Here is a 110,436-nt window from a genome sequence, read left to right as displayed (position 1 = left end):
GCGGGTGCAAACATACAACCCTTTTTCTTTTCCACAACAAAAAAATACAACTATTTTTTAACCTTTTTGTAAAACACCTGATTTTTAAAAAGTTGGAAAGCGAAGATACTAAAATTAATGAAGATAGAAAGTAAAAAGTTTTTAAAAATCCTTTTTTTTAGATGTAATAACTAACAATTCTTTGCATTAAGAACATCCTATCTATACACTAACTTATATTATTTCTAGAAAGACAATTAAAAGAGTATTCACAATTACGATTCATACGACACATATACTCAAAACTAAAAAAAATTACTTTTTTAGGTTAGTAGTCTTAATAGTATCCGTCCATTTATTTCTTAAATCATAAAAACTAAAATCTAAAGCAGTCTTTTGTTCTTCTAAGATATTTGATTGGAAACTTCTTTGCAAAATATCCTCAATCCAATAATCTTCTTCTACATTAATAGGGTCATACTCTTCTTTAAGAGATATATTAAAAAGATTAGCTGTACTATTATACCAAAATGCTTTCCATCCACTTCGATATTCTTTTACTAAGTCAAACATTGTTTTTCCCGTTTGTCTATGTATTAGCTTAACCAATATTTGACCTTCGGTACGTGTCATTTTTTTTAGCTCGGCTGTAAACTCTTCCTCCATATACTTCTGAAGTATTTTTATATACTTTTTCCGAGCTCTTTTGGACTCAATATTTTCTAACCTTTGATTTAAGGCTATTAATCTATCAGAAGCTAGTTTGGCATATGGATAAACTTTTCTTGTTTTACGTCTAAGAATTAGATATTTCCTTCTCGCCAATCTGTCTTTAAACTTTAATTTGCCTAATATGACCACCTCATCAAGATCAATTGCATCATGAGGAATAGTATCTCCTTCTATAATATAATATTGTACATAGCTGGTAGAATCAATTTTTAAAGAATCTATTTCCTTTTGACAAAATATTGTCAACGGAAAAAAAACAACTAATATGTACAGTAAATTTTTCTGCATATGCTTTTTAGGCTTCTAAAATCGTTCCAAAATTAACAATAAACATATAGCAAACTGTAAAATCTTTGTGAATATTATTAACTTCGTACAAAACAAAAATATTTAAATGGCTAAAAAAAGTATACTAAACAAAAAGTCTTTGACCTTTCTTGAAAAGTATTTGAATAATGCAGCACCTACTGGTTATGAATGGGAAGGACAAAAAATTTGGATGGACTATCTAAAACCATATGTTGATGAATTTATTACAGATACTTATGGTACTGCTGTTGGAGTTATAAATCCAAAAGCTAAATATAAAGTGGTAATAGAAGGCCATGCTGATGAAATATCTTGGTATGTAAATTACATAACTGACAATGGTCTTATTTATGTAATCCGCAATGGTGGAAGTGATCATCAAATTGCTACCTCTAAACGTGTAAACATACATACCAAAAAAGGTATTGTTCAAGGTGTGTTTGGTTGGCCTGCAATACATACAAGAAATCGTGCTAAAGAGGAACCTCCAAAACTAAATAACATTTGTATAGATGTAGGATGCAACACCAAAGAAGAAGTTCTAAAACTAGGTGTACATGTAGGTTGTGTCATCACTTATCCTGATGAGTTTTTTATACTAAACAAGGATAAATTTGTATGTCGTGCTTTAGACAACAGAATGGGCGGTTTTATGATTGCAGAAGTTGCTAGATTAATCAAAGAGAATAAAGACAAACTAGACTTTGGTCTTTATATTACTAATTCCGTACAGGAAGAAATTGGTCTTAGAGGAGCAGAAATGATAACCCATACTATTCAACCAGATGTCGCTATTGTTACAGATGTTTGCCATGATACTACTACACCTATGATCGACAAGAAGACTCAAGGTGAAACCAAAATTGGTGGTGGCCCTGTAATTTCTTATGCTCCAGCTGTTCAGAATAGATTAAGAGAACTCTTAATAGATACAGCTGAGAAGAAAAAAATTCCGTTTCAACGAATGGCTTCTAGTAGAATGACAGGAACCGACACTGATGCATTTGCCTATAGTAATGGAGGTGTAGCTTCAGCTTTAATTTCTTTACCACTTCGCTACATGCATACTACAGTAGAAATGGTTCATCGAGATGATGTAGAAAACGTAATCCGATTGATTTACGAAAGTCTTCTAAATATACAAGCTGGTGAAACTTTTAGTTATTTCGCAACACCGACAGTTGCTTCTAAAGCTAAATCAAAATCAAAAAAATAATTCATTTAAAAAAAGAGCCTCTATAATTGAGGCTCTTTTTGTTTTCTCTATTCCTGTTATAAAGCTTTGTCCATAATTTCCTGAACCACTTCTGGATTTAAAAGCGTGCTAGTATCTCCAAGATTTGATGTATCCTTGGATGCTATCTTTCTCAAAATTCTTCGCATAATTTTTCCACTCCTAGTTTTAGGAAGACCTGGTACAAACTGAATTTTATCCAGTTTAGCGATAGGACCAATTCGCTCTGTAATTTGTTGATTCACCTCCTTGCTTAGATTGTTCCGATCTCTATTTTCTCCTGTTTCCTTTAGAATTACATAGCCGTACAATGCATTTCCTTTTATATCATGAGGAAACCCAACAATAGCAGATTCGGCAACAGCAGGATGTTCATTTATCGCATCTTCTATAGGAGCAGTACCCAAATTGTGACCAGAAACAATGATCACATCGTCTACTCTACCTGTTATTCTATAATACCCCACCTCATCTCTTAATGCACCATCTCCCGTAAAATATTTATTCTCAAATGCAGAAAAATAGGTTTCTTTATAACGTTGATGATTGCCCCAAATTGTTCTTGCCATTGACGGCCATGGAAATTTTATACAAAGACGCCCGTCTACCTGATTTCCCTTTATTTCTAAACCATTCTCATCCATTAACGCTGGTTGTATTCCTGGCATTGGTAATGTTGCATAGGTAGGTTTGGTTGGTGTGGAATAAGGAATTGGTGAAATCATAATACCTCCAGTTTCAGTTTGCCACCAAGTATCAACAATTGGAGATTTCTTTTCGCCTACATGATCATTATACCAGTGCCATGCTTCTTCATTAATGGGTTCTCCAACAGTACCTAATACTTTTAAACTAGAAAGATCATGGTTGGTCACATAATCTAGGTTTTCTTTCGCTAAAGCACGAATTGCAGTAGGCGCAGTATAAAATTGAGTAACTTTATGCTTTTGAACAATATCCCAAAATCTACCAAAATCTGGATAAGAAGGCACCCCTTCGAACATTACTGTAGTTGCCCCATTTGCCAAAGGACCATATACAATATAAGAATGACCAGTTATCCAACCTATATCTGCGGTACACCAATAAATATCATTCTCCCTATACTGAAATACATTTTTAAAAGTATAAGCCGTATACACCATATATCCAGCAGTCGTATGCAACATTCCTTTTGGCATTCCTGTAGATCCTGATGTATACAGAATAAACAAAGGATCTTCAGCATCCATAACTTCAGGAACACAATCCTTATTAGCCTTGTCAAGTAACGGTTGTAACCAATGATCCCGATCACTCTTCATTTGTATATCAGAGTTAATTCTTTTAGCTACTAATACTGAACTTACTCCAAGACAACTTTCTAAAGCATCATCCACAATACCTTTAAGATCTATCGTTTTAGATCCTCTATAAGAACCATCAGAGGTAATCACCATTTTTGCTTCGCAATCATTAATCCTCGTGGATAATGCCAAAGCAGAAAAACCAGCAAATACTACCGAATGAATAGCCCCTATACGTGCACAGGCTAATACCGATACTGCAAGCTCAGGAATCATCGGTAGATAAATACAAACACGATCTCCTTTTTGCACTCCTTGCTCTTTCAACACATTAGCAAACTTGCATACTTTTTCGTGTAATTGTTTATATGTAATGTGTTGTGCATCTTCTTCCGGATCGTTAGGCTCAAAGAGGATTGCTGTTTTATGCCCTCTATTCTGAAGGTGTCTATCGATGCAATTTTCGGTAATATTCAACTTTGCCCCTTCAAACCATTTAACCTCAGGTTTGGTAAAATCCCAGCTCAATACATTATCCCATTTCTTTTTCCACATGAAGTGTTCTTCGGCTATTTCTGCCCAAAAAGTTTCTGGATCACGCACAGATTTTCGATAAACTTGATAATATTCTTCAAGATGTTTTATGTGATAATTACTCATTGTTGGTATATTTTATATTCTTTAAATTAATTTTTATTTGTTTGATCATTTGATATAAATAATCCGAACCAATTTGGGTTGTAAAATTTTAATCGTATCAAAACCCATAAAATGACTATAAAACAAAATCCTATGACTATAGAATGCTGCACTTATTTGTGTTTTCATCTCCACTAAAAACCTTTGAAATAAAGAGATTAACACGTAAACACTAATAAATATATCAGATACCAATGGTTTTAAACGTATTTTCATTTTTACTTATCTAAATTAAATCCTCGTTGTTTGCGCACAATATCAAAAGTTAATTCAATAATTCATTTATTTCTGCTACCAATTTTTTTACCGAGAAAGGTTTAGTAAGATACTTGTCAGCTCCCATACTTAAACCCTTTTCTATATCCGTAGCTTTATTTTTTGCCGAAAGAAATACAACTTTGGTATCCTTAAGGTTTTTATTGTTCTTTATCTCTTTTAAAGTTTCATAACCATCAACATTGGGCATCATTATATCTAACAATACTATATCAGGAATCTCTTCTTCAGCTATCTGCAATGCTTCACTTCCATCTCTAGCGATGAACACTTCAAAACTCTTCTTTTTAAAGGTATATTCTAGTGACATTACAATATTAGGTTCATCATCTACAATTAAAATCTTTTTCATATGTTAAGCTATTCACCTAAGGTTTGCTCATTTGGGTATGGTAAATAAAAAACGGGCACCTTCTTTGTACTTTTTATCTACCCAGATTTTTCCATTATGACTTTCAACAATTTTCTTACTGATTGCCAACCCCAACCCGCTGCCTACAGGTTTTTTTATATTTTGATATTTTGATTGGTAAAATTTATCAAAAATATAATTCATTTCCTCTTTTGGAATGCCTTTTCCGTTATCTTCTACTATAATTTCTACGGTTTGTCTTTTTTGACGGACCTGCACCTTTATCTTTCCTGTTTTTTCATCTGAAAACTTGAGCGCATTAGACAACAAATTTGTTAATACCTGAATTATTCTATCTTCGTCATAATTCGCCTGTATTTGATACCCATGATTATGGATTAGCTCCACTCCTTTGTTTTTTGCAATCTGTTCTATCCCATGAATCGCCTTATCTATAGTTTTATGAATCTCTCTAGGCTCCATTTCGAGATGCTCTTGTCCTTTAGATAATTTTTCGAGATCTAAGATATTATGGATTAATCTCGTTAGTCTATCTGAATCTGTAACTATATTTTCTAAAAACTTACTTTTTAAATCCTCTGGCATATCATCATCATCTGTTAAAACCTCTGAAGCCGCCTTGATTGAAGTGACAGGAGTTTTAAGTTCATGAGCAATCGTATCTAAAAATTCATCTTTTATTCTATCTTGTTCTAAAAGTTCTTCGTTAGCTGTTTTTAATTTTTCGGTAAGTCTTGTAAGCTCTTCGGACTTTTCCTGAAGTGCTTTATTTACTGCTATAGTTTCTTTTGATTCTTCTAATATTTTTAGAACCTCGAGTAAACTCACTGGTTCTTCTTTAGCTACGCTACCTATCAATATACGTGCAGAAGCACTACCTATCGTTCCTGTTAAAAGTTTTTCTGAAAACTTAATCAATCGAGCATCGGCCATTTCTTCATCTTTAGAAATTCCATACTTCAAATAAAATAAGTTCAGCGCTTTTTCCGTTCGTTCTTCTCCTAAAAAACGATTTAACATGTTTCTAATATCAGAGATAAAAGCTTCTCCTTTCCATACAAAGGCACCATCTTGTAAATTCGCATAATTACTGCTATTCACAAACATCTCCGCATAATTCCGTTCTCTATAATTCCCTTTAGACAGCAAGGAAATAATTAAAAAACTTAATGTATTAAAGAACATACTCCAAAAAAAGGAATGCGCTTCTGGCCCTAAAAAATCTAAACCAAATAATGCGTATGGCTTTAAAAGTTTTATTCCGAATAATCCATTTTCTACAAATAGGTCATTTCCTGCAAGTACAGTAACAATAAGTGGTAGGATTAACGTATATATCACAATAAAAACACCTACAATCATTCCAATTTTAACTGCTTTTGCAGAACCACGATTCCAGAAAAGCCCCATAAAAAAAGAAGGTGCTAATTGAGCTATCACAGCGAATGAAATTAGACCAATAGAATATAATGACAATTCATATGAAAAGTTGATATAGAAAAAGTATGCTGCAATAATTAAGGTAAATATTGAGATACGTCTAATATTTTTGATATACTTCTCATTTTGTTCAGGATCTCCTTTCAAAAATTTATCCAAAAACCCATAGGGAATAATAAGGTTATTACTTACCATGGTGGATAATGCCAAAGTCGACACAACTACCATTGATATCACTGCAGAGAATCCTCCAAGAAACACCAATAATGCTAAGATAATATTTCCGTTTTGCAATGGCAGTAATAACGTATAGTAATCATGATTTACCTCTCCTGAAATACTAAGATTTCCTGCCCATGCTATGAAAATCACAAATATGTTAAATAATAAAAGGTATAAAGGAAACATCCATATCGCTTTCTTTAAATACCGTTCTCTGTCATTTTCGACCACTGCAACGTGAAATTGTCTAGGAAGCAAGAAAATGGCAAAAAAGGAAAGCATGATAGTAAACATCCAGTTAAAACCAGATTCTAACCCATTAAAAGAGGTGATTTTCTCAAAACTCCCGAGTGCAGAAGCTTGATCATAAATATCTTTTGTACCATCAAACATAAAAAAAGTGATGTAAATCCCAATCACAAGAAAAAAAACTAACTTCATAATAGACTCTACTGCTACTGTAGTCATAATTCCTTTTCTATGTTGAGATGCGTCTGCTGCTTGCGTTCCAAAAAAAGCAACAAAAATTGCCAAAAGCACCGCAATATAAAAAGTAGAATCATCTACAATTAATGTAGAATTGTAACTAGTCTCATCGGTAATAATTTCAAAGGTTTCGGAGATAGCTTTAAGCTGGAGCGAAATATATGGTACTATGGCAAAAACACAAATTATGGTTACTAAGGCACCTAAAAAACGATTATTACCATATCGTAGTGATATAAAATCTGCAATACTAGAGACCTTATGCTGCTTTGAAATTCTGATAACCCTACGCATTACGAGAATCCATAACGGAATAGATATCACAGGACCGAGATAAATGGTAAGAAAACTAATTCCTGATTGGGATGCAATCCCCACACTTCCGTAATATGTCCAAGCAGAACAATATACAGCTAGAGATAATACATAAATGTATGGATTATTAACCCATTTGCTTTTTGAGTTCTTCTCTGCCCAAAAGGCTACTAGAAATAAAAAAGTCAAATAGACAATTATGATAGATATCAAAAGATAATTATTCATAGTGCCTATGTAAGATGATATAAGAAATGATAATTGCCAATATCCATATCAAGAAAATAAAAAAATAGATCATTGGGAAACCGAAGACTTCATCGGAATGGTCAAAAATTAGTACCAACGGAACGTTCCATAATAAAAACAGCACCAATGAAAGGATGATAAGTTTTTGCTGATGTCTTTTCTTCATTTTTGAACTCACTCTATAAAGTTAGGAAAAAACGGTGCCATAACTAAAATTATAGCACCGTATTCTACTAAAATCAAATCTAATGATGCGAAGCTTCTCCAGCTCCACTAGGGATTCTTATATCTTCAACAATTTCTTGTACTACTTTTGGTGGTTCTGGAGTCATTCTAGAAACGATTACAGAAACGACAACATTTACAATCATTGCAATAGTACCAAAACCTTCTGGAGATGTACCAAACCACCATTCTTCTTTTGGTCTAGGTTCCATAACACCGATCAATCCTGTTTTATATACTACCATGTAAATTAACATGAGGGTGATTCCCACAATCATTCCCGCTACCGCGCCCTGTCTGTTCATGCGTTTATCGAAAATACCCAGAATAATTGCTGGAAAGAATGAAGCTGCGGCCAAGCCAAATGCTAATGCCACAACAGCTGCCACAAAACCAGGAGGATATATCCCGAACAAACCTGCAATGATAATAGCAAATAGAATACTAATTCTAGCAGCCAAAAGTTCTCCTTTTTCAGAAATATTTGGCTTGATTTGTTTTTTAATAAGATCATGAGAAATAGAAGTAGAAATTACCAATAACAAACCAGCTGCAGTTGATAATGCGGCAGCTAAGCCACCTGCAGCAACTAGCGCTACTACCCAATTAGGTAAATTTGCAATTTCTGGATTTGCTAAAACCATAATATCTCTATCTACATATAACTCATTTTCAGAGCCACTAGCATTGGAAACCAATCTTTCGCCGTTTACGCCTCTTTCCCCAGTGTACTTTGGTTTACCTTCTGTAGCGCTTCCATTTACATATTGTATTTTCCCGTCGCCATTTTTATCTGACCAAGCAATAAGCCCAGTATTTTCCCAGTTTTTAAACCATTCTGGAACTTCTTTATACGGATTATTACTTACCGTTTCTATTAAATTAGTTCTAGCAAAAACTGCAATAGCCGGAGCCGTGGTATACAGAATAGCAATAAACAGTAAGGCTAACCCTGCTGATTTTCTAGCATCTTTTACTTTAGGAACTGTAAAAAAACGTACTATCACATGAGGCAATCCAGCGGTACCTACCATAAGGGCCAGTGTTATTGCGAACACGTCCCAGGTTGATTTTGAACCATCGGTATACTCATTGAAACCTAGTTGAGTATGCAACGCATCTAACTTCTCAAGTAAATATGTCCCGTCTTCAACTGTACCACCCATTCCTATCTGTGGAATGATATTTCCTGTCATTTGCATAGAGATAAAAAATGCCGGAACCATAAAGGCAAAAATCAATACACAATATTGAGCTACTTGTGTATACGTGATTCCTTTCATTCCTCCCAAAAAGGCAAATACTAAAACCACAGCCATTCCTATGATAACTCCCAAAGTAATATCAACCTGCAAAAATTGAGAAAACACAATACCTACACCTCTCATTTGTCCAGCTACATACGTAAATGAGACAATTAATGCACATATCACTGCCACAGTTCTGGCGGTATTTGAATAATATCTATCCCCTATGAAATCGGGAACTGTAAATTTTCCAAACTTACGGAGATACGGAGCTAACAAAAGTGCTAATAACACATAACCGCCAGTCCATCCCATTAGAAAAACAGAACCATCATATCCCATAAAAGATATCAAGCCTGCCATAGAAATAAACGAAGCTGCACTCATCCAATCGGCTGCAGTTGCCATCCCATTAGCAAGCGGAGAAACACCTCCACCAGCTACATAAAAATCTTTGGTCGAACCTGCTCTGGCCCATATAGCAATCCCGAAATACAGGGCAAACGTAATCCCTACTAAAATCCATGTCCATACTTGAACGCTCATAATAATATATTTTTTTGGTTAGTATTAAGATTACTCATCGTAACCATATTTTTTGTCCAGTTTATTCATCAATCGCACATAAACGAAAATGAGAATCACAAAAGTGTAAATAGAGCCTTGTTGAGCAAACCAGAAACCAAGTTTAAATCCTCCTAATCTTATATTGTTTAATTCGTCTTTAAAGAGTATTCCTGCTCCATAGGAGACCACAAACCAAATAATAAGAAGAACTATCAGGTATTTTAGGTTTTGTTTCCAATAGGCAACAGCTTTTTGTTTATCAGTCATAACTTTATATTTTATAAGTAAATCATCGCTTGCAGGGTAACAAAACTTTGCGCATCATTATCCCCGTATTTTGTATTTAAATACTCAATAGTAATTTTAGAATGATGTCCACTGAAATAAGCATTTGCACCTACTCCAAAAGTTGTGGCATTATCATCAATTGCATCTATCGATCTCCTGTTAAAAGAAGCATAAGGTTGAAACTTGGTTTTTTTATTGTTATTGGGGATAACATAACCAACATGTCCGTAAATCATGGAACCTGTTTCATAGGTTTGTCCTAAGGTAAAGTTTTTTCCGTAATCATTATTTTGATAAGTTGCATAAGCAGTAATTGCTGATCCATTTTCTCCTAAAGGAGCATCATAAAAAGCGTCTACTGCAAAAATAGCTACATCTTCACCTTCTAATTCTCCGGTATCGTTTGCTACTACACTGCCTTCTGGGTGAAAGAAAAAACCAGCTCCTACATTAAAAACCTTTTTACCTCCTAAATAGGTACCTACTTTATATGGAAGGAAATTAGACTCTTGATCAAAAAAGTGATAATCGAAATAACCTGCAAAGTTTTTCCCTGCATCTTTAGAACCTAGTAATCTTCTACCCGCATATACTGCTGGACCATCTGGAGCTGGATCCGTAGCCTCTTGTAAATTATTAGTTCCTGATTCATTAATAGATACTCGATACTGAAGTTTTCCAAAAGCGCCTTTGGCATAAATACCAATATGTCTTGCAAATTGATCCGACAACCCTATCGTTGCCCATGATTGTCGATTATTATCAAGAGTCATAATATTTAGAGTGCTCTGATTATTAAGTCTTGATATTCCGTTCCAATAATGAAGCCCTGCTCCTATAGCATGCTTAGCGTTTAGATTGTATTGCCCCCAAACTCCGTGAAAAAAAAGCTGAGACTCTTCTCCCCGCCCTAAAGGACTTTGGTTATTCGCATTCAAACTATTAAGTCCAAAATGAGTAAGAATCAAAAAACTTTTATTGATCTGAGCATAGGTTAAAATACGAGCTCTTCTAATGCTCATGTTTGTGTTACTTACATCATCGGGAACCTCATCTTGGTATCTTGCCCAAAATTGTGCCCATGATATAATTCTAAAGTATTTGGTACCATCTTCATTCAGTTTTACCTTCAGTCCACCAGTATAATCTGGCGAACCCTGAGAGTACGTATACTGGAGTGTAAGAAATATAGAAACTACCAGTATGATTAGTTGTTTTCTCATAGAGTTTAAAAGATTAGATTAGTAATAATTTGATTTTGTGCGCGATACTAATCTCCTAAAATCTAGTAGTTAAGAAAAAACTAATATATTTATATGTTAATTTATTATAGCTAATCTCTAAAACGTTCCCATTTAATCAACATAAATTTATCTCCTAATTCAGTTACAACAACCCCTGCGCCTGATAAGTTTCGTACATCTTTAAAAAATTCCGATAACTCAAAAGCATTGAGAATTTTATAGGTCGGATGATAGTTCGAATTATAAGGCCGTTTAATATTATATTTTTTAACCCAATTCATGATACTTACATGTGAAATACCGAGAATACGTTCTATTTCACGATACGTCAATCCCTCTAAATACAACTGCAAAGCCTTGTTAACATAATAATCATCTATTTTCTTTCCAATTTTGTTTACCGAAAAGTAATAACCACAAGATTTGCATTTAAATCGCTGCCTATTATTTACAATCCCGCTTTTTATATAATCTTCAGAATTACAGTTTGGACAAGAAGTAATTTTCATATATATTTATTTAGCATAAATATATTAATTTAGCAACAAATTTTAGATATGAATTGTATTTTATTCATTTTGTTTGCCAAAATCCCATGATATTCATTAATAAAAGATAACTTTATTGTATTATCAAAATCATGGACGAATTTATAGACATTCTTAACGAAGAAGGAATTTTCACTGGTGAAGTTCGATTAAAATCAGAGGCACATAAACTAGGGTTATATCATAGTAGTGTTCATGTTTGGTTATACACTTATGAAGGTGAAGTATTGATTCAAAAACGTGCCTTGGATAAAGATACTTATCCAGGTTTATGGGATATATCTGTTGCTGGACATATTGGTACTGGAGAATCTCCAGAAAATGCAGCATTACGAGAAATACAAGAAGAAATAGGTTACACTATTGCAAGTGCTGATTTAGAATTTATTGGTAAATACCTTGCCGAGAAAAAACCAAATCCTGTGATCATTGATAATGAATTTCATTATATTTATTTGACTCGATTAACTAAGTCTATTAAAGATCTTAACATACAAAAAGAGGAAGTTCATAGCATTAAACTAATCCCGATGACTCGGCTAAAAAAAGAGCTAGTACAACCAATAAAGAAAAAAGACTATGTCCCTCATGATGTAGATTATTATGATTTCATTCTTAACGAAATCGAAAATCGATTTAACCAATAGTATAATTACTACTAACTATCACATCATCTATATAACAATTCATTATCATAGTATTTTTGTATCGAAATCAAAAAACCAATAAACAAAAACTATGAAAAATATTAATAAAGAAACCGTAGATTCCTTAAATATCTTATTAGCTGATTATCATTTATATTATCAAAAACTAAGAAACTTCCATTGGAATGTAACCGGACGAAACTTTTTTGAATTACATTTAAAATTTGAAGAGCTTTATGAAGACGCGAAATTAAAAATTGACGAAATTGCAGAACGAATCTTAACGCTAAGAGCTAAACCTGTGAGTAATTACAGTGTTTTCTTAAAGAAATCTTCCATAAAAGAAGCGAGTAGTGATTTATCCGATAAAGAAATGGTAACATCTATTTTGGAAGATCATGATATCATTTTAAAGCAATTGAAGTTAGTTACTAAAGAAGCTGAAAAAGCAGAAGATGATGGAACTTTGGATATCACTGGCACGTATATTGCAGATCTTGAAAAAACAAGTTGGATGTTAGATGCTTGGAATCAAACTTCATAAAATAATTATATGTATAAAAGCAATATTTGTATTTTCTTATTGTGCTGTACCTTATCGGTAAGTTGTCAAAAAAAGAATGACACAGATCTTATAATGATAGATCATTTGTCAAGTACTTTGCACGAAATATCAGGTATTACATATATAAAAGGCGAATCTAATCTATATGCTGTTAATGATTCTGGAAATGAAAATGTTGTATTCTTACTCAATAAAAAAGGCAAAATTCTAGAGGAGATCAAAATACCAAATAGCAAAAATGTAGATTGGGAAGATCTAGCATATGACCATAATAACAATATTTATATTGGAGATTTTGGCAATAACAATAATGATAGAAAAGATCTTACCATATATAAGGTGTCTGGTATTAAGGATAAACAGATAAAAACTACAACAATAGAATTCTTTTTAGAGGATCAAAAGAAATTTCCTCCTTCTAAGAAGAAAAGAAATTTTGATATAGAAGCTTTCTTTTATAATAAAGGAAGCTTCTATTTATTTACAAAAAACCGAGGCAGTAAATTTAATGGAGAAACCAAGCTCTACAAATTACAAGATAAACCAGGCAAGCAAAAAGCTAAATTGATAGATACTTATACAATATGTGATGATGCTAGAGATTGTTTTATCAGTTCTGCGGCAATAAATTATAATGGAGATACAATTGCGCTTCTCACCTATAATAAGATTTTCATATTGTCAGATTTTAAAGGCGATGACTTCTTTCGAGGAAAGATCAAAAAGATTAAGCTCAATCATTTTTCACAAAAAGAAGGAATTTGTTTCTTAACAGATTCTACATTACTTATAGTGGATGAAAAACGAAAAAAAACAAAAGGAGCTTTATATAAATATCGATTAAACTAAAACTAGCGAGTGATCCAATCTTTTTCCAAAATCGCATACTCGTAAGTATCGGACCAACCCGATTTTAACGGTAGTATTTCTCTCTTATGTCCTTCTCTTATCAATCCAGATTTTTCTAAAACTCTCACAGAACCTATATTAGCAATAGCGCAACCAGCTTCCACCCTATGTAATTCCATTTTTTGAAAACTAAATTTTAAAACCTCACCAACTGCTTCCGTTGCATATCCCTTAGACCAAAATTGTGGATCTAACTTATACCAAAGGGACCCTATCTTATATTTGGGGTTTCCAACAATTAATGAGATTAACCCTATAAATGTCTTGGTGGATTTTAGCATAATTGCAAAAACAAATTCCTTTCTATATCTGAAATTATCTATCCATTCATTAAGATAGACCTCTGTTACCTCTGTATTTGTTGGGATACCTAAAGCATTATACTCGTCGACTTCAGGAATTGAAAGCAACCGATGTATATTAGCGAGATCAGACGCCTCAACCGATCTAAGTTCTAATCTATCTGTAAATAAATGTAAATTTTCCATAAAAATATACTTCTAAATAATCAAAAGCATTTAAATATTTTGCTTTTCAATTTTCTTACAAAAGTTATTAACATCTAAACACTTAAACCAAAGCTTTAACCTTTTGTCGACAAAAACAATAAAATTAAGCACTAACAAAAATAAAAAGTAATACAAAACTTACTTTTCAACAAATAAACAACCTAAAATACTGGTTTCAAATATTTTATAAGTTATTCTTATGAGTTTTATTCCTAATTTAGCTAGTGTATGACGCATAGTCATCAATTGAAAAACCCCAAACACTTATTTATATATGAAAGCCGCCCCAGCTTACGTTTTGTTGTTATCTATATTACTTACAGGTACAGCATTTTCTCAACAAAGTATCACTAAGAATTTAAAAGTTCCTCCTGATATTCTTAAAACTACAACCACAGAACAAGTTATTACAAAAGAAACAAAGAAGAACACAAATACCAAGATCGAAATAAAAAAAACACCCAATAATTCAAAAGTAAACATTACTCAAACTAATACTAAAACTTCTAAAAATAAGGTTAATGAGGTGCCAAGAACTACCTTGGACTTTTTTTAATTTATTTTAATATGAAAATTATAAGAGACAATAAAGCTGTCTCTTAACCGAGAAGCTCCTGATATTTCGCATCTTATATCTGGAGCTTCTTACTTCTTACTACATTACACTTTCCTTTAAAGACTTCATAAAGCCAAACATCACAACTAGTTAAGCTAAAAGTTATTAACAATACTCAACTTTTGTTTATAATCTATTTCTTCTGCAAACCCTTATTATTAGTAATTTTCCTACAAAAATAAACCAATAAAACAAAGTTATCAACAGTCATAAATTGGATTAAAAAGTTAAAAACACCGTTAAAGAGTAATTTTTGTTAATTTTTTTATAATTTAGAAGGAAATAACTTACAAATACCCCAAAATATAAATTATGATCAAAAATTACCTACCCCTATTATGCTTTATTTTAATCTTAGTCCCCAATTTTAATTTTAGTCAGGAGAATTTCGAAAAAATCAAAAGTCCAATAATTAGTAGTACTATCCTTATGGCTAACACTACTTATCTTGTTCCTAACGAAATTCTTATTACTAACAGTGCCACCTTAACCATAGAAGAAGGGGTAACTCTAAAGAATCCAGAAAACAATGAAATCATTATTAGTATAGAAAATGGTTCGAGAGTTATCGCATCTGGCTCTTATGACAACCCTATCGTTGCTGCTACCGATTTATCAGCAAAGCCAGTTATCATCATGAAACCCTCTTTACAAAAGACCGATAATGCTGTAGCGGATAACTATTTCTATTACAAGTCAATTGAAAATCCAACAGTTTTAATGAATTCTCAACCTAACTCCTACAATAATATATCAAGTATTCAGGGCGACTTTTAATTAGGAATCAGATAGATAGTAGCCCAAGCCGCTTGTATGAATTTACAAGCGGTTTTTTTAAAAACTTAATCCTAATCCAAAGGTAAAACGTAAACCATCATCACTATTAAATAAATTAAACTGTCCCGCAACGGCGTTTACAGCATTGATCCAAAAACCACCACCTATAGAATCATGCCATACATCTACATCTTCTCCTTCGAACCATACTCTCCCTATATCATAACCTCCATAAATTCCAAACTGTAGTGGTAATAAACCTGTTTTAAACTTATTAAAACTATATCTTAGATCACCACTAAATGCTAAAGCTTTATCACCTGTAAAACGTTCTTCTCTAAATCCTCTTAGACTATTAATCCCTCCTAAGGTGGCCGCTTGATAAAACTCAAAACCATCACCAATCATAAAAGCAGCTTGTACATCTGTTTTTAATACTAATTTTCTATTTTTTGTAATTGCATTATAAAATCCTAATTTAGGTTTTACATATCCAAAAGTTCTATCAGTATCATCCAGATTCATTTTAGAACCGGCATTTAGTGAAAACAACATACCTCTTGTTGGATTAGCAGGGATATCAAAACTTTTATATTCGTAATCTACATCCAATCCTGCAAAGAACTTTCTTTCAAAAAAATCAACATCTTCCGTTACAAAATCAAGTCCAGAAGTTATAAATCTACCTGCAGAGTCTTGTACTTCTACACCTTCGTAGGATGCAGTTATCGTAAGTTTATTTCCATAAAAACCATTTTTCGAAACTCCAAGATTAAGTCCCCAAATCCCTGTTTTTACTCTATTAAAATCCAATCCCAAATCATCATCTAAATTGATCGTATTATTTCCAAAACCAAAAAAGTTCTGTGCAAAATTCTCACTTGTATACTTTCCTCCAACTCTCAAGCTCCAATTACCAATAGCATTAACAAATTCTCCATTATAGGATAGGTCATAACCTTCGGTTGCGAAGTAATATGCAGCTTTTATTGTATGCTTGCTTTGATAAGGATTATTATTAAATCCTCTAACGGTATAAACGTTGGTTACGTTAATATTTATACCATCATCTGGGTTAAAGCCTATCAATGGAGTTAACGTATTGGTCTTATCAATATACTTATTATAGTCATACGTATTATGATTATAATTATTACTAAAAATAAATTTTGCACCTCCTTTTTTCTTTATTGTATTTGGTTTAGATTTATGATCATACACACGTATTTTTCTTCCATTTTCTATCGTATATACATCCTTATTCTGACCACCAACTATTCTGGTGTAAGTTGGGTTTTTCCCTTTTCCAGTAACCTTAAACTGATCATCATCGTCCAATCCATAAATCCATATTTCTTTCGTTTCTTTCGAAAAAATAGTTCTCTCATAAAATGGTTCTTGTGGCACACCATCTTTTATTCTAGAAATTTTTACTAATGTTTGATTATCTCCTCTTACAATCTCAAATAGATCATCTTTATCTGTACCTCTAATAATTACTTGCTTCGATAGATAATCATAATATCTACCCGCAATATCCACTACATCATCTCTTCTCTTTTTAAGATAGCCTTTTATCCTTTCTACTGTAGCATCCTGAAGTTCTACAGGCAAGTTTCTAAATGCTTGATCAATAGCCTCATCAGTAAGATTTTGTTTGATATACTCAGCTTGTTCTAACCATATTTTTTTATCTGATTTTTGCGCAAATGTCCGATCTAAACGAATCCCAGACTCATTAATCCATCTGATATTTTTTAATTCTTCACTATATACTTGGAACTTTCTTGTAAGAGGAGCGATAAACTTGATTACATCTAATAAACCTCCATCGTAATTAGAAAACACCTGATCACGATCCTTTGGTATAGGACGATACATTTTCTTATCTTTTGAATCAAAACGAGACCATCTCCATTGATCTGAATGTCTATCCCAATCTCCTAAGATCATATCAAATAATCGGGTTCTTATGTAATGCGGTTCATCCATCTGATACTCTTCATCTTTTCTCAGATTCTTTAGTAAATCATCTGTTCCTTCAATATCATCTGGTTTTCCGAATGAGGCCAGATCTTTGTGTTCTTTACCAGGTCTTTCTTCCAGAAAATACATTTCATCACCAAAATCCTTGTTATAAGCTCCTAAAGCTGGATGCTTAGGCATATAATATACTTTAGAATTAGCATGATACACTCCTATGGCATCCGCTAATCCGCCTACCACCAGAAACGCATAAGGATAGCTAGAAGTATAAAAATCTGCTAATAGCTCTTCAGTAAACGTATCATCAAAATCATCTTCTAGATAAGTATCATTAAAAACTCCCTTCTGTAAAAATTGGGTAACACTCTTTCTCATAGCACGTAAACTGTATCTCTTTCCTGTGCTATCCACCAATCTCAAGGATCTAGTAACCTGACCTCCTCCTCTTCTATCAATACTAAAACCTCCAAGTAATGTATCTAGTGTAACAATTGGAATCTTAATATCTGTACTATATACTTCCCTGTAATGATCTCCCCATAAGGATTGGAAAAAATTAGATTTTGTAGTTTCATCTTTATTATAAATAGATGCCTCTATTTCGTTCTCAAAAGAATTACCCAAATTCCCAATCTCATATTGTTCGGGTTCTTCATGAACTTTTGTTTGATATACCAATGTTGCTTTGCCTCCTTCATTTCCATAAAAACGAACGTTGGACGATCCATCCTTATATACATCCAATATGGCAAAACCTTGATTTGGATATGAAAATAATCCGTCCTTCCCCAAAGAAGCTGCTGATTTCTTAGAGCCAGATCCAGAAACAATCTGCTTTAATCCTTCGCTATCTATATACTGTAATGAATGTTCATGCCCAGATGCAAAAATAATACGCTCATTATCTTTAGCCATTGTAGACAGACGTCTCATCAGTTTATTATAACTTTCATTATATCTATCTTGTGGAGATACTCCGCCTTGTGATCTTATTTGAGTTACCAAAGATCCCAGTACTGGTAGTGGTATTTTCTTTTTAGATGGAAATATATGACTCTTAAAACTATATTTACCGCCATGTGGCCCATTTGTAAACATTGGATGATGCATGGCTACCAGAACAGTCTTACCATTGTGTTTTTTAAACTCACCCTGAATTTCACTAAAAAACTTATCCCTTGTCTTTATTTCACAATTATCATTTATGGTTGGATTTTTATTCCAATCTGCGAGGTACCATTGAGTATCCAATATAATTAACTGAATTTTATCTCCGATCTCGATACTTTCGATCGGACAACCTTTAGATGGCAAAAAGGCTTTTTTACTATCCAATTTCTTTCTTATATACTTTTCTTGCCTCTGCAAACCTTTTACACCGTTGTTATACCAATCATGATTTCCTGGTATAAAAATCACTTCACCATCAAAAGATTTTACCGCATCTATCTGTGCATCTATTCGATGTTCTGCCAATTTTCTTGACGCATCATCTTTCTCTGGCATGCCTTTTTGATAAATATTATCTCCTAGATAGATCAGATAATCATCTTGGGTATTTTCTTTAGTTAGAATTTGTTGTAGCGCTTCTAAACCTGGAGTACTTTCTCCTAAAGCTGCATTTCCAGCATCCCCAACTAGATAGAAAGTTTTTTCAATTTCATTATCTGGTAATTTTTCAGGAAAATTTTCGTCTAAATATTGAGGAGAATATGTTGCGCAAGAGTTTAATAATAATAAGCCGATAATTAAGAACGTCTGTATATTTTTAGTCATAATGGAGTACATTCATTTTTTTTAATTATTTTGGTTATTGAAAAATTATAATATGGACACATTAGTTGAAAAAACTGATAATTTCGTTTCTGAACTTTTTACTAAAAAGCTTCCTGAAACTTGCATCTATCATAATTACACTCATACCAAAAGAGTATTTAAAAGTACAAAAGAAATTATTGACAGTACTGGTATTTCTGAAGAAGATGCGTTCATATTATTATTAACCGCTTTATTACACGATACAGGATATTCAGAAAGCCTTGATAATCATGAAGAACACAGTGTTAGTATTTCTGAAAATTTCTTAAAAGAACAGAACGCCTCTCAAGAAGTCATCGATAAGGTTTCTAAATTAATAAGGGCCACTAAAATGGATCATGAGCCTACTGATTTGCTTGAGAAAATTATCCGTGATGCAGATGCTTCTCATTTAGCCAAAGGATATTTTGAAGAAACTAGCGATTTCCTTAGACAAGAATTTGAACATCATCATAAAGAAAAATATAGCAGAAAGGATTGGTTAAAAATTAATATCGATTTCCTAAAAAACAAGCACGAATATTATACAGACTATGCTATAAAAAATTGGCAACCCAAAAAAGAAAGACATTTGCTGGAAATATTAAACGAACAAGCTGCTCTGAAGAAAAAAAAGAAAAAAGAAAAGTTAAAAAAACTGGTTAAAGAAGAAAGCCCTGAAAAAGGAATTCAAACACTTTTTAGAGTCACGCTAAGAAATCATTTAAAGTTAAGTGATATTGCAGATACCAAAGCCAATATTTTACTATCTGTAAATGCAATTATCATCTCATTGGCATTGTCTAACTTAATTCCTAAACTAGACAATCCATCCAATCAATATCTAATTTATCCCACACTTATATTTATAGTGTTCAGTATTATTTCCATGTTATTATCAGTACTCGCGACACGACCAAATGTTACAGGAGGTGAGTTTACACGTAAAGAAATTGAGGAAAAAAAAGTAAACCTTTTATTCTTTGGTAATTTTCATAAGATGCCATTAGACGAATACAAATGGGCGATGCATGAGTTAATGGATGATAAGGAATATATCTATGACACTATGATTAAAGATTTATATTTCTTAGGAAAAGTGCTGCACAAAAAATACAAGATACTAAGAATAACGTATACCGTATTTATGATAGGATTCATCACCTCTTCAATCTCTTTTGTAATTGCTTTTAATACGCTACAATAATAAATAAGAAATGAATTAATTATTTGTTGATCTCTTTCATTAGATCATCATAGGTATAGTATTCTTTATCCTCTTTATTTTTATTATAAAGAATATTTACTCGCAGAGCTTTGAGTCCTGTTACTCCTTGTAAATCATCTAGCTCAACAATCTCAACATCATCTTCCAAATAGTTTTTGGATTGAAGGAAACTGATATACTTCAGATACTCTTGCTCATCACTTCTTTGGGAATACACAACCACTAGTTTACCCTTCTCAGTAATACGCTGATTTGTACCTTTGATATACGCCTTATCTACTCGTTTTTTCACTACTTCGTAACGAGCATTATAAGTTCCATCTACATCAAAACGTTTCTCGTCCATTCTAAATCTCACAGATAAAGAAGCATTAAAAACGAGCACCATTGAGGCTACATCCAAAGGAACTGGTAAATCTTGTTTAAGCTGATAATACTCATTTTCCATCTCGCACATTACTTGTAATTGCCATAATCGCAAATTATAGAGATAGATCTTGTTAAAACTATCCTGCTTGGTAATAGATTCTCCAATATACATATTGTGTTCTACTCCATCCGTTTTAAATCTTTCAAAATAATGAGGGTACATTTTCTGAGCTTCCACCTGTTTCTGATCCAGTAATGCTGCCATTTTCTTATTAATCAACATTACAGATTCATCATAAGCTTTTCTATGCTTATAAAGCATCTTAGTGTTCTTATCAAGTGAATTATTATATTGGTTGATCAAACCTTCAAGAGCTACATTTGTTCCTTTCAAATGCTTAAACAAAGGTTTGATTTCATTCTTGATGAAATTAAGTATTTTTTGTTCCGTATCTACCTGCAATTGGTTAGATACAGAATCTATATAGCTATCTATTCTAAACTTAATTTGTTCGTAGATAGGTAGTGGATCTATTTCTACAACCTTATTAATTACTTTGTCAATTGCTTTTAATTGCAATATTAAATCCTTCTGAACAGATCCATTCCTAGCTTCTGAAGATCCTTTGATATCAATCTGGCCAAATAATGGATAGACATTGTCGAAAACAACTTCCTGAAATGAAGTAGGGTTTTCTTCTACTTTAGCTAAAATAAAACGTTTGGCTTCTTGCCTAAACTTCCAATACACACTAGGGTGAATTGCAGTACATTCTTGCTGTATTACCAATTCTAGTTCATCTTCAGCTTTTGCTTTCGAACGTAATACAGAATCTACCAAATATGGCATTATGTCCTGAAGTTTATTGGCATTGATACTATTTAGCTCTCTACTATTAGGAGATACGATCTCTAAGACTCCTAATAATTTACCATTGTCTTCAATGGGTGCTATAATCGCACTCTTTATATTTTGCTTTGCTAAATTAGAGTACATTAATTCATCTGGATATGCCGTATGTGTTTTGGCGACATCCGAAATAGCAAATGCTTCTGACTTTTCAAATAAACTCTGATAGGTCCCCTTACATAATGCAGTTTCACAACAATCAGAAAACTTATCGTAGAGCACATAACTATCGATAGTCTTAAAAGGAACACGTTCTAACACTCGCTCCTCTTCATTATAATTAGAAAAACCTACTTTGATTTCCGGAAGATTAAAAATACCTCGAAATATATTCTGGAAAGTCCCAATAAAATCTCCTTGTGTTTTATCGTATTTTAATAAACTAGTTTTAAATTCGGACAAGGATACATCTGCAGTCGCATCAAATAAGTTTGCAATAACGATCCCTTTAAAAACCCAACTATTAGGAGGAAATTTTTCCTTCCAAATCTCAACATTATCAAAATTGTCTATCAAAATTGCAACATCCTCTTCGGTAATTTCGATAGCCTTGTCTGTTTTTTCGATCTGAATAAAATCACCGTTATACAGAATTCTATAATGACGCATAATTCCCGAAGCATCTGGAATATCGTAAAAAAATGGTCTTCGAAAATCGATCTTATAACCGTAGTATTGCCCAAGGATAATACTACATCCCATAATATAGTAATGATCTTCGCTTAAATTTTTGATTTGAGGTTCGAAATCATATCCTGCGGCATTGACAATATTCTTGTAACGCTCTGTGGATTTCAAAACTGTATTATGAAATGGAATAGTTGCTATTTTAATCTCATTTTTCTGCAATATTTGCGAGAAAGAATCCTCTAGCACTAATTCAATTTGTGGCAGTAATTCCTGTACTCGTTGTTCGGAAGTAATTCCCTCTTCCAATTCTGGGTACTCTTCGGCAATCTTCAAAACACTTTGTGCTCTGTCCCGAAGCAATTTATTTTCACTCTGTAAGAACTCTCTATACTGATCGAAGAACAAAGAGAAACTTATCCTAATATCTAAGGGAAAATCGTGCTCTAGTACGTTCATAACAGTTTATTTACGGTGGTTTAACAAAAATAATACAAAACTAACTCACTTGATGACTGCGTTAACAATAAATTAAATCAATAATAAGCTGTTTCTCTAATTTTGAAGACGAATAACACCTTTTCATTAGGACGTGAAACCCTAAAAGTTTTCTATATAACCAATAATACCCCCAAGTGATGCATTATTATTAGACTTCGAAAGCCTGTTTTTGTTACAGCTTATGCTGTTTATTTATGTTTTTATTGAAATTACGATGAAAAAAATTAACATTTACTGATATTTAAAAGTTAATTTTTGGGGTTTAAAGAGCATATTACATATTTTTACGAATCCAAAAATTATCTAGAATGAAAAAAATAGCATTGCTTGCTCTTTTGGTACTATCTGTTGCCTGCAAACAAGAAGAAAAGGGATATTCAATTACCGCAAATACTGAAGGATTTGATGATGGAGTAACGGTATATGTAAATGCAATTAATCGCTCGAATCGCCCTACAATTATAGATTCCACTACCATACAGAATGGTAAGTTTAAGATGGCACTACCAGTGGTAGAAGATAACGACTTCAACTATTTGACTTTTAAAGGAATACCGAATAATGTATTGTTTTTAGCAGAAAATAATCCTTTAAAAATGACGATTTACAAAGATAGTTTGCGTTCTTCGGTAATAACTGGAGGCCCAGAAAATGAACTATTCTTTAGCTACCTTAAGAAAATGACATCTTTTGGAAAACTAAGGCAAGATCTAAGTAATCAGTACCAAATAGCATCCAAGTTAAAAGAAACTGATAAAGCTATCAAATTATCTAAAGATCTACAGCAGATAAGAGTTGACGAGAATAGTTTTAGAAAAGAAATAGCTGAAAACAACCCTAATTCTTTAGTTGCTGTTATGGCACTTACTGATCTTCTTAATCTAAAGGCGGTTCCTGCTAAAGAAGTAAAACAAATTTATGGTACTATACAAGATACGCTAAAAACATCGCGATTAGGAAAGAACCTAGATCGTCTTATTGCAGCATCTATAGGAAAAATAGATATTGGTAGTGAAGCTGAAGACTTCTCTGCTCCAAACCCCGAAGGTAAAATGGTATCTCTAAAAGAGTCTATGGGTAAAATCACTATCATTGATTTTTGGGCATCTTGGTGTAAGCCTTGTAGAGCTGAAAATCCAAATGTGGTTAGAGTCTACAATAAATATCACGATAAAGGTTTAAATATTATTGGTGTTTCATTAGATAGAAAAAAAGATCATTGGACTACTGCAATTGATCAAGATAACTTAGAGTGGAACCATGTTTCCCATTTAAAATTTTGGCAAGATCCAATAGCAAAAGCATATGGAGTGCGATCAATTCCTGCGACATTTATTATTGATGAAAAAGGAAATGTAATTGCAAAGAACTTGAGAGGTCCAGCACTAGAAACTAAAATTTCAGAACTGCTTGGAGAAAGTTCTTTATAATTTTAGATTTTTACAGATAACAAAAAAGCGACTCTACGGAGTCGCTTTTTTATTTATTATAATTTTCCAAGACGTTTCATAATGAACAATATAATAATAGGAACTGCTAATAATCCGATCATAAGTAGATTTTCTTGAAACAAATAAGGAGCTAATAGCAATGTTACCACATAACCTCCTACAGCTCCTCCAAAATGAGCATCATGCCCAATATTTCCAATTCTACTTTTCATTCCATAAATAGAATACAATAAATATCCTATACCAAAAATATAAGCAGGAATTGGAATAGGTATAAACATAAGGTATAAACTCATTCCCGGTTGAAATAAGATAGCAGAAAATATTATTCCAGAAACTGCACCACTAGCTCCTACTGCGCTGTAATGATATTCATCTTTATGAAAAAGAAGTGAAAAGAGGTTCCCTACGATTAAACTACAAAAATAGATGACCAGAAACTTAATATCACCCAAAGAGTTAATGACTACTGGAGCAAAAAAATATAGCGTAAACATATTGAAGAATAAATGCATAATATCCACATGCAAAAACCCAGAAGTTAACATCCGTATTTGCTCACCTCTTCTCACGCCTCCAATATTAAACTTATAACGTTCTAAGAAGGAAAAATCATTAAGTCCTTTTAAAGAAACGATCACGTTCGCCGCTATTATAACGATTAGGACAATATCAATATTCAACATAACCTATTTTTTGAAGATCAAATATAGCACATATTTACAGCTAAAAAAGCGTAGATAATATTGGAAATAAGATTGCTTTCAAAGTTTCTTAACCTTAAGTTAAAATAGTTTACCTTTAGCCACCAAAAAACCAAATCAATGCAATTAGCAGTTTATTGTCTAGTGTATCCGCTATTATGGATGATCTCTAAATTACCTTGGCGAATTTTTTATTTCTTTTCTACTTGTATTTACATATTAGTTTATTACATCATTGGATACAGACGAAAAACTGTAACCGAAAACTTGCAACTTGCTTTTCCAGAAAAAGACAAGAAAGAGATTAATAGAATTAGAAAAGCCTCCTATAAACATATGTGCGATATGTTTTTGGAAATGATTCGTTCTTTATCGATAAGCGAAAAAGAAATAGTAAAACGTTTCCATATTACCAATCTAAATGCTTTGGTAGCCCTAGAAGATAAAAATAAGAGTATTATTGCCATGATGGGGCATTACAATAGTTATGAATGGACCAATTCCATTGATTTAATAAGTAAATTTAGGTGTGTGGGAATCTACAAACCGATCAAAAATAAATACTTCGATAAATTAGTTCACAGAATTAGAGGAAGATTTAATTCTCGATTAATACCTAGTGCTAAAGTATTTAGAGAAATGACCATGGATCAAAGGCAAGAAAATCCTGAGTTAAGTTTATATGGTTTAATATCTGATCAATCACCAAAACTTAATAATGCTACATTTTGGATTGACTTTATGGGAATAGAAGTACCAGCTTTTGTAGGAGGAGAAGTTCTTTCAAGAAGATTAGATCTTAGTATATTTTATTTACACGTAGAAAAGGTAAAACGTGGTTATTATGAAGCCACTTTGGTTCCAATTTCTGAGGATCCGCAAAATGAAGACGAATATGCGATTACCGAAAAATTCACACGATTATTAGAAGAACAAATAAGACATAAACCTGAAAACTACCTTTGGACGCACAAACGTTGGAAACACCGCGATGCAGCACCTTCAAAAAATCCAATTGCAAGTTAATTTAACATTTGTTTATTTTAAGATTATTCTAAGATTATTGGGGTTTAAATAAGTTTATATTTGTACGCTTAATTAAACACAATGCAGTTAATAGTTTACCTCTTGGTATATCCTTTTTTATGGATTATATCAAAACTCCCCTGGCGTTTGTTTTATGCTTTTTCTACAGCTGTATACATCTTTGTATATAGAATTATTGGATATAGGAAAAAAGCTGTTACCGAAAATCTTACACTGGTTTTCCCTGAGAAATCCAATCAGGAAATTAAGAGAATTAGAAAAGCTTTTTACAAACATATGTGTGATATGTTTTTAGAAATGGTAAAGTCTATTTCTATTAGTGATAAAGATTTATTGGAAAGATTTAAGATTATTGATATAGAAACTCTCAAAAATTTGGAATCTAAGAACAAGAGTATTGTGGTACTCATGGCACACTACGCTAGTTATGAATGGGCAACAGTAACACAACTCTTGATAGATTTCCCTACAGTGGGAGTTTACAAGCAAATCAAGAATAAATATTTTGACGAGTTAGTCCATAGAATACGACAACGTTATGATGCTCGACTTATCCGTAGCTATAATGCCATGAAAGAAATTACGAAAGATAAAGTAAATGGCAAACTTTGTTCCTATGCTTTTCTATCTGACCAATCGCCAAGTCTAGCAAAAGCTACGTACTGGACAGATTTTATGGGCATCAAGGTTCCAACACACGTTGGCGGATCAGTCTTAGCCAAAAGACTAGATATGTCGGTGGCTTATCTTCATGTCGAAAAAGTAAAACGTGGGTATTACGAAGCTAAATTTATTCCTATAACGGAAAATGCTAAGAACTGTGAAGATTTTTACATCGTAAAAACTTATTTACGTATGGTAGAAGAACAAATAAAAAAAGCACCTGAATACTATCTATGGACTCATAAACGATGGAAACATCGTAATGCTGAAATTCCTAAAGATGCAACGGTACATTAATTTGAATTTTGCTTCTGCAATAGTTCATTCCTATTACAGAAGCAAATTTATTTTCTATTAAATTCCAGCTATCTCTTTTAGCGTATTAATCGTTTCATTTGCTAATTGATCCGCTTTTTCCTGACTTAATGCTTCGGTATAGATTCTAATAATAGGTTCTGTGTTACTTTTTCTTAAGTGTACCCAAGATTCACTGAAATCAACCTTTACTCCATCTATAGTACTTACCTCTTCGGCAATGTGTTTATTATGAAAACCTTTTAGAATTTCATCAACATTTAGTTCTGGTGTCAATTGTACTTTATTCTTACTCATAAAATAAGAAGGGTAGCTATTTCGTAATTCACTAACACTACATTTTTTTTCAGCTAAATGCGTTAAGAACAAGGCTACACCAACCAATGAATCTCTTCCATAATGCAATTCTGGATATATAATTCCACCATTACCTTCTCCACCAATAACAGCATTATTTGCTTTCATTTTAGTAACTACATTTACTTCTCCAACTGCACTAGCTTCATAGCTTCCATTATGCTTTTCGGTAACATCTCTTAATGCTCTGCTCGAAGATAAATTAGATACTGTATTGCCAGGAGTTTTACCAAGTACAAAATCTGCACAAGCTACTAATGTATACTCCTCTCCAAACATCTCACCATCTTCGCTCATAAAAGCTAAACGATCTACATCTGGATCTACGGTAAGACCAAAATGTGCTTTTTCTTTTACTACTAACTCAGATAAATCAGTAAGATGTTCTTTTAATGGTTCTGGATTATGAGGAAAATGACCATTAGGTTCGCAATATAATTCTACTACCTCTACTCCCATCTTTTCTAATAATTTAGGAATAGCAATTCCTCCTGTAGAATTTACCGCATCTACGACAACTTTAAACCCAGCTTCTTTTACAATCTCAGAATTTACCAAAGAAAGATTCAACACCTCTTCGATATGTTTATCAATATATGTATCATTGGTTGTAATAGTTCCTAAATCATCAACTTCAGCAAAATGATAATCGTCATTTTCTGCAATATCAAGGATTTTTTTACCATTTTCGGCATTCAGAAACTCTCCTTTATTATCTAATAGTTTTAGTGCGTTCCATTGTTTAGGATTATGACTAGCGGTTAGAATAATACCTCCATCCGCTTTCTCCAAGGGTACTGCTACTTCTACGGTAGGTGTTGTGGACAATCCCAAATCAATTACGTGTATTCCTAATCCAACCAAACTATTCATTACTAGTTGTTGTATCATAGCCCCAGAAATACGAGCATCTCTACCTACAACGACAGTAGGATGTTCTTTCTGTGAAGCATTTTTTAACCAGGTTCCATAGGCTGATGCAAATTTAACAGCATCTACAGGAGTTAAATTCTCTCCAACTTTTCCTCCAATAGTTCCTCGAATACCAGAAATTGATTTGATTAATGTCATAATATTGATCGATTATTTTTTGTTTTTGGCAAATGTAAGAGCTTAAGGTCATTACCACAACTCTAAAATTAAAGTTTACACAAAAACAACAACAACATTCTAAAAAATTGTAAATTCACCTAATGAATTTTTTAGCCCATATTTATCTTTCTGGAGATGATGATGAACTGAAAATAGGAAACTTTATAGCAGATTCCGTGAAAGGAAAGAAGTTTTCTCAGTTTCCAGATCAAGTTCAAAAAGGTATTACACTACATCGCAAAATAGACTCTTATACCGACAGCCATCCTATAGTAAGAAAAAGTGTATTGAGATTATTTCCAAAATATGGACACTACAGTAGTGTAATTGTGGATATCCTATATGATCATTTTTTAGCAGCCTATTGGAATGAATTTTCTAGCACTCCATTAGAAATATATGTAGCTGATTTTTATAAATTACTAGAAACAAATTATGAAATACTTCCTAAACGTGTTCAGGATTTTTTGCCATATATGTTTCGGGATAATTGGTTATTAAGTTATGCTACCGTACCAGGTATTGGAAGAATTTTATATCAAATGAATCATAGAACAAAAAATAGATCTAAGATGAATTTTGCGGTAATCGAACTCGAGAAATATTATAGTGATTTTGAAAAAGAGTTCAGAACATTTTTTGAAGAGCTTGAATTATTTACTAAAAACGAAATGCGAACCCTATGAAAATGATATTCCTATTTTTATTAGTAGTTCTAGTTTCATGTAATAAAACAAGTAACGATCCTATTTCTAAAAACCTATGTAACGATCTAGGTGTTGTAACTTCTAAAAATGGATATACCAAGAATTATTATCCAAATTCAATTAATCTAGAAAGTATTGGACACTATGCAGCAGGAAAGAAAGATGGGTTTTGGAAATTTTTCTATAGAAATGGAAAGGTGAAAGCCGAAGGGCATTTTCAAGATAATAAAAAACAGGGATATTGGAAAGAATATCATAAAAATGGTCTTGTGAAGTCTGAAGGTCATATAGAAAATTGTGAACCTTCTGGTTATTGGAAATTTTATGATCAAAAAAATAACCTTATTAAAGAAATAAATTATTAATTAAACCATTGACCACCATGCGAATTCTTTATGTATTGTTACTTATTATTATTGTTTCATGTAAAAAGAATCAGGAACTACCTGTAGTTAATACAGAAAAAAAACCTGTCATTGGAGTTATAGAAAAAAATGCTATGGTAGTATCTGCACGTGAAGAAGCTTCAAAAATTGGTAGAGATATTCTTAAAAAAGGCGGTAACGCTTTTGATGCAATGGTTGCTACCGAAATGGCTCTTGCAGTAGCTTACCCTTATGCTGGTAATCTTGGTGGTGGTGGATTTATGGTATATAGAAAAGCAGATGGACAAGTAGGTGCTATTGATTATAGAGAAAAGGCACCTCTAGCAGCATTTAAGGATATGTACTTAGATGAAAACGGAGATCCTATTCCAGAAAAAAGTCAATTGGGCGCTATGGCAGTAGGTGTTCCGGGAACAATTGCTGGTATTTTTGAAGTTCATAAAAAATTCGGGACACTATCTATCGAAGAACTACTTACTCCCGTAGTTGCATTAGCAGAAGATGGATATGTTATCACAGAAATGCAAGAAAAAAGATTACATCATTTTAAAGAACTTTTTATTGAAACCAACAAAGACACAATTCTTTATGCAGGAACTATTAAAGCAAAAGACACCTTAAAAAATGTTATGCTTGGCAAAACCCTAAGAAGGATCATAGAAAATGGAAAAGATGAATTTTATAAAGGTGAAACAGGTCAAAAATTGGTAGACTATTTACAGTCCAAAGGTGGAATTATCACCATGGAAGACCTTGGTAAATACGAAGCTAAATGGCGAAATCCTATACAATTTTCGTACAAAGATTTAAATATTATTTCTATGTCTCCTCCTTCTAGCGGTGGAGTTTGCTTGGCGCAAATCATGAAAATGATTGAACCCTATGATCTCAAAAGCTATGGCCATAATACGCTAAAATCTATTCAGGTAATTACCGAAGCAGAAAGAAGAGCCTATGCAGATCGAAGTTTTTACTTAGGAGATCCCGATTTTGTAAAAATTCCAATAGACACTTTAATTAGTGATTCCTACCTAGCAGATAGAATGAATAATTTCGATCCTAACAAAGCTACGCTATCTTCTGACTTGAGTTATGGAACCATACCTGGATATGAAAGTAGTGAAACGACCCATTACTCCATCGTAGATCAATTTGGGAATGCTATTTCTGTTACCACGACACTAAATGGAGCTTACGGTTCTAAATTATACGTTCCGGAGTTGGGATTCTTTTTAAACAATGAAATGGATGATTTTAGTGCTAAACCAGGTACACCAAATATGTTTGGATTATTAGGAGCAGAAGCGAATGCTATCGCTCCAGAAAAAAGAATGCTAAGTTCTATGACTCCTACGCTTGTAGAAAAAGAAGGAAAACTATGGATGTCAGTAGGTACACCTGGTGGATCCACAATTATTACTTCGGTATTACAAACAATATTAAATGTAAAAGAATATGGAATGAGTATGCAGGATGCCGTAAATGCTCCTCGCTTTCATCACCAATGGTTGCCCGATGTCGTTATTTTCGAACCCAATTCTTTTGATAAAAAAGTTATCGATAGTCTACAAGCAAAAGGTTATAAAACCAATGAAGAAGAAACCCGTGTAATTGGTAAAGTTGATGGAATCCTAGTACTACCTAACGGAAATTTAGAAGGTGGTGCGGACAGACGCGGTGACGATACCGCAGTAGGTTTTTAAGTAAATAATGTTACAAAATAATTGGACAAAGAATAGAAAAAGAACAAAATTTCACAGGTAATCCTAATTTATTTTCTTGGATAAGAACACACTCTTAACTTGCTGAATACTTACCATTTAATAACAAATGCTGCATAATTACCATCATTTGCAACATATCTTACAGTAGAGAATTAGCTTGTATGATACCTTAGTATCATTGTAAAACTATTATGTTTTAACAGTTTTATTGCGAATTCAACAAAAACCAATATTAATAATTCAATTATGGTAAAATCTCTACTAACAAAGACAACTTACGAACATTTATATCCGGATTTCAGAAAAAGCCTCTATCAACATATTTTATAATTGAAGGTAAATTCTTTTTTACCAAATTTTGTTATTAGCCTAGCAAGATGATACGTTTTTCTATTCCGAAGAACAAATCGATAAACTTTTTCTCGTTAACTCTTTTTTTTTCAAATAAAAATCTAATTATAATCAAACTTAACATTATGAAAAAATCTCTATTATTTCTATTATGCCTTATTAGTAGTATTAGTTTTCTAAATGCACAGTATTCTATTACGTATGATTCTGCTGATCCTGTTACGGTAGTTGCAGGTCAATCCATTACCTTAAACTACACCTACACAGCATCTATGGCTGTAGGTGCTCAATTTCAAATTTTTGAAACTGATGATCAAGGTATTTTTGGAGGAAGTACAGCTATTGGAACAGCTGTAGCCGAATTTCCAAATCTAGATGCAGGAACTGATGTTTCAGGATCTATCACACTTAATATACCTGCAGATTTACCCGTAAGTTCTTCGCTCTCTGGAACTGAGTATAGAATTTTTGGTAAATTATCTTCTGAAGCAAATTCTGACGCTACGGCTGATGTTACTTGGGATACGGCTGGAGTATATCCTTTGATCACAGTAACTGATCCACCATATGCTATCAGCTATGATTCTTCGAATCCTGTTACAGTGGTGCAAGGTGAATCTATCACCCTTAATTATACCTATACCGCTTCTATGGATGTTGCTACACAATTTCAGATATGGGAAGCTGATACCCCAGGAATTTTTGGAGGTTCTGTAGCTAACAGTTCTGCAGTTATTGTAACACCAACTGTAACCGCTGGAACTAATGTATCTACTACAGTTACCCTAGATATCCCATCTGATTTCCCAACAAGTGCCTCGCTAACTGGAACCAAGTACTACATATTTGGTAAACTATCCTCTGCGGATAATCCTGACGCAACATCGGATGTTACTTGGGACACTGGTGGTGAATACCCTGAAATTGTAATTGATGAATTGTTAAGTGTAGATGACGTAGCCTTTGATAGTAACAAACTATATTTTAATAGCGCTTCAGCTTCTTTAGTAGTAAATAATAGCATTCAAGCTGAATCCCTAAGTATATTTAACACTACAGGAAAAAAAGTATATGAAATAGATAATCTAAAGGACACACCAACTATTAATTTATCCTCCCTACCAAGAGGTCTATATATCGCAAGATCAGATTCAAAATATTTGAAATTTGTGCGATAATATAGGATATTGAATACCTAAATTGGCTATCTAAAAACGCTCAATCTTCTTATCCCTTAGCTATGGTAAGACGCATTTACAACAATGAGCTTTTAGATAGTCAATTTTATTTTAGAATGTATCCTTCTCTAGAATACACTCATGATTAGACTAAATATGATACGTATTAGTTACTTCTTTTCGTTTACCCGAAGATAAAAGTGGGATTTCATCAACATACTGAATATCAATATTTGCATCATCTCCGAAATACCCTTTAAATTCCTGTAATACTGTAGGTTCATTAACTTTTTTATCAGTATTCAATTTGATAGTGTAATCTTTTTTACCGTACTGTATTAACTGAAATTGTTTATAATCTCCATATTTACACAACTTATAAGAAACATGTGATGGGATAATTTCTCCTTTTGTATTATAAATGAGGTCTAGTTTTCTACCTGCTACCGAAGATAAATAAGATGTATTACTTTCATCTACATCCATTGTTCCTATATCACCAGTATCATATCGAATCAAAGGCATAGCATAATTATGTAAATCAGTAACTATAATTCTGCCTTTATTACCAGGTAAAACAGGTATATCTTTATCTAACTCAAAGATTTCAATAAAATAACTAGCAGAATTAATTACGAATTTCGAAGGAGCATTGCGATCTTCCTGAGCTAAAATTCCGTTTTCATTGTTAGAATAGCGAGATATTGGTGCTATACCAAAATATTTTTTCATACTTATTCTAACATAATCGTTCATACTTTCTGACATCGTAATGATCGACTGAACATTGGATTCTATTGGGCTAGCTTTTATTTTATCTAAATATTGACAAATAGTTGTAAAAGCTGATGTATATCCCAGAAAACTCTTTTTAGAAGTATTCCTTCTGAGTTTTTTTATTAAGCTATTAATTTCTTTGTCAGAAAGATCAAAAACACTTTTTGGATAAATATTCTGCCACCAAAATCTAGATAATGGATTATGTTTATAGTTTTCACTCCAAATTTTTATGTAGACAAGTTTTTGCCCAATTTCATACCCAGATTTACTAGAGAAATACAAATTATCTCCTGTATTTCTACATCGCTTGCTTTTATTTTGTAATACTGAAAAAGGTGCTCCGGTAGAACCACTTGTTGATATCTCTACACAATCTTTAGGCTTATATTTTGAAGATCTAAATTCTTCAAAATTATCACGAATTACATTTTTATTAATTACAGGAAAATCAGCAATAGATTCATACCCTGAGTATTTCTGATAAAACCAGGTTGTGCTAACTGCATGTTGCAAGATCTTTTGAAGATATTCTTCTTTTTTATCAATAGAAGACTGTATATGAGGATTTTCTATCAACTCTTTAATATCCTCAAAATGCTTTTTAATATCGTTCCCCTTTAGAATATCAAAAAACCAAAAGATTTTTCTACGAAAAACTTGAGATAAACTCATAAGTATATTCCATTACTTAGACGTAACATTGTCGAATTAGACATTAGCAATCTAAATCAAGAATAATTGTGTGTGAAAAATAAATGTAAAAGTATTATTAAGCCTTGATAAAAGTACATTATTTTTTTGGCTTATTACTGTTATGATAAAAAAAAAGCACAGTTTTCACTGTGCTTTTTCTATCTAGAATAACATTGTTATTTTACTTCTTCGAAATCTACATCTTCTACATCGCTAGCTTCAGAATCTCCTCCACCAGATTGTTGTCCGGCATCAGGTCCTGCTGCTCCACCTTGCTGTGCTTCAGCTTGTGCTTTGTACATTTCTTCACTTGCTACTTTCCAAGCTTCATTTATTTTATCTAGCGCTGGCTGAATAACTGCAAGATCCTTAGTTTCGTAAGCTTTCTTCAATTCTTCAAGAGCTTCTTCGATCGGCTTTTTCTTATCATCTGATAATTTGTCACCAAACTCTTTAAGCTGTTTTTCCGTTTGAAAAATCATTCCATCTGCTTCATTCAACTTATCAGCAGTTTCTTTAGCTGTTTTATCTGCTTCTGCATTTGCTTCTGCTTCTTGCTTCATTCTTTCGATTTCTTCTTCTGTTAATCCAGAAGATGCTTCGATACGAATATCCTGAGATTTGTTAGTAGCTTTATCAGTAGCAGACACTTTTATAATACCATTGGCATCGATATCAAAAGTTACTTCGATTTGTGGTACTCCTCTTTGTGCTGGCGGAATTCCATCTAAGTGGAAACGACCTATAGTCTTATTATCAGCTGCCATTGGACGCTCTCCTTGTAAAACATGGATCTCTACAGATGGTTGATTATCTGCTGCTGTAGAGAATACTTGAGACTTTTTAGTCGGAATCGTCGTATTCGCTTCGATTAACTTTGTCATTACGTTACCCATAGTCTCTATTCCTAAAGAAAGTGGTGTAACATCTAATAACAATACGTCTTTTACATCTCCAGTAAGTACTCCTCCCTGAATTGCAGCTCCAATAGCCACAACCTCATCTGGGTTCACACCTTTACTTGGTGCTTTTCCGAAAAACTTCTCTACTGCTTCCTGAACTGCAGGAATACGAGTAGATCCACCAACTAATATAATTTCATCGATATCACTTGTAGAAAGTCCTGCAGAATTTAATGCAGTACGACAAGGCTCGATTGTACGCTTTACCAAATCATCGATTAATTGATCGAATTTAGCTCTTGTTAATGATCTTACTAAGTGTTTAGGTCCACTAGCTGTAGCAGTAACGTATGGTAAGTTGATTTCTGTTTGAGCAGAAGATGACAATTCTATCTTTGCTTTTTCAGCAGCTTCTTTTAAACGCTGTAAAGCCATCGGATCCTGACGAAGATCCATGCTTTCCTCTGCTTTGAACTCTTCAGCTAACCAATCAATAATTTTTTGATCTACATCATCTCCTCCTAAGTGGGTATCACCATCTGTAGATAATACTTCAAATACTCCATCTCCTAATTCTAAGATAGATACATCATGAGTACCACCTCCAAAATCAAATACTACTATTTTTTGGTCAGTACCCTTTTTATCAAGACCATATGCTAGTGCAGCTGCAGTAGGCTCATTGATAATTCTTTCAACCTTTAATCCAGCGATTTCTCCAGCTTCTTTAGTAGCCTGACGTTGTGCATCATTAAAATAAGCAGGTACTGTAATTACCGCTCTACTAATATCCTGACCTAAGTAATCTTCTGCAGTTTTCTTCATTTTTTGAAGTGTCATCGCAGATAATTCCTGAGGTGTATATAAACGACCATCTATATCAACTCTAGGTGTATCGTTGTCTCCTTTCACTACTTTATAAGCAGCTCTTTCTGCTTCTTTAGATGATTCAGAGAATTTATTCCCCATAAATCTTTTAATAGAAGAGATTGTTTTAGTCGGGTTTGTAACCGCTTGACGTTTTGCAGGATCTCCAACTTTAATTTCTCCTCCTTCTACAAAAGCAATTACAGATGGAGTTGTTCTCTTTCCTTCTGCATTAGGGATAACTACGGGCTCATTACCTTCCATTACAGAAACACAAGAGTTTGTCGTCCCTAAATCTATTCCTATTATCTTACTCATATTACTATATAAATGTTATTAGTGTTTTCTAAATTATTTATTCCTCTTAGGTCAATGATTATGCCACGACTATTTATATGACAGGATGTCATTATCCCATAAAATCCTTTAAACAAGCTCAATAACACCTTAAAGAAAAACAAGCAAAACTTAACTATTCTGTAAAAAAAATAGTTTTTTTTTATCAATACGCTATATTTACCGCCATAATTTCACACACAATTGGCAATTATGGAATGTATCAGTGTTTTTGATATGCTTAAGATTGGTGTTGGCCCTTCTAGTTCTCATACTTTTGGACCATGGAGAGCTGGGAGACGTTGGATCGCAGAACTGAAAGAAAATAAACTTTTTACCTCTGTCATTTCAATAAAAGTTGACTTGTTCGGGTCTTTATCTTTAACCGGAAAAGGACACGCTACTGACATTGCTTCCATTTTGGGGCTTTGTGGATACGATCCGCAAACAATAGACGTTGCCCTGATACCTGAGATTATTGACCAGATAAAGTCAGATAAAACATTACTTTTTAATCAAGAATTGAAAGTTGATTTTGATCCAGAAACCCAAATTATATTCAATAGAGAATTCAAAGAATTTCATCCTAACGCCATCACATTTACTGCAACGTTAGCAGATAATAAAACAATCGACTCTACTTTTTATTCCATTGGTGGAGGTTTTGTGGTACAAGAGGAAAGAAAAAGGGAAAAGAAAAAAATGGAAGCTTTTAGAGAGTTTCCTTTACCCATCCAAAAAGCTTCAGATCTTATCTCTTATTGCCAACAAAAAAATAAAATGATTTCTGAAATTGTTCTAGAGAATGAACAATCTCTTCAGAGTGATGCAGAAATTAATAACAGAATACAGGAAATCTGGAATGTGATGCTTGAATCTATGTATACAGGTTGTCATACCGAAGGTACACTTCCTGGAGGATTAAATGTACGAAGAAGAGCATACGACACACATAAAAAACTTATTGGAGATTCCACTTATAACAATCCGACAGAATGGATTGAGGCCATAAGAAATACAGAGGTAAAATTCAGGCAAATCCTAAAATGGGTATCTTGTTTTGCTCTTGCAGTTAATGAAGTAAATGCCTCATTAGGAAGAGTAGTTACAGCTCCAACGAATGGAAGTGCAGGTGTTATACCAGCTGTCATGATGTACTATATGGTCATAGAAAACCATGATGCAAATTTTGACGATGTAAAACAATTTATGCTGGTAGCCGGAGAAATAGGTAGTTTATTTAAAAAAGGTGCTACTATTTCTGCAGCTATGGGAGGTTGTCAGGCAGAAATTGGTGTTTCTTCCGCTATGGCAGCAGGTGCTTTAACTGAGTTAATGGGAGGTACTCCAGAACAAGTAGTAATGGCCAGTGAAATAGCAATGGAGCATCACCTTGGTTTAACCTGTGACCCTATAGGAGGCTTGGTGCAAATACCTTGTATAGAACGAAACGCTATGGGTGCTATAAAGGCTATTAACGCTTGTGAAATGGCTCTAGATTCTGATGCAGCGAATGCCAAGGTACCTTTAGATAAAGTTATCGAAACTATGTGGGAAACCGCAAAAGATATGAATACAAAATATAAAGAAACCAGCGAAGGAGGATTAGCTATAAAAGTAAGCCTAAGCGATTGTTAATAACACCAATATTTCTATAAACTTGTTACAGAAAATCCAACAATTAATCTCATCTTATTTTAGGCTATTTGGATTGTACATTCTCTTCTTTATCTGTGTGCTTGTTCTTCAAAGTATTTTTCCATACTTGGACTTGCAGAAATATTCTCAAGATGCACTGTTAGAAATTATAAAAGAAGATAAACTTAAGGCGTTTTTAGCTATGGTAGTTTTTGCACCATGCATTGAAGAACTCATGTTTAGAACATTGCTAAAACCTTCCTATAAGGACATAGCTTTATTTTTAAGTTCTTGGACATTTTTTATCATAAATATCTTCATTACCTTAGAAATAACATGGTACTATAGCTACCTTGTTTCCATAATCATTATGATTATATTATTCTATACGTATTTAAAAGCTATTCCAAAATCATATTTAGACAAATTGATACATTACCTAGATAGTAATCAATTAATTACTCTACAACTAACTTCTGTGATTTTTGGATTTTTACATATTTTCAATTACGTAGATTCTCTAACAATAAATAGTATTCTATTTCTATTGATTGTTCCGAGAATTATTGCAGGACATATGTTTGGTAAAATAAAGATTATTAACAACCACATGATTTGGCCAATATTATTACATGCTATTAATAACGGAGTAGTCTTTTTGATCATAAGCAATCGTCCCTAAATCACTTGCACCCTTCTCTATTCCGAGTATCTGCAATCGCAATAATTTTCCAATTATCTCCATCATTAAATAACTGGAAAACATTCACTCCACAATGACTGAATTGATCATTCACATAAAATTCATAAGGTGTCCAAACCTGGGCAATCTGATTATCTGCATCAATTTTAAAACTCAATAATTTCTCTAACCACTTTTGCTCTTTCGGTTTATTATGAATTGCTCCCAAAAACTTATTAAAATCAGTTTTTACAGTTTTAACAATTCCTTTTTTATCTTTTGCAATAGTTAACATGCTAAGATTAGGATCGATCGTCTTAGCGATTTTAGCAGTATCACCTTCATGAAACCCATCGAAAAATTCTAAAATCAGTTCTTTCGCTTTTTGTTGATTACTATCCATAGCATCTTGGGAGTATGCCATCTGGCTTAAAATCAATGATACAATTACTAATAAAGTTCTATACATAATAAGAAGATTTGATATTCCTAAAAACAGATTTCTGGTTTTATACAAAATTAAAAATGAAAGGGCTATAATTTAAAATTAAATCAAAAATAATATACTCTTGTTACGATCTTTCTAATTGATTACTTTTACCAACACTAAATTAACATACAAAATGTCAACAGCAAAAAAAGATTACAAGCGCGTTACGGTAAAATCTCTTGTAGAGATGAAAGCTAATAAAGAAAAGATATCTATGCTTACTGCATATGATTATACCATGGCTAAAATTGTAGATGGCGCTGGGGTTGATGTTATTTTGGTCGGAGATTCTGCATCTAATGTGATGGCAGGTCATGAAACCACACTTCCAATTACATTGGACCAAATGATATATCATGCATCTTCTGTTATCCGAGCGATCGAAAGAGCGTTGATCATTGTGGATTTACCTTTCGGTAGTTACCAAAGTGACCCAAAAGAGGCTTTACGTTCAGCTATTAGAATCATGAAAGAATCTGGAGGACATGCAGTAAAACTTGAAGGAGGTAAAGAAGTAAAGGATTCTATAAAAAGAATTTTAAATGCAGGAATACCAGTTATGGGACATTTAGGTCTTACACCGCAATCTATATATAAATTCGGAACTTACACGGTTAGAGCTAAAGAAGAAGAAGAAGCTAGAAAATTAAAAGAAGACGCTTTAATGCTTGAAAAAGCAGGTTGCTTTGCCATAGTTTTAGAAAAAGTTCCTGCCAAATTAGCACAAGAGGTAGCAGAAAGCCTTACGATACCTATCATAGGAATTGGTGCAGGAAATGGTGTAGATGGTCAAGTATTAGTAACACATGATATGCTAGGCATGACACATGAATTTAATCCTCGTTTTCTAAGACGTTATTTAGATCTATATAGTGAAATGACTAATGCTTTTCAACAATATGTTGCCGATGTAAAATCGTTGGATTTTCCGAATGAAAATGAACAATATTAAATTGTACAACTAATTAGATGTCCAAAATTATTTCCAATAAGACCAATCTTCAAGTATTATATGAAGATAACCATATTATTGTCGTAAATAAAAGAGCCGGTGATATTGTTCAAGGAGATAAAACAGGAGACAAACCACTTAGTGAAGTAGTTAAAGAATATATTGCCGTAAAATATAATAAACCTGGAGCAGTATACTTAGGAGTGGTACATCGATTGGATAGGCCTACTAGTGGTATTGTCGTCTTTGCAAGAACCAGTAAAGCACTTCCAAGATTAAATAAACTTTTTGCTAATAAAGAAGCCCAAAAAACCTATTGGGCAGTAGTAAAGAATACTCCTCCGAAAAAAGATGACACTCTAGTGCATTGGCTAAAAAGAAATCCAAAACAGAATAAGTCATATGCTCATAAAAAAGAAGTGCCTGATAGTAAAAAAGCAATTTTAGAGTACAAAATTCTTAAAGAATTAGATCATTATTGCGCTTTGGAGATACTTCTTCATACAGGAAGACATCATCAAATCAGAACGCAATTATCGAGTATTGGATCTGTTATAAAAGGAGACTTAAAATATGGTGCAGACAGAAGTAATAAGGATGGAAGCATTCATCTACATGCTAGAAAACTAACTTTTGTTCATCCTGTAAAAAAGGAACCATTAACCATCATAGCTCCTCCTCCATCTGATGTTATATGGGATACAGTACTACGATAAAACTATTTATAAGATCTCACACTTTCTATAATTACAGAAGTAAGAATTAGCACACCACCAATAATTGTTGTAAATACAGGTATTTCTTTTAGAAAAATAATTCCAATTATAATTCCGTATACTGGTTGAACACTACTAATAATACTTGCTGTTGTTGCTGAAAATCGTTTTAAACTAAATAAAAATAAGGTATGACCAATAGCTGTAGTAAGTATAGCTAGCACTAACGTCCATGGCCATTGCGTTATAATTCCGGAGCTATCAAATACAAAAAGAGTAGGAAATAACATAATACTAATAATTACCAATTGATACCACATGAGCATCGAACCATGATAATTACTTACTTTGGTTTTCATAAGTAAGTTTCTTAATGCATAGCAAAACGCAGAAACAACCCCAATAGCCACTGCTTTTGCATATGAATTTTCTAAACTAAAATTAGGTACTAAAAAGTAAATCCCCAATAAGACCAAAGCACCTAATACTAAATGCATTTTCTGAAATTTTGTTTTTAGGATGATTGGCTCCAAAAATGATGTAATTACTGGATAAGTAAATAAAGACAACATACCGATAGCTACATTGGACATCTTTAAAGAATAGAAATACGTAATCCAATGTAATCCCATAAGAATACCTCCAAAAACAATAGTACTCCTATCTTTTGAGGCTATTCCGAATGATATCTTTTTCCATTTACAAAAAAGGAATAGTACAATTCCGGCTAAAATTGCTCTAAAAGCAATAGTCACAGGCACTGGCATGTCTATATATCTCCCAAGAGCACCAGAAGTACTAATAAAAAGCATTGCCAAATTTAATTCCAGAATATTTCGAAGGTGGTGAGAATTATTCTCCATAAATAAGTTAGTATTAGCGTACTAATTTTTTAGACTTTTCCTTAATTATTTCCGAAACAGGACGATTTTCGATATTACTTTCTAACCAAGATAAGATATCTAAATATAAAAAAGCTCTTTTCTCATACGGATGATCTTCATATTGCTTCAAAGTTTTATGTAGTTTTCTAAACTCATCTTTAATTTGATGAGGGAAGATATCACCAAGATTTCTAAGAAACTTAATCATTTCTTTTTGTACTTCATGCAAATCATCCATTTTTATAAGAAACCTATATGTTTCTTTTAACTGACTTTCCAAATGATAATCCATTCCAGCTTCATAATGTGCTACTAAACTCAATACTCTAGCAAAACACATAAGATCCTCCCTCATTTTCAAGGATTTATTATTTATGATTTTACCTAAATACTCTATACACTTACGATGATTAGCCATCCCAAAATATAAGCATCCGATTTTATAGTAAAGCACCATAATGTGATGATCATCAAGACGATTTTTGTACTTAATAATATTTTCTAAAATTTCATCTACCAAGTACTCCCCTTCATCAAAGGTTCCTTCTAAAAAATGAACATTTAACCGATTGTTATAGATAAATTGAAAAGATAATACTTCTATATTATCATCTGTAGGAAAACTATCAGATTTAATAGTCTCTTCTAATTTACTAAGTGTAAGTTTCAACTTTGTTTTATCCTGAATTAGATATAATGATTCTAACAAATAGTGATTACCTCTTAGAAAAAAAACAGGGTTTAATGCTATCATTTTAGGGTGCTCATAAAATAAATCTACCCATTTCTTAGAATACTTATAACAGGACAAAAAATCCTGCACCATAAAACTGTACCACAAATGAGCTTTATATAACCATAATTTTTCCCTAAACCCTAAAAGACTCCAATCATACTTAGGCAATTTACTTTCAAAATAATGTGTAATTTCTTTATGCTCTCGATCATTTCTTACGTAGCCACTTTTGATCATTAAACCATATAGCTGAAGTGATAAATTAGAGAGTCTACTCGTAAGCACATTTTTCATGCTTAGCATTTTTGCTTCAATCGTTAATTCATCAGCGCGGCTATTAATACTCCTGGTGATATATTGGGTTTCGATTACTTTTTCGAGTTCTACAATTTCATAGGCAATATTATTCTCTTCATTTTCTTTCGCAACTGTTTTCGCCTTGTCTAAAATCTTCAGACTTTGTTTATACAATCCTTTATGATATAAAATCGTCGCAAAATCTAATTGCTCTCTAATTTGTGATCTGATGTTTTGATGTAAAGGACTTAATCGTAGACTAATTAAAATTTGTTTATAAAGATGCGCCTTAAGATTCGAGAGTTGTTGCTTCTTTACAATTCCTTTAGAAACAATTAGCTCTTCATCCAATTTTTCGCTTTTATCTAAGTGATTAAATAATGCCAAAAATTTAGAGTCTGTATTCACTCCTAATCGACCTACGTACACTTTAAATTGTCGTTTTTCGGACTTTGAAAGCGACTTTACCAAAATAAACAAAGGATCTTTTTGATCATTAGTCATTGTAAGAAAATATATTGTAATTAACTGATTAAAAGAAAGTTAATCTATTATCGAAACTTTTCAGCATTGTAAAATACTTTGACGAATCCCTTCCTTTTGAATACCCAAAATATAAATTCGTAAGAGAAAAGTAAAACATCTTAGAAGATATTTTATAAGATATTTTTAAAACTAATAATTCACATAATTCCTATGAGCGATAATAAAGTCCAAATTTTTGACACCACGTTAAGGGACGGAGAGCAAGTCCCAGGTTGTAAATTAAATACTCAACAAAAGTTAGTGATTGCTGAGCGACTAGACCTTTTAGGAGTTGATATCATCGAAGCTGGATTCCCTGTTTCTAGCCCTGGAGATTTTACTTCGGTAAACGAAATTGCTAAGATTGTAAAGAACGCAACTGTTTGTGGATTAACCAGAGCGGTAGAAAACGATATCAAAGTGGCTGCAGAAGCACTGAAATATGCTAAAAAACCAAGAATTCATACAGGAATTGGCACTTCGGATTCACATATCAAATATAAATTCAATTCTACACAAGACAAAGTCATCGAAAGAGGAATTGCCGCGGTAAAATATGCAAAGTCTTTTGTTGAAGATGTAGAGTTTTATGCCGAAGATGCTGGTAGAACTGATAATGAATTCTTAGCTCGAGTCTGCGAAGAAATGATAAAAGCAGGGGCTACCGTACTAAACATTCCTGATACTACAGGGTATTGTTTACCAGAAGAGTACGGAGCGAAAATAAAATACTTAAAGGAAAATGTAAAAGGAATTGATAAGGTTACTATTTCTTGTCATTGTCATAACGATTTAGGATTAGCCACTGCCAATTCTATTGCAGGTGCTATCAATGGTGCTCGACAAATAGAATGTACCATTAACGGAATTGGTGAACGTGCTGGTAATACAGCTTTAGAAGAAGTAGTGATGATCATGAAACAACATCCTTACTTACATCTAAATACAGACATCAATTCTAAATTATTATATGATACGAGTTTAATGGTGTCAGAAAGTATGGGAATGATGGTACAACCTAATAAAGCTATTGTAGGTGCTAATGCCTTTGCACATAGTTCTGGTATCCATCAAGATGGAGTGATTAAGAATCGTGAGACCTACGAAATCATTGATCCTGCCGAAGTTGGTGTTACTGAATCTGCTATCGTGCTAACTGCAAGAAGCGGTAGAGCTGCATTAGCTTATAGAGCAAAAAAGATCGGTTATGAATTAACAAAACTTCAATTAGATGAAGTATATAAAGAATTCTTAAACTACGCTGATAGAAAGAAAGAAGTAGTTAATAATGATATTCATGAAATTATGAAAACTGTTTCTGTAGAAGCGGCAGTTGTATAACAAAAATGAATTATTAGATTCAGAATACGTTAGGTATATCACACATATGAAAAAGACATTATTCGATAAGGTTTGGGACGCGCACGTCGTCAAAGAAGTCGAAAACGGCCCTCAAATACTTTATATTGATCAACATTTAATCCACGAAGTTACAAGTCCACAAGCATTTGGTGAATTGGAACAACGTGGAATTCCTATTTTTAGACCTCATCAGGTAGTAGCTACAGCAGATCATAACACTCCCACTGTAGACCAACATCTTCCTGTAAAAGATCCTCAATCACGTAATCAATTGGCGCAATTAACAGAAAACTGTACTAAAAATAACATTACGCTCTATGGACTAGGTCATAAAAACAATGGTATTGTACATGTAATGGCTCCTGAATTAGGTATCACACAACCAGGAATGACCATGGTTTGTGGAGATAGCCATACCTCTACTCACGGTGCTTTTGGTTCTATTGCTTTTGGAATTGGAACAAGTCAGGTCGCACAAGTTTTTGCGAGTCAGTGTTTGTTATTACAAAAGCCTAAAAGTTTACGTGTTAATGTAAATGGAAAACTACAACCAGGAGTACTTCCTAAAGATGTTATTCTTTATATCATTTCTAAACTAGGTACCAATTCTGGTACTGGATATTTCTGTGAATATGCAGGAAATGTTTTTGAAGAAATGTCTATGGAAGGTAGAATGACCGTTTGTAATATGAGTATCGAAATGGGAGCGCGTGGAGGAATGATTGCTCCAGATGAAACTACTTTTGAATATATTAAAGGAAGAGAATTTGCTCCAAAAGGAGCTGATTTTGATAAGAAAGTAGCGTATTGGAAAACATTACCAACTGATGAAGGTGCTGTTTTTGATAAAGAATATCATTTTGATGCAGCGGATATATCTCCTATGATTACCTATGGAACAAATCCAGGTATGGGAATTAAGATCACTGAAAACATTCCTGTAGATACAAATGCTTCTTTTGAGAAATCATTGGCCTATATGAATTTTGAAAAAGGACAATCTCTGATTGACCAGGAAGTAAATTATGTGTTTATCGGAAGCTGTACAAATAGTAGGATTGAAGACTTTAGAGTTGCCGCAAATTATATAAAAGGAAAGAAAAAAGCAGAAAATGTTACGGCTTGGTTTGTTCCAGGATCTCAGCGAGTAGCTACTCAAATTGTAGATGAAGGTCTAAATGAAATCTTTGAAGAGGCTGGCTTTAAACTAAGACAACCAGGTTGCTCCGCTTGTTTAGCTATGAACGATGATAAAATTCCGGAAGGAGAATACTGTGTATCCACTTCTAATAGAAATTTTGAAGGTCGACAAGGACAAGGTGCCAGAACCATTCTTGCCAGTCCTTTAGTTGCAGCAGCTACGGCAATAGAAGGAAAAATAATAGACATTACTAAACATTTAAACTAATCGCTATGGATAAGTTTATAAAGTTAACATCTACAGCGATACCCTTACCAATCGAAAATGTAGATACAGATCAAATCATTCCTGCACGTTTTCTAAAAGCCACCAGTAGAGAAGGCTTCGGAGAGAACTTATTTAGAGACTGGCGTTATCATAAAGACGGAAGTATGAATGCTGATTTTGCGCTAAATGACACAAAATATAGTGGTAGTATTTTAATAGCCGGCACTAACTTTGGATGTGGCTCTAGTAGAGAACATGCTGCCTGGGCGATACATGATTATGGGATCAAAGTGGTGGTGTCCAGCTTTTTTGCAGATATATTTAAAGGGAATTCATTAAATAATGGATTATTGCCGATACAAGTAACTCCAGAGTATCTACAAGAGTTATTTTCTGCGATTGAAAAAGATCCAAAAACAGAAATAGAAGTAGACTTAGAGGCGCAAACTATTACTATTGTTTCTTCCGAATCTAAAGCTGACTTCGAAATTAATAGTTATAAGAAAATGTGCTTACTCAATGGATATGATGACATTGATTTTTTAATAAGCAACCAATCAGAAATAGAAGCTTTTGAAAAAGCACGTACCTAAAAGATACATACATGAAACTAGAAATTGCTGTATTATCCGGAGACGGAATCGGACCAGAAGTAACTGCACAAGCAGTAAAAGCTTTAGAAGCTATTGCACATAGTTTTGATCATACATTTACTTTTAAGGATGCTTTGGTAGGTGCTATTGCGATTGATAAGACCGGAAATCCATTACCAGAAGAAACACTGCAACTCTGCGCTGATACAGACGCAGTACTGTTTGGAGCCATTGGTGACCCTAAATATGATAATGATCCCAGTGCTCCTGTTCGTCCAGAGCAAGGATTATTGCGCTTGCGAAAAGAACTCGGTTTATATGCCAATATCCGCCCAGTAAAAGCTTATGATACCTTACTAGAGAAATCACCCTTAAAGAGAAATATAATAGAGGGAACAGATATCTCTATTTATCGAGAACTTACTGGTGGAATTTATTTTGGTAAAAAACAACTTAATGAAGCAGGAACTGTGGCTTCAGATTTATGTGAATATTCTAAAGAAGAGATAGAACGCATCGCGAGATTAGCTTTTAAAGCAGCTCAGAAAAGACGCAAAAAACTTACATTAGTTGATAAAGCAAATGTTTTAGAATCTTCTAGACTATGGAGAAAGGTAGTTACTGAAATCGCAAAAGAATATACAGATGTAGCTTTAGATTTTCTCTTTGTAGACAATGCAGCGATGCAAATGATCCTTAATCCAAGTCAGTTTGATGTAATCTTAACCGAAAATATGTTTGGAGACATTATCTCCGATGAAGCCAGTGTAATTGGAGGTTCTATAGGACTATTAGCTTCTGCTTCTGTCGGAGATACTTGTTGTATGTTCGAACCGATACACGGATCCTATCCACAAGCAACAGGAAAAGGAATTGCCAATCCAATAGCTGCTATTTTATCAGCAGCGATGTTACTAGAGCATTTTGATCTTTTAGAGGAATCACAAGCTATTAAAAATGCTGTGGAGAAAGCGTTAGAGTTAAATCTTACCACTCCAGATCTAAATAGTATCAATCCTTTAACAACAGAAAAAGTAGGAGACTTTATTTATGATTATATTTTAAATCCTGAAGACTCTAACATTAATTTTGAAAATATACACGTAGGCCAATCTACGATTATCTAATATTAGTTATATATTTATTGTTATAAGAAGGCAATCAGAAAGATTTTTCTGGTTGCTTTTTTGTTTTTAGATAACACTCAAAACACGATCTATTTACTCATTTTTTAGTATGATCTAGCGTTCACAATTTATAAAACCTACCAAAGACTCTAATAATAATTCCTGACCATTAACAGCAAACTTCAGAAACCTGAAACCTATTACCAGTTACCTAATTTATAAACCCCGATATCAAACTCCATAAACCTAACTCTCGATATCCTATTCAATTTTTTTTTAAAAAAATTAAGTTTTTGAGGTAACACATCCTTTGATTTCGACACTTACCAATATAAGACTCTACTTAAAAAGGGAAAACGAATAGATAAAACGAAAAAAGTATTCATAAAAAAGCTACCGAATTTTGTTGATAACAATCTGATTTCTTGCAGATCAGATTTACAGGTAACGAGTACTTTTGCACGTTTCTATGAAACCCCAAAATAGAAGAGTTATACGATAACATAATCATACTATCAATTTTAAATTATGAAAAAATCATTGTTCTTTTTGTTTGTATTTTTTTCTTTAATTAGAATAAATGCTCAAACCATAGTTGCGAATCCACAAAACTCTGGTGTAGAAGGTGGAGAAATTCAGTTATTACAAAGTAACGCTACTTACAACAAAATCCATCTAGATAATTATGCTGGTAATTTCAGAATTTTTCATTCTGGTGTGGTAAGGTTTAATGTAGCTCCTGACGGCAATATTGGAATTGGAACCACTACTCCGCAAGCAAAACTCCATATAACGGTAAACAAAGATGAAATTTCATGGCCAGTTATTGCAAATAACTCCAGAAATAACGGAACAGTATCTAATTATGGTGTTGGAGTAAAATTAAAACATTCAAATGATAATGAACACTGGAAATGGGGTGGTATTGCTTCGATTCAGGAGACTAGTTGGGCTAATGCATCTGGATTAGCATTGTACGCAAATGAAACTGAATATTTACGTATACGAGCTAATGGTGATGTTGGTATTGGAACTACTACTCCAGATGCTAAGCTTGCAGTAAACGGTAATATTCATACTAAAGAAATAAAAGTAGACCTTACAAACTGGCCAGACTATGTATTTGAAGATACATATACACTACCAACTTTACAAGAAGTAGCTGATCACATAGCTACAAAAGGGCATCTCATCAACATTCCATCCGCTGCTGAAGTTGAAGAAAATGGTATACAATTAGGCGAAATGAATGCTAAACTCCTGGAAAAGATCGAAGAATTGACTTTGTATACGATTGCACAAGAAAAAGAGATTAAAGAATTACAAAAAGTAAAAGCTAAAAATAGTGAGCTCGAAGCAAGACTTGCTAAGATTGAAGCATTATTGTTAGAAAGAAAATAAATCCTAATGACATAAAAAGCAATTCATGAAAAAAGTAATTAGAATAACACTGGCAGCATTGCTATTATATACAGCTTCGTTTTATGGACAGGAATATCCAGGTGCTCCAGTTCCGGATTTTTATCCTACTTCTCCAGAGGCAGCAAGTTTGGGAGCCTATGGTAATATCGATAGAGCATTACAAAGTGGAAATATGAGTTTTGCGGTACCAGTATACACCTTTCAAATGGGATCATACTCGTGGCCCATTGCCCTAAACTATAGTTATGGAGGGTTATTATTAGAAGGCAAACCTTCTATTACTGGATTAGGTTGGAATCTTGCAGGTATGGGTGCAGTAAGACGCGAAGTAAGAGGGTTACCAGATGAACATCCAGAAGGATACTACGGACCACGTGATCGAGGTGCGCGTATCAAAGAGTATATGAATGGCACAGATTTCTCTTTATCAGAACTAAGAAAATATCTTAACGGAGAATGGGATAAAGAAGTAGATATTTATCATGTACAAGCAGGTCCTGTATCATTTTCCTATAAAAAGGATGAATATGGAAATCCTGTATACCTATCACAACACAATCATAAGGTTAGCTACAGTGATCAAGAAATTACGGTAACCGATGATAATGGTATCATCTATACCTTTGCTGACACTGAAAATAATGAACCATCTGATGCAACACCAAGCACTGCTTTTGAGTATACGATTACTTGGAATCTTTCAGAAATTAAATATCCAAATGGTCGTACACTAACTTTTAATTATATCGATGATCAATATCTAAGCTATGATTTTTATGCCAGCGGATCGGTACGTTATTTTCCTAATGGATTACAAGATGGAACTGGAGGGACAGGTCCTACTTATGGCACAGGAACCTATCAGGATGGCGTAAACCAATCTGTTATCAAAAGAAAGATCTTAAAATCCATAACCTCTTCTGATGCCACCTTACTTACTTTTTCGATTACCACAATTGCTGGTAGAAAACTATATAATGGCATCTCAGTATCTAAACAAAGTAATATAGATGCTTATACATTTTCTTATGATGGTGCCAGAGATATGTTAACTCAGGTAACCAAAGACGGACAACTCCTATTTGGTTTCGAATATTATGACCAAAACGATATGCCAGGCTTTATAGACAATATCAATGATCGTGCTCGTGCGCAGGACGATTGGCGATTTTATAATGCTGCGGCTAATGCTGCGGCTCTAAACGTACCTTCATCATCCTATCAGGCTGATAAAGCTCCTAATTTTGTTGCTACTCGAAAAGGTGCCATGAAAAAAATCATATATCCTACTGGTGGATATTCTATGATCGATTATGAACAAAATCAAATTAATGAAGTCTATAATCAGCCTTCATCTAATAATACAAATCCATATGCCAATGTATCTTTTAACAGACAGATTTTATTAAAGTTACAATCTGATAATAGTGCTTCTGCTCCCGAGGTTAAAACTGTGGTATTCTCTAAAACATTTGATCAACCAACTGTTGCAAGTATATCTCATAAAATTGCAGGTAATATAGGAAGTAGTAATTTGTCTGTGAATATTACTGGTCCAAGTAATTGTCCTCCATCAATAGATCAGCCAACTATAGATCCTGTAAGTGATGAATATTATTTAAATGCTGAATATTTTAGGAGTAGATTAAATGAAATCCCTCAAATGTGTCCGACATTGGGTGAGCAATTTGGACCAGACAACGGAGATCAACTGGGTTATCAAAGTATTTCTCGCAGTTCTGGTGGTAGAATTATTATCAAACCAGGAACCTATACTTTTAGAATTACTAATGAATACAACCGTGGTTCTGATGCAACTAGTGAAATTAAAGTACTCTTTTATGAGCCACCAGCTAGTGGAACTATCGTAGGAAGTGAAATCAATGTGGATGTTGGTGGTATAAGAGTAGAGAAAATACAACACTACACCGATAACAATAGCATTTCAAAAACCCAATATTTTGATTATGCCACAGAAATTGGTGGATCTTCTGGATTACTTCTTAACAAGTTCGAAGAGGTACCTTTTAATGTAGTTACATATACCCCATCTCCTTTTGTTGATTCTAATCAACCTATAAGAACTGAGTATACCGATATTGCTTATCGCTTAAACCGATTTAACTCTTTAACGGTAAATCAAAGTAGTCCTGTGTATTACACGCATATCAAAGAATATGATAGTTTTATTTTAGAAGAAGTAACAGATTCTGATAATGATTCTGACTTACCGCCTATATTTGATCCTTTAACAAATGAAGATGGAACACTTGTATATTCCGAAATTGGAAATACCAGCAGCTCTACTAATTATATTCGCAAGTATCCTAATGGATATAAGCTTACCGTGTTTGAAGCACCCGCACAAAACTACGATTTCGAACATCCTAATTATCCACAAAATCAAGATCTGGATAAAGGAAGAGTAAAACTATCTGTTGTCTACAAAGGAGGAGACGAAACTAGCAAAGTACAACAGAGCGAAACCCAATACAAACAATTCAGAGGTTTGGTGGACCAAGATTATCAGGATTACAATAACGATCATCCTTGGAGTTTAAAAATTGTACAAAAATTAAATATTGTAGCCGATTGTACAATTCCTGGAGCTTGTGACCTTAATCCTATTCCTTCACAAGAACACTATCAAATCGATCGATATATCATTAAACCTTATCGAGAGGTACTTACGCGCTATAAACCACTTACTTCGGTAAGCACTAGTTATTTTAATAAAGATGGTGTACAGCAAATCGTAACCAATAGGAGTACAAACCTATATAATAGTAATTATGCCATTGCAGAAACTACTGTAACAGATTCTCATGGAGATCAGATCAGAACAGTACTTAAATATCCCTACAACAGTCTTACTGATTTTACGAATTTAAGTACCGAAGCATCGAATACTATTACTGCATTAAAATCTGCAAATCGTATCAGTACTCCAATCCAAACAGAAGCTTACAAAAAGGAAGGCAATACGGAAACCTTACTCTATACCCAAAGAACCGATTACAAATCATGGGGAGATAACATTTCTGGTGATGTGTTATATGCTCCAGAAACCACTTGGATCGCTAAAAGAAATGATGATTTAGAAAAACGCCTTTCCTATTTTGGGTATGACGCTTATGGAAATCCAATTTCCGTCGCACAAGAAGATGGTACTCATATTTATTATATCTGGGGATATCAAGGGCAACAACCTATTGCAAAGATTACAAATTTTACCATGGCACAAGCAGCCAATATACAATCTTTAATCGATGATGCTATAGCTGCGGCGGATGCAGATTTTAACCGACCTACAGGAACGTCTGGCACCGAAGCAGCATTGCGCGAAGCTCTTGAAGATATCCGTACAGACCCTCAATTAGAGAATGCACAAATGAGCTACTACACCTACGATCCAATGATTGGAGTAACCAGTATGACTGATCTACGAGGATATACCATGTATTATGAATACGATGCTTTAAACAGACTTATCGCTGTTAAAGATGCAGACGGAAATCTGGTGTCAGAAAACAAGTATAACTACAAAAACTAAGAAACAGATGAAAAAATTATTTCCATACATAACTGTTGCCTTACTTTTTGTAGGGATCTCAGTACATAGTCAGGTAGCAGATACGGTAACCATACAGGATGAAACCATTACTTCATCCAGTGATCCTGCTTTACTAAATGTAAAGGCTGGACAAAGTATTATTATCAAACCGACCACTTGGATACAACCGGGAACGGTATTTTCTGCAGTAATCACAGAAGATCCATACCTATTACCCGCGTTAGATACCAATGAAAATTATGTGTTTACACGAGTATATCAGAGTGAAAAGACAAATTTTGATCAGGTAAAGAATAATAGCGATGTTATCGAAAGCATTACCTATTTTGATGGACTCGGAAGAGCTAAGCAGCAGATTGGTATCAAAGCTTCAAATGACAAAAAAGATATTGTAACACATATTGTATACGATGCATACGGAAGGCAAGACAAACAATATTTACCTTTTGAAAAATCCAGCACCACCGTTGGTGCGTATAACCCAGTGAATGTCATTACCAATATCAATACGTATTACAAAAGCAAATACGGTAGCGATTTTGAAGGAATTGATAACGATGATACAGACAATTTCAATGCCTATTCTGAAAGCATCTTCGAACCTTCTCCACTAAATCGTGTATTAGAACAAGGCTCTCCTGGAAAAGATTGGAAAGCAGATCCCGAAGCAGATACAGATCATACCATTAAGTTTGATTGGCATGCCAATGAAACAGAGGAAGTAGCGTATTTTACTGTAGACTTTGCTAATAACAATACGGAATCTCCTACGCTGGTACAAAATGATTTTTATGATCCTAATGAACTTTTGGTAACTACTACCAAAGATGAAAACTGGCAACCGGAGCAGACACATCCTAATGATCATACGACCAGAGAGTATAAAGACAAACTTGGCAGAGTGATCCTAAAACGTACTTTTAACGAAGGTGTCGAACATGATACTTATTATGTATATGATGATTTTGGAAATCTTACCTATGTCATCCCTCCAAAAGTAGATATTACAGATAATGTATCGGCTATAGAACTTTCAGAACTATGCTATCAATATAAATACGATGGTAGAAACCGACTGATCGAAAAGAAAATACCGGGTAAAGGATTAGAATCTATAGTATACAATAAATTGGATCAACCTGTGATGACCCAAGATGCCAATCAAAAGGCAAAAAATGAATGGTTATTTACTAAATATGATGCGTTTGGAAGAGTAACATATACCGGAATAATATCCAATGTAGGAAACCGAGAGTATACGGAACAAATATTGGAAAATAGTGATCAGCAATACGAAACAAAACTTGAGAATGGTGTAACTTTAGCGGGAACAACCATATATTACAGTAATGTTGCAAAACCGATTGGAGTTATTAAAACCTATACAATCAACTACTATGACAACTATACCTTTGATCACTCTGTTACGAATCCGAGTACCGTATTAGACCAAACAGTAACTTCTGAAGTTAAAGGATTGCCTACAGGAACCAAAGTGCGTGTATTGGGCACAGATGATTGGATTACCACAGTAACCTATTACGATGCAAAAGGAAGACCGATTTATGTGCATAGTACCAATGAGCATCTAAATACGGTAGATATTATAGAATCTCGATTGGATTTTGCGGGGAAGGTATTAGAAACCAAAACTACCCACACCAAAGGAAGCAACGCTCCTATTGTTACGGTAGATACGTTTACCTATGATCATATAGGAAGATTGTTAGATCAAAAACAAACGATTAATAATCAAGCTCAAGAACGTATTGTAACCAATACCTATGATGAAATTGGACAATTGGAATCCAAAGAAGTTGGCGGAGGATTGCAAAAAGTAGATTACACCTATAATGTACGTGGATGGTTAAAAACTATTAATGAAGGAACCACCAATAATGGAGATCTGTTTGGATTTGCAATTAACTATAATACGGTAGGAGGACGTTATGATATTCCTAAACTTTATAACGGAAACATTGCCCAAACCATTTGGAAAACTGCCAACGATAATATTAAAAGATCTTATGGGTATGAATATGATCCACTAAACAGGATAAAAGAAAGTTATTTTAGATATAACGAAAATCTTACAGATGCTTCTCTTAGATCATATGATGTAAGAAATATTGACTATGACAAAAATGGAAATATAAGTTCTCTTATCAGATACAATGAGATGGGAACTAATGATATTATGGATAACCTATCTTATGAATACGACTCTGGAAACAAACTATCCAAAGTTACCGATAGTGGTAATAGTACTATTGGTTTTATCGATGGCACCAACACCAACGATGATTATGTTTATGATCTAAACGGAAACATGACCATCGATCGTAATAAAGGAATTACTGGGATTAGCTATAATCACTTAAACCTACCAACTGCTGTAGCAATAAATGATCAGGCAAGATCTCACGTGGGAAATATTAGCTATATTTACGATGCCACTGGAATGAAATTAAAAAAGATCGTTTCTGGTGGAAGTTCTTTAACAACAGAGTATGCAGGCAACTATATCTATGAAAATGGACAGTTACAGTTTTTTGCTCAACCAGAAGGTTACGTAGAACCTAACGGTAATGGAAGTTATGACTATATCTATCAATATAAAGACCATTTAGGAAATATCAGACTATCATACAGTGACCGCGATAATGATGGGAAAATCGATGTTTTAAGAAATGATGTAGATGTTGATGGTGATAATGACAATAGTCACGAAATCTTAGAAGAGAATAATTACTATCCTTTTGGTTTAAAACATCAGGGATATAATAGTCTTATCACTAGTACTAATAAAGCACAAGATTTTAAATATAATGGTATTGAACTAGAGGAAAGTTTAGGATTAAATCTTTATGAAATGCCATTACGTCAATATGACCCAACTATCGCCAGATGGACGGGTATTGATCCTATTACACATCACTCGATGTCTACCTATACAGCTTTTGATAACAACCCTGTATTCTGGGCAGATCCAAGTGGTGCAGATGCCATTGAAGTAAACAATAATGGTTTAACAATCAATTGGAATGAAATAGATGATAATGGGGCTGCATCTTGGACTTCTAACAGTGATAGCGAGTCATGTGATGATTGTAATACAGATCCAAAAAAGAAAAAGAAGAAAAGTCAAAAGAAGGATGTAAAGGACATGAATGCTGGGGAGTTTTATGCAATGGCATATAATGGTGATTCACTTACAGCATTTTTAAATGGAAATGACCCATATAATCCTACAGAGGCTGATATTGCTCAAAACGAAAGAGAAAAAGCTGATGCTGCGGGAGAACTAATTTTATTTGTAGTAGGAGAATGGGCGGCAGTCAAAGTATTACAGGGAGGCGCTTGGGTCATTAGATTTGTCAGAGCAAAAAATATAGCTCAAGGAGTAAATGTAGCTCGGGGAGCAGTAAGATTTAGTGAAAAAGCAAAGAGAGCTATTTATGAATTAGGTTCATTTCATTTTGATACTTATATCAAAAATGGAGTTGGTAGAGTTGATATTAGCTTTACAAAATCAATTCCAGATGGTGCTTTAGAGCTTGTAGAAAACACCTTTAGAGCTAATGGTGCTGAATCAATAAAAGTAATTACAAATACGGTAACACCTAGATTTAGAAAAATTTTTAATTATTTATCAAAAAGAGGTGGTAAATTTAACGGATACACTATAAGAAAAAGATTGAATCCTCTTCATCCATATGAATTAACTAAAACTCTAAAATGAAAACAAACATTTTAAAAGCAAGAATTAAACGCAATAATTTAGAAAAGCATGCTGGAAGTAATTTCGTGGATGAATCTTCAAAAATTATAGACAATTTGAGAAATGAAGGAAAAAAGGTGTTATTAGGAATTCAAAAAAATGATAATTTATATACTATTTTGGGAGAAGAACATGTCTTTTATTCTTCATTAAAGGGGAATAAAGGGAAAATTTCACTGAGTGAGTTTTCAGAAATTTTGCATAATAATGCTATGAGGAAAGAAAAGGTTTTTGCTAGTTATAAATACATTACTATTGATAATGATAGAATATGGCTAAAAAATAAATCAACAATGAAATCTCTTTGGAATACTATCTTATGGTTAGAAAAGCCCAGTAATCGAGATTATATATATAAATGATAAGTCCCCCGCTACCGCTAGTCTGTGACTAGTGGCGTCAAAGATTGGCAATAACAAACAAGCAATCTAAAAGCTATACTATATCGGTATAGCTTTTGTTTAATTTGGTAATATGAGTAGAAAGTATAAGTTTCATAATTCATTTGGTGTATACCTTGTGAGCTTTGTTATTGGCTGCTAGATTTATTAGGATAATACAATAGGAAAACCACTAGTTACAAACTAGCGGCAGTGATTGAGAACTTAAAAAAAATTACCTGATAGCGCGGATTTGTAATCCGTGTAGATGAACAACACATTAACAAAACAAAAGCTGTGATATTATAACCATAGCTTTTTTGTTTTTCGTAACTTACCCATATGAAAAATGTCTTATCGTTCTTATTGCTTTTACCACTAATCACCTATGCTCAAGATTTAACTGAACACAGATGGCAAGATCGTTTGATCATCATTTCTGCAGATTCGTATCAACATCCAAAATTATTAGAGCAGGTAAAAGAATTACAAAATAGAACAGAAGAATTAGCGGATAGAAAACTGATCATATACCAAATAACACCTACATCCTATATAAAAGGAATTGAGAACAACCAACCAACAAAAGACAATACACTTTATAAAAAATATAATACTACTAATAAAACCCTTAAAGTCATCCTAATAGGATTGGATGGCGGTCGTAAACTACAATCCAGCAAAGTAGTCTCTGCCGCTCAAATCTTTGATCAAATCGATCAAATGCCGATGCGACAACAAGAATTAAAGTTGAAAAATTAATCGCTAGTATACAATACCTGTATCTTGTGGATTCCAGAACAAGTCTGGAATGACATAATTGATATTCTGAGACCAACTTAAGAGTTATCATTCCGACCGAGGTTCTCGATATAATTTTTCTACATTCTATTTCGAAAAACCAACCGAACTGACCATTTAATGAGTTATACAGTCTTCAGAGAACTAATTTTAAAGGATCATCAACGTCTCATCGAGTGTTTTTACATAGCCGTAGCGGAGTAAAAATGTATCGAGATGTAATAAACCTAACATTCTAAAAAAGGATCTCTATACAATTTCTCTACATTCCATTTCAAAAAACCACTCGAACTAACAGTTCTTTAAAAATGGTTATCCCTTCAAATACTCTAATACATTCGCTTCTATCCTACTCTGGATATTGGAAACATCTGCTTTCTCAAAGGTAGTACCAGTAATATTTTCAAAGAGTTCTATATAGCGATCAGATACAGAATTGATGTATTCTTCTGACATTTCAGGAATCTGTTGTCCCTCTTTCCCTTGGAAACCATTACTAATGAGCCACTGTCTAACAAACTCTTTAGACAATTGCTTTTGTGGTTCTTCATTCGCTTGTCGTTCTTCATAGCCTTCGACATAAAAATAACGCGAAGAATCTGGTGTATGGATCTCATCAATTAAGACAATTTTTCCATCTTTCGTTTTTCCAAACTCATACTTCGTATCTACCAAGATCAATCCACGCTCTGCAGCAATTTCAGTTCCTCTTTGGAATAACTTTCGAGTGTAATCTTCTAATACCAGATAATCTTCTTCAGAGACAATGCCTTTAGCCAAAATTTCTTCTCTAGAGATATCCTCATCATGCTCTCCATTATCCGCTTTGGTAGATGGTGTGATAATCGGTTCTGGGAACTTATCATTTTCTTTCATCCCTTCTGGCATAGGAACACCACACAACATTCTTTTTCCAGCTTTATATTCTCTGGCAGCATGACCAGATTGATATCCTCTGATCACCATTTCTACCTTAAAAGGTTCGCATAAATGCCCAACCGCTACATTAGGATCGGGTGTAGCAATCAACCAATTAGGCACTAAATCTTCGGTAGCTTTCATCATTTGCGTAGCAATCTGATTTAGAATCTGCCCTTTAAAAGGTATTCCTTTTGGCATGACTACATCAAAAGCAGATAACCGATCCGTAGCAATCATGACTAGCAATTCATCATTGATATTATAAACTTCTCTTACTTTTCCTTTATACACGGATTGCTGACCAGGAAAATTATAATTGGTATTTGTGATGGTATTCACTGTAGTATATTAGTTTTTGAGTGGTGAGTAATTATGAAAACTATTGTTTATTTTCTATTATCTTTTTAGATTTTGATTTTAAATGTTTTTTGAATGACGTTATCATTTTCGACAATTCAGTTATATCGGCCCTATTTCTCTCATCTTCATCTTCGGTTATAAAACCACGTAATTTTGCTTTCGTACTACAAACTATGCATTCATGTGCACTATCCCATGCAATTTGAAGATATCGGTTAAACTGGGCATCAGAACTTGCAGAACCTTCTGCAATATTTAATGCAATTGAATCTGCTGCTCTAATAAATTGTGAAGTTAATCTATACATTTCTTCTTTTGGAAATGAAGCAACTTGACTATTTACTGATTCTCCAAATTCAATAGCTTTATTGTAAATAATTAAATCTTCAAACTTAAAATGAAATTTACTTTTCAATATCTTTTTTTTAACTTAAACAAAACAACAGTCTTAACCAATCCGTCTGTATACTTTGTAAAAAGAATTACATACTCAAATACTAAAATACTTAAGTACTCATTTCTCTAAATCTACCCATTTCGGTTTTCGATCTCTTTGTAGGCTGCAATTACCTTTTTCACCAATTTATGTCGGATTACATCTTTATCATCCAAATGGATGATTCCGATTCCAGAGATGCCTTTTAATACCAACAAAGCTTCTTTTAATCCAGAAGTTACTCTACGTGGTAAATCTATTTGTCCTGGATCTCCCGTAATCATAAACTTAGCATTCTTACCCATTCGTGTTAAGAACATCTTCATTTGCGCATGGGTAGTATTTTGTGCTTCATCCAAGATCACAAATGCATTATCCAAGGTACGACCACGCATAAACGCCATGGGAGCTATCTGGATAACTCCTTTCTCTATAAAACTCTCTAGCTTTTCTGCAGGAATCATATCCCGTAACGCATCATACAGTGGTTGCATATAGGGATCTAATTTTTCTTTTAGATCTCCTGGTAAAAAACCAAGATTTTCACCAGCTTCAACCGCTGGTCTGGTTAGTATAATTCTTCGTACTTGTTTTTCCTTCAATGCTTTTACCGCTAGCGCAACACCGGTATAGGTTTTACCAGTTCCTGCAGGACCAATCGCAAAAACCATATCATTCTTATTGGTCAATTCTACCAATTTGCGCTGATTAGCTGTTTGTGCTTTGATTAGTCTACCGCCTACTCCATGTACCAAGGTTTCTCCACTACCAGCAGACGTTTCGTAATCCGCTTTACTATCGCTGGTTAATACACGCTCAATAACATTTTCATCGAGTTTATTGTATTTTCCAAAATGCTCTAAAAGCATATTTAGGCGCATATCAAACTCTTCGAGCATATCCTCATCTCCGTATACCTTTAGTTTACTTCCTCGAGCAACAATTTTCAGTTTAGGAAAATATTTCTTTAATAATTGAATATTACTGTTTTGGAGTCCGAAAAACTCTCTTGGATTAATTTCTGTTAGTTCAATAATAAGTTCGTTCAAAAGCTATAGTAATTTTAGTATGATTTGTTTTTTGGATTGACTAAGTTTGTGCTCCCAATGGCTATCGGGATTATTTGAAGTTTTTGTCGGGGAATCAAAAATGAAAATGATAGTACAAGTTGAATTTTAGTAATAATCATATAATGCGTATAGTAGTCTAATATGATAAACTCGTAGGTTTTTATTAATAGATTTCTCGATTCAAAAAAACTTTGAATAACTTCTTAGCAAATTTACATATTTTTAAGCGCTTATAATCAAAAGATATTAACAATTCTTATCGATGCCAATAATAACTTTAACTACAGATTTCGGAATCAAAGATCACTTTGTGTCTGCGGTTAAAGGTGCTATCTATACCGAATTACCAGAAGCTACAATTGTTGATATTTCGCACGAGATTTCTCCTTTTCATATTACAGAAGCAGCATATATCATTCAAAATGCCTACAAAAGCTTCCCAAAAGGCAGTATTCATATCGTAGGAATCGACAGTGAACTCAATCCAGAAAATAAACATATCGCTGTTTTATTAGACGATCACTACTTTATCTGTGCCAATAATGGATTGATTTCTTTAATTGCTTCAGAATTTAGACCCGAAAAAATTGTAGAAATCAATATTCATGATGCTATAGGAACCAACTTTCCGGTACTTGATGTTTTTGTGGCAGTGGCTTGTCATATTGCACGAGGAGGTACTCTTGAGGTAATCGGTAAACCTACTGCTGAAATAAAACTTATTAAAGGAATAACTCCTATCGTAAATCTTGGAGACAAGCAGATTGTAGGAAGTATTATATACATCGATAATTATGGTAACCTTATCACCAATATCACTCGTAAACTTTTTGAGGATATTGGCAAAGGAAGAAGCTTTAAGATTACTGCCAGAAGCGCAGTATTTAGCAAAATCTATGAGCGTTATAGCGATGCCATCAATTTTGATGTAGAGAAAAGTAAACGTGAAGAGGACGGTAAGAAATTGGCGGTTTTTAATTCTTCTGGATATCTCGAATTGGCGATCTATAAGAGTAATCCCAGAACCGTTGGTGGTGCTTCTAGCCTATTTGGATTATATTTTAGGGACACGGTTAGCATTACTTTTGAATGATCACATTATAACAATGGCGTTCGAGCGGGCTATCCGTTATATCTTTTTTCTTTACCCTTTTACCTGAAGATTCAACTCTATTGAGAAAAAAGGATGCCACTGCTATCCCTAACGCAAAACTTTGTAGCTTTGCTCATCCAGTTATATAAAAATGATCATACGCATTGTAAAATTAGGTTTCGTACCAGAACAGATAGACGCATTTTTAGAAAACTTTGAAAAAAACAAAGATAAAATCCGAAATTTTGAAGGTTGTAAACATCTGAAACTGATTAGAGATATACACCAAACGAATCAATTTTTCACCTATAGCCATTGGGAATCTGAAGAACATCTCAATAACTATCGTAACTCTGCGTTATTTAAAGATATTTGGGCAAACACCAAAACTAAGTTCAATCAAAAACCAGAAGCTTGGAGTGTGGAAAAAATTGAAGAATTGTAACACCAAGATGTAGGATCAGTAAAAACAAAATCCTTATTTTCACCTTCTAGTAACTTACATCAAAAGAGAGTACCGGCATATGCTAGCAATCATAAGAAAAGAGATTAATACATTTTTTGCGTCCGCTGTAGGATATTTAGTGATTAGTATATTTTTAATTCTTAATGGTCTATTTCTGTGGGTTTTTAAAGGTCAGTTCAATATCCTAGATAGTGGTTTTGCTAGTCTAACACCTTTCTTTTTAGTGGCGCCTTGGATTTTATTGTTTTTAATTCCGGCAGTAACCATGCGTAGTATTGCCGAAGAGAGAAAACAAGGCACCTTAGAATTACTGCTTACCAAACCTATTAAAAATTGGCAACTAGCTCTAGGAAAATATTTAGGAAGTTTAGCATTAATCTGCATCGCATTGCTGCCTAGTTTGTTGTATGTTATTACAGTTTACCAATTGGGTAATCCCGTTGGAAATTTAGATAGTGGTAGTACCATTGGTTCGTATATTGCACTCTTATTATTGGGAGCCACCTACACCTCGATAGGAACCTTTGCTTCATCATTAACCAATAATCAGATTGTCTCCTTTTTGATAGGACTTTTTCTGTGCTTTCTATTTTACTTTGGATTTAGTGGATTAGCCAATTACCAACTATTAGGTGCTGGTGATTATACCGTAGAACAAATCGGAATTCAATTACATTACGAGCGTATTAGTCAAGGAATTTTAGATACCAGAGATATTATCTATTTTTTGAGTATCATTTCGATTTTTATATTTCTTACATCGATTATTCTAAGTAAAAATACTAAGAAAACCATTAGTAAGCTTGCTTCTTTTGCCACCATTACAGTGGTAATTATCAATCTTCTAGGATCGTCATTTTATAATCGTTTTGACCTTACAGCAGATAAGCGATTTACACTATCGGAAGCGACGAAAAACCTATTAAAAGAAGCCGAAGTACCCATTGCGATTGATATACTTTTGGATGGTGACTTTCCATCAGAGTTCAGAAGATTACAAAATGAAACCAAACAAATAGTAGAGGAATTTAACTCGATTAATCCAAAGATTCAGTACGTATTTACAAATCCTTTAGAAGAGGAAGAATTTAGAAAAGAAACACTCGAAGAATTACAACGCCTGGGACTTACGCCAATGGAAGTAAGTGTGCAGGAAAGTGGTAAGACAGAAATCGAAACTGTAGTGCCATGGGCAATCATGAATTACCAAAAGCGAAGTGTAAAAGTCGCTTTGGTAAAAAACACCATTGGAGCTACAACCGAAGAACGTGTAAATAATTCTATACAGCAGTTAGAATATGTTTATGCCGATGCGCTTAAAAAACTAATCCATCCAAAGAAACACAAAATCGCAGTACTTAAAGGAAACGGGCAACTACCAGATGCAAAGATTGCTGATTTTATTAAAACATTACAAGAGTATTATTTTGTTGGCGCTTTTACTTTAGATTCCGTAGCATCGAATCCTAAGAAAACCTTAGAAGATCTAAAAAAATTTGATTTACTAATCAATGCAAAACCGACGGAAGCTTTTTCTGAAAATGAAAAATATGTAATGGACCAGTTTATCATGGATGGTGGTAAATCATTATGGATGGTAGAATCTGTAGCAATGGAGATTGATAGCTTGTTCAAACCTCAGTCCAAAGGATCTGCAATTGCCTTTATGCAAGATCTACGATTAGGAGATGCTTTATTTTCGTACGGAGTACGTATTAATCCAGTATTGGTAAATGACTTATACTCTGCCCCGCTCATGCTTGCCTCTGGAGAAGGAAATAATACACAGTTTACACCTCATCCTTGGTATTATGCATCACTAACTAAAAGTAACAGCAATCATCCAATTGTAAAAAATATTGAATCTGTAAAGTTCGAGTTCTCGAACCAGATCGACACGCTTAAAAATGATGTAAAAAAGACCGTATTATTAACGAGCTCCGAACGTTCTAAATTGGAAGGAATTCCTGCAGAAATCAAACTAGACAACATCATAGGACAGAAACCAGATATGGAAAGTTATACAGAAGGAACACATAATTTGGCGGTGCTCCTAGAAGGTAACTTTAAATCAGCATATAAAGACAGAGTAAAACCTTTTTCATTAAGCGATAATAAAGACCAAAGTGAAGACACAAAAATGGTAATTATCGCTGATGGTGATGTAATCAAAAATGGAATCAGAAAAGGAAGACCGATTACTCTAGGATATGACCCGTATCTTAATCTACAATACGGTAATAAAGAGTTTCTTTTAAACACTGTAAATTATTTGCTGGACGATTCTGGTTTAACCGAAGTAAGAGGAAAAGAGATTAATATTGCTTTTCTAAATATAGAAAAAGTGGTAGAAACTCGAACCTTATGGCAAGTTATCAATATCATAGTTCCACTAATACTTCTTGGACTTTTTAGTCTACTCTTCTCTTGGTTGAGAAAAAGAAAATATACCAGACCATAATATCTTATTTATTTACAAAACTGATAAGAAAACTCTCATAAAGAGTTTCCTTATCAATTTAGAAGTAGCTTTTAGATACAACATTCATCATATCTAATAGTTCCATAACAAATTTCTCCACTAGGACTAAATATAGCACACATCGTACCATCAATATCAGAAAGGTACAATGGAAAGCATTTACTAAAGCAATCAGACGAACCTGGCATACCTCCAAAGATTTGTTTTTGTGAAGATTTAGACAAAGTTTTTACTCCAGAAATTGCATAAATTCTTTTTTTCATGATGTGTAAGTTTAAAGAGTTAATTGTAAAATAATATTTTTAAAAAGTGAAATTTCCCCAATAAAACTACAATCAATTGCACCTCAATAATGTTATGAAAATGTTATTTAACTATTTTAGAAAGCACTCCGTTAGCAAAATGCTTATCTTCTTAATATGAATGAATTATCATATTTAGAAGGAATCAAAAAACAATTTTCGTACTACAAATCCTTAGGAGAGCGAACAATAGACCAATTAGATGAAGACATGTTATTTTGGCAATATAATGAGGAAAGTAATAGTATAGCCATTATTGTAAAACACCTTTGGGGTAATATGAAATCCAGATGGACTGATTTTTTAACTACGGATGGTGAAAAGAAATGGAGAGCTCGTGATCAAGAGTTTGAAAACGATATACAATCTAAAGTAGAATTATTAGAGAAATGGAATGAAGGCTGGCAATGTTTATTTGATGCCCTAGATAGTGTAAATGACGTAAATTTTGATCAACCGATCTATATCCGAAATATCGAACATTCGATTACTGAGGCTATTAATAGACAATTAGCTCATTATTCTTATCATATAGGACAAATTGTATTTCTTGGAAAAATGATTTGTGATCAAGATTGGAAATCTCTATCCATTGCCAAAGGAACATCCAACTCCTATAACGAAAAACGATTTGCACAACCAAAGCACAAGGCTCATTATACTGATAAATTAATGGATGACGAATAATATTATCAAAACCTTAGATTCCATCCATTTCTTTTGTTTTTTTATCCCAGGCTTTTACAAAATCTGTAGTAAATAATACTTCACTAGAACTCTTAATCTTTTGGAGCCATTTCTTTTGTTTAGGGCTTAAAAACTGTTGTGTAGGACGACCATCTCCAAGAGCACTATTTATTTTTGTTTTCTGAAGTTCTGTAAGTGGTAGATATACAAATTTAGTTTGTTGTAAGTAGTAATGAATATCCTTTGCCGATGATCGGTAAGACTTATTACGATCCATCAAACTCATTCCATTAGATTTCGCATAATTATCTAGCTCTTTTTTAGTTATTTCCTTAGAATTATAAATCACTTCTACTACTTCACTATGATCCATGAATCCTGATTCTGTACTAAGTACTTCGGGCAGTCTTCCTAATTCTTTTTCACCACTCCAAAAACAAGACATTCTGTAATAAGCCTTTTGGGTATTTGTGGCTAATAGTTCTTTTTCTAATAAGTTGATGTATTCTGGCACTACTTTTCCTCTTTTCTGCAAAGCTTCTATTATACGTTGTACTAAGGTAATCGCTTCATAATCATTTCCTATTCTTCCCACAACATTATTTCCATTATAATCTACAATACGAACTACAGGATTATTCCAACTGGGTTCTTTATATTTTTTCAATATTTCTGCATCCTTCCCTTTTTTATTATTAAAAATAGCTAAGGGAATAAAAGAGTTTTCAATTGCTTCTACCATCAATGGATGACTAAGTACATTATGTCCATAATTACGACAGGTACTACAACCTGGCACTTCCTGAAATAAGATCAACACATCCTTGTTCTCCATTTTAGAAAGTTTTAAGGCTGTGTCATAATCCCGTAACCAGGTTACCTTTCCTAATTCTTCACTTTGGTTATTAGGATTTGTCTTTTGCTGTGCAAAAAGTAACTGCCCAAGAAATAATAGTAATAGGGAATACTGAAATTTAGATGCCATTATTATCTGAATAAGAATTTTACCGATCAGTCGAATCCTAAGAAGAAAACTAACAAAAATACATTTCACTAACATCTTAATACATTTCCACTATATAAAGTAGTTCTAAACTTGGTAGTAAACCTATTTTTAAGCATTCAAAATCATAACCAGCTCATAGATAATAACAATCACATTCGATAGTGTATCATTTGATATCAAAGAATTTTTAAGTTATCTAAACAACCAATCGAGGATAGTCGATAACTCCTACCCGTTTGTTAATAACTAACGTTTTTAGAATGCCAACAAGCTTGGAGATTACAATTATATTTGCGTTAGCCATTTTTATAATGACCACTGCAAAACAGTATTAATCTAAAAAATTAAACGGGTGAAATTCATAGTTTCCAGTTCGTATTTATTAAAACAACTTCAAGTATTAGGTGGAGTAATTAATAACAGCAATACTTTACCAATTCTAGATAATTTTTTATTTGAATTAGATAACAACTCCTTAACCGTTTCGGCTTCAGACCTAGAAACTACTATGTCAGCTAGGTTAGAAGTAGAATCTGGAGACGAAGGAATTATTGCTGTTCCTGCAAAGTTACTATTAGAAACATTAAAGACATTCCCAGAGCAACCACTTACATTTGTTGCAGGGGATAATAATACTATAGAGATTAGTTCTAACCACGGTAAATATGCACTTGCTTATGCCGATGGTGAAGAATTTCCAAAGGCAGTAGAATTAGAAGATCCTAGTGCTACGAATGTGATGGGTGATATTCTTGCTACTGCTATTAGTAAAACTATATTTGCTACAGGTAATGATGACCTTAGACCGGTAATGAGTGGAGTGTTCTTTCAGTTTTCTACAGAGAGTTTAACCTTTGTAGCTACTGATGCTCATAAACTGGTAAAATATTCTAGAGAGGATGTAAAAGCTTCTCAGTCCGCAGAATTTATTATGCCGAAGAAACCACTAAACCTTCTAAAAGGTATATTGGCAGGAAGTGATACTGATGTTCTTATTGAATATAACGAGTCTAATGCGAAATTTACTTTTGATGAAACACAATTGATTTGTAGACTTATCGATGGTAAATATCCAAATTATGAAGCAGTAATCCCCAAAGAAAACCCTAACAAACTTAGTATTGCGCGCACACAATTCTTAAATTCTGTACGTAGAGTTTCTATATTCTCGAATAAAACGACGCACCAGATCAGATTAAAAATTGCTGGGGCAGAATTAAATATCTCTGCAGAAGATATCGATTATTCTAATAAAGCTGAAGAGCGTCTAACTTGTGATTACCAAGGAGATGATATGCAGATAGGTTTTAATTCTCGTTTCTTAAGCGAAATGCTAAATAACCTAAATGCTGATGATGTACAGTTAGAAATGTCATTACCAAACAGAGCTGGAATCTTAACTCCGACAGATGGATTAGATGAAGGAGAAAGTGTTACGATGCTTGTAATGCCTGTAATGCTAAATAATTAAAAAAATACATCTTTATTATATCAAACAGAGTCCGATTATGAATTGTAATCGGACTCTTATTTTATACTTTTGTACGTACTCTAAGACTTTAACCATACATGGATATTGCCAACATCTTCAAAGGTTATCATATAGGTAAAGAACATCAACGAATGATTGATGAAAAACTTACTAAGATTACTATTTCCAAAGGAGAAAACTTATTATTTCCTGGTGATACAACCTGGTATCAATACTATGTAGTTCATGGATGTTTGCGATCGTATTTTACCGATATATCTGCTAAAGAACATACTATTCAGTTTGCCATTACTGATTGGTGGATAAGCGATTACACTTCTTTTTTTAAAAAAGAAATAGCTATACTCCAGATAGAATGTCTACAGGATGCTGTTTTATTAAAGCTCTCCAGAGATGATATGAATGAAATCTGTGCCACGATCCCAGGAATAGAAGAATATTTTAGATTTAAAACAGAATCTTACATCGGATCCTTCCAAAGGAGAATCATAGGAGATTTATCCAAAACAGCAAAAGAAAGATATCTGGATTTTGTAAATACCTATCCAAATATAGAACAGCTAGTCAAAAATTATCATATCGCTTCTTATCTTGGTATCACTTCAGAAAGCCTTAGCCGAATACGAAAAGAAATAGCACGAAATTAAATTCATTTCTTATCATACATCAATTTTTTGGTTATCACGTTATAGTAATTTTGAAAAGATATATGTAATAACAACTATTCAAAAGAAACTAGCAATGAGAAAATTTACCTATTTGATTATTGCTTCACTACTATTGATTTCTTGTGGAAATCACAATAATGATAAAAGCATAACTAAAAAAACAAATAACATGAAAAATGTATTATTCGTATTAACAAGTCATGATGAATTAGGAGATACGGGAGAAAAAACTGGATTTTGGGTAGAAGAATTTGCAGCTCCTTACTATTTTCTAAAAGATAAAGGGGTAGCTATTACTATTGCTTCTCCAAAAGGAGGGCAACCTCCAATTGATCCTAAGAGTGAATTACCAGATTTTCAAACTGATGCTACTAAAAGGTTTGATCAAGATCCAGAAACACAGGATAAACTAAAAAATTCAATCGCACTTTCAGAAATCAAAGCTGAAGATTATGACGCTATTTTTTATCCTGGTGGTCACGGACCATTATGGGATTTAGCTAATGATAAAAAATCAATCTCACTGATTGAAGCTTTTTACAATCAGAACAAACCTGTAGCTGCAGTATGTCATGCACCTGCAATTTTTAAAAACACACAAACCGCTGATGGAGTTTCTCTGGTAAAAGATAAAAAAGTAACTGGATTTTCTAACTCTGAAGAAGCTGCTGTACAACTAACAGACATAGTTCCTTTTTTAGTGGAAGACATGCTTATAAACAATGGAGCAGAATACTCTAAAGGAGATGATTGGGCTCCTTATGCCCTTGAAGATGGATTAATAATTACAGGTCAAAATCCAGCATCATCTGAACTGGTTGCAGAAAAATTACTTCATCAACTTCAATAAAGTAAGTACAAGCTCAACTTTTATATACTTTATATTATAAATTATACTTACTAAAAATAACCTCTACTTCATCATAAAGTAGAGGTTATGTATATAACACTTAAAAAGAGATGATTATTCTTTTGTAAACTTTTTGACTAACTTTTCTTCACCATTCGTCAATTTAATAAAGTAGATACCTGAGGATATCCCTTCAAGTCTAATAGGATCTTTTGTAATTGATCCAGTTTTTAATATTTGCCCTGTATAATTTATGATTTCATATTTTCCAGAAATACTATACTCGGACTGTATCGTTAATGTTTCTTTCACTGGATTTGGGTAAAAACTAAAATCAAAAACATTAGAAACTTCCTTAAAATTAGATTCAGGTACTGAACTTCTTACAGAATTTCCTACACAAAAATTATTACTTTCTTGTGATCCAAATGAACCTCCTGAAACCAGTGTAGTACCTGTAGCATCCGTTAATGCATAAGAACCGTTACCATAACTACAACAAATACCGTCGCCATAGGTGTCGTAGATAATAAATGTATAACAACCATTATCTAACGTTCTGGATAAATTGATTGTAGAACCATCTGCTTGTGATCCATAAGTACCTCCAGAAAAAACAACTTGATTACTATCATTTCGTATTTCCCAGCTTGTTTCTTCAGGATAATTATCAAAGGTAATTCTTACATTCACATCACTAGTAGTAGATCCACCTCCTGTATTTCCAGAAGTAGACAGTTCTATAGCATCTACAGCCATATCCCCTTGCCAAGTAGTGCCTGTAACTCCATTAAAACGCAATTGTACTCTTTGGCCTACATAATTTTCTAAACTAACATTAGCTGTTTTCCAGGAATTCCCTTGATTTCCAGAAAGACTCCAAATTGTTGTCCAGCTTGTTCCATTAAGACTAGCCTCGAGAGAAAGACTTCCCATATTAGAAGCTCCGTACATATGATATTTAAAGGAAAAAGTTGCTTCACTTTCGTTAGTAATATCAAAACAAGGAGAATATAAAATAGCTCTTTTATTTGAGTAGTTTGGAGTAGATGACTCCATATACAAATAATAAGATCCTTCGCTTGCACTACTTGGTCCTGTTCCTGATGAGGGGGTACTACCCGAACGTGTTGCCCAATTAAAATCATCTCCAGAACCAGCTTGCCTCCATTGACCAATAGTATTTTCAAAACCTTGACTATAAGGAAACGTTGTTATATCTGAACTACATAATGTATTTCCACCACCCGAAGTATTTTCGGTAGTGACATTAATAGAAGTACTTAATCCAGAAACATTACCTGCAGCATCTTTGGCTCTTACCGCAAAGGTATACGTTGTAGCAGGAGATAAAGCTGTTACAGTATAACTTGTATTTGAAGTTGAACTTAACAAAGATCCATTACGATATACATCATACCCTGTAACTCCGACATTATCAGAAGAAGCATTCCAGGATAACTGAGCTGAAGTGGTCGTAATATTAGATGCAGTTAAAGCAGCAGGTATACTTGGAGATTCTGTATCTCCACCAGTATTCCCAAAACGATCTTCGGCCTGTGGTCCACCCCAAATCTGAGTTGCGAACGCAGGATTATCAATAAAAGGATTTCTATTTCCTTGTAAATTTTCTATGATCGGATTCCTTTGTAATTCTAACTGAGTCACAGGATCTTCTGCATTCCACTCTAAGAATAACTGAATCATATCCGTGTCGTTAGCAACTGCAGTTCCTACTCCTACGTTAGAAGGTAAACATCGATTACCATAACGGATATACATAAACATCATCATTCTAGCGACATCTCCTTTAAACTCATCTCCAGGATACCAATATCCCTGTGCCGTTACTCCAGAATTACCAGAACCATCTGCAAATTTTCTATTTCCTCTACTAGAATTTCTTTGCACATCAGAAGGCCTTAAATGATGTGCATCGGAACCAGGACCTGTACTTCCTAGATTCGGATTTCCTAGTGATCTTGGATACACATGCTCTCTATTCCAATCCGTAGAGCCTCCTCCATTATTATCTACTCCTCTTGTTCTATCAGTGGTAGAATTGCCATCGGTATCACTGAAGCCATAGATCAATATCACTCTAGAAGAATTAGAAGGGTCTAAATCTGTTTGTTTTAAAGCATCCCATACACCAGGCGTATATGATAATATTGTTGTTTGCGTATTTGTTACTTTGGAAGCTAGTTCATTTTTTAAAGCTTGTCCTGATAAAGAAAGATTCACATCATTATAATACGATGGAATTTGACCAAAACTAGTAACGGTATAAACCATTACTAACATCAGTAGTATTTTTTTCATTTCGTGTGTTGTGAGTTAGGTTAGTGTATTTTAACGTTCCGAAGCTATGACTATTTTGTTACATTTACCATAGGCAAATGTTATCAAATCATTACGCAATATGTTGACAATCTTCAATTTAGCCTTTACGAAACATATAACCAGCTAAAAAACAAGCAATTAGCGCTTTACAACCATTGTTAATAAGTTGTTTCCTACACCGAAGTATAAGAATAGTATTGCATTCACGTTTGTCTTATTTCCAATTATCATTTAAAAAACTCTAAAACCACAAGAAGTAAAAGTTTTTCACGTATTTGATTTAGGGAAAATTCAACTAATTTTAAGTGATTAACTTTAAAACATCTTACACAATGAAAAAAATCTTAGAATTAGACGGAATTCAAGAATTAAGTAAAGCGCAACAACGATCAATTAAAGGAGCTATGACTAGCATTACTTGTTGTAATCCAAACCCAAGAGGAGGAGGAAATAAATGTCGCATTAGCTATCCAGGTGGGAGTTTTTGTGAACCAGGAAGATGTACAAATTGGGGTGGTTGTATCCTATACTAAAAAATCAAATCCATATAAAAAGAGATCTTTAAGTAAGGTCTCTTTTTTAATCATCAATTCCTTCTATCACACTTAAACAATTGATTTAAAATATTTTTACTACTAAAATAACGCAGATAGTGTTCTTTAAATTTATAAATCTCAAGCATCAAGTTTTGTTTTTACTCTCTAACCTTAAGTATCTTGGTAAGAACAAATAACTTTAAATACTTACACGATGAAAAAAATTTTAGAATTAAATGGTGTTCAAACACTGAGTAAAGGACAACAAAGATCTATCAAAGGTGCTGGAACTATTATTAGTTGTTGTTCCTCTAACCCTTTTGGTACAGGGAATAGATGTCGTATCAGTTATGGTAACTTTAGCTTTTGCGAACCTGGACGATGCACTGGCAACGGAGGTTGCATTCTTTATTAAATCAACTTAAATAATTTACACAATGAAAAAAATCTTAGAACTAAAAGGAATTAAAGCATTAACAAAAAAAGATCAAAAACAGATAACAGGAGCTGCAAATCGTCGCTTTGTATACTGTGGACCACCACGAAAGTGTTGTCAAATGTTTAATGGATTTGAATTTTGTGATTTTGGGTACTGTCAACCAAATGGCACATGTATTTGGGCATAAATAAGCATCAAATTTAGTAAGGAAGTTAAGAGATTACCAATTGTAGAGTTTTGGTAATCTCTTTTATTATGAAACCAATTGAAATGATTGCTTGGCTATTTCCAATTCTTCATTCGTGGGTATGACTACTATTTTAACTTTAGAAGTATCATCACTAATATCTCTTATTTCTTTAGAGCGGATTTTATTTTGTTCCTCATCTAATACTATACCCATAAATCCTAATTCTTCACAAACTAATTTTCTCATTAGATCAGAATTCTCTCCAATACCAGCGGTGAAAACAATACCATCTAAACCATTCATGATCGCAGCATAGGCACCAATAAACTTTTTGATTCGATATGCGTTCATTGCTAATGCTTCCTTACAAGCGATATTACCCTTTTCTGCTTCAGATTCAATATCTCGTAAATCACTATAACCCGTTAATCCCAACATACCACTTTCCTTTTGCAATAGCGAATTAACTTCATCTAAGGAATATCCGAGTGAGTTTACCATGTAGAAAATTACTGCAGGATCAATGTCACCAGATCTTGTTCCCATGATCAATCCATTCATCGGTGCAAAGCCTAAGGTATGATCAATACTTTTTCCATCTTTAACAGCCGTCATACTACATCCATTTCCTAAATGAATAGTAATAACCTTTGCGTTTTGTTTATCTAAAAACTCTATCGCTTTTTCAGATACATATTTATGGCTTGTTCCATGAAAACCATACACTCTTATGTCGTTTTCTTCTATAAAAGCATTAGGAATTGCATACTTATATGCTTCTACAGGCATTGTTTGATGAAATGCTGTATCAAAAACTGCCACTTGCTTAGCATCCGTAAATATTTCTTCAGAGACTAAAATACCTTGTAAATTTGCTGGGTTATGAAGTGGCGCCAAAGTGGAAAGTCTTTCTATCTCTTCTTTCACTTCTGAAGTTATTGCAGTCGTTTTTGCAAAAGTACTACCTCCATGAACTACTCTATGCCCAACAATATCAATCTCAGATGATTCTGAAACAACTCCTTTTTCGGGATGTAATAAATAAGATGCAACTAACTGCAATCCTATTTTATGATTAGGAATATCTTCGATATCTTCTATGCTAAGACTGGCTGTTTTAAAACTTATTTTAGCATTTTCCAATCCAATACGCTCTACCAATCCAGAACATATAACTTCTTCAGAAGGCATTTGAAACAATTGAAACTTTATCGACGAACTCCCAGAGTTTAGTACTAATATTTTCATATACTATTCTAATTTTACAATCCTTGCGCCTGAATTGCCGTTATAATTACGGTATTATATACATCATCCACAGTACACCCTCTACTCAGATCATTTACTGGTTTATTCAATCCTTGTAACATAGGGCCAATGGCTAATGCTCCTGTCTCTCGCTGCACCGCTTTATAAGTATTATTACCAGTATTAAGATCAGGAAATATTAAAACACTAGCTTGTCCGGCTACTTCAGAATCTGGAAGTTTACTCTGCCCCACTCGCATATCTACAGCAGCATCGTATTGTATAGGACCTTCAATCTTTAATTCTGGATGTTTTTCTTTTACAATTTTAGTAGCCTCTCGTACCGTTTCTACATCTTCTCCCTTTCCAGAAGTACCGGAAGAATAAGACAACATGGCAACTTTTGGTTCTATACCAAACGCCGCTGCAGATCGAGCAGAAGAAATAGCAATTTCTGCCAATTGTTCTGCATTTGGATTTGGATTAATTGCGCAGTCCCCAAAAACAGAAACTCTATCATCTAAACACATAAAAAATACAGATGAAACTACTTTTACACCTGGTTTGGTTTTAATAAACTGTAAAGCTGGTCTTATTGTATGTTGTGTCGTATGAACCGCGCCTGATACCATTCCATCTGCATGTCCTTTATAGATCATCATAGTACCAAAATAAGAAACATCCGCCATCATATCTCTAGCCATATCGAGATTTACATTTTTATGTTTCCTCAATTCATAAAACGTTTGCACATAATCTTCAAAATGTGGTGATTTCGTAGGTGAGATAATTTTAACTTTATCAAAATCTATAGGAATATCAAGTTTTGTAGCTTTCGTTTTTATTTTTTTCTCATCTCCAATGAGCGTTACATCTACAACATTAGAAGCTTGCAACCTGTATGTAGCCCTTAAAATTCGTTCATCAGAACCTTCAGGCAAGACAATATGTTTTTTATTCTTTAGTGCTCGTTTCAGAAGGTTATACTGAAACATACTTGGTGTTAAACTATCTGATTCAAATGTTATCAACGGATCTACCAAACGATCCTCATCCACATACTTTTCAAACGTACTAATGGATGTATTGATCTTTAGAAGATTATCTGCATAAATTTTTGATCGTATAGCACCAATTCTATTCGTTATGGAAAAGGTTCCTTGAGCTACCGAAATAATAGGTACAGAGAGTGAAACTCCTTCAATTAATTTTAAAATTGGTTCTTCAGGAATTATTCCTCCAGTAAGAATAATCGCAGAAATTTTAGGATAATTATCAGATATATTCGCTTGTAATACTCCTAAAATTATATCCGCTCGATCTCCAGGAGTAATAACTAAACTGTTGTCTTTGAGATGTGTAAGGTAATTTCGCAACTGCATTGCTCCAACACCAAAACTCCCCGCTTGATTATTTAAAAATTCTTTCCCAAAAAGAACTTTTCCTTCTAATTCTTTAACTATTTCTTTGATAGTAGGATTGATTAAAGTTCCAATTTTAGGGATTACAATTTTCTCTATATCATTATCAAAATCCTTTTCTAACTTTGCTTTCAGCTCTCTCTCACATCCATCGACCACTTTATTAGCCACTATTGCTAACACTTCTGCATCTTTGCTTGTAAAGGTGTCATATGCTAATTTTAAATTTCCAGAAATCTCATCGTTCGTCTTGTCAACACCACTAGCAACAATAATAGAAGGGATTCCTAAATTTTTGGCAATTATTACATTGATATCAAATTCTATAATACTTCCTTCATCAGAAAAATCAGTTCCCTCTACAAGAATAAAATCAAACTTCTCCTCTAAATTTTTATACTTCTCAATAATACCATCAATAATCGCTCCTGATCTACCTTGGTTATATTTTTGTAAAACCTCGCTTCGTGTAAAAGCGTAGGTGTTTTTAAAATTGATATCTAATTCGAAATGTGAAATTACCGTATTGATATGATTATCGATTTCTCCTTCTTTAGGATCATCTATAATAGGTCTAAAATAACCCACTTTGGCTACTTTTCCCAGTAGCATTCTCATCAATCCTAGTACGACAATTGATTTACCACTATTAGGTTCTATAGTAGCAATATAAACAGCTTTACTCATGTATATAAATTTGGTGGTGCAAAGATATGGTAATACTGTCAAAGTTTTACACCTTTTCTAGAAGCCAGAACTTGCTATTTCATAGTACTTAAATCCTTAACTATTAAATTTTGAAATACATAAAAAAGGGATCAGAAATTTTCTGACCCCTTGATAGACTTGGTATATTTTTAATGATTTAATTTATATCTTCTCCTTTTTTAAGCTTTTCTAATTCTCCAGACAATCTATTTTTAAATCTTTCTGGTGCTTTACCCATCGCAGTATTCATAGATTTTATGGCATTTTTATAATCACCAGTTGCTGCATATGCTCTCGCTAACCCATAATTAGAAGGCCAAGCACCATTACTATTTTTTACATTATTCTTTAAAACCTCTAAAGCTTTATCTTTTTGACCTTGCCCAATAAGCCCATTTCCTAACTGAAACACCTGACTAGCGTTTCCTTTGGCTACTGCTTTATCAACTACTTCCATTGCCTCTTGAGTTTTCCCTTGTTTGGATAAAATTCTTGACTTTAATGATAGGTTACCAAATGTTTCTTTACTAAAAAAGTTACCGCTTATTGAAGCATTTACCCACTCTAAAGCCTGATCTAAATCTCCTGCATTAAATGCAAAGTTAGCAGCATTATCCCAATTAGATTGGGTGAATCCCTTATTACTTCTAAGATCTTCTTTTAATCCTTGCATCACTATAGCATTTACATCTACTTCAATTTTGAATGGTATTTCTTTCTTTTCCCAACGTAGAGCTGCAATTGTACTATTAGCATCAAATGAAGGAAATAAAAATAGTAAGGTCTCTGTATGAGGAACATCATTGGTTTTAACATCGACTCTTAAAGTATCTTCTTTTTCATCATAAAAATAACTTCCCCATGAAGAGGAATTCTTAGAAAATATAACCGTTGCACCTCCATCTTCTTTTAGAGCAATATGCAAACCATAAAGCCCTGCTTTGATATCTTTTCCTTCTACCTTTACATCATGAGAAAATTCTATCGTAGAATTCTGATTGGCTCCTGCTCTCCATGGAGCTGCTTTAGACGTACCAAATCCTAGATTATTAAAACCGTAAGGAACCAATTTACCCCAAACTTCACGACCTTTAACACTTGGTCTCCCATAATCTATCGTAATGTCTGTAATCCCTACTCGCTGAGAAACCTTGGCTCTTTGGCTCGCCTCAGGTGTATTTAATTGTGCCTTAGAATCAATTGAAAACAACATTGTTGATACCACCAACAATGTCATGATAAGTTTAGATTGTTTCATCTGTTTTACTTTAGATTTTTACAGATCAGTTATAATTTACCACACAATCAATCGAAAAAGCGCCCTTAGACTGCTATAGTAAATTTTGAATACTGTAGTTATAAATGATTTACTTTCAGCTCGTATGACAGAAAAATCATACGAATTAAGCAATAATAAGACGATATTTTTAATCCTGATGTTACGGGATTGTTAAAGAAAAAGAACAAGTACTAATTAGTGTTAAATCATTTATTCATTTAACAGCTGATTAACAAAACTTTCAAATTCTTGCTTGAAATCTAGGTACTTCTGACCAGTAGCAGGACCATTAAAACCTGTATGGATTTTTCTCACCGATCCCTTTTTATCAATAAATACGGTAGTTGGATATGATAACACATGGTTTAGCATAGGTAGTTTCTCCTGGGCTTTTTCTTTATTGGATGTTCCATATTGCGCTAAAAGAATAGGATATTCTACCTTAAGTTTTGTTCTCATTCTTTCGATAGATTTAAAAGCTTTCTCAGAAGTCTTCGCATATTCGAATGCTAATGCAACGAACTCAATATCCTTATTTTTATTTTTGTTATAATAATCCACATAAAACTTAGTTTCATCCATACAATTAGGACACCAAGTCCCCATGATTTGCACCAAAGTTACTTTCCCTTTAAAACGTTCATCTTCGAGAGAAACCTGATTTCCCTTTGCATCTGGAAAACTAAAAGCAAACTTATCATATCCTTCTTTTAAAAAGGTTAGAGAATCTTCTGAAGGCAGCTCATATGATTCATTTCGTTTTGCCACAAATGGTTCCTTCCAATGATTGCCCGAATAAAAATACCCGTTCATAGTACTATCAGTAACCTCTGCCTTAAAAAAGAATGCGTGTGCTCCATCAAAAGTCGACAACTCTAGCTTATTGTTATTTATTACTCCTTCTAAATAGCGATAATCTCCAGTAGTAGTTCTAAAAGTTCCTGTGACTACATTTCCATTTTGTTTAAAAATACCTTTTGCAATATATTTATCTTCCGGAGTATCCGGACTGAATACTGATTCCCAATTTCCCTGAATATCTACCGTTGGTTTAGCTACTATTTCGAATCTATCTTTAACACCAAATTCTCCTTTAAAAGGGACAATTCTATTTAAGCTTTCTTTAATAAAACTACCTGTAATTGTAGTAGAATCATCAAATTTTGCAGCAATATATCCTTCAAAAACAGGGAATTTGATATAAAGAGAATCTCCTTTTACAATCACCTCATCAACATCTATAGTCTCTTCTGCATTAAAAATTCGTAATGTTTGATCTTCAAATACTTCGAAAAGGAATGGTAATTCTTCATTGTCCTGAACGGTCATTGAAGCCTTCCACAAACCACTTTTTAATGTTAAAGGTTCATTGGATGATTTTTTACTGGAAACGTCTTTTTTGCATGAATAAAGTGCTATTACCGAAAATGAGAGTAAAATAAATTTCTTCATAGGAATTGTGTGATATGTGCGAATATAAAAAATGTCTGGAAAGATATCTTAATCTAAACAGACAGTTTTATATAATTTATCAGTTTTTATGATATTACATCATTGCTTATTCCTCTTAGAAGGTGTCTTCTTTTTTCTTTTATTCTCTTCCTTAATAGCCCTCACTCTTTCCTCTCTTCTCTTTCTAGCTTGTTCTTTGGTAAGTTTTGCTTTTCCACTCTTTTTTGATTTTTGAGCGGTTAAAGCCCTAGCATTTTTTTCTTTATCAGAAAAAATCGCATCTCTTTCTAAACCATTTGCGCGATTAGTTTTGCTCATCTTTTGCTTACTAAATCCAGGACTGCTTTTGGTTCTACTTACTACTTCTTTAGGGATATATTCCTCTGCGTTCTTAGCATTCTTATTTTGTGAATAACCTATATGGTTTCCAAGAACAATAGAAAAGACGAATACAATTATTAATTTGAAGGATTTCATTGGGGGCTTGTTTAATAACATTATAACACTTACAAAGGTAAAAAATATTTTTTTACATTGAAAACCATCAATTTGTGTATGATTTTAATGAAATAAATTTATACTTCTCACTATTTCTTTACTTTGTTTTTTCTTCTAATTACAGAAAAGTTTCTGAAATATTTTTCATAAACCTATAAAATTGAATTGAAGTAATTTTCTATGATATAAGAAGGAAATCTTGTTTGTCAACTTTCCCCAAAGTAGTATCTTTACGGCCTAATTTCAGAATCATCATTAATGAAAATTTCATATAACTGGCTCAAGCAATTTATTAAGCTTGATTGGGATGCAGTAAAAACTGGAGAACTACTTACGGATTTAGGGCTTGAAATAGAAGGAATAGAGACTTACCAAAGTATTAAAGGAGGTTTAGAAGGTGTTGTAGTAGGACAAGTAATCAGCTGCGCGCAACACACGAATGCAGACAAGCTAAAAGTGACTAAAGTAGATCTAGGAACTGGTGAACCTGTACAGATCGTATGTGGAGCCCCGAATGTCGCAGAAGGCCAAAAAGTGCCTGTTGCTACCATCGGAACCAAGCTTTATGATAGTGAAGGAACAGAATGGACTATCAAAAAAGGTAAAATCCGTGGAGAAGAAAGTCATGGGATGATTTGCGCAGAAGATGAATTAGGGTTGGGTAAAAGTCATGATGGAATTATGGTGCTGGATAAGGATATTCCTGTTGGAACTCCGGCAGCAGATGTTTTTGATATCGAAAATGATCAGGTTTTTGAAATTGGGTTAACGCCTAATCGTGCAGACGCTATGAGTCATTGGGGTACTGCAAGAGATCTTAAAGCTGGATTACAACAAAAAGATCTTAATCTAGAATTGATTACTCCTTCAGTAAGCAATTTCAAAATTGATAATAGACTTCACAAATTTGATGTAGAAGTAAAAAATAATGAGTTAGCTCCTAGATATTGTGGAGTTTCTATATCTGGTTTAAAAGTAGCAGAATCACCAAACTGGCTACAACATCGTCTTAAAGCAATTGGTCTTACGCCAAAAAACAATGTGGTAGATGTAACAAATTATGTTTTACATGAACTTGGGCAACCTTTACATGCTTTTGATGCTAATCATATCGAAGGAAATAAAATCGAAGTAAAAACCTGTAAAGCTGGTACAAAATTTACAACTCTTGATGAAGTAGAAAGAGAATTGCACGAAGAAGATCTTATGATCTGTGATGCAAAAAAACCTCTTTGTATCGCAGGAGTTTTTGGTGGTGTCAATTCTGGTGTTACAGAAACTACAACGTCCATTTTCTTGGAAAGTGCTTATTTTAATCCGGTAAGTGTTAGAAAAACAGCAAAACGTCATGGACTTAACACCGATGCTTCTTTTAGATTCGAAAGAGGTATTGATCCAACAATAACAGAATATGCTCTAAAAAGAGCTGCATTACTTATTCAGGAATTGGCAGGTGGAGATATTACAAGTGATATTACCGATTTGTATCCAAAGAAAATAGAGGATTTTCAGGTATTCTTATCATTTGAAAATACTACCAAATTAATTGGAGAAGAGCTACCTCAGGAAACGATCAAGGATATTTTGAGCTCTTTAGAAATTAAAGTAAACAGTGTTACTGAAGGAGGATTAGGTCTTACCATTCCGTCCTATAGAAATGATGTGCAAAGAGAAGCTGATGTTATCGAAGAAATCCTACGTGTATATGGATATAACAATATTAATTTTAGTCAAAAACTAAATGCTTCGGTATCTAATATAGATAAGTTTTCTGATCATACGATACAGAATACAATTTCTAATCAATTAGTTGGGCAAGGATTTCATGAAATGCTGGCGAACTCTCTTACTTCTCCAGAGTACATCTCGTTATCAGAGCAATTAAATGCTGATCATAATGTAGAAATGCTAAACCCGTTAAGTAATGATTTGGCTGTATTACGCCAATCTCTATTATTCTCTGGTTTAGAAGCAGTTTCTTATAATATTAACAGAAAGCGTTCCGACCTTAAACTCTTTGAATTTGGAAAAACGTATCACAATTATGAAAGTGGTAGGATTGAGAATAAACACCTAAGTCTTGTGATCTCTGGAAATAAAACCAGTGAAAGTTGGAAAGTAACCCAAGAGAAAAGTGATTTCTTTTATCTGAAAGGAATCATAGAAGCTATACTAGATCGGTTAGGAATAAAAAGGTCCAAGACTTCGCCGATTAAAAACGACATCTTTTCGGAAGGAGTTTCTTATCATTTGGGAAAATCTAAACTTGTAGAATTTGGAATCGTAAAAAAAACTGTCTTAAAGCACTTTTCTATTTCTCAAGAGGTCTTGTTTGCTGATTTTGAATGGGATACTATTTTAGAATTTGCTAGAAGAAGTAAGATTAAATTTACCGAAATACCAAAATTCCCTGAAGTACGAAGAGATTTTGCTTTATTGTTGGACAATACTGTTTCTTTTGAGGAAATCCATACCATTGCAAATCAAACTGAAAAGAAACTTCTAAAAAACATTAATTTATTTGATGTATACGAAGGTAAAAACCTTCCAAAGGGTAAGAAATCTTATGCAGTGAGTTTTACACTACAAGATGAACACAAAACCCTTACGGATAAGCAGATTGATAAAATAATGAATAAACTTCAGCATAATTTCGAAAATAAATTAGGAGCTGAATTACGATAAATGAGAAGCTAATACTTAGTTTTTATAAAAGCCTTTGATATACTCAAAGGCTTTTTCGTTTTATTATAATAAACAACGCTAACTTAGGATATTTATGAGCCTTTAGGATCCGTACAAACAGCACCCCCCCCTGCAATCATGTTTCTAAACACCTTAAATCTAAGGCTTAAACAACTCTTAAAGTTCTAATTTGTCTTGTTGTGCATGCATAATAATTGCATTTTTGTTAAAAATTTTGAACTGAAAATTAAGAATATGAAAAAAAATTATGCGCTAATTGTATTTCTGGTTACTAGCTTTTGCTTTTTAAATGCACAAGAAACTTTATGGCAAGTGGATTTAAAAGAATCCTTATACGAAGTTGGATGGATTAAACAGTCTAATGATGGAACTGTCATTGCCTCTGGAGCCAAAGGACTTGTTGGTTTAGATCATAAAACAGGTGAAACCAAATGGCACAATAAAGAGCTTAAAGCTATCGACAAGAACACTTTCTTTACCATCGATGGATTACCTCTTTTTTATGTAGAATATATGCCATTAGCCGGAAAAACTAGAGGATTAATTATCAATTCTAGTAACGGCGAAGTTGTTTTTGATACGAAAGATGACAACTATAGAATACGAAATTTTATTCCAATTCCTGAGAAAGGTATTATTCTATTTGAGCTTATCAAGGAAAAAGAACGTAATCTTATGTCTTTTAGTTTGAAAACTTGGGAGAAAAATTGGGTTACTCCTTTAGGAGAATCCAAAGGACTTCTTCAGAGATTGAGTGGAGCTTCTTTTGTAAATCAAGGACCTTTCTTTAACAAAGAGAACAATATTATACTAGGTATAAAAAATGAAATCTTCACTTTAGATTTCAATACTGGAGAAGTTTTATGGAATCATACGGCTAAGAAAAAGATAAAAGCACTAGTCTATTCCGAAATTAATAACAGCCTTTACCTTGGAATTCGTAAATCTAAAGTGTTAACCGTACTTAATCCTTCCACGGGAGAAGATATTACACCTGGGAAACTTAAATTACGTGGAACTCTTATCGATGTAAGACCTGATAATGATAACAACCTTATACTTGTAGAAACTGAAGGTTTTAATATCATCACACCAGAAACCAATGAATTCAAATGGAAAAAAAGTTTTAAAATTGAGTTCTTAGACGAAGTTATTCCGCATGAGAAAGGTTTTATCGCAGTAGGAAAAAGTGAAAAAGACGGTAAGATTGCCCTTGTAGATCCTGAAGGAGAAAAAATATGGGATAGTAAAGTAAAGGGATATTCTTACTACGTAACTACTACAAATAAAGGGGTACTGTATGTCTCCAGTGAAAGATCCAACATTCTAGATTTTGAAAAAGGAAAAGATGTCTGGGACAAAGATGTAAAGTTTAAATCTATTCCTGCGGTTACCTATGACGAGAAAGAACAGAAAGTTGTTTTATTTGAAAATGAAAAAGGATACAAGTTTGACCTGAACACTGGCGATATTGAACTTTTTGCAGAAGATGTTGAATTAGAAGAAGTAAATAAGAAGACTCCCCTAGTTGCAGAATATGTAGACGGTTCTGGTTATTTACTACATGCGGATCAGCATATATCTCTTCTTTCACCAGAAGGAGAACTGAAATACACTCAATATTATCGTCCAGCTGCCTCAGTTGATGGATTTTTAAATATGGCTCAAACTGGTTTAAATATCGTAGGTGTTGATTTAGATATTCAGGGTTCTTTAGATAATATTAATACATTAACAGCATTATCTAATGGTGTATATCTTAGATCCGAAGATCAAACAGATGGAACTAGCACATCTACAGTAGTTGCGGGTATGTATACTGGTGCAAATAGCGATCAAATGGCAACAGTATTTGAAGTGACATTAACCAGGTTCTCCAATTCCAAAGCAATTAAAACTCATAAGTTTGTTGTTACAAAAGTAAAAGGAGATACAACAAAGCACTTCATATATATGATTAATAAGAAAACAGGAGCTAAGGATGCTCAGATCGAATTATTAGATAAAACACCTAACTATTTGATTGATGAGATTGACAATGTAGTTTTTGTGAATGAAAAGAATCATTTGATTACTTCTCATAAATTCTAAATACCATAATTTTATAAATAGACTGTCTGGAAAGCATAGAGTTTCTTGTACCTTAAACACTTGACTTAAAATAACTTTTCAGACAGTTTTTTTGTTTTTACAACTAATACCAAGCATCTTTTTTGATGATTTTGGAGTATTATATTCAACAGTTGTTAAAAACCCTAAAATCTTGGAATCCAGATTCTAAATATTTAATTTAGTAGAGCTAAAGAGAAAGAAAATGATATTCCCTAAAACTAATATTGAACAAAAGCTGGCAAAAGTTCGTGCTAAACAGCAAAACGAAACAAATTGGAGATCTCAAGTTGAAGCTATCTTTAGTAGAGAAGATCAAAAAGATAGCCGAATCCTAGATACATTAGAAAACGGAACGCCGATAGAAAAAAATGATTTTATATTCGATCATTTAGATAGTAATAACATCTATCATATCGACCAAATCAAAAAAATATGTATTGATTACAGACTTCGTTTTTTAGCTTCTAAATATTTTAAAGGTAAACTTCCACAAGAAGCATTATCCAAAATAAAAGACCTGGAAAAAATTCACGATCTAGAATTAAAAGGCTTCAAGATAATAGCTCCTTCAAAACTGTTTAAGTTAGAAAATGCAGATGATCCCTTATTATTTGCTCCAATGGGTAATGATTACTATTATCTCATACACAAATGGGGAGAAGACCTTCATCCATTTCGAAAATTGATGATGTGGTTTTTTAAAAGTTTTGAAAATCTAATTGTACTTACATTTCTGGTAAGCGTATTATTAACTTTTATGATACCTCAAGGATTATTTAGTAAAGAAAACACCTCTTCAGAATATGTTATGATATTTTTCTTTATGTTTAAATCCGTTGCCGCTGTAGTCTTATTTTATGGATTTGCTTTAGGAAAAAACTTCAATACTGCTATATGGGACAGTAAATATTTTAACGCATAAAGTAAAACCTATGTTTTTTGATAGCGAATATGAAAGAGTCTATACAGGAAGTTTTATTAACGTACAATTCTTGCAAAATATACTCCAAGAAGGAGGTATAAATTCTATTACACGAGATGATATGAAATCAGGTATGGCAGCTGGCTTTGGTGGTGGAATTCCAGATCACATTCAGCTTTTTGTAAAGAAATCGGATGTAGAAGAAGCAGTTCCTATCATAGAAAAAAGTTTATCTTAGCTTCCATGGAAGAAAGTAATAACGGAACAACCAAAAACAAATATGATTTAATCATAGGTATTTTTGGAACCTTATTCGGGACATTTAGATTATATCAACACTTACAAGCAGCACCTGTGGAATGGAACTATAGAATTTTACTTTCTATTTCATTTATAGGATATGGTATTTTCCTGTTGTATCGTTACTTTCAAAATAATAAGCAATAGCTTACACATCTGATTTATTCGGTATTTTACTCATTGCCCGCTCTGCTATAGCAGTAATCGATAATGATGGATTTACTCCTGGATTTGCTGAAATCATTGACCCATCACAGATATACATGTTTTTATAACCAAAAACCTGATTATTCTTATCGATCACACCCTTTTTTGGATTATCAGACATTACCGCTCCACCTAATATATGTGCTGTAGAAGGAATACCTGCCAAAGGCTCTAATCCAAAAACAGTCTCTTTTCCTTTGGTAATTTTGGCATATCGTTTTGCTAATCCCAGAGATTCAGAAATAAATGCGCTTGGTTTATCTCCATCATTTACAGAAGTATTCATCTTCCCAAAAGCATTTAGTCTAAATTTCAGGGTACTATCTAAAGTTTGCATAAACAATAAAATTGCTGTGCTCTTGCTCCAATCTTTTACCGTATAAAGTTTTATATATGATAATGGGTTTTTAATAAAACTTGTAACGATTTTTATCACTCTTACGATGGTATTCTTACCATGAGTTAAGGGCAAATGTGACAATCGCCAGAAACCTGAACCTTTTGCATACCTTACAATTTCCAAATGACTATTCTCATCTGTATGAAGTATAGAACCTATTGCCACACCTTTAGACATATCTTTAGTGCCGTTAAGGTTGGTAACACTTATCAAACTTTCATTATTTGTTCTTATATCCTCTCCCAAGTAATCTGATAATCTTGGTAAAGATTGTTTTTTCAATTTTAGCAGAAGTTTTACAGTACCTAATACTCCTCCAGAAAAAATAACTCCTTTAGCACGCACACGTTTTTTTCTAGGAAAATATCTTGTAGAAGATTTAAAAGTAATGGTATATTCGTCATGGTTAGGAACTACATCTATCACTTCATTTTCTGCAAGAATCTGAGCTCCTTGCTGCTGTGCCAAATACAAATAATTTTTATCCAGAGTGTTTTTAGCACCAATTCTACAACCAGTCATACAACCTCCACAAAAATTACATCCTGTTCTTTCTGGGCCTTTTCCATCGAAGTATGGATCTGCTACCTTTTTATTCGGCGTGCCAAAAAATACAGCTACATCGGTTGCAGAAAAATCATTTTTTATATCCAAACTTGTTGCTAATTCTTGAAGAGCGTTGTCACCGTCGAACAAATGGGGATTTTTTTGTGCTCCCAGCATTTTTAGTGCTATATTATAAAATGGAGCAAGTTCGGATTGCCAATCTGCCAGATTTTTCCAACTTCCGGAAATAAAAAAATCCTTTTTGGGAACCGGTAATGTATTTGCATAAACCAGAGAACCTCCTCCTACTCCAGTTCCTGAAATTACTACTACATGTTTAAAAAAAGACATTTTCATGATTCCGAACCATTTTAAAAAAGGCACCCATAACCATTTTTTAAGATTCCAGTTTGTTTTTGGAAAATCTTCAGGACGATACCATTTGCCCTTTTCTATTACTAAAACTTTATACCCTTTTTCGGTTAGTCTTAACGCACTTACAGACCCACCAAAACCGCTTCCTATAATTATATAATCGTATTCCTGTTCGATATTCATAATTTTAATTTTAGATCGGTTTCTGGTGTACACATACAGGTAAGAATATATCCTTGATCTATTTCATTGTCTAGTAATACCATATCCTGATACGGTTTCCACTGCACTTGGCCTTTTAATAATTGTACTTTGCAGGTTCCACAGTCTCCTTTTTTACAGGCATAAGGAAGCTGTTGCTCATTTCGTAATGCGGATTCTAAAATACTTTCGGATTGATCTCCTTCGTATATAAAACTTTGATCTCTTCCTTCTACTGAGATGCTTTGAGTCTTTCCAGATAGTTTCTCAATATTTTGAGAAAATTCTTCGTAATGAATCAACTTTTTGTTCAGCCCTAATGCTGTTAATACTTGTTTTGATGCATCCATCATAGGTGCTGGACCACAAACATAACAATAAGTATCCGTTGATGTTTCTAGCAAGTAACCTTGTTGTGTTTCTTTATCTAAAAGCTGTAAACTTTTTATATAGTTAAATCGATTAGGATATAAAGACGATAGCTCTTGTAATTCATTAGCGAAAATAATATCTTCATTACTTTTGTTACCATACAATAGTTTCACTTCGTTTTTAGATGTTCTTAGTACATATTTTATCATTGATATGATTGGAGTAATTCCACTTCCTCCAGCGATAAAGAGAAATGACCTGTCCAATACTTCTGGTAATAAAAATCTACCGAAAGGACCAGAAACTCTCAACTTTTTACGACTCTTCGTATGGTTTACTAAATGATTAGATAGCTTCCCCTTAGGAACTTTTTTAACGACCACACTTAGTTTTCCAGTAATCGGATCTTCGCATATGGAATAACATCTACTTACTAATTGATCACTCACATAATCCGATATTACAACATATTGTCCTGGCAAAAAAGAAAAAGGTATTTGGTCTAGATTCTTGAAAACTATTTTAACTGCATCTTTGGTTTCATGAAACACATTTTCAACTTCAAGCACGTAATTCCAGACACTTCCGGATATGATATCTTCATACGTATTTTTCTTATCTAACAGAGCTAAATCCTTATTTCTAAAACCTTCTACAATTGATTTTTTTTCAAAAAGTTGTAACTCCACATCTTTAAAACAACTTTTATATTTATAGAAGGGAACTCTAGGATATAAATGATGAATCAAATGATAACTCTGATATAATGACACCAATTCTAATCCTGGAATCGTTACAATTCGGGTATTGTGATACTTACCAAGATTATTATGAGGATAATGTGGCAGCCAATCAAAAGAAAATGCCAATATTGGAGCTGCAATCAGTGCAGATAAAATGAAAACAAAAAACAACGCACTTCCATATCCCATCGCAATTAGTGTACTAATAAGACTTACTATAAAAATCAAAAACACTAAAGACTGATTTTTGATATTTCGCATGGCGGTATTCTTTATACTATTTTTCCCGAAGGTTAAACCAAAATAATGACCAATTAATGTAAGGCATCTAAAAAATATAGAAAATGGATTACTGCCATTTACATAATGATCAGGATCATGTTCTGGATCATTGGTATGAGCATGATGTCTCAAATGAATTACTACGAATGCAGAAAATGGAAATAATAAGAAAAAACTAGAGACCCATCCGAGTATCTGTTCTATTTTTTCAAAAGAGGAAACACCACCTGCTATATTACCATGACTCGCTTCATGCGCTATAGTAAACATTCCGTAAGCTATTACAGCACCAATAGTAGAAGTCCAAATTGGTGAAAACCCATTACTATAAAGTTTCCAAAGCAACATATACGCTAAACACAGAAAGACGAATAAGATTATCGTAGGCCAGGCAACCTTTCCAGAATATTTTTGCCAAACTGCTTGATTTTTCACGTGTCAAATGGTTATGTTTGAAAAAAGATATGTATTTTTTCGAACTATTTAACCAAATATAGTTCGATTTTTACAAATTACCAAGCATGGGAAGAAAATCAATTCATCGAGAAAGAAAAGATAAGAGCAAAAAAGTAGAACAATGGACACAAGCTTTATTGCCTAAACTTAGGAATACCGAGCTTGGAGAGCTTACCATGGATGATCTAGCAAAATTGATGAATAAAAGTAAGTCGACTATTTATCAATACTTTGTTACCAAAGAAGAAATTTTTGAATATGTTACCCAAGTGCGTGTAGATCAACTTAAGGCGTACAAAAATGAAATTTCTATTGAAATTATGGGTTTAGGTTATCAGTATGAAGCTTTAGCTAAAATATTGGCAGAAGGTGTAAAAGATATTTCTCCTTTTTATCTAAAACAATTACAGATACACTATCCAAGCGCTTGGGATATCGTAGAACATTTTTTACAAGGCTTACTAAAAGACTTAAAAGAATTTTACATATTCGGTATTGAAAATAAGATCTTTAAAACAGTATCTCCAGAACTATTGATCAAACTAGATGAGTACTTTATCATGCAACTGATTACAGATCATACCTTTTTTAACGATAACCAAAAAACACTCGAATCTGCCATTAAGGAATATATGTTTGTAAAGTTTGAAGGTTTAGTCCAATAACAAAAAAACACCTACTTCTTGTAGATGTTTTTCTGGAATATTTTTTTAAAAAGCTGTTTATTAAACATTCACGGCATACATTTTTTCTCGTAATTCCTTGATCTTTTTATCGCTCATATACTCATCAAAAGTAGTATAACGATCTATCACTCCGTTAGGTGTTAATTCTATCACTCGATTAGCAACTGTTTGTGCAAACTCATGGTCATGGGTTGTGAACAATATAGTTCCTTTGAAGTTCTTTAGTGAATTGTTAAAAGCAGTAATAGATTCCAGATCTAAGTGGTTTGTAGGTTCATCTAACATTAAAACATTTGCTCTTGTCATCATCATTTTAGATAACATACATCTTACCTTTTCTCCTCCAGACAATACGTTTGATTTTTTTAGAGCCTCTTCTCCACTAAAAATCATTTTTCCTAGAAATCCTCTAATGTAAACTTCTTCACGTTCTTCTTCGGTAGTAGCCCACTGACGTAACCAATCTACTAAATTCAGGTCATTTTGAAAATACTCGCTATTATCAGCTGGCAAGTACGATTGTGAAGTGGTAACACCCCATGAGAATATACCATCGTCGGCCTTTTGTTTGTCATTTAAAATCTGATAAAAAGCAGTGGTTGCTCGAGAATCTTTTGAAAAAACTACAACTTTATCTCCTTTTGCTAGATTGATATCTACTCCTTTGAACAATATTTCTCCTTCTATACTAGCTGCTAGTCCTTCTACATTTAGAATTTGGTCTCCTGCTTCTCTATCTCTTTCAAAAATAATTGCTGGATAACGACGGCTCGAAGGTTTAATGTCTTCAATATTTAATTTCTCGATCATTTTCTTACGAGAAGTTGCTTGTTTTGATTTTGCAACATTGGCACTAAAACGAGCAATAAATTCCTGAAGTTCTTTCTTTTTCTCTTCCGCCTTTTTATTCTGCTGCGCTCTTTGTCTTGCTGCTAATTGCGAAGATTCATACCAGAAAGTATAGTTACCACTATAATTATTAATTTTTCCGAAATCAATATCCGAAATATGAGTACACACAGAATCTAAGAAGTGACGGTCGTGAGAAACTACAATCACCGTATTATCATAATTAGCTAAAAAGTTTTCTAACCACGAAATTGTTTCATAATCAAGATCATTCGTAGGCTCATCCATTATCAGAACATCTGGATTACCAAACAAACACTGTGCAAGAAGCACTCGTACTCTTTGTTTTGTATCAAGATCCGCCATGCTTGTATAATGCAGATCTTCTTTAATACCTAAATTAGAAAGCATGGTTGCAGCATCACTATCCGCGTTCCATCCATTCATTTCTTCAAACTGCACTTGAAGCTCTCCAATTTTTTCAGCATTTTCATCGGTATAATCAGCGTATAATGCATCAATTTCCGTCTTGATTTTATACAATTCTTTATTTCCCATAATGACAGTTTCCAATACTGTATGCTCATCATAAGCATAGTGATTCTGTTCTAAAACCGACATTCGTTTACCTGGCTCTAAATGTACATGCCCAGAAGTAGGTTCAATTACCCCTGAAAGAATTTTTAGAAATGTAGACTTTCCTGCTCCATTAGCCCCGATAATACCATAACAGTTACCCTGGGAAAAGGTAGTATTTACTTCATCAAATAAAACCCGCTTACCGAATTGTACTGAAAGATTAGAAACTGATAACATAGTAATAAATTGTATTTTCGGCAAAAGTAGAAAAATGGATTCAAACCCTAAAAGAATACTTAGGTATTTTAAATAGTATTTTACAATAAAAAATCAATAGAAAATGAACACAAACTGTCTTTCTATTCCGATCCAATATTAATTACAAAATAGATCTAATAACCATTGTGATTAAAATTTAAAACGACAGAGCAAATAGATCTAGTCCATAATTTACTTTTTTGAGGGTTTATTAGAATCATCCATACCCATCTTCATTTAGGATCAACTTAGTAATTAAAGCTTATTCCATAAAAAAAGCAGTCAAACTTTAGTTTTGACTGCTTTTTATTTATTTCTCTGAAATTTGTTCTTGTATACAGAAAATAAATCAGGGATTTTTTACCCGTTAGTTGTAGGCGAGCAAACTCCTCCCGAACAGAAACCTGTAGGACAATGCGGGAAACCAGTTAAGCAAGCTAAACCATCCGACGTTGGACCACAAGACGACACGTATTCTGTAATAAAACCGCCTAAAACAAACTTCTGAGCGTTTTTATTTAATTGTTTAATTCCCTCGATTTTCAAAATTTTTCTCATGATGATAATATGTTTTAAAAGATTATATTGATTTGGTTTAATCAACCTTTTAAATATACGATCTTAGAACAATGATGTGTCAAAAATCGACACAATATTTTATTTTTTAACTTTTCATTTAGTTTCACTCATAATAATCTTAGAAGAGCCAAAAAAAATCCCGTCATACCCTAATATTAACACAATTAACGTATTCTTAACAAGTCAGAAAAGTCTTTCCATTTATTTTTGAATGTTTGTCAGTATAATAATAGCGCCCAAAATGTTTTTCTTCAGACTAAAGTATTTTTGTTTTATCTGCTTATCTAGTTGTTGTTTATTAAGTTGCGACTCTACCGAAGAGGTTACAAGCAATCACGTATACTTAGGCGGAGAGATTGTAAATCCTAATACAGATTATGTCGTTCTTTTTAAAGGCGATGATTATCAGGACACAATTTATTTAGACAAAAACAACAGATTTCTTCACAAGATTGAAAATATTAAGGATGGGCTTTACTCCTTTAGACATAATCCAGAATATCAATTAATTCTGTTAGAAAAAGGTGACAGCATTTTAATGCGTTTGAATACTCTAGAATTTGATGAATCTCTTGTTTTTACTGGAAAAGGCTCTCGAAAAAATAATTTTTTAATTGATATGTTTCTACAAAACGAAGATGAAAGAAATCAATTATCGAATAGAAGATATACCAAAACACCAAAAGCATTTAAGAAAGAGCAAGATTCGTTATTAGATTTGAGACTTCAAAGATTCACCAATCTGACAGATAAGTATCCGCTTAGTGACCTTGCCACGAAAATATGTAAATCTAGTTTTGAATATGACTTCTTTTCTAGGTATGAAATGTACTTATATAAGTATCAGTATTCTAGACTAAAGAGCAGAAATATTGCTAATGACATTCCGAAAGACTTCTTTGAATATAGAGATTTAGTAAATTATAACGAAGATGATTTGATGAGGTTATACTCCTATAATAGATTCTTAAATCATTATTTCACTAATTCTTCATATACCAAGTATATGAATCAAAAATCTTTTTCTAAAAATAAGGTAGAATATACTATGTATAAACTTGACCTTGTGGACAGTGTTATACAACAATCTTATATTAAGAATAACTTACTACGTGGTATTACTACCAATTTTATACTGGACAACAAAAATGATTATACATCTCAGAAAGTACTAGATCATTATTTATCGATTAGTAGTAATAAAAAATTTCAGAAGGAACTTAAAAAATTAGCAAAAGCAACAGCAAGGCTAAAACCCAACAATATTATTCCAGATCAAGATCTTATATCTTCTAATGGTGAAATGACCAAGTTATCTGAGCTTTTCGAAAAACCGGTTACCGCACTTTATTTTTGGTCTATCGAAAGAAAAGATCATTATGTAAAAGCTCATAAAAAAACCACTCACTTAAGTAAAGTATATCCTGATATCGATTTTATAGCTATTAATACAGACGACGAACAAACGGACAACTGGTTAAAAACTATTAAACGACATAACTACAATCTGGAAAATGAATATGAATTTAAGTTTCCAAAATGTTCTTCAGATGAATTAGTAATTCATTATACTAATAAGGTAATTCTGGTAAATCAAGAAGGAAAAATAATTAATCCTAATGCTGATCTATTTTCTTCCTTTTTTGAAAAACAATTAATGAGTTATAGCAGAATGGCAAGTATTGATAAACAAAAAACTGTTCTCGATTAAAAGAACAGTTTTTATAAAGTATCGATTTATAGTATACTAGAAATCTAGTTTCCTTTTTTATAGTCTGCTAAGAATTTAGCTAAACCAATATCAGTTAAAGGATGTTTTAATAAACCTTCGATAGATGAAAGAGGTCCGGTCATTACATCTGCTCCAATTTTTGCACAATCAATTACGTGCATTGTATGTCTAACAGAAGCTGCTAATATTTGCGTATCGAAGTTATAGTTATCATACACCATTCTTATTTCTGCGATTAGGTTAAGACCATCTGTAGAAATATCATCTAATCTTCCTATAAATGGAGAAACATATGTTGCTCCCGCTTTTGCTGCTAACAAAGCTTGTCCTACAGAAAATACTAGTGTACAATTAGTTTTAATACCCTTATCACTGAAATATTTTATTGCTTTTACTCCTTCTTTGATCATAGGTACTTTCACAATAATCTGGTCATGAAGTTTTGCTAACTCCTCTCCTTCTTTTACAATACCTTCAAAATCTGTAGAGATTACCTCGGCACTTACGTCTCCAGTTACTATATCACATATTTTTTTGTAATGTTCTATAATATTATCCTTTCCTGTGATACCTTCTTTCGCCATTAATGATGGGTTCGTAGTTACTCCATCCAGTACTCCAAGATCTTGTGCTTCTTTAATCTGATCAAGGTTAGCAGTATCAATAAAAAACTTCATATTGTTGTGTTTAGATTTATGATTATTTGTTGAAATTCTAGTTCTATATGATTCTTTTTTAGAATCGGGCAAAATTACAATTTATAATGATTCATAAGTAATTTCTCATATACTTTATCGGGCAAAACTCTTTTTAAAACGATAGAAAACTTTTGCATAAACGCTCCTACTTTATAATGCACTTTAGGTTTTGCGGTATTAATTACACTATATACTGCTTTAGCCATTTCATTCGGATCCATTCCTTCATCTACGTGTTCATTCATTAATTTTAGAGAATCTCCGTACGTTTTTTCGTATGGAGAACCATCAACTACAGGTGCGTGATATCTTCCTGCAGCAATATTTGTAGCAAAATCACCAGGAGCTATATTGGTCATTTCGATATTAAAGGTTTTTAGCTCCATTCGCCACGCCTCTGTAGTCACCTCGAGAGCAGCTTTAGAAGCACTATACACACCTCTAAACGGCAATCCCATATATCCAGCGATAGATGTAATATTGATAATTAAACCACTATTTTGTTTTCGCATTATAGGTAATACCGATTTGGCTACATTTATAGGCCCAAAATAATTGGTAGTAAAATTATTAATGATCTCTTCTTCTGGAATTTCTTCCATAGGTCCTGTAATCCCTGCACCTGCATTATTGATCAAAACATCTAATCGTCCTTGCTCATTTTGGATGGTATTTACTGCAGTAGCAATACTATTCTTATCAGCAACATCTAATTGTAATAAGCGAAAATCATTGAAATCTTTGTAACGAGAAGGATTTCTACTGGTTCCATAAACAACATATCCTTTAGTCGAAAGAAATTGCCCTATGGATTTTCCAATTCCTGATGAGCCACCTGTTATTAAAACAACTTTAGCGTTTTGATTTGTATTCATATCGGCAAATATACATCTGGATTTACGATTTATGAATTTAGAAGAACGAAATAAACGAAAACATTTAGAAAAGGTAACTTTTGCGCACAAAAAAAGGCAAGCTACCTACATCACACCGCTACGACCGTATACCTTTGCTGCGTTCCCGCCCTGGAGGATTCAACAGGAGCTGGTTGTGTAGGACTTGCCGCTGCAAAGATACAATCTTTACTATATAAAACAATGATTTTTTAAACCCAATTAAAATAAATATCTTGCTCTAAATATTTCCAATATCATGAACAACCGTAACCTATTCGTCATCATAGTATTATGTTTTTTAACCTTTGCGTGTGGAAGTAATGCTGATGCGAAAAAAAAACAATTTTCGATAAAAATTGATGGTGATACATCTAAATTTAAGCTTGGAGAAACCATAAAAGCCAGTATTCTTAATCCTAAAAAGTTAGAAATTGACTCCGTTACTTACTTTTTTGAAGACACTAAACTAACTACTACTGATAAAACATTATTAGTAGAAAAAATTGATGATGAAAGACTAGGAAAACATCTTTTAAAAGCAATTGTATATTTTGAAGGTAAAGAAGAAGATATTTATAAAAAATTAACCTTTTACAACAATAAACCTCCTAAGCTATACAAATATAAGATCATTGCAGAATACCCTCATGATCAAACAGCATTTACGCAAGGATTAGAATTTGTAGGAGATACCCTTTATGAAAGTACTGGCAAAAATGGCTTTTCTTCATTGAGAAAAGTAAACTATAATACTGGAGAAGTACTGATAAAGAAAGATATTGACAAAAAATATTTTGCAGAAGGTATCACTATTATTAAGGACAACATCTATCAATTAACATGGCAGTCCAAAGAAGGTTTTATATACAATCTTAATACTTTAGATAAAACGGGAGGGTTTACCTATAATAAAAGTAAAGAAGGATGGGGACTGTGTAATGATGGAACTCATATATACAAAAGCGATGGTACCGAAAAAATCTGGGTATTAGATCCGAAAGACTTATCTGAAAAATCATATATCGAAGTTACTACCCATAATAAGGTTAAATCTAAGTTTAACGAATTGGAATGGATTGACGGAAAAATTTATGCGAATACCTGGCAAAAAGATGGTATTGCTATTATTAATCCTAAAAACGGAGCGTTAGAAGCCGTTATTAATTTATCTGGATTAAGGGAAAAAGTGAGTCAGCATGAAAATTTAGATGTATTAAATGGTATTGCCTACAAAAAAGATACAAAGCAATTATTTGTTACAGGAAAAAACTGGGACAAACTTTTTGAAATAGAGATCATTAAATAAAAAAATGATTTCCTGCTTGGTGATCAAAAACATTATTTTTGTCACATCAGAATAAGTACTCCGTTATTATTATAGACAGATAATAAACCGTACCTTTGCGGCTTATTTTAGATATATGAATAAATTTGAAGCATTAGGCCTCGGAGAAGCTATAATAAAAGCAGTGAATGAAATGGGGTTTGAGACCCCTAGTGAAGTACAGGAGAAGGCTATCCCTATTTTGCTTAGTGAAGATACTGATATTGTCGCATTAGCGCAAACAGGAACAGGAAAAACTGCAGCATTTGGTTTTCCTTTAATTGAAAAAATCGATGTAAACAGTAGAATTACACAAGGACTTATCCTATCTCCCACTCGGGAACTTTGTTTACAAATTACAAACGAGTTAAAAAACTACGCTAAATTTTGCGACGGACTACGAACCGTTGCCATTTATGGTGGTGCCAGCATTCAGGAACAAGCTAAAGAGATCAAACGTGGTGCTCAAATAATTGTTGCTACACCTGGAAGAATGCAAGATATGATTAACCGTAAAATGGTTAATATCTCTAATATTGGATATTGCGTATTAGATGAGGCAGATGAAATGCTAAACATGGGATTTTATGAAGATATCAATTCCATTCTTGCGCATACACCAGAAGACAAAAATACTTGGTTATTTTCTGCTACCATGCCTAAAGAGGTAGCTACTATAGCCAAACGTTTTATGAATGACCCAAAAGAAATAACGGTTGGACATAAAAACACAGGATCTAAAAACGTATCTCATGAGTATTACGTTGTAAATTCCAGAGATCGTTATGCTGCTTTAAAAAGATTAGCAGATGCAAATCCTGATATTTTTTCAGTGATCTTTTGTAGAACCAAAAGAGACACTCAAAAAGTTGCAGAAAATCTTATTACAGATGGATACAATGCTGCTGCATTACATGGTGATTTAAGTCAGAATCAGCGAGATTTGGTAATGAAAAGTTTTCGTAACCGTCAGATTCAAATGTTAGTTGCAACGGATGTTGCTGCTCGTGGAATTGATGTTGATGATGTTACCCATGTAATTAATTATCAATTACCAGATGAAATAGAAACCTACACTCATAGAAGCGGAAGAACAGGTCGTGCTGGAAAAAGTGGTGTTTCTATGGTAATCGTTTCGAAAAGTGAACTTAGGAAAATTAAGTCTGTAGAACGCATCATCAAAAAGAAGTTTGAGGAAAAAGAAATACCTAGTGGAGAAGAAATTTGCCAAGTACAGTTATTTCATCTTGCCAACGATATTGCGAAATCAGAAATAAATCACGAAATTGATAGCTACTTACCATCTATAAATGAAGTACTAGAAGATTTTTCGAAAGAAGAATTGGTAAAAAAATTCTTCTCGGTAGAATTCTCTCGCTTCCATAATTATTACAAGAAGGCAAAGGATCTGAATGTATCCAGAGATAGTGGAGACAGTTCTAGAGGCAGAGATGGTAGTACGCGTTACTTTATTAATGTAGGAGAAAAGGATGGTTTCGATTGGATGACTTTAAAAGATTTTCTAAAAGAAACTTTAGGATTAGGGAGAGATGGCGTAAGTCGTGTTGATGTAAAAGAAAGTTTTTCATTCTTCAATACTGATTCTGAGCATCAAGATATGATTCTTGCTGTTTTTGAAGATTTTAGAATGGAAGGCAGAAAAGTGAACGTAGAGATCTCTAAAGACTCTGGTAGAAATAGAGGAAAACGAAGAAGAGATAACAATGGAGGTGGTTTTAAAGGAAAAAGAAGAAGCGAAGGTTTTAAACCTAAAGGAAGAAATCGACGTGACCAAAAAAACAGTGATAAAGGAAATAATAACGGAAGAAGAGATCGAAGAAAACGTAGTGATCGAAGGTAATTTTTTTATGAATTAACTAAACTATATGATTTTTGGTCCGATTTTTATGTTATGTTCGTATAGAACAGCCGTCATATTAGATAGAGTTGATCATTAATTATTAAAAAAAGGGAGCTTTTGAAAAAAATTTTATTCTACATAACACTTGTTTTAAGTATTGGAATATATGCTCAGGAAACTGATCCTGAAACTGTATCCGGACAAGTTCTTAATGCCTCTACAGATAGTAAATTACAGAATGTTCACGTAGTAAATTTAAGTCAGGTAATAGGTACTATCTCTGACAAAGAAGGAAATTTTGAGATTAAAGCAAAAGTTAATGACACCTTATATTTTACCTACATAGGATACAAAGCGCTTAGAGTTAGAGTAACGAATGACTGGAAAAAGTTTGGGGATGTTAAAATTAAAATGACAGAACTTGGAATAGCTCTAGAAGAAGTTGTAGTGGCGGATGTTCAGTTAACTGGTTATTTAGAGATTGATGCTAAAAAAATCCCGGTTTACAACAATTATAGATATAGTATTTCGGGATTAAATTCTGGTTATGAAGGAGGAAGCAAACAACCAGGAGCCGTAAATAAGGTTCTGGGAGCTATTTTTAATCCTGCAGATTTTCTTTATAATATTTTTAGTAAACGATCAAATGAACTTCGGAAACTTAGAAAGATGAAGAAAGATGATGAGATCCGAAATCTCTTAGAGTCTAAATTTGATCGTGCTACTCTTATGGCGTTATTGCAAGTAGAACGTTTGGACATTGATGAAATTTTACGCAACTGTAATTACTCAGTAGATTTTATAAAATTTGCTAACGATCTTCAAATCCTTGATGCTATCAGCGATTGCTATGAGGAATATAAAGTTCTGGACAGGAAATAATAATCCTTATTAGTATTACTTCTGAGAATGTAGCGCAATACGATTCCCTTCAGAATCTATAAATTGGGCAAAAAATCCGTTTTCTTTTGATATTAATTTTTTATCTATAAGTACTTTTCCTCCCGAGACATTAACTCTAGCAATCTCGTTAGCTACATCTTCTGAAGAAAAATATACTACTACTCCATCAGCAGAAGGCTTATAATCCTCTTCTAAAAGAATCAACGTTCCTGTAGCGGTACCTACCTGATTTTTGTTAGGAAACCACCCCATTTTAACACCATCCATTTCAACAAGATGAATTTCTATATCGAAAACTTTTTCATAAAAAGCTTTTGCTCGATTCATATCTGTAACCGGAATTTCAAACCAAGTAACCATAATTTGTGTTTTTATTTAGGATAAAAGTTAGTTATTCTAAATAAAAAAAACAATCTGAATGAGCAGCAAAACAAATCCATTACATTTCTGATTATAAAACAATTGCACTTATGATCCTTTTACAAAACACGATTATAGGTTTCAAATTATAATTTGGTACTATTAATTTTTATCGGAGCATTATTTTAGTGAATCTATAAATATTGGATTAGTAGAGGTCTTCACATTTCTTGTTTATCTAAATAACTAAAGAGTTCTTCCATCCAACAGAGAATAGAGATACACTCAAAAATATAAACATGATTATACTTAATGTAAAAACTACTTACGTACCAATTCATAAGGGTATTACCAAAGATATAATTTGCCCAATTTGTAACACTAAGGATAGTATAGAAATTACAATTTATCAAAAACATATTGATACAGGTCTTGTCTATAATACTACCAATAAACTAAGTGGCATTGCGTACTGTACAAATTGTAAGACTGAAATTCCTAATGTGCAATGGACCCCAGAAATAGAAACTGTTTTTGAAAAATTAAAGGACGAAAGTCAAATCGAAACACCAGGAAAAAAGTATAGCATTATTTTTAAGGTATTACTTGCATTTTTAGCATTAGTAGCTTTTGGTATAGGATACGCACTTTTTAGTGCCAAAGCTACTGCAGATGATAAAAGAGCGATTTTAGAAAATCCAACTATAAATAATAAATTACTCATACAACATCAAGTAAGAGAGAGCTTATCACAATTTAATGATTTGGGCAATAGTTGGGCTATTATCAGAAATGTAACTGGTGACACCATCATTATTCAAATGCACACCGAAAAAGTACCCTTAGATCAAATAAATGGGGCTAAGCCACCTACTTCTGGATATAAAGGTAAAATATACAAAATAAAGAAAGATGAATTTCGAACCAAAGAACGTGTTTCTGAACATCATAAAGAAAAAGGTATGGGACTTAATTATGCTTACATCTGGTCATTTCAAAAAGAGTAAATCATGTTTAAAAGAAAAAATGATCATAGCTTTATACAACACCATATGTATGAAGGTAAGCACTCCAAAAGTATTTATAAAGGCTTTAAAACAAGTATGTTTATACTGATATCTTTATTGATCATAGGTGGATTTACATATCGAGAATTATTGCAATACGAAGCTGGATTTATCTCTAACAACTTTCTATTTTGGCTATATGAACATATTGGTTTTATGGGCATTAAAATTATGTATGGATTCATATGCCTGTTAGTTGTGTGCATTGGAATTTGGGATGTAAGACGATTGAAAAAAATTAAAAACAATGAACAGTAATTTTAATAAGTAATAAATATTTGTCTTCACATTTCTTAAATTTATAACATCACCCTTAAAGAACTACTCTTCTTTACATTTTATACCTATCCATATGAATGACTACATTATTTTAGATATTTTTTGGGATCATCAGATAGTTCGAGAGCAATCAGGTAAAGAGTTTAAAATTTTTCGCGGTATTGATTACCAAACCGATTGGAAAAAGCTAGGATATGGGTATTCAAAAGACAAAAAACAGATTTATTATTACAATACGGAATATTTTAAAAAATACTATAAAGAAATAGACTTTGAGACCTTTCATATTGTAGAAAGACATGCAGAAAAAAGTCCTTATAGTGCAGATGGAGAATACAAAGAAACCATATATTTCGCTGATAAAAACAACGTGTATGTAAACAGTTATCTGTGTCCTTTTTCTATTATCGAAGGCATTTCTCCAAAAAATCTTAAAATAATTGATATCTCCAAAGGATATGCTACTGATGGAGCCAAGGATTATGTATTTGATCAAAAATTACCCTATAAGATAAAAAATACAAACCCCATTAATACTGTATATTTAATGGCGAATGATATTATATATTTTGGGAATACAAGTCCTTTAGAATGTGATGCAAAAAGTTTTGAATTGGTACATGAGGCTGTTTTAAATATTGCAAAAGATAAGAATCATGTTTTCTACAAAGATCAAATTATTGAAGGCGCAGATCCGAAAACTTTTCAATTTTTAGATGCTTGCATTCTTCCCAATAAGGAATATTATCAGGAATGCGATATAGACTTTTATGCAAAAGATAGTAAGCAAGCCTATTTTATAAGCACTCCATTTATGGCTAAGATAATTAAGACAAAAAGTCTTCACAATTTTAGATTTGAAGTCATTGATGGCCGTGGATACGCTTTTGATGACATCTATCGATACGATCGGGGAAAAAGAAAAAAATATAGTAACTCATCTACACATGTTAACCTTTAGACATATTGAACACTAAGTATCGTAATTCAAATAAATACTAAAGGCATGAAACTCTTAAAATTACTAAGCTTATTTTTAATCATCTTTTCTTTTTCTAACTGTTCTAAAGAAGATGATGAAATCTTTATAAACGAAACAGAAGTATTAGAAAAAAACAATCTCTATTCCAATATCAAATGGACTGGAACCTGGAATTCTACCTATGGAGAATTAAGACTAGTGGAAAAAGGACAGCTTATCTATGGAGATTACAGTGATATTGGTGTCATCTATGGATATAGACATTATATCAATGGGAAAGAATATTTTGAAGGCACCTTTGAGAACTATCGAATGAACAAAAATGGTATTATCCGTTTTGAAATGAATAACCCTAATTTTAATAACTCCTTTTCTGGTGAATGGGTATGGAATAATTCTTCTTATTGGTATTCCTGGAATGGCACAAAAACCTCTAAAAAGGAACCAGTGTTACAAAGTTTTTATAATGTAAAAGGGCAGATTATGGATAAAACAACTTTACAGAAAATCACTACTCCGATTACTATTGAAGTATTCAAAAATGGTATCAGACGATTTACTGAAGTGTCCGAGAATGGATTATATGCGGTTCAATTACCAAAAGGAAACTGGGAGATAAGAGTAAATGATTATAGATATCAATTATATTCCAGAAATATCCTGGTAAAAGAAAATTACGATTTCAATAATTATTTTACAGAAAACATCTTCTTAGTCAAAAAATAATTTTTGACTAATCTTAATGTTATTCCAGGTATTTCAAAATCGTTACATTAAAAAAATACCTGGAAAATGGATTAGTTAGTTACGAAGTAGTTGTTCCTTTATGAAAAATATCGTGAACAACTTCAGATGTATAATTGATGGTTGTTTTATTAGATTTAAAACCTGTTTTCACTTGTTTTATAAGTGCTTTCATTTTGCTGGTAGGAGACTTTTTTTTGCTCATGACAAAGATGTTTTATGGGTACTTAACAGTATTAAGTTACTCAAATATAGGGAATTAAATTTTAAATCGTTTGATTTAAGCACATTAACCTTTTACGTGTAAACCTTTTTTTACCCATAAACTACGACATAAAAAAACAGCAAAATTATAGAATTTGAATACTATTTTTAATTATTCGTAATCAATCAATTAGTATTTGTTATTTATGCTCTTCTTTGTATCTAGCAATAATTTTTCCGTGACTTTTTATCACTTTTTTGGCCCAATCCATTCTTTTTTCCATCTTTTCTGTTTCTGATAATTGCCAAGGAATATCTGAATTTCTTAATAATGAAGTTACATGCTGTAAAATTATCGCCGCAGAAACTGAAATGTTAAGACTTTCGGTAAAACCTACCATAGGAATATGTAATTTAACATCCGATTCATCTAATACTAAATCACTAAGACCTTCTTGTTCTTGACCAAAGAAAAATACTGATGGCTTGCTAATATCAAAGTCTTTTAACTCAACAGAGCTATCATGAGGAGTTGTTGCCACAATCTGATATCCTTTACTCTTCAAGGTATTTATACATTCTCGGGTGGTAGTATACCTATTGATATCTACCCATTTTTGCGCACCCATTGCAATTTCTCTATCAATACGTTTAGCATTTATCTCTTCGATTACATGAACATTCTGAATTCCAAAAACATCGCAGCTTCTTATTACAGCACTTGTATTATGTAACTGATATACATCTTCTACAGCTACAGAAAAATAGTTTGTTCTTTGTGCAATTATATTTTTGTTAAGATTCTGACGTCGTGGAGTAAGAAAAGATTCTAAGTACTCTAATAGTTGAATATCTACCATAAGAGTGCTAAAATATAAAACATTGATAATTTATAAATGAAAATGGTCTTAAAGATCATCAAACTATTTTCTTCATAAGGAAGACCTCTCTTACGTTACCCATTCGCATAGAGAGGTCTATACTAATATAAGATCACAAAAGTCTTGTACGAAAATTTTGCTTAACGTTTTTATTCCCATCGTCATATAAAAATAAAAAAACAATCCTTTTTAGAAATTACATCAGCTCCTATTAACAAATCACTTTGCTTTCTAATTGTTCATTATTTCGTTAGAAAATACTTTTTATTATTTGTTATTCTAATAAAATAAACTCGCTTCTTCTATTCTCTTGGTGTTCTTTTTCACTACAATCTACATTATTAGCACATTTATTAACTAGTGATGATTCTCCATATCCTCGTCCAGTGAGTCTGGATTTATCGATCCCTCCTTTTTCTACAATATATTTTATAGTACTTTTTGCCCTTCGTTCACTTAGGAACATATTATAATTATCTGATGCTCTACTATCTGTATGGGATCGAACATCTATTTTCATTTGTGGGTATTCTTTGAGAACAGCAATAATTTTTTGTAATTCTATTTCTGCATCTGGTCTAATGAATGATTTATCAAGATCAAAATAGATAATTTGTAGTCTTAAAACTTTAGCTAAATCATCTCCTGGTTTTACTTCTTGTCCTTGTAATCCTCCTTTTCCTAATTGTAATGGAAGTTGATGTGTATACTCTAGAGCAGTATTGGTTTCTAATGGAGCTTCTGTAGGACTATAATCGATTTTTGATCCTCTTATAATATAGGTTGTTTCGCATGAAACATTAAACTTATAATTCCCTTGCGCATCGGTAATTGTTTTATCTAGTTGCTTATTATTCTCATCTAGCAGAAAGACTTCTGTATCTGGAAGAATCTGTCCAGTGTATGCATCGGTAACCTTACCCTCCACATATTGAGCACAGGTAGTTATTAAATCATCTATTTGCTTAAAACTATAAATATCATCATTTCCTTTTCCTCCTTGTCGATTACTTGCAAAAAAGCCAATCTTTGTCTCTTCATTAAGCACAAATGTAAAATCATCTTCAGAACTATTTACTGGACGTCCAACATTATATGGTTGAGAAAATTCTGTAATAGCATCTGGCACCGCCACAAAGATATCTAATCCACCTAATCCTACATGACCATCACTAGCAAAATACAGCCTTCCTGAATTGCTTACATACGGGAAAGTTTCTCGACCTTCGGTATTAATTTTATCACCAAGATTTTTCGGGGTTCCAAAAGTTCCGTCTTCATTAACATCCACCACATATAGATCAGACAAGCCTTTACTTCCTGGCATATCACTAGCAAAATATAATTTTTTCCCATCCGCACTTAACGCTGGATGCGCTACAGAATATTCTTCGCTATTAAAAGGCAACTCTTCGACATTCTTCCATTTTTCTCCTTCTAAGGTTGCTCTATATAATTTTAATAGAATTGTTCCACTAGTATTTGATCCTAATCGTTTTTTTGTAAAGTTATTTCTGGTAAAATAGACGGTTTGTCCATCTTGACTAAATGAAGATGATGATTCATGAAATCTTGTATTAATATCTCCTTTCATTTTTTTGGGACTGGACAATGCGTTTCTATCCCCTGTAATATCCGAAGAATAAAGATCTAGAAATGGCATTTCGTTCCACTCATGAAGTGTCTTAATTACAGAATTTCCTCCATTTCTAGAAGATGCGAAAACCATCTGTCCTTGATTATTAAAACTAGGAGCATAATCGGAAAATTTAGAATTAATATTTATTTTTTTTAAAGTAAACTTCCCTGATTGCATTTCTATAAATCTCAGATAATCTCTAGTACTTACAAAATATTCTGCCCTTTGATCGGTCCCAGAAGCTTCATAAAACTTTTGCATAATCTTATCTGCTTCATCATAGCGTTCAACCCCTTTCAGACTTTGAGAATATCTAAAGAGATATTCTGGATCAACTTCATCTACATATCCGTTGATCAACTCTTCATACCATTTTACAGAGCCTTCTAATTCTCCGTTGAAATAATAGGAATCTCCAAGTTTTTTGAACAAATCTGAAGACGAATATCCACTTTTTGCAACATCTAGATATATTTTTCTAGCATCTACAAACGCATATTGTTCAAAATTTTCGTCTGCTTTTTCCAGACGTTTTTCCTGAGCATTCATAACACCACACAGTATTATCCAAATAATTATATTTATCACATATCTTAATAAGTTCATATTCATATTTTTTATTCTAGAAGAACCTAGGTGTTAACATTCTATTGTATTTCCTAAAGAGTTCGAATCTCAATAACACTTCATAACTACCATCATTGAATTGAGTACGACCTAACTCAGTTGATTCTTTATCATACGCAAACCCTATCATTAGAGAATCAGAAATTTGAAAACCTGCCATAGCACTAAAAGCAGCACTCCATCTGTAGCCTACCCCTAATGTTAGTTTATCATACATTAAAAAATTAGCAGATAAATCTACTTGTAATGGTGCTCCAAAAACCAATTTACCAAGAACTGCTGGTTTGAACTTTAAATTATCATTTAGCTCAAAAACGTATCCAGATATCAAATAATAATTGATTCGTTCTTCCGCAATGAATGTAGATGAATCATTACTATTTACTGTTGCTTCTTCATCAAAATGATCAGTTTCTAAGAGGTTTGGCGCGCTTAATCCAAAATAAAACTTATTGGTATGATAGTACACCCCTACTCCTACATTTGGGCTGAATTTATTATCAATGTTATTTTCAAAATTTGGATCATTTATATCAAACTGTGATAATCTTTGAAAATCCACATTTAATAAATGACCTCCTGCTTTTAATCCTAAACTTAGCTTTCCACTATCTGAAGTAGGTATTGTATATGAAAAATCAATATCGAAATAGGTTTCATTAGTTGGTCCAATTTCATCATTAACGATGGACAGTCCCAATCCAACACGATTATTCTCTCCTAAGGGAGTATTTAATGATAACGTTTGTGTTCTTGGTGCTCCATCTAATCCTACCCATTGACTTCTGTGTAAACCTGCAATACTCATAACTCCTCTACTACCAGCATATGCTGGATTTACGCTAATCGTATTATACATGTACTGTGTATATTGAGCATCTTGTTGCGCGAGTCCATTTTCCTGGAAAGCGAAACTTAAAAGCACTGTAGTTATTAGTATGTATACTTTTTTCATCAGCTTTAGTTTAATATTTTTATTTATACCCGTGAGGGTTATCTCACGGGTATTTCTCATAGTTTGATAAGTTATTTATTGATATATAAGTATCCTGCTCTTTGTTTACGCTCTCCTGTTTCGAGAACATATTCTAAAACATAGTAGTACGTTCCTACTGGTAGTTCATCACTTGCTTCTACAGTTGCTCTACCATTAGATATACCTCTAAAGAAGTTATCATTTCTACCATAATTATCTGTACTGAACACTTTTACACCCCAACGGTTATAAATCTCTACTGTGTTTTCGAAATTTTCTATTCCTCGAATTACGAATACATCATTAATACCGTCTCCATTTGTAGAAATTCCTGTAAATATTTCAACTCCATCTTCTGCATCGGGGTCTATTGGACCATTTGGATCTAAATAATCTGGAATATCGTCTCCATTAGTATCTATGGCATCTTCAGGATCACCATCACCATTAGGATCAGGAGATTCATCCTCTGTTTCAATACCGTCACCGTCATCATCGGTATCCAGATAATCTGGGATACCATCTTCATCTGTATCTGTATCCCCAGGATCATCATCACCATCATAATTTTCTTCAGCCGTATCAATACCATCACCATCATCGTCAATATCACGATAGTCTGGTTCGGCATCACCATCAGTATTATTAAGTTCGGTATCAGGATCTGTATCTACAATGTCACCATTTGGATCTCCATATCCCGTTGTATCTCCGTCATAAGCATCATCAATTCCATCATTATCAATATCTTCTCCGCTTGGTAAAGTGTCTGCTACTCCATCATTGTCATAATCAAATGCTTCGATTAAGTCTGGAATTCCGTCATTATCACTATCGTCATCGATATAATCAGGAGTACCGTCTCCATCAGTATCTTCAGGGCTTACTCCTTCATCACCGGTTCCTTCGTAAGCATCATCCAATCCATCTCCATCACTATCATTACCAGTAGGAGGCACATATCCATCTGTTGTCTGTCCTTCTACATTGTCAGGAATTCCATCATTGTCACTATCCTGATCAAGAGAATCTGGTATACCATCTCCATCCATATCTATATCTCCTTCTACAATGTCCAGAATTCCATCATTATCATCATCTATATCAACACTATCAGATATTCCATCATTATCATTATCACCATCCACTACTATAGTCTCTTCTAAATCATCTTCAACGATATCAAGATCAACCTGATCAAGAGTAACATCGGTTATAATATTAGTGATAGTTGCATTAGAAGAACCAGGATCTATTGAGAAAGTTATCATTAACATCCTCAGTTCATCAGGTGGTATAGTTCCTAAAGTCCATACTCCAGTCACGTTATCATAAGATCCTTGATCTGGTGTATCAGCAATATAAGTGATCCCTGCTGGTAATTGATCAGTAATAGATACATTGGTGGCTTGAGCAGGGCCAGAATTTGCCACGGTAATAACGTATGTATAAACACCTCCTAATACATATGGACCTGTTTCTACTATTGACTTAGAAACTACTAAATCTATATCACTAACAACATTAATTTCTTCTTCCAAATCGTTATTGGTAAGATCAGGATCGGTTTGATCCATTGTAAAAGTTATTATATTATTAATTGTCGTTCCACTTGTACCAGTATCAACAGTTACTGTTATTGTTAATATCGCTGTTGCTCCTGCATCCAATGTTCCAATGGACCAATCTCCAGTCACATTGTTATAAGTTCCTATACTAGCTGTATCTGACACATATGTGATTCCTGATGGTAATAAGTCATTTATAATTAACTGAGTTGCTTGTTCAGTACCATCATTTCGCACTACGATTGTATAATTGATTGTATCTCCTTCATTTGGATTACTATCATCAACAGTTTTGCTAATCACTAAATCTGCTATATTGGTAACTGTAATAGATTCTTCCAAATCATTATTTGAAATATCTGGATCATTTTGATCAGATACTACAGTTATAAAATTAGTGATTGTGTCTCCACTTGTACCACTATCAACTTCTACTTGAATATCCAAAGTAGCCGTATCTCCACTATTCAGAACACCGACGGTCCAATCTCCTGATCCTGGTGCGTAACTTCCTTGTGATGATATGTCATTTACATACGTAACTCCTGCTGGAAGTTGGTCATTAACTATTAAACCTGTTGATTGCGCAACACCATTATTAGTTACAGTTATAGTATAGGTTATAATCTCTTGTTCACTTGGTGTTGGATTACTTACAGTTTTACTTATCACTAGATCTGCATCATTATTAACTACAACGTCTTCGCTTGGATCATCAGCTGTGGTATCATTATCTACTTGATCTAAAGTAACTGAAGTAACTATATTGGTGATCGTATCTCCACTGGTACCTGCATCAACACTCGCTACAATATCAATAGTAGCATTCGCTCCACTGTTGATCGTACCAATTGTCCATAGTCCTGTACCACTTACATAAGCTCCCGCTCCTGTATCACTTACATAGGTAACACCTGCTGGTAATACATCTGTTAACACTACATTGGTCGCTTGTGCTGGACCATTGTTGGTTACAGTAATTGTATAGGTAACATTAGAACCTTCATCTGGTGTAGGATTGTCTACAATCTTAGCAACTACTAAGTCTACTTCGTTATTCACCACAATGTCTTCGCTTGGATCATCAGCTGTGG

General features: G+C 33.2%; 92 protein-coding genes and 1 other RNA gene. 51 read left to right on the top strand and 42 right to left on the bottom strand.

The genetic code is table 11. From position 1 onward, the window contains the following. Nucleotides 1-294 precede the first annotated feature (294 nt). The gene (locus tag Q1B37_RS22475; RefSeq protein WP_299902794.1) at nucleotides 295-999 is read right to left on the bottom strand and encodes a DUF4294 domain-containing protein; all 705 of its coding nucleotides are present in this window, start codon (nucleotides 997-999) and stop codon (nucleotides 295-297) included. A 106-nt stretch (nucleotides 1,000-1,105) separates the two neighbouring features. Between Q1B37_RS22475 and Q1B37_RS22470 the strand changes: the two genes are divergently transcribed. Then, nucleotides 1,106-2,236, top strand: a complete 1,131-nt coding sequence (locus Q1B37_RS22470; protein ID WP_299902791.1) for a M42 family metallopeptidase — start codon at nucleotides 1,106-1,108, stop codon at nucleotides 2,234-2,236. Nucleotides 2,237-2,292: 56 nt separating this feature from the next. On the opposite strand, the gene acs is transcribed toward Q1B37_RS22470, so the two are convergent. From acs to Q1B37_RS22435, 7 genes are all read right to left on the bottom strand, one after another. Continuing rightward, complete coding sequence (gene acs, locus Q1B37_RS22465) at nucleotides 2,293-4,200, bottom strand: acetate--CoA ligase (RefSeq protein ID WP_299902789.1); 1,908 nt, start codon at nucleotides 4,198-4,200, stop codon at nucleotides 2,293-2,295. Between the two features lie 304 nt (nucleotides 4,201-4,504). Next, complete coding sequence (locus Q1B37_RS22460) at nucleotides 4,505-4,867, bottom strand: response regulator (protein WP_299902786.1); 363 nt, start codon at nucleotides 4,865-4,867, stop codon at nucleotides 4,505-4,507. Nucleotides 4,868-4,894: 27 nt separating this feature from the next. Further along, nucleotides 4,895-7,579: an ATP-binding protein gene (locus Q1B37_RS22455; protein ID WP_299902783.1), complete on the bottom strand. Its 2,685-nt coding sequence runs from the start codon at nucleotides 7,577-7,579 to the stop codon at nucleotides 4,895-4,897. A gap of 266 nt (nucleotides 7,580-7,845) precedes the next feature. Continuing rightward, nucleotides 7,846-9,618, bottom strand: a complete 1,773-nt coding sequence (locus tag Q1B37_RS22450; protein ID WP_299902780.1) for a sodium:solute symporter family protein — start codon at nucleotides 9,616-9,618, stop codon at nucleotides 7,846-7,848. 30 nt (nucleotides 9,619-9,648) lie between these two features. After that, a complete protein-coding gene (locus Q1B37_RS22445; protein WP_299610544.1) occupies nucleotides 9,649-9,906 on the bottom strand; it encodes a DUF4212 domain-containing protein in 258 nt (85 codons plus the stop codon). Between the two features lie 11 nt (nucleotides 9,907-9,917). Next, nucleotides 9,918-11,150, bottom strand: coding sequence for a hypothetical protein (locus tag Q1B37_RS22440; protein ID WP_299902777.1), 1,233 nt, complete (start codon nucleotides 11,148-11,150; stop codon nucleotides 9,918-9,920). Between the two features lie 110 nt (nucleotides 11,151-11,260). Then, nucleotides 11,261-11,680 carry a helix-turn-helix domain-containing protein gene (locus tag Q1B37_RS22435; RefSeq protein ID WP_299902774.1) on the bottom strand — a complete coding sequence of 140 codons (420 nt, stop codon included), beginning with the start codon at nucleotides 11,678-11,680 and terminating at the stop codon, nucleotides 11,261-11,263. Between the two features lie 131 nt (nucleotides 11,681-11,811). On the opposite strand from Q1B37_RS22435, the gene Q1B37_RS22430 reads away from it, so the two are divergent. The 3 genes from Q1B37_RS22430 (at nucleotide 11,812) to Q1B37_RS22420 (ending at nucleotide 13,780) form a co-directional block, all read left to right on the top strand. Then, complete coding sequence (locus Q1B37_RS22430; RefSeq protein WP_299902771.1) at nucleotides 11,812-12,366, top strand: NUDIX domain-containing protein; 555 nt, start codon at nucleotides 11,812-11,814, stop codon at nucleotides 12,364-12,366. A gap of 91 nt (nucleotides 12,367-12,457) precedes the next feature. Beyond that, the gene (locus Q1B37_RS22425) at nucleotides 12,458-12,910 is read left to right on the top strand and encodes a Dps family protein (RefSeq protein ID WP_299902768.1); all 453 of its coding nucleotides are present in this window, start codon (nucleotides 12,458-12,460) and stop codon (nucleotides 12,908-12,910) included. A gap of 9 nt (nucleotides 12,911-12,919) precedes the next feature. Further along, nucleotides 12,920-13,780, top strand: coding sequence for an SdiA-regulated domain-containing protein (locus tag Q1B37_RS22420; protein WP_299902765.1), 861 nt, complete (start codon nucleotides 12,920-12,922; stop codon nucleotides 13,778-13,780). A 2-nt stretch (nucleotides 13,781-13,782) separates the two neighbouring features. Here the strand turns inward: Q1B37_RS22420 and Q1B37_RS22415 are convergent, their stop codons facing one another. Further along, nucleotides 13,783-14,328 carry a GNAT family protein gene (locus Q1B37_RS22415; RefSeq protein ID WP_299902762.1) on the bottom strand — a complete coding sequence of 182 codons (546 nt, stop codon included), beginning with the start codon at nucleotides 14,326-14,328 and terminating at the stop codon, nucleotides 13,783-13,785. A 295-nt stretch (nucleotides 14,329-14,623) separates the two neighbouring features. Between Q1B37_RS22415 and Q1B37_RS22410 the strand changes: the two genes are divergently transcribed. Together Q1B37_RS22410 and Q1B37_RS22405 are read left to right on the top strand one after the other, a co-directional pair. Further along, nucleotides 14,624-14,905: a hypothetical protein gene (locus tag Q1B37_RS22410; protein WP_299902759.1), complete on the top strand. Its 282-nt coding sequence runs from the start codon at nucleotides 14,624-14,626 to the stop codon at nucleotides 14,903-14,905. 372 nt (nucleotides 14,906-15,277) lie between these two features. Next, a complete protein-coding gene (locus Q1B37_RS22405) occupies nucleotides 15,278-15,742 on the top strand; it encodes a hypothetical protein (RefSeq protein WP_299902756.1) in 465 nt (154 codons plus the stop codon). A 57-nt stretch (nucleotides 15,743-15,799) separates the two neighbouring features. Here the strand turns inward: Q1B37_RS22405 and Q1B37_RS22400 are convergent, their stop codons facing one another. Continuing rightward, entirely contained in the window at nucleotides 15,800-19,504 is a 3,705-nt protein-coding gene (locus tag Q1B37_RS22400) for a metallophosphoesterase (protein ID WP_299902753.1), read from the bottom strand. A gap of 52 nt (nucleotides 19,505-19,556) precedes the next feature. Between Q1B37_RS22400 and Q1B37_RS22395 the strand changes: the two genes are divergently transcribed. Beyond that, nucleotides 19,557-20,732: a Pycsar system effector family protein gene (locus Q1B37_RS22395; protein ID WP_299902750.1), complete on the top strand. Its 1,176-nt coding sequence runs from the start codon at nucleotides 19,557-19,559 to the stop codon at nucleotides 20,730-20,732. Nucleotides 20,733-20,751: 19 nt separating this feature from the next. On the opposite strand, the gene Q1B37_RS22390 is transcribed toward Q1B37_RS22395, so the two are convergent. Beyond that, a complete protein-coding gene (locus tag Q1B37_RS22390) occupies nucleotides 20,752-23,118 on the bottom strand; it encodes a GAF domain-containing protein (protein ID WP_299902747.1) in 2,367 nt (788 codons plus the stop codon). A gap of 350 nt (nucleotides 23,119-23,468) precedes the next feature. Here Q1B37_RS22390 and Q1B37_RS22385 point away from each other — a divergent pair, with 350 nt between their 5' ends. Beyond that, nucleotides 23,469-24,590 carry a TlpA disulfide reductase family protein gene (locus Q1B37_RS22385; RefSeq protein WP_299902744.1) on the top strand — a complete coding sequence of 374 codons (1,122 nt, stop codon included), beginning with the start codon at nucleotides 23,469-23,471 and terminating at the stop codon, nucleotides 24,588-24,590. Nucleotides 24,591-24,646: 56 nt separating this feature from the next. Here Q1B37_RS22385 and Q1B37_RS22380 read toward each other — a convergent pair whose 3' ends face one another. Further along, nucleotides 24,647-25,297, bottom strand: a complete 651-nt coding sequence (locus Q1B37_RS22380) for a rhomboid family intramembrane serine protease (RefSeq protein ID WP_299902741.1) — start codon at nucleotides 25,295-25,297, stop codon at nucleotides 24,647-24,649. Between the two features lie 138 nt (nucleotides 25,298-25,435). Here Q1B37_RS22380 and Q1B37_RS22375 point away from each other — a divergent pair, with 138 nt between their 5' ends. Together Q1B37_RS22375 and Q1B37_RS22370 are read left to right on the top strand one after the other, a co-directional pair. Beyond that, on the top strand, nucleotides 25,436-26,341 hold the full coding sequence (locus tag Q1B37_RS22375) for a lysophospholipid acyltransferase family protein (protein ID WP_299902738.1): 906 nt from the start codon (nucleotides 25,436-25,438) through the stop codon (nucleotides 26,339-26,341). A gap of 81 nt (nucleotides 26,342-26,422) precedes the next feature. Beyond that, complete coding sequence (locus tag Q1B37_RS22370; RefSeq protein ID WP_299902735.1) at nucleotides 26,423-27,322, top strand: lysophospholipid acyltransferase family protein; 900 nt, start codon at nucleotides 26,423-26,425, stop codon at nucleotides 27,320-27,322. 57 nt (nucleotides 27,323-27,379) lie between these two features. Here Q1B37_RS22370 and glmM read toward each other — a convergent pair whose 3' ends face one another. Then, a complete protein-coding gene (gene glmM, locus Q1B37_RS22365) occupies nucleotides 27,380-28,768 on the bottom strand; it encodes a phosphoglucosamine mutase (protein WP_299610509.1) in 1,389 nt (462 codons plus the stop codon). Nucleotides 28,769-28,890: 122 nt separating this feature from the next. Between glmM and Q1B37_RS22360 the strand changes: the two genes are divergently transcribed. From Q1B37_RS22360 to Q1B37_RS22345, 4 genes are all read left to right on the top strand, one after another. Then, the gene (locus Q1B37_RS22360) at nucleotides 28,891-29,475 is read left to right on the top strand and encodes an acyl carrier protein phosphodiesterase (RefSeq protein ID WP_299902731.1); all 585 of its coding nucleotides are present in this window, start codon (nucleotides 28,891-28,893) and stop codon (nucleotides 29,473-29,475) included. Continuing rightward, nucleotides 29,472-29,861: a hypothetical protein gene (locus Q1B37_RS22355; protein ID WP_299902728.1), complete on the top strand. Its 390-nt coding sequence runs from the start codon at nucleotides 29,472-29,474 to the stop codon at nucleotides 29,859-29,861. Before Q1B37_RS22360 ends, Q1B37_RS22355 begins: the two co-directional genes overlap by 4 nt. 17 nt (nucleotides 29,862-29,878) lie before the next feature. Next, complete coding sequence (ggt, locus tag Q1B37_RS22350) at nucleotides 29,879-31,585, top strand: gamma-glutamyltransferase (RefSeq protein WP_299902725.1); 1,707 nt, start codon at nucleotides 29,879-29,881, stop codon at nucleotides 31,583-31,585. Nucleotides 31,586-32,082: 497 nt separating this feature from the next. After that, a complete protein-coding gene (locus Q1B37_RS22345; protein WP_299902722.1) occupies nucleotides 32,083-33,135 on the top strand; it encodes a T9SS type A sorting domain-containing protein in 1,053 nt (350 codons plus the stop codon). A gap of 150 nt (nucleotides 33,136-33,285) precedes the next feature. On the opposite strand, the gene Q1B37_RS22340 is transcribed toward Q1B37_RS22345, so the two are convergent. Both Q1B37_RS22340 and dnaK read right to left on the bottom strand, forming a co-directional pair. Continuing rightward, the gene (locus Q1B37_RS22340) at nucleotides 33,286-34,587 is read right to left on the bottom strand and encodes a CoF synthetase (RefSeq protein ID WP_299902720.1); all 1,302 of its coding nucleotides are present in this window, start codon (nucleotides 34,585-34,587) and stop codon (nucleotides 33,286-33,288) included. A gap of 197 nt (nucleotides 34,588-34,784) precedes the next feature. Further along, nucleotides 34,785-36,695 (bottom strand): molecular chaperone DnaK, encoded by a 1,911-nt coding sequence (gene dnaK / locus Q1B37_RS22335; RefSeq protein WP_299610489.1) that lies wholly within the window; start codon nucleotides 36,693-36,695, stop codon nucleotides 34,785-34,787. Between the two features lie 231 nt (nucleotides 36,696-36,926). Here dnaK and Q1B37_RS22330 point away from each other — a divergent pair, with 231 nt between their 5' ends. Beyond that, nucleotides 36,927-38,351, top strand: coding sequence for an L-serine ammonia-lyase (locus tag Q1B37_RS22330; RefSeq protein WP_299902718.1), 1,425 nt, complete (start codon nucleotides 36,927-36,929; stop codon nucleotides 38,349-38,351). A 127-nt stretch (nucleotides 38,352-38,478) separates the two neighbouring features. Beyond that, a complete protein-coding gene (locus Q1B37_RS22325) occupies nucleotides 38,479-39,033 on the top strand; it encodes a CPBP family glutamic-type intramembrane protease (RefSeq protein WP_299902717.1) in 555 nt (184 codons plus the stop codon). A 1-nt stretch (nucleotide 39,034) separates the two neighbouring features. Here the strand turns inward: Q1B37_RS22325 and Q1B37_RS22320 are convergent, their stop codons facing one another. Then, nucleotides 39,035-39,502, bottom strand: a complete 468-nt coding sequence (locus tag Q1B37_RS22320) for a nuclear transport factor 2 family protein (protein WP_299902715.1) — start codon at nucleotides 39,500-39,502, stop codon at nucleotides 39,035-39,037. A 154-nt stretch (nucleotides 39,503-39,656) separates the two neighbouring features. Between Q1B37_RS22320 and panB the strand changes: the two genes are divergently transcribed. Together panB and Q1B37_RS22310 are read left to right on the top strand one after the other, a co-directional pair. Further along, a complete protein-coding gene (gene panB / locus Q1B37_RS22315; RefSeq protein ID WP_299610479.1) occupies nucleotides 39,657-40,475 on the top strand; it encodes a 3-methyl-2-oxobutanoate hydroxymethyltransferase in 819 nt (272 codons plus the stop codon). Nucleotides 40,476-40,492: 17 nt separating this feature from the next. Continuing rightward, on the top strand, nucleotides 40,493-41,191 hold the full coding sequence (locus Q1B37_RS22310) for an RluA family pseudouridine synthase (RefSeq protein ID WP_299902713.1): 699 nt from the start codon (nucleotides 40,493-40,495) through the stop codon (nucleotides 41,189-41,191). A gap of 2 nt (nucleotides 41,192-41,193) precedes the next feature. Here Q1B37_RS22310 and Q1B37_RS22305 read toward each other — a convergent pair whose 3' ends face one another. Then, nucleotides 41,194-42,054, bottom strand: a complete 861-nt coding sequence (locus Q1B37_RS22305; RefSeq protein WP_299902711.1) for a DMT family transporter — start codon at nucleotides 42,052-42,054, stop codon at nucleotides 41,194-41,196. 13 nt (nucleotides 42,055-42,067) lie between these two features. Continuing rightward, a complete protein-coding gene (locus Q1B37_RS22300) occupies nucleotides 42,068-43,612 on the bottom strand; it encodes a hypothetical protein (protein ID WP_299902710.1) in 1,545 nt (514 codons plus the stop codon). A 192-nt stretch (nucleotides 43,613-43,804) separates the two neighbouring features. Between Q1B37_RS22300 and Q1B37_RS22295 the strand changes: the two genes are divergently transcribed. The 9 genes from Q1B37_RS22295 to Q1B37_RS22255 all read left to right on the top strand — a co-directional run bounded on the left by Q1B37_RS22295 (nucleotide 43,805) and on the right by Q1B37_RS22255 (nucleotide 58,042). Continuing rightward, nucleotides 43,805-44,974 (top strand): 2-isopropylmalate synthase, encoded by a 1,170-nt coding sequence (locus Q1B37_RS22295; protein WP_299902708.1) that lies wholly within the window; start codon nucleotides 43,805-43,807, stop codon nucleotides 44,972-44,974. Nucleotides 44,975-45,020: 46 nt separating this feature from the next. After that, entirely contained in the window at nucleotides 45,021-46,403 is a 1,383-nt protein-coding gene (gene leuC / locus Q1B37_RS22290) for a 3-isopropylmalate dehydratase large subunit (protein WP_299610465.1), read from the top strand. A gap of 5 nt (nucleotides 46,404-46,408) precedes the next feature. After that, on the top strand, nucleotides 46,409-46,996 hold the full coding sequence (gene leuD / locus Q1B37_RS22285) for a 3-isopropylmalate dehydratase small subunit (RefSeq protein WP_299902706.1): 588 nt from the start codon (nucleotides 46,409-46,411) through the stop codon (nucleotides 46,994-46,996). A gap of 11 nt (nucleotides 46,997-47,007) precedes the next feature. Further along, nucleotides 47,008-48,123, top strand: a complete 1,116-nt coding sequence (gene leuB, locus Q1B37_RS22280) for a 3-isopropylmalate dehydrogenase (RefSeq protein WP_299902704.1) — start codon at nucleotides 47,008-47,010, stop codon at nucleotides 48,121-48,123. A gap of 528 nt (nucleotides 48,124-48,651) precedes the next feature. Continuing rightward, on the top strand, nucleotides 48,652-49,524 hold the full coding sequence (locus Q1B37_RS22275) for a tail fiber protein (RefSeq protein WP_299902701.1): 873 nt from the start codon (nucleotides 48,652-48,654) through the stop codon (nucleotides 49,522-49,524). 25 nt (nucleotides 49,525-49,549) lie between these two features. Then, the gene (locus Q1B37_RS22270) at nucleotides 49,550-53,098 is read left to right on the top strand and encodes an RHS repeat domain-containing protein (RefSeq protein WP_299902699.1); all 3,549 of its coding nucleotides are present in this window, start codon (nucleotides 49,550-49,552) and stop codon (nucleotides 53,096-53,098) included. A gap of 7 nt (nucleotides 53,099-53,105) precedes the next feature. Next, complete coding sequence (locus tag Q1B37_RS22265) at nucleotides 53,106-56,861, top strand: DUF6443 domain-containing protein (RefSeq protein WP_299902697.1); 3,756 nt, start codon at nucleotides 53,106-53,108, stop codon at nucleotides 56,859-56,861. After that, nucleotides 56,858-57,262 carry a hypothetical protein gene (locus tag Q1B37_RS22260; RefSeq protein ID WP_299902696.1) on the top strand — a complete coding sequence of 135 codons (405 nt, stop codon included), beginning with the start codon at nucleotides 56,858-56,860 and terminating at the stop codon, nucleotides 57,260-57,262. Before Q1B37_RS22265 ends, Q1B37_RS22260 begins: the two co-directional genes overlap by 4 nt. A gap of 360 nt (nucleotides 57,263-57,622) precedes the next feature. Next, complete coding sequence (locus tag Q1B37_RS22255; protein WP_299902694.1) at nucleotides 57,623-58,042, top strand: DUF4174 domain-containing protein; 420 nt, start codon at nucleotides 57,623-57,625, stop codon at nucleotides 58,040-58,042. A 351-nt stretch (nucleotides 58,043-58,393) separates the two neighbouring features. Here the strand turns inward: Q1B37_RS22255 and Q1B37_RS22250 are convergent, their stop codons facing one another. The 3 genes from Q1B37_RS22250 to Q1B37_RS22240 all read right to left on the bottom strand — a co-directional run bounded on the left by Q1B37_RS22250 (nucleotide 58,394) and on the right by Q1B37_RS22240 (nucleotide 60,847). After that, entirely contained in the window at nucleotides 58,394-59,341 is a 948-nt protein-coding gene (locus Q1B37_RS22250) for a phosphoribosylaminoimidazolesuccinocarboxamide synthase (RefSeq protein WP_299902692.1), read from the bottom strand. A 40-nt stretch (nucleotides 59,342-59,381) separates the two neighbouring features. Continuing rightward, nucleotides 59,382-59,777 carry a four helix bundle protein gene (locus tag Q1B37_RS22245; RefSeq protein ID WP_299902690.1) on the bottom strand — a complete coding sequence of 132 codons (396 nt, stop codon included), beginning with the start codon at nucleotides 59,775-59,777 and terminating at the stop codon, nucleotides 59,382-59,384. Nucleotides 59,778-59,890: 113 nt separating this feature from the next. Next, nucleotides 59,891-60,847: a PhoH family protein gene (locus Q1B37_RS22240; protein WP_299902688.1), complete on the bottom strand. Its 957-nt coding sequence runs from the start codon at nucleotides 60,845-60,847 to the stop codon at nucleotides 59,891-59,893. 283 nt (nucleotides 60,848-61,130) lie between these two features. Here Q1B37_RS22240 and Q1B37_RS22235 point away from each other — a divergent pair, with 283 nt between their 5' ends. From Q1B37_RS22235 to gldG, 3 genes are all read left to right on the top strand, one after another. Further along, the gene (locus Q1B37_RS22235; RefSeq protein WP_299902685.1) at nucleotides 61,131-61,961 is read left to right on the top strand and encodes an SAM-dependent chlorinase/fluorinase; all 831 of its coding nucleotides are present in this window, start codon (nucleotides 61,131-61,133) and stop codon (nucleotides 61,959-61,961) included. A gap of 151 nt (nucleotides 61,962-62,112) precedes the next feature. Further along, nucleotides 62,113-62,406: an antibiotic biosynthesis monooxygenase family protein gene (locus tag Q1B37_RS22230; RefSeq protein WP_299610433.1), complete on the top strand. Its 294-nt coding sequence runs from the start codon at nucleotides 62,113-62,115 to the stop codon at nucleotides 62,404-62,406. 79 nt (nucleotides 62,407-62,485) lie between these two features. After that, on the top strand, nucleotides 62,486-64,888 hold the full coding sequence (gene gldG / locus Q1B37_RS22225; protein WP_299902682.1) for a gliding motility-associated ABC transporter substrate-binding protein GldG: 2,403 nt from the start codon (nucleotides 62,486-62,488) through the stop codon (nucleotides 64,886-64,888). A gap of 71 nt (nucleotides 64,889-64,959) precedes the next feature. Here the strand turns inward: gldG and Q1B37_RS22220 are convergent, their stop codons facing one another. After that, on the bottom strand, nucleotides 64,960-65,172 hold the full coding sequence (locus Q1B37_RS22220) for a hypothetical protein (RefSeq protein ID WP_299902680.1): 213 nt from the start codon (nucleotides 65,170-65,172) through the stop codon (nucleotides 64,960-64,962). Between the two features lie 156 nt (nucleotides 65,173-65,328). Here Q1B37_RS22220 and Q1B37_RS22215 point away from each other — a divergent pair, with 156 nt between their 5' ends. Continuing rightward, entirely contained in the window at nucleotides 65,329-65,898 is a 570-nt protein-coding gene (locus tag Q1B37_RS22215) for a DUF1572 family protein (protein ID WP_299902678.1), read from the top strand. Between the two features lie 13 nt (nucleotides 65,899-65,911). On the opposite strand, the gene Q1B37_RS22210 is transcribed toward Q1B37_RS22215, so the two are convergent. Beyond that, nucleotides 65,912-66,883, bottom strand: a complete 972-nt coding sequence (locus Q1B37_RS22210) for a VPGUxxT family thioredoxin-like (seleno)protein, type 2 (RefSeq protein ID WP_299902676.1) — start codon at nucleotides 66,881-66,883, stop codon at nucleotides 65,912-65,914. Between the two features lie 373 nt (nucleotides 66,884-67,256). Between Q1B37_RS22210 and dnaN the strand changes: the two genes are divergently transcribed. The 3 genes from dnaN to Q1B37_RS22195 all read left to right on the top strand — a co-directional run bounded on the left by dnaN (nucleotide 67,257) and on the right by Q1B37_RS22195 (nucleotide 69,914). Next, on the top strand, nucleotides 67,257-68,375 hold the full coding sequence (gene dnaN / locus Q1B37_RS22205; protein WP_299902675.1) for a DNA polymerase III subunit beta: 1,119 nt from the start codon (nucleotides 67,257-67,259) through the stop codon (nucleotides 68,373-68,375). A 98-nt stretch (nucleotides 68,376-68,473) separates the two neighbouring features. Further along, nucleotides 68,474-69,043 (top strand): Crp/Fnr family transcriptional regulator, encoded by a 570-nt coding sequence (locus Q1B37_RS22200; RefSeq protein ID WP_299902674.1) that lies wholly within the window; start codon nucleotides 68,474-68,476, stop codon nucleotides 69,041-69,043. A gap of 94 nt (nucleotides 69,044-69,137) precedes the next feature. Next, entirely contained in the window at nucleotides 69,138-69,914 is a 777-nt protein-coding gene (locus tag Q1B37_RS22195) for a type 1 glutamine amidotransferase domain-containing protein (RefSeq protein ID WP_299902673.1), read from the top strand. Nucleotides 69,915-70,028: 114 nt separating this feature from the next. Here the strand turns inward: Q1B37_RS22195 and Q1B37_RS22190 are convergent, their stop codons facing one another. Next, nucleotides 70,029-72,236, bottom strand: a complete 2,208-nt coding sequence (locus Q1B37_RS22190; protein WP_299902671.1) for an endonuclease — start codon at nucleotides 72,234-72,236, stop codon at nucleotides 70,029-70,031. Nucleotides 72,237-72,589: 353 nt separating this feature from the next. Here Q1B37_RS22190 and Q1B37_RS22185 point away from each other — a divergent pair, with 353 nt between their 5' ends. From Q1B37_RS22185 to Q1B37_RS22175, 3 genes are all read left to right on the top strand, one after another. Then, nucleotides 72,590-72,790 (top strand): hypothetical protein, encoded by a 201-nt coding sequence (locus Q1B37_RS22185; protein WP_299902670.1) that lies wholly within the window; start codon nucleotides 72,590-72,592, stop codon nucleotides 72,788-72,790. A gap of 217 nt (nucleotides 72,791-73,007) precedes the next feature. Then, nucleotides 73,008-73,208: a hypothetical protein gene (locus Q1B37_RS22180; RefSeq protein ID WP_299902668.1), complete on the top strand. Its 201-nt coding sequence runs from the start codon at nucleotides 73,008-73,010 to the stop codon at nucleotides 73,206-73,208. 22 nt (nucleotides 73,209-73,230) lie between these two features. Next, nucleotides 73,231-73,419, top strand: coding sequence for a hypothetical protein (locus Q1B37_RS22175; protein ID WP_299610412.1), 189 nt, complete (start codon nucleotides 73,231-73,233; stop codon nucleotides 73,417-73,419). Between the two features lie 66 nt (nucleotides 73,420-73,485). Here the strand turns inward: Q1B37_RS22175 and Q1B37_RS22170 are convergent, their stop codons facing one another. The 5 genes from Q1B37_RS22170 to Q1B37_RS22150 all read right to left on the bottom strand — a co-directional run bounded on the left by Q1B37_RS22170 (nucleotide 73,486) and on the right by Q1B37_RS22150 (nucleotide 80,007). After that, nucleotides 73,486-74,670, bottom strand: coding sequence for an acetate kinase (locus Q1B37_RS22170; RefSeq protein ID WP_299902666.1), 1,185 nt, complete (start codon nucleotides 74,668-74,670; stop codon nucleotides 73,486-73,488). A 14-nt stretch (nucleotides 74,671-74,684) separates the two neighbouring features. Then, nucleotides 74,685-76,778, bottom strand: a complete 2,094-nt coding sequence (gene pta / locus Q1B37_RS22165) for a phosphate acetyltransferase (protein WP_299902664.1) — start codon at nucleotides 76,776-76,778, stop codon at nucleotides 74,685-74,687. A gap of 178 nt (nucleotides 76,779-76,956) precedes the next feature. Further along, nucleotides 76,957-78,057, bottom strand: a complete 1,101-nt coding sequence (locus Q1B37_RS22160) for a DUF2911 domain-containing protein (RefSeq protein WP_299902662.1) — start codon at nucleotides 78,055-78,057, stop codon at nucleotides 76,957-76,959. Nucleotides 78,058-78,288: 231 nt separating this feature from the next. Beyond that, the gene (locus Q1B37_RS22155) at nucleotides 78,289-79,530 is read right to left on the bottom strand and encodes a peroxiredoxin (RefSeq protein ID WP_299902660.1); all 1,242 of its coding nucleotides are present in this window, start codon (nucleotides 79,528-79,530) and stop codon (nucleotides 78,289-78,291) included. 99 nt (nucleotides 79,531-79,629) lie between these two features. Continuing rightward, nucleotides 79,630-80,007 carry a hypothetical protein gene (locus Q1B37_RS22150; RefSeq protein WP_299902658.1) on the bottom strand — a complete coding sequence of 126 codons (378 nt, stop codon included), beginning with the start codon at nucleotides 80,005-80,007 and terminating at the stop codon, nucleotides 79,630-79,632. A gap of 279 nt (nucleotides 80,008-80,286) precedes the next feature. Here Q1B37_RS22150 and pheT point away from each other — a divergent pair, with 279 nt between their 5' ends. From pheT to Q1B37_RS22125, 5 genes are all read left to right on the top strand, one after another. Further along, nucleotides 80,287-82,713: a phenylalanine--tRNA ligase subunit beta gene (gene pheT, locus Q1B37_RS22145; protein WP_299902656.1), complete on the top strand. Its 2,427-nt coding sequence runs from the start codon at nucleotides 80,287-80,289 to the stop codon at nucleotides 82,711-82,713. A 255-nt stretch (nucleotides 82,714-82,968) separates the two neighbouring features. Further along, complete coding sequence (locus Q1B37_RS22140) at nucleotides 82,969-84,825, top strand: PQQ-binding-like beta-propeller repeat protein (protein WP_299902654.1); 1,857 nt, start codon at nucleotides 82,969-82,971, stop codon at nucleotides 84,823-84,825. 223 nt (nucleotides 84,826-85,048) lie between these two features. After that, on the top strand, nucleotides 85,049-85,768 hold the full coding sequence (locus Q1B37_RS22135) for a hypothetical protein (protein WP_299902652.1): 720 nt from the start codon (nucleotides 85,049-85,051) through the stop codon (nucleotides 85,766-85,768). A 10-nt stretch (nucleotides 85,769-85,778) separates the two neighbouring features. After that, nucleotides 85,779-86,006 carry a DUF2007 domain-containing protein gene (locus Q1B37_RS22130; RefSeq protein ID WP_299610390.1) on the top strand — a complete coding sequence of 76 codons (228 nt, stop codon included), beginning with the start codon at nucleotides 85,779-85,781 and terminating at the stop codon, nucleotides 86,004-86,006. A 5-nt stretch (nucleotides 86,007-86,011) separates the two neighbouring features. Next, complete coding sequence (locus Q1B37_RS22125; protein ID WP_299902650.1) at nucleotides 86,012-86,215, top strand: hypothetical protein; 204 nt, start codon at nucleotides 86,012-86,014, stop codon at nucleotides 86,213-86,215. 1 nt (nucleotide 86,216) lies between these two features. Here Q1B37_RS22125 and Q1B37_RS22120 read toward each other — a convergent pair whose 3' ends face one another. Beyond that, the gene (locus Q1B37_RS22120) at nucleotides 86,217-87,779 is read right to left on the bottom strand and encodes a GMC oxidoreductase (RefSeq protein WP_299902648.1); all 1,563 of its coding nucleotides are present in this window, start codon (nucleotides 87,777-87,779) and stop codon (nucleotides 86,217-86,219) included. Beyond that, entirely contained in the window at nucleotides 87,776-89,629 is a 1,854-nt protein-coding gene (locus tag Q1B37_RS22115; RefSeq protein WP_299902646.1) for a fatty acid desaturase, read from the bottom strand. The genes Q1B37_RS22120 and Q1B37_RS22115 overlap by 4 nt, the downstream gene beginning before the upstream one ends. A gap of 86 nt (nucleotides 89,630-89,715) precedes the next feature. Between Q1B37_RS22115 and Q1B37_RS22110 the strand changes: the two genes are divergently transcribed. Continuing rightward, nucleotides 89,716-90,315: a TetR/AcrR family transcriptional regulator gene (locus tag Q1B37_RS22110; protein WP_299902643.1), complete on the top strand. Its 600-nt coding sequence runs from the start codon at nucleotides 89,716-89,718 to the stop codon at nucleotides 90,313-90,315. 60 nt (nucleotides 90,316-90,375) lie between these two features. On the opposite strand, the gene Q1B37_RS22105 is transcribed toward Q1B37_RS22110, so the two are convergent. After that, nucleotides 90,376-92,001, bottom strand: coding sequence for an ATP-binding cassette domain-containing protein (locus tag Q1B37_RS22105; protein ID WP_299902797.1), 1,626 nt, complete (start codon nucleotides 91,999-92,001; stop codon nucleotides 90,376-90,378). A 381-nt stretch (nucleotides 92,002-92,382) separates the two neighbouring features. Then, nucleotides 92,383-92,580, bottom strand: a complete 198-nt coding sequence (locus Q1B37_RS22100) for a hypothetical protein (RefSeq protein WP_299902640.1) — start codon at nucleotides 92,578-92,580, stop codon at nucleotides 92,383-92,385. 262 nt (nucleotides 92,581-92,842) lie between these two features. Here Q1B37_RS22100 and Q1B37_RS22095 point away from each other — a divergent pair, with 262 nt between their 5' ends. Beyond that, nucleotides 92,843-94,312, top strand: coding sequence for a hypothetical protein (locus Q1B37_RS22095; RefSeq protein ID WP_299902637.1), 1,470 nt, complete (start codon nucleotides 92,843-92,845; stop codon nucleotides 94,310-94,312). A 44-nt stretch (nucleotides 94,313-94,356) separates the two neighbouring features. Here the strand turns inward: Q1B37_RS22095 and fsa are convergent, their stop codons facing one another. The 3 genes from fsa to ffs form a co-directional block, all read right to left on the bottom strand. Then, a complete protein-coding gene (gene fsa / locus Q1B37_RS22090; protein ID WP_299610369.1) occupies nucleotides 94,357-95,010 on the bottom strand; it encodes a fructose-6-phosphate aldolase in 654 nt (217 codons plus the stop codon). A 74-nt stretch (nucleotides 95,011-95,084) separates the two neighbouring features. Then, a complete protein-coding gene (locus Q1B37_RS22085; RefSeq protein ID WP_299902634.1) occupies nucleotides 95,085-95,906 on the bottom strand; it encodes an SDR family oxidoreductase in 822 nt (273 codons plus the stop codon). A gap of 91 nt (nucleotides 95,907-95,997) precedes the next feature. Then, an RNA gene (gene ffs / locus Q1B37_RS22080) (signal recognition particle sRNA small type) lies at nucleotides 95,998-96,096 on the bottom strand. An 87-nt stretch (nucleotides 96,097-96,183) separates the two neighbouring features. Between ffs and Q1B37_RS22075 the strand changes: the two genes are divergently transcribed. From Q1B37_RS22075 to Q1B37_RS22065, 3 genes are all read left to right on the top strand, one after another. After that, entirely contained in the window at nucleotides 96,184-97,233 is a 1,050-nt protein-coding gene (locus Q1B37_RS22075) for a glutaminyl-peptide cyclotransferase (protein ID WP_299902631.1), read from the top strand. Between the two features lie 115 nt (nucleotides 97,234-97,348). Then, nucleotides 97,349-99,112 carry a DEAD/DEAH box helicase gene (locus Q1B37_RS22070; RefSeq protein WP_299902628.1) on the top strand — a complete coding sequence of 588 codons (1,764 nt, stop codon included), beginning with the start codon at nucleotides 97,349-97,351 and terminating at the stop codon, nucleotides 99,110-99,112. A 117-nt stretch (nucleotides 99,113-99,229) separates the two neighbouring features. After that, entirely contained in the window at nucleotides 99,230-99,994 is a 765-nt protein-coding gene (locus tag Q1B37_RS22065; protein WP_299610358.1) for a carboxypeptidase-like regulatory domain-containing protein, read from the top strand. 15 nt (nucleotides 99,995-100,009) lie between these two features. Here the strand turns inward: Q1B37_RS22065 and Q1B37_RS22060 are convergent, their stop codons facing one another. Further along, nucleotides 100,010-100,375 (bottom strand): VOC family protein, encoded by a 366-nt coding sequence (locus tag Q1B37_RS22060; RefSeq protein ID WP_299902625.1) that lies wholly within the window; start codon nucleotides 100,373-100,375, stop codon nucleotides 100,010-100,012. Nucleotides 100,376-100,674: 299 nt separating this feature from the next. Between Q1B37_RS22060 and Q1B37_RS22055 the strand changes: the two genes are divergently transcribed. The 4 genes from Q1B37_RS22055 (at nucleotide 100,675) to Q1B37_RS22040 (ending at nucleotide 103,429) form a co-directional block, all read left to right on the top strand. Further along, on the top strand, nucleotides 100,675-101,382 hold the full coding sequence (locus Q1B37_RS22055) for a hypothetical protein (RefSeq protein ID WP_299902622.1): 708 nt from the start codon (nucleotides 100,675-100,677) through the stop codon (nucleotides 101,380-101,382). Nucleotides 101,383-101,385: 3 nt separating this feature from the next. Next, a complete protein-coding gene (locus Q1B37_RS22050; RefSeq protein WP_299902619.1) occupies nucleotides 101,386-101,700 on the top strand; it encodes a hypothetical protein in 315 nt (104 codons plus the stop codon). A gap of 94 nt (nucleotides 101,701-101,794) precedes the next feature. Beyond that, on the top strand, nucleotides 101,795-102,682 hold the full coding sequence (locus Q1B37_RS22045; RefSeq protein ID WP_299902616.1) for a DKNYY domain-containing protein: 888 nt from the start codon (nucleotides 101,795-101,797) through the stop codon (nucleotides 102,680-102,682). Nucleotides 102,683-102,727: 45 nt separating this feature from the next. Beyond that, nucleotides 102,728-103,429 carry a hypothetical protein gene (locus Q1B37_RS22040; protein ID WP_299902612.1) on the top strand — a complete coding sequence of 234 codons (702 nt, stop codon included), beginning with the start codon at nucleotides 102,728-102,730 and terminating at the stop codon, nucleotides 103,427-103,429. Nucleotides 103,430-103,508: 79 nt separating this feature from the next. On the opposite strand, the gene Q1B37_RS22035 is transcribed toward Q1B37_RS22040, so the two are convergent. The 5 genes from Q1B37_RS22035 to Q1B37_RS22015 form a co-directional block, all read right to left on the bottom strand. Next, the gene (locus tag Q1B37_RS22035) at nucleotides 103,509-103,652 is read right to left on the bottom strand and encodes a hypothetical protein (RefSeq protein WP_299610343.1); all 144 of its coding nucleotides are present in this window, start codon (nucleotides 103,650-103,652) and stop codon (nucleotides 103,509-103,511) included. A 199-nt stretch (nucleotides 103,653-103,851) separates the two neighbouring features. Then, a complete protein-coding gene (locus Q1B37_RS22030) occupies nucleotides 103,852-104,511 on the bottom strand; it encodes an RNA methyltransferase (protein WP_299902609.1) in 660 nt (219 codons plus the stop codon). Nucleotides 104,512-104,806: 295 nt separating this feature from the next. Further along, nucleotides 104,807-106,777, bottom strand: coding sequence for an OmpA family protein (locus tag Q1B37_RS22025; RefSeq protein WP_299902606.1), 1,971 nt, complete (start codon nucleotides 106,775-106,777; stop codon nucleotides 104,807-104,809). Nucleotides 106,778-106,793: 16 nt separating this feature from the next. Further along, nucleotides 106,794-107,753, bottom strand: a complete 960-nt coding sequence (locus tag Q1B37_RS22020; RefSeq protein ID WP_299902603.1) for a type IX secretion system membrane protein PorP/SprF — start codon at nucleotides 107,751-107,753, stop codon at nucleotides 106,794-106,796. Between the two features lie 71 nt (nucleotides 107,754-107,824). Then, nucleotides 107,825-110,436, bottom strand: a 2,612-nt coding sequence (locus Q1B37_RS22015) for a gliding motility-associated C-terminal domain-containing protein (RefSeq protein ID WP_299902600.1), incomplete at its 5' end; no start/stop codon positions are given.

Origin of the sequence: uncultured Aquimarina sp., from assembly GCF_947492965.1 — a bacterium.
Taxonomy (GTDB): domain Bacteria; phylum Bacteroidota; class Bacteroidia; order Flavobacteriales; family Flavobacteriaceae; genus Aquimarina.
Note: the sequence above shows the minus strand (reverse complement) of the source record. Positions and strands in the feature narration are given on the sequence as shown.

What these genes read in the sequence shown, in the direction of transcription:
- panB (WP_299610479.1), top strand. Translation starts at nt 39,657, where the DNA reads ATGTCAACAGCAAAAAAAGATTACAAGCGCGTTACGGTAAAATCTCTT.
- Q1B37_RS22030 (WP_299902609.1), bottom strand. Translation starts at nt 104,511, where the DNA reads ATGGTAGATATTCAACTATTAGAGTACTTAGAATCTTTTCTTACTCCA.
- fsa (WP_299610369.1), bottom strand. Translation starts at nt 95,010, where the DNA reads ATGAAGTTTTTTATTGATACTGCTAACCTTGATCAGATTAAAGAAGCA.
- Q1B37_RS22320 (WP_299902715.1), bottom strand. Translation starts at nt 39,502, where the DNA reads ATGTATAGAACTTTATTAGTAATTGTATCATTGATTTTAAGCCAGATG.
- glmM (WP_299610509.1), bottom strand. Translation starts at nt 28,768, where the DNA reads ATGACATTAATCAAATCAATTTCTGGTATTCGAGGAACTATTGGAGGA.
- Q1B37_RS22380 (WP_299902741.1), bottom strand. Translation starts at nt 25,297, where the DNA reads ATGTTGAATATTGATATTGTCCTAATCGTTATAATAGCGGCGAACGTG.
- dnaK (WP_299610489.1), bottom strand. Translation starts at nt 36,695, where the DNA reads ATGAGTAAGATAATAGGAATAGATTTAGGGACGACAAACTCTTGTGTT.
- Q1B37_RS22035 (WP_299610343.1), bottom strand. Translation starts at nt 103,652, where the DNA reads ATGAGCAAAAAAAAGTCTCCTACCAGCAAAATGAAAGCACTTATAAAA.
- Q1B37_RS22195 (WP_299902673.1), top strand. Translation starts at nt 69,138, where the DNA reads ATGAGAAAATTTACCTATTTGATTATTGCTTCACTACTATTGATTTCT.
- Q1B37_RS22215 (WP_299902678.1), top strand. Translation starts at nt 65,329, where the DNA reads ATGAATGAATTATCATATTTAGAAGGAATCAAAAAACAATTTTCGTAC.
- Q1B37_RS22370 (WP_299902735.1), top strand. Translation starts at nt 26,423, where the DNA reads ATGCAGTTAATAGTTTACCTCTTGGTATATCCTTTTTTATGGATTATA.
- Q1B37_RS22040 (WP_299902612.1), top strand. Translation starts at nt 102,728, where the DNA reads ATGAAACTCTTAAAATTACTAAGCTTATTTTTAATCATCTTTTCTTTT.
- Q1B37_RS22160 (WP_299902662.1), bottom strand. Translation starts at nt 78,057, where the DNA reads ATGAAACAATCTAAACTTATCATGACATTGTTGGTGGTATCAACAATG.
- Q1B37_RS22340 (WP_299902720.1), bottom strand. Translation starts at nt 34,587, where the DNA reads ATGAGTTTATCTCAAGTTTTTCGTAGAAAAATCTTTTGGTTTTTTGAT.
- Q1B37_RS22425 (WP_299902768.1), top strand. Translation starts at nt 12,458, where the DNA reads ATGAAAAATATTAATAAAGAAACCGTAGATTCCTTAAATATCTTATTA.
- Q1B37_RS22305 (WP_299902711.1), bottom strand. Translation starts at nt 42,054, where the DNA reads ATGGAGAATAATTCTCACCACCTTCGAAATATTCTGGAATTAAATTTG.
- Q1B37_RS22025 (WP_299902606.1), bottom strand. Translation starts at nt 106,777, where the DNA reads ATGAACTTATTAAGATATGTGATAAATATAATTATTTGGATAATACTG.
- Q1B37_RS22375 (WP_299902738.1), top strand. Translation starts at nt 25,436, where the DNA reads ATGCAATTAGCAGTTTATTGTCTAGTGTATCCGCTATTATGGATGATC.
- Q1B37_RS22440 (WP_299902777.1), bottom strand. Translation starts at nt 11,150, where the DNA reads ATGAGAAAACAACTAATCATACTGGTAGTTTCTATATTTCTTACACTC.
- Q1B37_RS22265 (WP_299902697.1), top strand. Translation starts at nt 53,106, where the DNA reads ATGAAAAAATTATTTCCATACATAACTGTTGCCTTACTTTTTGTAGGG.
- Q1B37_RS22295 (WP_299902708.1), top strand. Translation starts at nt 43,805, where the DNA reads ATGAGCGATAATAAAGTCCAAATTTTTGACACCACGTTAAGGGACGGA.
- Q1B37_RS22390 (WP_299902747.1), bottom strand. Translation starts at nt 23,118, where the DNA reads ATGAACGTACTAGAGCACGATTTTCCCTTAGATATTAGGATAAGTTTC.
- Q1B37_RS22135 (WP_299902652.1), top strand. Translation starts at nt 85,049, where the DNA reads ATGATATTCCCTAAAACTAATATTGAACAAAAGCTGGCAAAAGTTCGT.
- Q1B37_RS22415 (WP_299902762.1), bottom strand. Translation starts at nt 14,328, where the DNA reads ATGGAAAATTTACATTTATTTACAGATAGATTAGAACTTAGATCGGTT.
- Q1B37_RS22395 (WP_299902750.1), top strand. Translation starts at nt 19,557, where the DNA reads ATGGACACATTAGTTGAAAAAACTGATAATTTCGTTTCTGAACTTTTT.
- Q1B37_RS22355 (WP_299902728.1), top strand. Translation starts at nt 29,472, where the DNA reads ATGAAAATGATATTCCTATTTTTATTAGTAGTTCTAGTTTCATGTAAT.
- Q1B37_RS22095 (WP_299902637.1), top strand. Translation starts at nt 92,843, where the DNA reads ATGTTTTTCTTCAGACTAAAGTATTTTTGTTTTATCTGCTTATCTAGT.
- Q1B37_RS22405 (WP_299902756.1), top strand. Translation starts at nt 15,278, where the DNA reads ATGATCAAAAATTACCTACCCCTATTATGCTTTATTTTAATCTTAGTC.
- Q1B37_RS22310 (WP_299902713.1), top strand. Translation starts at nt 40,493, where the DNA reads ATGTCCAAAATTATTTCCAATAAGACCAATCTTCAAGTATTATATGAA.
- Q1B37_RS22055 (WP_299902622.1), top strand. Translation starts at nt 100,675, where the DNA reads ATGATTATACTTAATGTAAAAACTACTTACGTACCAATTCATAAGGGT.
- Q1B37_RS22275 (WP_299902701.1), top strand. Translation starts at nt 48,652, where the DNA reads ATGAAAAAATCATTGTTCTTTTTGTTTGTATTTTTTTCTTTAATTAGA.
- Q1B37_RS22185 (WP_299902670.1), top strand. Translation starts at nt 72,590, where the DNA reads ATGAAAAAAATCTTAGAATTAGACGGAATTCAAGAATTAAGTAAAGCG.
- Q1B37_RS22220 (WP_299902680.1), bottom strand. Translation starts at nt 65,172, where the DNA reads ATGAAAAAAAGAATTTATGCAATTTCTGGAGTAAAAACTTTGTCTAAA.
- Q1B37_RS22190 (WP_299902671.1), bottom strand. Translation starts at nt 72,236, where the DNA reads ATGAAAAAAATACTACTGATGTTAGTAATGGTTTATACCGTTACTAGT.
- Q1B37_RS22075 (WP_299902631.1), top strand. Translation starts at nt 96,184, where the DNA reads ATGAACAACCGTAACCTATTCGTCATCATAGTATTATGTTTTTTAACC.
- Q1B37_RS22260 (WP_299902696.1), top strand. Translation starts at nt 56,858, where the DNA reads ATGAAAACAAACATTTTAAAAGCAAGAATTAAACGCAATAATTTAGAA.
- Q1B37_RS22470 (WP_299902791.1), top strand. Translation starts at nt 1,106, where the DNA reads ATGGCTAAAAAAAGTATACTAAACAAAAAGTCTTTGACCTTTCTTGAA.
- Q1B37_RS22060 (WP_299902625.1), bottom strand. Translation starts at nt 100,375, where the DNA reads ATGGTTACTTGGTTTGAAATTCCGGTTACAGATATGAATCGAGCAAAA.
- Q1B37_RS22120 (WP_299902648.1), bottom strand. Translation starts at nt 87,779, where the DNA reads ATGAATATCGAACAGGAATACGATTATATAATTATAGGAAGCGGTTTT.
- Q1B37_RS22130 (WP_299610390.1), top strand. Translation starts at nt 85,779, where the DNA reads ATGTTTTTTGATAGCGAATATGAAAGAGTCTATACAGGAAGTTTTATT.
- Q1B37_RS22435 (WP_299902774.1), bottom strand. Translation starts at nt 11,680, where the DNA reads ATGAAAATTACTTCTTGTCCAAACTGTAATTCTGAAGATTATATAAAA.
- Q1B37_RS22475 (WP_299902794.1), bottom strand. Translation starts at nt 999, where the DNA reads ATGCAGAAAAATTTACTGTACATATTAGTTGTTTTTTTTCCGTTGACA.
- ggt (WP_299902725.1), top strand. Translation starts at nt 29,879, where the DNA reads ATGCGAATTCTTTATGTATTGTTACTTATTATTATTGTTTCATGTAAA.
- gldG (WP_299902682.1), top strand. Translation starts at nt 62,486, where the DNA reads ATGCTAGCAATCATAAGAAAAGAGATTAATACATTTTTTGCGTCCGCT.
- Q1B37_RS22070 (WP_299902628.1), top strand. Translation starts at nt 97,349, where the DNA reads ATGAATAAATTTGAAGCATTAGGCCTCGGAGAAGCTATAATAAAAGCA.
- Q1B37_RS22450 (WP_299902780.1), bottom strand. Translation starts at nt 9,618, where the DNA reads ATGAGCGTTCAAGTATGGACATGGATTTTAGTAGGGATTACGTTTGCC.
- Q1B37_RS22155 (WP_299902660.1), bottom strand. Translation starts at nt 79,530, where the DNA reads ATGAAGAAATTTATTTTACTCTCATTTTCGGTAATAGCACTTTATTCA.
- Q1B37_RS22170 (WP_299902666.1), bottom strand. Translation starts at nt 74,670, where the DNA reads ATGAAAATATTAGTACTAAACTCTGGGAGTTCGTCGATAAAGTTTCAA.
- leuC (WP_299610465.1), top strand. Translation starts at nt 45,021, where the DNA reads ATGAAAAAGACATTATTCGATAAGGTTTGGGACGCGCACGTCGTCAAA.
- leuD (WP_299902706.1), top strand. Translation starts at nt 46,409, where the DNA reads ATGGATAAGTTTATAAAGTTAACATCTACAGCGATACCCTTACCAATC.
- Q1B37_RS22175 (WP_299610412.1), top strand. Translation starts at nt 73,231, where the DNA reads ATGAAAAAAATCTTAGAACTAAAAGGAATTAAAGCATTAACAAAAAAA.
- Q1B37_RS22020 (WP_299902603.1), bottom strand. Translation starts at nt 107,753, where the DNA reads ATGAAAAAAGTATACATACTAATAACTACAGTGCTTTTAAGTTTCGCT.
- Q1B37_RS22460 (WP_299902786.1), bottom strand. Translation starts at nt 4,867, where the DNA reads ATGAAAAAGATTTTAATTGTAGATGATGAACCTAATATTGTAATGTCA.
- acs (WP_299902789.1), bottom strand. Translation starts at nt 4,200, where the DNA reads ATGAGTAATTATCACATAAAACATCTTGAAGAATATTATCAAGTTTAT.
- Q1B37_RS22180 (WP_299902668.1), top strand. Translation starts at nt 73,008, where the DNA reads ATGAAAAAAATTTTAGAATTAAATGGTGTTCAAACACTGAGTAAAGGA.
- Q1B37_RS22330 (WP_299902718.1), top strand. Translation starts at nt 36,927, where the DNA reads ATGGAATGTATCAGTGTTTTTGATATGCTTAAGATTGGTGTTGGCCCT.
- Q1B37_RS22125 (WP_299902650.1), top strand. Translation starts at nt 86,012, where the DNA reads ATGGAAGAAAGTAATAACGGAACAACCAAAAACAAATATGATTTAATC.
- Q1B37_RS22085 (WP_299902634.1), bottom strand. Translation starts at nt 95,906, where the DNA reads ATGAATACAAATCAAAACGCTAAAGTTGTTTTAATAACAGGTGGCTCA.
- Q1B37_RS22100 (WP_299902640.1), bottom strand. Translation starts at nt 92,580, where the DNA reads ATGAGAAAAATTTTGAAAATCGAGGGAATTAAACAATTAAATAAAAAC.
- Q1B37_RS22400 (WP_299902753.1), bottom strand. Translation starts at nt 19,504, where the DNA reads ATGACTAAAAATATACAGACGTTCTTAATTATCGGCTTATTATTATTA.
- Q1B37_RS22230 (WP_299610433.1), top strand. Translation starts at nt 62,113, where the DNA reads ATGATCATACGCATTGTAAAATTAGGTTTCGTACCAGAACAGATAGAC.
- Q1B37_RS22270 (WP_299902699.1), top strand. Translation starts at nt 49,550, where the DNA reads ATGAAAAAAGTAATTAGAATAACACTGGCAGCATTGCTATTATATACA.
- Q1B37_RS22300 (WP_299902710.1), bottom strand. Translation starts at nt 43,612, where the DNA reads ATGACTAATGATCAAAAAGATCCTTTGTTTATTTTGGTAAAGTCGCTT.
- Q1B37_RS22360 (WP_299902731.1), top strand. Translation starts at nt 28,891, where the DNA reads ATGAATTTTTTAGCCCATATTTATCTTTCTGGAGATGATGATGAACTG.
- Q1B37_RS22345 (WP_299902722.1), top strand. Translation starts at nt 32,083, where the DNA reads ATGAAAAAATCTCTATTATTTCTATTATGCCTTATTAGTAGTATTAGT.
- Q1B37_RS22105 (WP_299902797.1), bottom strand. Translation starts at nt 92,001, where the DNA reads ATGTTATCAGTTTCTAATCTTTCAGTACAATTCGGTAAGCGGGTTTTA.
- Q1B37_RS22150 (WP_299902658.1), bottom strand. Translation starts at nt 80,007, where the DNA reads ATGAAATCCTTCAAATTAATAATTGTATTCGTCTTTTCTATTGTTCTT.
- Q1B37_RS22455 (WP_299902783.1), bottom strand. Translation starts at nt 7,579, where the DNA reads ATGAATAATTATCTTTTGATATCTATCATAATTGTCTATTTGACTTTT.
- Q1B37_RS22385 (WP_299902744.1), top strand. Translation starts at nt 23,469, where the DNA reads ATGAAAAAAATAGCATTGCTTGCTCTTTTGGTACTATCTGTTGCCTGC.
- Q1B37_RS22045 (WP_299902616.1), top strand. Translation starts at nt 101,795, where the DNA reads ATGAATGACTACATTATTTTAGATATTTTTTGGGATCATCAGATAGTT.
- Q1B37_RS22420 (WP_299902765.1), top strand. Translation starts at nt 12,920, where the DNA reads ATGTATAAAAGCAATATTTGTATTTTCTTATTGTGCTGTACCTTATCG.
- leuB (WP_299902704.1), top strand. Translation starts at nt 47,008, where the DNA reads ATGAAACTAGAAATTGCTGTATTATCCGGAGACGGAATCGGACCAGAA.
- pta (WP_299902664.1), bottom strand. Translation starts at nt 76,778, where the DNA reads ATGAGTAAAGCTGTTTATATTGCTACTATAGAACCTAATAGTGGTAAA.
- Q1B37_RS22445 (WP_299610544.1), bottom strand. Translation starts at nt 9,906, where the DNA reads ATGACTGATAAACAAAAAGCTGTTGCCTATTGGAAACAAAACCTAAAA.
- pheT (WP_299902656.1), top strand. Translation starts at nt 80,287, where the DNA reads ATGAAAATTTCATATAACTGGCTCAAGCAATTTATTAAGCTTGATTGG.
- Q1B37_RS22140 (WP_299902654.1), top strand. Translation starts at nt 82,969, where the DNA reads ATGAAAAAAAATTATGCGCTAATTGTATTTCTGGTTACTAGCTTTTGC.
- Q1B37_RS22410 (WP_299902759.1), top strand. Translation starts at nt 14,624, where the DNA reads ATGAAAGCCGCCCCAGCTTACGTTTTGTTGTTATCTATATTACTTACA.
- Q1B37_RS22050 (WP_299902619.1), top strand. Translation starts at nt 101,386, where the DNA reads ATGTTTAAAAGAAAAAATGATCATAGCTTTATACAACACCATATGTAT.
- Q1B37_RS22210 (WP_299902676.1), bottom strand. Translation starts at nt 66,883, where the DNA reads ATGGCATCTAAATTTCAGTATTCCCTATTACTATTATTTCTTGGGCAG.
- Q1B37_RS22235 (WP_299902685.1), top strand. Translation starts at nt 61,131, where the DNA reads ATGCCAATAATAACTTTAACTACAGATTTCGGAATCAAAGATCACTTT.
- Q1B37_RS22430 (WP_299902771.1), top strand. Translation starts at nt 11,812, where the DNA reads ATGGACGAATTTATAGACATTCTTAACGAAGAAGGAATTTTCACTGGT.
- Q1B37_RS22255 (WP_299902694.1), top strand. Translation starts at nt 57,623, where the DNA reads ATGAAAAATGTCTTATCGTTCTTATTGCTTTTACCACTAATCACCTAT.
- Q1B37_RS22200 (WP_299902674.1), top strand. Translation starts at nt 68,474, where the DNA reads ATGGATATTGCCAACATCTTCAAAGGTTATCATATAGGTAAAGAACAT.
- Q1B37_RS22110 (WP_299902643.1), top strand. Translation starts at nt 89,716, where the DNA reads ATGGGAAGAAAATCAATTCATCGAGAAAGAAAAGATAAGAGCAAAAAA.